Origin of the sequence: Pseudomonas inefficax (assembly GCF_032164165.1) — a bacterium.
Lineage (GTDB): Bacteria > Pseudomonadota > Gammaproteobacteria > Pseudomonadales > Pseudomonadaceae > Aquipseudomonas > Aquipseudomonas inefficax.
Genome location: NZ_CP134401.1, coordinates 4,350,793 through 4,462,718, shown reverse-complemented (window position 1 = coordinate 4,462,718; position 111,926 = coordinate 4,350,793). Strand labels below are relative to the sequence as shown.

At 62.6% G+C, this 111,926-nt stretch carries 108 protein-coding genes, 1 tRNA gene and 1 pseudogene (2 of these 110 only partly in view); 41 read left to right on the top strand and 69 right to left on the bottom strand.

Annotation, left to right across the window (positions count from 1 at the left end; translation table 11 throughout):
- The 28 genes from RIN61_RS20195 to RIN61_RS20060 all read right to left on the bottom strand — a co-directional run.
- On the bottom strand, positions 1 to 362 hold the 5' portion of the coding sequence (locus tag RIN61_RS20195; protein ID WP_313853666.1) for a phage major tail tube protein. 148 nt of this gene lie to the left of the window's left edge; 362 of the gene's 510 nt are visible here — the first part of the coding sequence; the start codon lies at positions 360 to 362; the stop codon falls past the left edge of the window.
- A gap of 12 nt (positions 363 to 374) precedes the next feature.
- A complete protein-coding gene (locus RIN61_RS20190; RefSeq protein ID WP_313853664.1) occupies positions 375 to 1,553 on the bottom strand; it encodes a phage tail sheath subtilisin-like domain-containing protein in 1,179 nt (392 codons plus the stop codon).
- Between the two features lie 91 nt (positions 1,554 to 1,644).
- Positions 1,645 to 2,106 carry a hypothetical protein gene (locus RIN61_RS20185; RefSeq protein WP_313853662.1) on the bottom strand — a complete coding sequence of 154 codons (462 nt, stop codon included), beginning with the start codon at positions 2,104 to 2,106 and terminating at the stop codon, positions 1,645 to 1,647.
- 7 nt (positions 2,107 to 2,113) lie between these two features.
- Positions 2,114 to 2,851 (bottom strand): hypothetical protein, encoded by a 738-nt coding sequence (locus tag RIN61_RS20180; RefSeq protein WP_313853660.1) that lies wholly within the window; start codon positions 2,849 to 2,851, stop codon positions 2,114 to 2,116.
- 7 nt (positions 2,852 to 2,858) lie between these two features.
- The gene (locus RIN61_RS20175; RefSeq protein ID WP_313853658.1) at positions 2,859 to 3,545 is read right to left on the bottom strand and encodes a phage tail-collar fiber domain-containing protein; all 687 of its coding nucleotides are present in this window, start codon (positions 3,543 to 3,545) and stop codon (positions 2,859 to 2,861) included.
- Positions 3,542 to 4,264 carry a phage tail protein I gene (locus tag RIN61_RS20170; RefSeq protein WP_313853655.1) on the bottom strand — a complete coding sequence of 241 codons (723 nt, stop codon included), beginning with the start codon at positions 4,262 to 4,264 and terminating at the stop codon, positions 3,542 to 3,544. Before RIN61_RS20170 ends, RIN61_RS20175 begins: the two co-directional genes overlap by 4 nt.
- On the bottom strand, positions 4,261 to 5,241 hold the full coding sequence (locus RIN61_RS20165; RefSeq protein ID WP_313853653.1) for a baseplate assembly protein: 981 nt from the start codon (positions 5,239 to 5,241) through the stop codon (positions 4,261 to 4,263). Before RIN61_RS20165 ends, RIN61_RS20170 begins: the two co-directional genes overlap by 4 nt.
- Positions 5,238 to 5,564 carry a GPW/gp25 family protein gene (locus RIN61_RS20160; protein ID WP_313853651.1) on the bottom strand — a complete coding sequence of 109 codons (327 nt, stop codon included), beginning with the start codon at positions 5,562 to 5,564 and terminating at the stop codon, positions 5,238 to 5,240. Before RIN61_RS20160 ends, RIN61_RS20165 begins: the two co-directional genes overlap by 4 nt.
- Positions 5,565 to 5,568: 4 nt before the next feature.
- On the bottom strand, positions 5,569 to 5,778 hold the full coding sequence (locus tag RIN61_RS20155) for a hypothetical protein (RefSeq protein WP_313853649.1): 210 nt from the start codon (positions 5,776 to 5,778) through the stop codon (positions 5,569 to 5,571).
- Positions 5,779 to 5,851: 73 nt separating this feature from the next.
- Positions 5,852 to 6,157, bottom strand: a complete 306-nt coding sequence (locus RIN61_RS20150; RefSeq protein WP_313853647.1) for a hypothetical protein — start codon at positions 6,155 to 6,157, stop codon at positions 5,852 to 5,854.
- A gap of 7 nt (positions 6,158 to 6,164) precedes the next feature.
- Positions 6,165 to 6,725: a phage baseplate assembly protein V gene (locus RIN61_RS20145; RefSeq protein WP_313853644.1), complete on the bottom strand. Its 561-nt coding sequence runs from the start codon at positions 6,723 to 6,725 to the stop codon at positions 6,165 to 6,167.
- Complete coding sequence (locus RIN61_RS20140) at positions 6,722 to 7,255, bottom strand: hypothetical protein (protein ID WP_313853641.1); 534 nt, start codon at positions 7,253 to 7,255, stop codon at positions 6,722 to 6,724. Before RIN61_RS20140 ends, RIN61_RS20145 begins: the two co-directional genes overlap by 4 nt.
- A complete protein-coding gene (locus RIN61_RS20135) occupies positions 7,248 to 7,910 on the bottom strand; it encodes a hypothetical protein (protein WP_313853638.1) in 663 nt (220 codons plus the stop codon). Before RIN61_RS20135 ends, RIN61_RS20140 begins: the two co-directional genes overlap by 8 nt.
- Positions 7,907 to 8,221, bottom strand: coding sequence for a head-tail joining protein (locus tag RIN61_RS20130; protein ID WP_313853636.1), 315 nt, complete (start codon positions 8,219 to 8,221; stop codon positions 7,907 to 7,909). The genes RIN61_RS20135 and RIN61_RS20130 overlap by 4 nt, the downstream gene beginning before the upstream one ends.
- Positions 8,222 to 8,223: 2 nt before the next feature.
- A complete protein-coding gene (locus RIN61_RS20125) occupies positions 8,224 to 9,219 on the bottom strand; it encodes a major capsid protein (protein WP_313853634.1) in 996 nt (331 codons plus the stop codon).
- Between the two features lie 60 nt (positions 9,220 to 9,279).
- Positions 9,280 to 9,627, bottom strand: a complete 348-nt coding sequence (locus RIN61_RS20120) for a head decoration protein (protein ID WP_313853632.1) — start codon at positions 9,625 to 9,627, stop codon at positions 9,280 to 9,282.
- A complete protein-coding gene (locus tag RIN61_RS20115) occupies positions 9,624 to 10,787 on the bottom strand; it encodes a head maturation protease, ClpP-related (protein WP_313853630.1) in 1,164 nt (387 codons plus the stop codon). The genes RIN61_RS20120 and RIN61_RS20115 overlap by 4 nt, the downstream gene beginning before the upstream one ends.
- Positions 10,784 to 12,274 carry a phage portal protein gene (locus RIN61_RS20110; protein WP_313853628.1) on the bottom strand — a complete coding sequence of 497 codons (1,491 nt, stop codon included), beginning with the start codon at positions 12,272 to 12,274 and terminating at the stop codon, positions 10,784 to 10,786. The genes RIN61_RS20115 and RIN61_RS20110 overlap by 4 nt, the downstream gene beginning before the upstream one ends.
- Positions 12,271 to 12,477 (bottom strand): phage head-tail joining protein, encoded by a 207-nt coding sequence (locus RIN61_RS20105; RefSeq protein WP_313853626.1) that lies wholly within the window; start codon positions 12,475 to 12,477, stop codon positions 12,271 to 12,273. The genes RIN61_RS20110 and RIN61_RS20105 overlap by 4 nt, the downstream gene beginning before the upstream one ends.
- Position 12,478: 1 nt before the next feature.
- A complete protein-coding gene (locus RIN61_RS20100; RefSeq protein ID WP_313853624.1) occupies positions 12,479 to 14,524 on the bottom strand; it encodes a phage terminase large subunit family protein in 2,046 nt (681 codons plus the stop codon).
- A gap of 4 nt (positions 14,525 to 14,528) precedes the next feature.
- Positions 14,529 to 15,110, bottom strand: coding sequence for a terminase small subunit (locus tag RIN61_RS20095; protein ID WP_313853622.1), 582 nt, complete (start codon positions 15,108 to 15,110; stop codon positions 14,529 to 14,531).
- A 160-nt stretch (positions 15,111 to 15,270) separates the two neighbouring features.
- On the bottom strand, positions 15,271 to 15,618 hold the full coding sequence (locus tag RIN61_RS20090; RefSeq protein ID WP_125854740.1) for a phage holin family protein: 348 nt from the start codon (positions 15,616 to 15,618) through the stop codon (positions 15,271 to 15,273).
- A gap of 207 nt (positions 15,619 to 15,825) precedes the next feature.
- The gene (locus RIN61_RS20085; protein WP_313853619.1) at positions 15,826 to 16,374 is read right to left on the bottom strand and encodes a hypothetical protein; all 549 of its coding nucleotides are present in this window, start codon (positions 16,372 to 16,374) and stop codon (positions 15,826 to 15,828) included.
- Positions 16,371 to 16,703 carry a hypothetical protein gene (locus RIN61_RS20080; protein ID WP_313853617.1) on the bottom strand — a complete coding sequence of 111 codons (333 nt, stop codon included), beginning with the start codon at positions 16,701 to 16,703 and terminating at the stop codon, positions 16,371 to 16,373. Before RIN61_RS20080 ends, RIN61_RS20085 begins: the two co-directional genes overlap by 4 nt.
- Positions 16,700 to 19,468 carry a bifunctional DNA primase/polymerase gene (locus tag RIN61_RS20075; RefSeq protein ID WP_313853615.1) on the bottom strand — a complete coding sequence of 923 codons (2,769 nt, stop codon included), beginning with the start codon at positions 19,466 to 19,468 and terminating at the stop codon, positions 16,700 to 16,702. Before RIN61_RS20075 ends, RIN61_RS20080 begins: the two co-directional genes overlap by 4 nt.
- Positions 19,465 to 19,668 (bottom strand): TraR/DksA C4-type zinc finger protein, encoded by a 204-nt coding sequence (locus tag RIN61_RS20070; RefSeq protein WP_019096614.1) that lies wholly within the window; start codon positions 19,666 to 19,668, stop codon positions 19,465 to 19,467. The genes RIN61_RS20075 and RIN61_RS20070 overlap by 4 nt, the downstream gene beginning before the upstream one ends.
- On the bottom strand, positions 19,661 to 20,149 hold the full coding sequence (locus RIN61_RS20065) for a phage regulatory CII family protein (RefSeq protein WP_026020311.1): 489 nt from the start codon (positions 20,147 to 20,149) through the stop codon (positions 19,661 to 19,663). The genes RIN61_RS20070 and RIN61_RS20065 overlap by 8 nt, the downstream gene beginning before the upstream one ends.
- A 215-nt stretch (positions 20,150 to 20,364) precedes the next feature.
- Positions 20,365 to 20,589 carry a transcriptional regulator gene (locus tag RIN61_RS20060; RefSeq protein WP_019096612.1) on the bottom strand — a complete coding sequence of 75 codons (225 nt, stop codon included), beginning with the start codon at positions 20,587 to 20,589 and terminating at the stop codon, positions 20,365 to 20,367.
- A 97-nt stretch (positions 20,590 to 20,686) separates the two neighbouring features.
- Between RIN61_RS20060 and RIN61_RS20055 the strand changes: the two genes are divergently transcribed.
- The 8 genes from RIN61_RS20055 to RIN61_RS20020 all read left to right on the top strand — a co-directional run bounded on the left by RIN61_RS20055 (position 20,687) and on the right by RIN61_RS20020 (position 25,529).
- Positions 20,687 to 21,391 carry a LexA family transcriptional regulator gene (locus RIN61_RS20055; protein WP_019096611.1) on the top strand — a complete coding sequence of 235 codons (705 nt, stop codon included), beginning with the start codon at positions 20,687 to 20,689 and terminating at the stop codon, positions 21,389 to 21,391.
- Between the two features lie 139 nt (positions 21,392 to 21,530).
- Entirely contained in the window at positions 21,531 to 21,695 is a 165-nt protein-coding gene (locus RIN61_RS20050; RefSeq protein WP_156676014.1) for a hypothetical protein, read from the top strand.
- A complete protein-coding gene (locus RIN61_RS20045) occupies positions 21,692 to 22,201 on the top strand; it encodes a hypothetical protein (protein ID WP_313853608.1) in 510 nt (169 codons plus the stop codon). The genes RIN61_RS20050 and RIN61_RS20045 overlap by 4 nt, the downstream gene beginning before the upstream one ends.
- On the top strand, positions 22,198 to 22,443 hold the full coding sequence (locus tag RIN61_RS20040; RefSeq protein ID WP_313853606.1) for a pyocin activator PrtN family protein: 246 nt from the start codon (positions 22,198 to 22,200) through the stop codon (positions 22,441 to 22,443). Before RIN61_RS20045 ends, RIN61_RS20040 begins: the two co-directional genes overlap by 4 nt.
- Positions 22,444 to 22,526: 83 nt before the next feature.
- A complete protein-coding gene (locus RIN61_RS20035) occupies positions 22,527 to 23,024 on the top strand; it encodes a hypothetical protein (protein WP_313853604.1) in 498 nt (165 codons plus the stop codon).
- Positions 23,021 to 24,694 (top strand): DNA cytosine methyltransferase, encoded by a 1,674-nt coding sequence (locus RIN61_RS20030; protein ID WP_313853602.1) that lies wholly within the window; start codon positions 23,021 to 23,023, stop codon positions 24,692 to 24,694. Before RIN61_RS20035 ends, RIN61_RS20030 begins: the two co-directional genes overlap by 4 nt.
- Positions 24,691 to 24,879 carry a hypothetical protein gene (locus RIN61_RS20025; RefSeq protein WP_133978492.1) on the top strand — a complete coding sequence of 63 codons (189 nt, stop codon included), beginning with the start codon at positions 24,691 to 24,693 and terminating at the stop codon, positions 24,877 to 24,879. The genes RIN61_RS20030 and RIN61_RS20025 overlap by 4 nt, the downstream gene beginning before the upstream one ends.
- Before the next feature lie 374 nt (positions 24,880 to 25,253).
- On the top strand, positions 25,254 to 25,529 hold the full coding sequence (locus RIN61_RS20020) for a pyocin activator PrtN family protein (protein ID WP_265980355.1): 276 nt from the start codon (positions 25,254 to 25,256) through the stop codon (positions 25,527 to 25,529).
- 263 nt (positions 25,530 to 25,792) lie between these two features.
- On the opposite strand, the gene RIN61_RS20015 is transcribed toward RIN61_RS20020, so the two are convergent.
- Together RIN61_RS20015 and RIN61_RS20010 are read right to left on the bottom strand one after the other, a co-directional pair.
- Positions 25,793 to 28,120, bottom strand: coding sequence for a P-loop ATPase, Sll1717 family (locus RIN61_RS20015; RefSeq protein WP_313853597.1), 2,328 nt, complete (start codon positions 28,118 to 28,120; stop codon positions 25,793 to 25,795).
- A gap of 449 nt (positions 28,121 to 28,569) precedes the next feature.
- A complete protein-coding gene (locus RIN61_RS20010) occupies positions 28,570 to 29,691 on the bottom strand; it encodes a tyrosine-type recombinase/integrase (protein ID WP_313853595.1) in 1,122 nt (373 codons plus the stop codon).
- Between the two features lie 104 nt (positions 29,692 to 29,795).
- Between RIN61_RS20010 and dusA the strand changes: the two genes are divergently transcribed.
- The 3 genes from dusA to RIN61_RS19995 all read left to right on the top strand — a co-directional run bounded on the left by dusA (position 29,796) and on the right by RIN61_RS19995 (position 34,147).
- A complete protein-coding gene (gene dusA, locus RIN61_RS20005) occupies positions 29,796 to 30,806 on the top strand; it encodes a tRNA dihydrouridine(20/20a) synthase DusA (protein WP_313853593.1) in 1,011 nt (336 codons plus the stop codon).
- Positions 30,807 to 31,151: 345 nt separating this feature from the next.
- Positions 31,152 to 32,078 carry a transaldolase gene (gene tal, locus RIN61_RS20000; protein WP_087503032.1) on the top strand — a complete coding sequence of 309 codons (927 nt, stop codon included), beginning with the start codon at positions 31,152 to 31,154 and terminating at the stop codon, positions 32,076 to 32,078.
- Positions 32,079 to 32,284: 206 nt separating this feature from the next.
- On the top strand, positions 32,285 to 34,147 hold the full coding sequence (locus tag RIN61_RS19995; protein WP_112252157.1) for an alkaline phosphatase D family protein: 1,863 nt from the start codon (positions 32,285 to 32,287) through the stop codon (positions 34,145 to 34,147).
- A gap of 164 nt (positions 34,148 to 34,311) precedes the next feature.
- Here RIN61_RS19995 and rssC read toward each other — a convergent pair whose 3' ends face one another.
- Both rssC and rssB read right to left on the bottom strand, forming a co-directional pair.
- Positions 34,312 to 34,794 carry an anti-sigma factor antagonist RssC gene (rssC, locus tag RIN61_RS19990; protein ID WP_013971741.1) on the bottom strand — a complete coding sequence of 161 codons (483 nt, stop codon included), beginning with the start codon at positions 34,792 to 34,794 and terminating at the stop codon, positions 34,312 to 34,314.
- On the bottom strand, positions 34,791 to 35,972 hold the full coding sequence (rssB, locus tag RIN61_RS19985) for a two-component system response regulator RssB (RefSeq protein WP_112252175.1): 1,182 nt from the start codon (positions 35,970 to 35,972) through the stop codon (positions 34,791 to 34,793). Before rssB ends, rssC begins: the two co-directional genes overlap by 4 nt.
- Before the next feature lie 281 nt (positions 35,973 to 36,253).
- On the opposite strand from rssB, the gene RIN61_RS19980 reads away from it, so the two are divergent.
- Positions 36,254 to 36,553: a PilZ domain-containing protein gene (locus tag RIN61_RS19980; protein WP_112252156.1), complete on the top strand. Its 300-nt coding sequence runs from the start codon at positions 36,254 to 36,256 to the stop codon at positions 36,551 to 36,553.
- A gap of 108 nt (positions 36,554 to 36,661) precedes the next feature.
- Here the strand turns inward: RIN61_RS19980 and RIN61_RS19975 are convergent, their stop codons facing one another.
- Positions 36,662 to 37,369 (bottom strand): MlaA family lipoprotein, encoded by a 708-nt coding sequence (locus RIN61_RS19975; protein ID WP_112252155.1) that lies wholly within the window; start codon positions 37,367 to 37,369, stop codon positions 36,662 to 36,664.
- 200 nt (positions 37,370 to 37,569) lie between these two features.
- Here RIN61_RS19975 and RIN61_RS19970 point away from each other — a divergent pair, with 200 nt between their 5' ends.
- Positions 37,570 to 38,136 (top strand): HAD superfamily inactivated hydrolase PcrP, encoded by a 567-nt coding sequence (locus RIN61_RS19970; protein ID WP_112252154.1) that lies wholly within the window; start codon positions 37,570 to 37,572, stop codon positions 38,134 to 38,136.
- A gap of 122 nt (positions 38,137 to 38,258) precedes the next feature.
- Entirely contained in the window at positions 38,259 to 38,522 is a 264-nt protein-coding gene (locus tag RIN61_RS19965; protein ID WP_004376395.1) for a DUF4404 family protein, read from the top strand.
- A 104-nt stretch (positions 38,523 to 38,626) separates the two neighbouring features.
- On the opposite strand, the gene queF is transcribed toward RIN61_RS19965, so the two are convergent.
- Positions 38,627 to 39,457 carry an NADPH-dependent 7-cyano-7-deazaguanine reductase QueF gene (gene queF / locus RIN61_RS19960; RefSeq protein ID WP_252379108.1) on the bottom strand — a complete coding sequence of 277 codons (831 nt, stop codon included), beginning with the start codon at positions 39,455 to 39,457 and terminating at the stop codon, positions 38,627 to 38,629.
- Positions 39,458 to 39,721: 264 nt separating this feature from the next.
- Here queF and cinR point away from each other — a divergent pair, with 264 nt between their 5' ends.
- Together cinR and RIN61_RS19950 are read left to right on the top strand one after the other, a co-directional pair.
- A complete protein-coding gene (gene cinR / locus RIN61_RS19955) occupies positions 39,722 to 40,402 on the top strand; it encodes a two-component system response regulator CinR (protein WP_112252152.1) in 681 nt (226 codons plus the stop codon).
- The gene (locus tag RIN61_RS19950; protein ID WP_112252151.1) at positions 40,399 to 41,751 is read left to right on the top strand and encodes a heavy metal sensor histidine kinase; all 1,353 of its coding nucleotides are present in this window, start codon (positions 40,399 to 40,401) and stop codon (positions 41,749 to 41,751) included. Before cinR ends, RIN61_RS19950 begins: the two co-directional genes overlap by 4 nt.
- Before the next feature lie 181 nt (positions 41,752 to 41,932).
- Here the strand turns inward: RIN61_RS19950 and RIN61_RS19945 are convergent, their stop codons facing one another.
- The 3 genes from RIN61_RS19945 to RIN61_RS19935 form a co-directional block, all read right to left on the bottom strand.
- On the bottom strand, positions 41,933 to 43,174 hold the full coding sequence (locus RIN61_RS19945; RefSeq protein WP_313853582.1) for a lipoprotein-releasing ABC transporter permease subunit: 1,242 nt from the start codon (positions 43,172 to 43,174) through the stop codon (positions 41,933 to 41,935).
- A 61-nt stretch (positions 43,175 to 43,235) separates the two neighbouring features.
- Positions 43,236 to 43,919: a lipoprotein-releasing ABC transporter ATP-binding protein LolD gene (gene lolD / locus RIN61_RS19940; RefSeq protein ID WP_313853580.1), complete on the bottom strand. Its 684-nt coding sequence runs from the start codon at positions 43,917 to 43,919 to the stop codon at positions 43,236 to 43,238.
- A 7-nt stretch (positions 43,920 to 43,926) separates the two neighbouring features.
- The gene (locus RIN61_RS19935) at positions 43,927 to 45,177 is read right to left on the bottom strand and encodes a lipoprotein-releasing ABC transporter permease subunit (protein WP_313853578.1); all 1,251 of its coding nucleotides are present in this window, start codon (positions 45,175 to 45,177) and stop codon (positions 43,927 to 43,929) included.
- A gap of 93 nt (positions 45,178 to 45,270) precedes the next feature.
- Between RIN61_RS19935 and RIN61_RS19930 the strand changes: the two genes are divergently transcribed.
- Positions 45,271 to 45,855 carry a PilZ domain-containing protein gene (locus RIN61_RS19930; RefSeq protein WP_207878695.1) on the top strand — a complete coding sequence of 195 codons (585 nt, stop codon included), beginning with the start codon at positions 45,271 to 45,273 and terminating at the stop codon, positions 45,853 to 45,855.
- Positions 45,856 to 45,886: 31 nt separating this feature from the next.
- Positions 45,887 to 46,609: a glycerophosphodiester phosphodiesterase gene (locus RIN61_RS19925; RefSeq protein ID WP_112252147.1), complete on the top strand. Its 723-nt coding sequence runs from the start codon at positions 45,887 to 45,889 to the stop codon at positions 46,607 to 46,609.
- Positions 46,610 to 46,651: 42 nt separating this feature from the next.
- Here RIN61_RS19925 and sthA read toward each other — a convergent pair whose 3' ends face one another.
- The 3 genes from sthA to RIN61_RS19910 all read right to left on the bottom strand — a co-directional run bounded on the left by sthA (position 46,652) and on the right by RIN61_RS19910 (position 50,906).
- Positions 46,652 to 48,046 (bottom strand): Si-specific NAD(P)(+) transhydrogenase, encoded by a 1,395-nt coding sequence (gene sthA, locus RIN61_RS19920; RefSeq protein WP_112252146.1) that lies wholly within the window; start codon positions 48,044 to 48,046, stop codon positions 46,652 to 46,654.
- 202 nt (positions 48,047 to 48,248) lie between these two features.
- Positions 48,249 to 49,247, bottom strand: coding sequence for an FAD:protein FMN transferase (locus RIN61_RS19915; RefSeq protein WP_313853573.1), 999 nt, complete (start codon positions 49,245 to 49,247; stop codon positions 48,249 to 48,251).
- 195 nt (positions 49,248 to 49,442) lie between these two features.
- Entirely contained in the window at positions 49,443 to 50,906 is a 1,464-nt protein-coding gene (locus RIN61_RS19910; RefSeq protein WP_112252144.1) for a glyceraldehyde-3-phosphate dehydrogenase, read from the bottom strand.
- A gap of 167 nt (positions 50,907 to 51,073) precedes the next feature.
- Here RIN61_RS19910 and mfd point away from each other — a divergent pair, with 167 nt between their 5' ends.
- The 3 genes from mfd to RIN61_RS19895 are packed head-to-tail and all read left to right on the top strand — an operon-like array spanning position 51,074 to position 58,451.
- The gene (gene mfd, locus RIN61_RS19905; RefSeq protein ID WP_313853569.1) at positions 51,074 to 54,523 is read left to right on the top strand and encodes a transcription-repair coupling factor; all 3,450 of its coding nucleotides are present in this window, start codon (positions 51,074 to 51,076) and stop codon (positions 54,521 to 54,523) included.
- A gap of 9 nt (positions 54,524 to 54,532) precedes the next feature.
- On the top strand, positions 54,533 to 55,105 hold the full coding sequence (locus tag RIN61_RS19900) for a CsiV family protein (protein ID WP_039614135.1): 573 nt from the start codon (positions 54,533 to 54,535) through the stop codon (positions 55,103 to 55,105).
- A gap of 1 nt (position 55,106) precedes the next feature.
- On the top strand, positions 55,107 to 58,451 hold the full coding sequence (locus tag RIN61_RS19895; protein ID WP_215521157.1) for a DEAD/DEAH box helicase: 3,345 nt from the start codon (positions 55,107 to 55,109) through the stop codon (positions 58,449 to 58,451).
- A 241-nt stretch (positions 58,452 to 58,692) separates the two neighbouring features.
- Here the strand turns inward: RIN61_RS19895 and nagZ (RIN61_RS19890) are convergent, their stop codons facing one another.
- From nagZ (RIN61_RS19890) to RIN61_RS19875, 4 genes are all read right to left on the bottom strand, one after another.
- Positions 58,693 to 59,691, bottom strand: coding sequence for a beta-N-acetylhexosaminidase (gene nagZ / locus RIN61_RS19890; RefSeq protein WP_112252173.1), 999 nt, complete (start codon positions 59,689 to 59,691; stop codon positions 58,693 to 58,695).
- Positions 59,692 to 59,885: 194 nt separating this feature from the next.
- Positions 59,886 to 60,884: a beta-N-acetylhexosaminidase gene (nagZ, locus tag RIN61_RS19885; RefSeq protein ID WP_181457339.1), complete on the bottom strand. Its 999-nt coding sequence runs from the start codon at positions 60,882 to 60,884 to the stop codon at positions 59,886 to 59,888.
- Positions 60,885 to 60,906: 22 nt separating this feature from the next.
- Positions 60,907 to 61,431 carry a L,D-transpeptidase gene (locus RIN61_RS19880; protein ID WP_112252139.1) on the bottom strand — a complete coding sequence of 175 codons (525 nt, stop codon included), beginning with the start codon at positions 61,429 to 61,431 and terminating at the stop codon, positions 60,907 to 60,909.
- Between the two features lie 40 nt (positions 61,432 to 61,471).
- Positions 61,472 to 62,185, bottom strand: a complete 714-nt coding sequence (locus RIN61_RS19875) for a TetR/AcrR family transcriptional regulator (RefSeq protein ID WP_112252138.1) — start codon at positions 62,183 to 62,185, stop codon at positions 61,472 to 61,474.
- A gap of 214 nt (positions 62,186 to 62,399) precedes the next feature.
- Here RIN61_RS19875 and lexA point away from each other — a divergent pair, with 214 nt between their 5' ends.
- Together lexA and sulA are read left to right on the top strand one after the other, a co-directional pair.
- Positions 62,400 to 63,008, top strand: a complete 609-nt coding sequence (gene lexA / locus RIN61_RS19870; protein ID WP_004376420.1) for a transcriptional repressor LexA — start codon at positions 62,400 to 62,402, stop codon at positions 63,006 to 63,008.
- A gap of 13 nt (positions 63,009 to 63,021) precedes the next feature.
- Positions 63,022 to 63,498: an SOS-induced cell division inhibitor SulA gene (sulA, locus tag RIN61_RS19865; protein ID WP_112252137.1), complete on the top strand. Its 477-nt coding sequence runs from the start codon at positions 63,022 to 63,024 to the stop codon at positions 63,496 to 63,498.
- Between the two features lie 49 nt (positions 63,499 to 63,547).
- Here sulA and RIN61_RS19860 read toward each other — a convergent pair whose 3' ends face one another.
- The 7 genes from RIN61_RS19860 to RIN61_RS19830 all read right to left on the bottom strand — a co-directional run bounded on the left by RIN61_RS19860 (position 63,548) and on the right by RIN61_RS19830 (position 72,035).
- Positions 63,548 to 63,781: a hypothetical protein gene (locus RIN61_RS19860; protein ID WP_004376430.1), complete on the bottom strand. Its 234-nt coding sequence runs from the start codon at positions 63,779 to 63,781 to the stop codon at positions 63,548 to 63,550.
- A 50-nt stretch (positions 63,782 to 63,831) separates the two neighbouring features.
- On the bottom strand, positions 63,832 to 64,347 hold the full coding sequence (locus RIN61_RS19855) for a DUF6586 family protein (RefSeq protein WP_207878703.1): 516 nt from the start codon (positions 64,345 to 64,347) through the stop codon (positions 63,832 to 63,834).
- 258 nt (positions 64,348 to 64,605) lie between these two features.
- A complete protein-coding gene (gene topA / locus RIN61_RS19850) occupies positions 64,606 to 67,215 on the bottom strand; it encodes a type I DNA topoisomerase (RefSeq protein WP_133970878.1) in 2,610 nt (869 codons plus the stop codon).
- Positions 67,216 to 67,315: 100 nt separating this feature from the next.
- Positions 67,316 to 67,567 (bottom strand): DUF1653 domain-containing protein, encoded by a 252-nt coding sequence (locus RIN61_RS19845; protein WP_112252134.1) that lies wholly within the window; start codon positions 67,565 to 67,567, stop codon positions 67,316 to 67,318.
- 77 nt (positions 67,568 to 67,644) lie between these two features.
- Entirely contained in the window at positions 67,645 to 68,820 is a 1,176-nt protein-coding gene (gene fadA, locus RIN61_RS19840; RefSeq protein WP_112252133.1) for an acetyl-CoA C-acyltransferase FadA, read from the bottom strand.
- Between the two features lie 31 nt (positions 68,821 to 68,851).
- The gene (gene fadB, locus RIN61_RS19835) at positions 68,852 to 70,999 is read right to left on the bottom strand and encodes a fatty acid oxidation complex subunit alpha FadB (protein ID WP_112252132.1); all 2,148 of its coding nucleotides are present in this window, start codon (positions 70,997 to 70,999) and stop codon (positions 68,852 to 68,854) included.
- Positions 71,000 to 71,597: 598 nt separating this feature from the next.
- Positions 71,598 to 72,035, bottom strand: a complete 438-nt coding sequence (locus RIN61_RS19830) for a hypothetical protein (RefSeq protein WP_112252131.1) — start codon at positions 72,033 to 72,035, stop codon at positions 71,598 to 71,600.
- A gap of 110 nt (positions 72,036 to 72,145) precedes the next feature.
- Between RIN61_RS19830 and RIN61_RS19825 the strand changes: the two genes are divergently transcribed.
- Complete coding sequence (locus RIN61_RS19825; protein WP_313853557.1) at positions 72,146 to 72,586, top strand: universal stress protein; 441 nt, start codon at positions 72,146 to 72,148, stop codon at positions 72,584 to 72,586.
- A gap of 125 nt (positions 72,587 to 72,711) precedes the next feature.
- Here the strand turns inward: RIN61_RS19825 and RIN61_RS19820 are convergent, their stop codons facing one another.
- Positions 72,712 to 74,640 (bottom strand): ATP-binding cassette domain-containing protein, encoded by a 1,929-nt coding sequence (locus RIN61_RS19820; protein WP_215521156.1) that lies wholly within the window; start codon positions 74,638 to 74,640, stop codon positions 72,712 to 72,714.
- 221 nt (positions 74,641 to 74,861) lie between these two features.
- Between RIN61_RS19820 and RIN61_RS19815 the strand changes: the two genes are divergently transcribed.
- Positions 74,862 to 76,787 (top strand): transglycosylase SLT domain-containing protein, encoded by a 1,926-nt coding sequence (locus RIN61_RS19815; protein ID WP_313853553.1) that lies wholly within the window; start codon positions 74,862 to 74,864, stop codon positions 76,785 to 76,787.
- Positions 76,788 to 76,916: 129 nt separating this feature from the next.
- On the opposite strand, the gene RIN61_RS19810 is transcribed toward RIN61_RS19815, so the two are convergent.
- Positions 76,917 to 77,720 (bottom strand): MOSC domain-containing protein, encoded by an 804-nt coding sequence (locus tag RIN61_RS19810; protein WP_112252128.1) that lies wholly within the window; start codon positions 77,718 to 77,720, stop codon positions 76,917 to 76,919.
- 57 nt (positions 77,721 to 77,777) lie between these two features.
- The gene (locus tag RIN61_RS19805) at positions 77,778 to 78,713 is read right to left on the bottom strand and encodes a chemotaxis protein CheV (RefSeq protein WP_112252127.1); all 936 of its coding nucleotides are present in this window, start codon (positions 78,711 to 78,713) and stop codon (positions 77,778 to 77,780) included.
- 350 nt (positions 78,714 to 79,063) lie between these two features.
- On the opposite strand from RIN61_RS19805, the gene RIN61_RS19800 reads away from it, so the two are divergent.
- The 3 genes from RIN61_RS19800 (at position 79,064) to RIN61_RS19790 (ending at position 81,494) form a co-directional block, all read left to right on the top strand.
- The gene (locus RIN61_RS19800; RefSeq protein WP_112252126.1) at positions 79,064 to 79,573 is read left to right on the top strand and encodes a histidine kinase; all 510 of its coding nucleotides are present in this window, start codon (positions 79,064 to 79,066) and stop codon (positions 79,571 to 79,573) included.
- 375 nt (positions 79,574 to 79,948) lie between these two features.
- A complete protein-coding gene (locus RIN61_RS19795) occupies positions 79,949 to 80,845 on the top strand; it encodes a sensor histidine kinase (RefSeq protein WP_112252125.1) in 897 nt (298 codons plus the stop codon).
- Complete coding sequence (locus tag RIN61_RS19790) at positions 80,835 to 81,494, top strand: response regulator (protein ID WP_252379101.1); 660 nt, start codon at positions 80,835 to 80,837, stop codon at positions 81,492 to 81,494. Before RIN61_RS19795 ends, RIN61_RS19790 begins: the two co-directional genes overlap by 11 nt.
- On the opposite strand, the gene yegS is transcribed toward RIN61_RS19790, so the two are convergent.
- Positions 81,478 to 82,365, bottom strand: a complete 888-nt coding sequence (gene yegS / locus RIN61_RS19785) for a lipid kinase YegS (RefSeq protein ID WP_313853546.1) — start codon at positions 82,363 to 82,365, stop codon at positions 81,478 to 81,480. The two genes, RIN61_RS19790 and yegS, sit on opposite strands and share 17 nt — an antisense overlap.
- Positions 82,366 to 82,807: 442 nt before the next feature.
- On the opposite strand from yegS, the gene RIN61_RS19780 reads away from it, so the two are divergent.
- Positions 82,808 to 84,034 (top strand): glycosyltransferase family 4 protein, encoded by a 1,227-nt coding sequence (locus tag RIN61_RS19780; protein ID WP_112252122.1) that lies wholly within the window; start codon positions 82,808 to 82,810, stop codon positions 84,032 to 84,034.
- Positions 84,035 to 84,043: 9 nt separating this feature from the next.
- On the opposite strand, the gene RIN61_RS19775 is transcribed toward RIN61_RS19780, so the two are convergent.
- Entirely contained in the window at positions 84,044 to 85,231 is a 1,188-nt protein-coding gene (locus RIN61_RS19775) for a molybdopterin molybdotransferase MoeA (RefSeq protein WP_112252170.1), read from the bottom strand.
- A 22-nt stretch (positions 85,232 to 85,253) separates the two neighbouring features.
- Positions 85,254 to 85,793 carry a molybdenum cofactor biosynthesis protein B gene (gene moaB, locus RIN61_RS19770; RefSeq protein WP_025338313.1) on the bottom strand — a complete coding sequence of 180 codons (540 nt, stop codon included), beginning with the start codon at positions 85,791 to 85,793 and terminating at the stop codon, positions 85,254 to 85,256.
- Between the two features lie 188 nt (positions 85,794 to 85,981).
- Here moaB and RIN61_RS19765 point away from each other — a divergent pair, with 188 nt between their 5' ends.
- Positions 85,982 to 86,203, top strand: a complete 222-nt coding sequence (locus tag RIN61_RS19765) for a YgdI/YgdR family lipoprotein (RefSeq protein ID WP_025338312.1) — start codon at positions 85,982 to 85,984, stop codon at positions 86,201 to 86,203.
- Between the two features lie 80 nt (positions 86,204 to 86,283).
- Positions 86,284 to 86,360 (top strand) — tRNA-Pro (locus RIN61_RS19760).
- A 190-nt stretch (positions 86,361 to 86,550) separates the two neighbouring features.
- On the opposite strand, the gene mqo is transcribed toward RIN61_RS19760, so the two are convergent.
- The 4 genes and pseudogenes from mqo to RIN61_RS19745 form a co-directional block, all read right to left on the bottom strand.
- Positions 86,551 to 88,125, bottom strand: a complete 1,575-nt coding sequence (mqo, locus tag RIN61_RS19755; protein WP_207878708.1) for a malate dehydrogenase (quinone) — start codon at positions 88,123 to 88,125, stop codon at positions 86,551 to 86,553.
- A gap of 311 nt (positions 88,126 to 88,436) precedes the next feature.
- Entirely contained in the window at positions 88,437 to 89,141 is a 705-nt protein-coding gene (locus RIN61_RS26845; RefSeq protein ID WP_372239047.1) for a methyl-accepting chemotaxis protein, read from the bottom strand.
- Between the two features lie 228 nt (positions 89,142 to 89,369).
- Positions 89,370 to 89,480, bottom strand: a pseudogene (locus RIN61_RS26840) (hypothetical protein); the annotation flags it as partial.
- A 764-nt stretch (positions 89,481 to 90,244) separates the two neighbouring features.
- Positions 90,245 to 92,008 (bottom strand): ABC transporter transmembrane domain-containing protein, encoded by a 1,764-nt coding sequence (locus RIN61_RS19745; protein WP_112252169.1) that lies wholly within the window; start codon positions 92,006 to 92,008, stop codon positions 90,245 to 90,247.
- 212 nt (positions 92,009 to 92,220) lie between these two features.
- On the opposite strand from RIN61_RS19745, the gene RIN61_RS19740 reads away from it, so the two are divergent.
- Positions 92,221 to 92,394: a PA1571 family protein gene (locus RIN61_RS19740; RefSeq protein WP_166674232.1), complete on the top strand. Its 174-nt coding sequence runs from the start codon at positions 92,221 to 92,223 to the stop codon at positions 92,392 to 92,394.
- Positions 92,395 to 92,567: 173 nt separating this feature from the next.
- On the opposite strand, the gene pdxB is transcribed toward RIN61_RS19740, so the two are convergent.
- The 3 genes from pdxB to rlmM form a co-directional block, all read right to left on the bottom strand.
- Complete coding sequence (pdxB, locus tag RIN61_RS19735) at positions 92,568 to 93,710, bottom strand: 4-phosphoerythronate dehydrogenase PdxB (RefSeq protein WP_207878710.1); 1,143 nt, start codon at positions 93,708 to 93,710, stop codon at positions 92,568 to 92,570.
- A 60-nt stretch (positions 93,711 to 93,770) separates the two neighbouring features.
- The gene (tusA, locus tag RIN61_RS19730; RefSeq protein WP_112252118.1) at positions 93,771 to 94,013 is read right to left on the bottom strand and encodes a sulfurtransferase TusA; all 243 of its coding nucleotides are present in this window, start codon (positions 94,011 to 94,013) and stop codon (positions 93,771 to 93,773) included.
- A 175-nt stretch (positions 94,014 to 94,188) separates the two neighbouring features.
- Positions 94,189 to 95,253 (bottom strand): 23S rRNA (cytidine(2498)-2'-O)-methyltransferase RlmM, encoded by a 1,065-nt coding sequence (rlmM, locus tag RIN61_RS19725; RefSeq protein ID WP_112252117.1) that lies wholly within the window; start codon positions 95,251 to 95,253, stop codon positions 94,189 to 94,191.
- A 216-nt stretch (positions 95,254 to 95,469) separates the two neighbouring features.
- Between rlmM and acnA the strand changes: the two genes are divergently transcribed.
- The 3 genes from acnA (at position 95,470) to RIN61_RS19710 (ending at position 101,054) form a co-directional block, all read left to right on the top strand.
- Positions 95,470 to 98,211, top strand: coding sequence for an aconitate hydratase AcnA (gene acnA / locus RIN61_RS19720; RefSeq protein WP_207878712.1), 2,742 nt, complete (start codon positions 95,470 to 95,472; stop codon positions 98,209 to 98,211).
- A 302-nt stretch (positions 98,212 to 98,513) separates the two neighbouring features.
- Entirely contained in the window at positions 98,514 to 99,290 is a 777-nt protein-coding gene (locus RIN61_RS19715) for a CPBP family intramembrane glutamic endopeptidase (protein ID WP_313853532.1), read from the top strand.
- Between the two features lie 198 nt (positions 99,291 to 99,488).
- Positions 99,489 to 101,054 carry a methyl-accepting chemotaxis protein gene (locus tag RIN61_RS19710; RefSeq protein WP_313853530.1) on the top strand — a complete coding sequence of 522 codons (1,566 nt, stop codon included), beginning with the start codon at positions 99,489 to 99,491 and terminating at the stop codon, positions 101,052 to 101,054.
- Positions 101,055 to 101,293: 239 nt separating this feature from the next.
- On the opposite strand, the gene RIN61_RS19705 is transcribed toward RIN61_RS19710, so the two are convergent.
- From RIN61_RS19705 to RIN61_RS19685, 5 genes are all read right to left on the bottom strand, one after another.
- A complete protein-coding gene (locus RIN61_RS19705; RefSeq protein ID WP_313853527.1) occupies positions 101,294 to 102,178 on the bottom strand; it encodes a pseudouridine synthase in 885 nt (294 codons plus the stop codon).
- 51 nt (positions 102,179 to 102,229) lie between these two features.
- The gene (locus RIN61_RS19700) at positions 102,230 to 102,538 is read right to left on the bottom strand and encodes a hypothetical protein (protein ID WP_004376097.1); all 309 of its coding nucleotides are present in this window, start codon (positions 102,536 to 102,538) and stop codon (positions 102,230 to 102,232) included.
- 65 nt (positions 102,539 to 102,603) lie between these two features.
- The gene (locus RIN61_RS19695) at positions 102,604 to 103,035 is read right to left on the bottom strand and encodes a D-Ala-D-Ala carboxypeptidase family metallohydrolase (RefSeq protein WP_112252112.1); all 432 of its coding nucleotides are present in this window, start codon (positions 103,033 to 103,035) and stop codon (positions 102,604 to 102,606) included.
- Between the two features lie 108 nt (positions 103,036 to 103,143).
- Positions 103,144 to 103,383, bottom strand: a complete 240-nt coding sequence (locus RIN61_RS19690; RefSeq protein WP_063913871.1) for a glutaredoxin family protein — start codon at positions 103,381 to 103,383, stop codon at positions 103,144 to 103,146.
- 71 nt (positions 103,384 to 103,454) lie between these two features.
- Entirely contained in the window at positions 103,455 to 104,663 is a 1,209-nt protein-coding gene (locus RIN61_RS19685; protein WP_313853523.1) for an ammonium transporter, read from the bottom strand.
- A gap of 313 nt (positions 104,664 to 104,976) precedes the next feature.
- Here RIN61_RS19685 and RIN61_RS19680 point away from each other — a divergent pair, with 313 nt between their 5' ends.
- The 6 genes from RIN61_RS19680 to RIN61_RS19655 all read left to right on the top strand — a co-directional run.
- Positions 104,977 to 105,291 (top strand): ElaB/YgaM/YqjD family protein, encoded by a 315-nt coding sequence (locus RIN61_RS19680; protein WP_313853521.1) that lies wholly within the window; start codon positions 104,977 to 104,979, stop codon positions 105,289 to 105,291.
- A 9-nt stretch (positions 105,292 to 105,300) separates the two neighbouring features.
- Positions 105,301 to 105,675, top strand: coding sequence for a phage holin family protein (locus RIN61_RS19675; protein WP_313853519.1), 375 nt, complete (start codon positions 105,301 to 105,303; stop codon positions 105,673 to 105,675).
- Positions 105,672 to 106,001 (top strand): hypothetical protein, encoded by a 330-nt coding sequence (locus RIN61_RS19670; protein WP_112252110.1) that lies wholly within the window; start codon positions 105,672 to 105,674, stop codon positions 105,999 to 106,001. The genes RIN61_RS19675 and RIN61_RS19670 overlap by 4 nt, the downstream gene beginning before the upstream one ends.
- A gap of 168 nt (positions 106,002 to 106,169) precedes the next feature.
- Complete coding sequence (locus tag RIN61_RS19665; protein ID WP_313853517.1) at positions 106,170 to 107,501, top strand: deoxyguanosinetriphosphate triphosphohydrolase; 1,332 nt, start codon at positions 106,170 to 106,172, stop codon at positions 107,499 to 107,501.
- A gap of 283 nt (positions 107,502 to 107,784) precedes the next feature.
- On the top strand, positions 107,785 to 108,402 hold the full coding sequence (locus tag RIN61_RS19660) for a response regulator transcription factor (RefSeq protein WP_313853515.1): 618 nt from the start codon (positions 107,785 to 107,787) through the stop codon (positions 108,400 to 108,402).
- Between the two features lie 8 nt (positions 108,403 to 108,410).
- On the top strand, positions 108,411 to 111,926 hold the 5' portion of the coding sequence (locus RIN61_RS19655; protein WP_313853512.1) for an ATP-binding protein. 117 nt of this gene lie beyond the right edge of the window; 3,516 of the gene's 3,633 nt are visible here — the first part of the coding sequence; its start codon is at positions 108,411 to 108,413; its stop codon lies beyond the right edge, outside the window.

Below are 111,926 nucleotides of genomic sequence, written 5' to 3'. Positions count from 1 at the left end.
TTGTCGCCGGCCTTCCAGTCACCCATGTCGACCTCTTTGAGGCTGCCGCGCAGGGTGACGATTACCGGGGTGATTCGGCCCTTGAGGCCTTTGAAGGCGCCCCGGAACACGCCATTGAAGGCGGTACCGTCGGCCAGGCCAAAGAACTTCAGCGACTCGCGGCGCACGCCGGTAGTGGTGAAGCCGGCTTCCTGCTTCTCCATGCCCTGGTCCATCTCCACCGGCATATCCATGCCGCCGGGGCGGTGCTCCTCCATCTTGAGGGTGAGCTTGGGCAGGGTCAGGCTGGGAACATCACCCTGAAAGCTGATGCCGTCCACGAACAGGTTCATGTTGGCCAGGGTTTCGGGAATCATTGCCATGTAAAACGCTCCTTATGCAGCCGAGTCGAGAACTTCGGTCAGCCATTGATTGGTAACTTCAACGCGGAAATTCGGGTTCTCCGCCGGCGGCACATCGGTAAAGCGGATGTTCCAGTACACCTTGCCCTCCTCCAGCTGGCTGGCGGTGTTCAGCTCGGGGTCCGCGTACACCTCGAAGTTGATAATGGCGCCCTGGTTCTTGAGGTCGCGCATGAAGGCCTGCAGGCCCTCGGTCACATCCTTGACGTAAGTCGCGGTAATCGAGCGGTCGACCGCCCACTTGTGGCCGTACTGGATCGCGTCCATGACGATATCCATGGTCCGCACGCGGGTGACAAAGGCCCATTTCGGATCACTCGACAGCGTGCGGTTGCCCCACAGGCGGTACCCGTCATCACGAATGATGGTCGCGATCTTGGCGTTATTGAGCAGGTTGGCCCGGCAGGTCTCGTCGCCGTCCAGGTACTCCACCGAGCGGGTGGTGCCGGTGACCCCGACGTATTCCTTGTTCGATGGCGATGCCCAAAAACCGTATTCGGCATCGGTCCAGGCGAACAGGCCGGCGGTCCAGGCCGAGGCCGGCGCATCCACCGTGGCGGAATCGATGGTGTCCCAGTACTTAACGCCCGGATCGACCATGAACGCGCGCCGAGCACCGAACTCTGCGGCGTAGGCCTGGGCGGCCTCGTCGGTAGTGCCAGGGCCGTCGAGGATGGCGAGACCGCGCAGCTTGTCAGCCAGGCCCACCAGCGCGGTACCCACCGCCAGGGTGGAGCTGTGCTTGGGCGCCACCAACAGCCGCGGCTTGGCGTTGAAGCGGCTTTTGCCATCGAGCAGCGCCTGCAGACCGGTACGGGTGCCATCGGCCAGCACACCGCCGATGATCGCGGAGGTCTGCGCGGCCGCATCCTCCACCTTGGTCACGCCACAGGCGACGATCACCGCCTTGGCGCGGGTGTAGATCGCCTCGCAGGCCTTGGTGATGGCCGAATCAGCCCCCCAAGCCGCGACGGCTTCGCGCAAGCTGGTGACCAGCACCAGTTCGTTCGCCTTCGCGGTTGGGGTGCTATCCACACCAGGGCCGGGGGTGAAGGTGTCGACCAGGCCAATGATCGAGGTAGATGGGATGGCGATGGTGCGCGCGCCGTTGTCGACGTTCGTTACGGTAACGCCGTGAAAGAATCCAGCCATGGAATAGCTCCAAAAGAAAGGGCCGCACTGGGCGGCCCTGCAGAAACGAAAACGCCCCGGTAATCGGGGCGCTCAAGGGGTGACGAGAGGGTCAGGCGTTGCCGACGCCTACGACGCTGGCATTGATCGCCGCAATGGCGTGATCCGCGATAGCCTCGGCCTCGTCATGGCTGGCCGCCTTGAGCGCATTAACCTTGCCTTTGAGGCGCGCCGCGCGGATGGTGTAGAGCGCGCCTTTCCAGGCGGCCGCTTCTTCCAGAATGTTCTCGGCCGCCGCCTGGGGGCTCAGGCCCGCCGCATCGACCCAGGCCTGGACAGTGGCCGGAACCTCACCCTCAAAGCCGGCGGCCTTGAACGCAGAGGCTTCCTGCTCGGTCAGCTGGTACTCGATCACACGCAGGTTGTTGCCCACGACAGCAGAGCGGGCGCTGTCCGCCGCTTCCTCGATCTGCTGGGCTGCCACCAGGCGGGCCGCGCCGATCGGCAGACGGGCGTAGTCGAAGCCGTTGTAGTTGGAGCCTTCAAACGTGATGTTCAGGGATTCTTTGCGCATGGGTGCCTCACAGCTTAGTGACGTTGGTAATCAGCCAAGGGACGGTGTTTGGATCCTTGCCGGCAGCCACGCCGGTAATCAGCGAACCCTCAAGAGCAGTCGGGATAGTGCTGGCAATCACCACAAAAGCGAGGGAGTTGATGCCTGGGCCGACAAGTTTGCCGGCGAAGGTGCCGGCCAAGGTGAACGCGACGTTGTACAGGTTGAACGGCAGGAAGGGCGGAATGGTATTACCGCCGGCGTAGAGCAAGGCGTAGAAGTTGTCGAGCGGCAGCGTCAGTCCGGCCGTGTCTGGCAGCGCCAAGGTCAAATCAGCAAAGGTAATGGAAACCCGGCGCCCCACTTGGAAGCCCCCCATGCGCTTGGTGCCGGTACCCGTCGGAAAGTCTCTCAGTGTCAGCTTGCGCACATTACCCCCAACGGTATCGCCACGGATGACAATACCCCGGTTGCTAGCGGAGATTACCGAATCAAGCACGTAGTCCTTGACAAAGACGATTTCCACCGTGCCACCGCTAGGGGTGTTGGCAAGCGCCTGGTTGATGGTTTTCAGCGGGGCATCGACGGTACCCGCTGCGGTATCCACGCCAAGCTCCTGGTCGACGTAGAAGGTTCGGCCGATGGCCGGGGCAGCGGCTACAGCAGCGGCCAGCGCCGCATCGATACCTGCCTTTTTACCGTTGATCGTGTCGATCAGGGCCTTGCCTGTCGACGTCAGCGCAGCAATTTCGGTTTCGAGACTCATAGGGTTCTCATGCTCCGTGAATATGTTGGGTCAGTTGGGTTTGGGTGGAGAGGATCGAATCGGCCGCGCTAATACCCATGCTCAGCAGGCCCTCATGATCAACGGCATGTACGCGTTCGGCCTCAGTCATGCGTACCTGCAGCCGCCCCAGCTGCTCGCTGGTGATGCGTTGCAGCCGCGTCAGCTCAGTGATTTGTTCTTGCTGCTGGAAGTTGCGCAGCTGCTCGCCCATGAGCGAGGCCGCCAGCGCCGCCAGCGGCTCGGCCAGGGTCAGATTCAGCCCTGCCGCAGTGGTGTTGATCGTCACGCTATTGGCCGGCAGAACCGAAAGTGAAAGGTCGTAGGCCAGCAGCAGCTGGTCACCGGCGGGCTTGTACGCCAGCGCCTCGGTGGCGTGCGACCAGACCGCGAGCAAGGTGCCATCGCTTAGCAAAAAACCGATCTCACGAACCCAGAAAGCGGCGGCCCCATCCGCGACGGCGGTCAGGTGCAGCAACGTGCTGGTCAGCTTCTCGCCGCCGGCAATCGGGTACTTGGCCACCTGGTTGCGCAGGGTTTTCTGCTCGTTGCTCGGTATGTAATTTCCGGTACCAACCACAATGTGGGTGATCTCAGCCGAAAAGCCTGAATTGGTCGCGTTGAAGATCGCTGCCAGGCCGGCCTTGGTAATGACAGGTTGTAAAGCAGTACTCATAGAACAGCCTCCATCGTGCCGCGCACGACGACGTAACCCTGGGCCGCGTTGGCGGCGACAAGGCCCGATTCAGCGTTGATAGGAACACCCTGCGCCTCGGCAGATCGCCGATGGACGCCGAGCACGTTGGCGGCGTTGGCGAGTTGTAGCGTCTGCGCCGATGGATCGATTGGCACCGGCGCCGGCTCCATGGTCCGACGCTGCAGCGTGCGTGCTTGCACGGCATTGGCAAGCACCAGGCCACCGTCGAATCGCGCGCCAAGGCGGAATTCGTAGTGGCTGCGCTCGTTCTTTGCCGCATCGACCAAGGCACGCAACCGCTCGGCCAGTTGCGGCGAGATAATCGAGCCTTCGCCGCCCCGGTTATCGTTCGCCCACGCGGTGATCTGAAAGGTGTACGGCGCGGCATTCGGAATCTGGCGCCACTCCTTGAACTCGGCGTTAACCCGCACAGCCTTGAGCACCCGTCGGATCGCGCCAACGGTGCCCTTGGTCTTGTGCACTGGGATTGCCTCGCGGATCAGGTCGCGCTGCTGCTCCTCAGCATCCGCCGCCTCCCAGCCCTCGACCTTGAGTGCCCAGCCCAGCCACGGCAGGAAACTAGGCGGGCAGCGCGCCGAGTCCGCCATTCCCCGGATGATTCCCGGGTCTACCCCCCGCTCGCTGGCCGCCTCCAGTGCTCGCTCAAGGAGCGTGGCGTTATGCGGCAGCAGGCTCATGCAACCACCTTCGCGGTCAGGGTGATCGACGTAGCGCGCGGGTAATGCCGCTTGTCACACACCACCCCTTCCACGGGCTTGACCAGGTCCACACGGTTGATTCCCGCTACGTGCAATGCGGCATAGACCGCCGAAAGCGGCAACTGACCCGCGAGACGCCGAGCCTCGGCAATGGTGGCATCCAGGCTGGCCCGCGCTGCCGCCAGGACAACGTTAGGGTCTGGCCCGTTTTCCACCCAAAGCACGGCCTCCACCATAAAGTCAGTGGGGATTGCGGCCTGGACACGCGGGCGGTCAGTCACCGGGCGCACATCCTCCGCCGACAAAGCGGCCAGAGCCCCAGCCACCAACTGCGCCGAGGGTGTAGTGCTGTTCGGCCCCGCCAGAACAGTCAGCGATACGTCGCCGGGCAGCGGGCTGTCCAGGCCGGCGGCGTAGTCACACACCACCACGATGGCCCCGGCCGGTAACTGCGCCCTAACCGCATCACTTACCGCCACCCCGGAAAAACGGGGCGAATCGACGGAAACGTGCGCCAGATCAGCGGACGAACTCAGGGCGTGGTATTCATACGCCCCGCTGCTGCCTGCGACCGATAACGCCTCAAGCGACAACCGCGTGCGGTAACGCAGCTCATCGTCACCCTCCATGACCGCTTCCACCGGCGGCACCGCGTCAGGATCAGCTGCCCGAATGGTCAGCCGTTGCACGCCGTAGTCAGCCGCTCGGTTATCCAGGTCGGCGCGTTTGGCATAGGCAAGGAGACTAGCTTTGGCCGCATCATTGACTCGCGCACGCATCAACAACTCGCGGTAGGCCATGGTCTCGATCAGCTTGACCACCGGGTCGGATTCCAACAACGCGGTCCACTGATCGCCCATATGAGCCCGGAAGATGCCTAACACCTCCTGATACAGCGTCTCGAACTCCAGGGTTTCCACCACATTAGGCGGGGGAAGCAAAGACAGGTCAATCATGCACTCACCTCAAGTACAACGCCGTCGCCGAGATAGGCACCAGACAGCGACAGCGTGATTTGCCCGCCGACCACTGCCACCACGCGCACACGCTCCAGTTTCAAGCGCGGCTCCCAGCGCCCAAGGGCGCGCGCCACCTCAGCCTGCACTGCACTTTTCCAGCCTTCGTTAACCGGCAGGTCGACGTAACGGCGCAGGTGGCTACCGTACTCCGGCCGCATGCGCCGGCTACCGACAGGCGTGGTCAGAATGTCCTCAATGGACTGTTTCAGGTGGGCCACGCCGGATAGCAGTTGCCCGGTACGACGATCCAGCCCAATCATGGCCTTACCCCGCCAGGGTCAGGCGCTCGAAGTCGGCGCGCGCATCCAGATAGGCCTGCGCCTCGGTGTCGCCCTCCTCGATCTGCAGTTGGCCGCCGGCCACTTTCAGCTCACGCTGGCCCAGGATCAGCACGCGCGAGGTGTAGGTTTTGTCGCGGTAGGTCACGGTCGCTGACGCACCGGGCGCGGCATCCGGGGTTTTCTTGGTAGCCATAGGGCCCTCCAGAAATGACAAAGCCCGCGATAGCGGGCCTATAGGGTTGATAGTGGGTGCAGCCTTGACTGGCTTAGCGAATGCCTAACGCGCCATTGAGCGCGTCGGCCAACGCCTGCGCATCGGGGTTGCCCGAAATGTTGATTGTGACGGCCATGCTACGACCAGGGCCGGGGTTGCGGATGTAGCGACCACTTTGCAGTGCCATCACCAGACCCTGAGCGATTTCCTCGGGGTCGTTGTCGCCCGCAAGCAGGCGACGCCAAAAGCTCAGCATGCGGATGTGATCGGCAAAACCGGTGATGCTGTGCTCCACCATCTTTCGCACTACGTCTCGATCCGCCCCATTGATTGGCGGCAGTGGGTCTTTCTCGCTCATAGGCACCTCAGTGCTTGTGATTGGCAGTGTTACCGGTCGTGTCGATGATGCGAGCGCCGCCAGTGATATCGCCCGTTACCAGTAACGTGCCATTGATCGTGACGGGACCGTTGATGGTGACCGCGCCGGACTTGGCGACAATCGCGTTATCCGTAACGACCACTTCGCTGCCGCCAACCTTGACCTTGGCCGTGCCGCTGGGGAGCGTGATGGTGTAGCTCTTGGCCTGCCAGTCGTAGACCAGCGAGCCGCCATCATCGAACCGCCACACCTCGACATGGTCGCGGTTATCCGGTGGCGCGCCGGCGTTGCCGTATAGGCCCGGCACGAATGTGCCCTGTGCCGGTTCACCGCTCGGGCTGACCAGCACGCCCTGCTCGCCCAAGCTTGGCGCACGCCAGTGGCGAGCCTTGCCGGCGGCCAGGGAATGCCAACGCACCCAGGCGCTGGTCCAGTCGCCGCCGTCGGAGACGCGCACCCGGGCGGCCCCCAGGTCGACGCCCACCACATAGCAAGGAATAACCAGGCCGGCCAAAATGCGGTCGTGTTGCCCAGCTACATAGCTCATTCCATGTCCTCCGGCGCCTGGTAGTTATGCTCGCTGCCTGTGCCGCTGTCGGGGTCGAAGGCGAACACCAGAGAGCCCGGCGGTTGGTTCTCCCACGGCCACTCCTCGGTCCCTAAATAGATGACCTGCACCCATTCGACGACCCATACGGCATAACCATCCAGCTCAGGCCGCGTCCAATCACGTTCCGCCCGCACAAACTCGGCAAACTCAACGGGCAAGCCCCAGGACTGCATTCGCAACAGCACCGCTAACTGCGCAGCGACGAATGCCGCTACCTGCAGACAGTTCGTCTCCTCTTGGCCAACGATCACGCGGGCCTCGAAGCGCGCCTCCACCGCGACTTCACCGGTGCCTGGGTCCTTATCTGCAGCCTCAAACCCAGCCAGCTCGAGCACCACTGCCGGCGGCGGGATAACCCTGATGCTCTCCGGCATGGTCCCGACGTAGGCCAGGCCAGGGATCGCCGCCTTGATATGTTCCTCAATGGCGGCATACACCTGGCCAAGGGGGATCGGATCGTCATCCATTGCCCGCTCTCCGCAAATACTTCTGCAGCTCGAAGTTCATTTCCTGCTCCATCACTACCTGCAGGCGTTCGTGCGCTCGATTGGTCCAGGCCTCGAAGTGCGCCCGGGTGTCATTAAGTGAGATTTTCGCCTTGGCCAAGGGGAAGCGGCTGTCGTTCTCAGAGATCCAACCAGACCGACGGCCACCACCGCCTGACACCTCGCTGTCGGGGTAGTCGCTCGCGTCGAAGTGCTTGCTGGCCGTACGGATCCAGATGTCCGGACTGCCGCCGTAGACACGCTTGAAGAAGGCCCCCTCATAACGCCGCCCGGCCACCGACACGCCCGAGCGGGTTTGTCGTGGCCGGCCAGCCCGACTGGCTTCGATGGGGTTGATGCCGAACCACAACCGGCCCTGCCCATTGCTGGAGACAGGGAACGCCTTGAGTCGCTGTCGCACTGCGGCAATCGCGATGCGCTCTTGACGCCCGACATCGCGAGCAATGTGCGTCCGAAGCCAGCGCAACACCTTGTTGATGGCTCGACGCTGCGCCGCAGCAACAGCTTTGGGGACCAACCGTATGAAGTCCTGAAAGCCCTTCACATCCTGCGGATCGATCCTCAGCGAGATTATTCCGCTGGAGGCCGACTGCTTGTAATAGCTACCAACACTCATGGCGCCTTCCTCAGCACAAGCGTGACCAGGCCATCACCGCCCGGCTCGCTCGCCACAATGGTGTAGTTCCCACCGCCATCCTCAGGCGGCAGGTCAATGAACACCTTCTGCTTGACCTCGACCCCCGCGTTGTCGCCGACCCGAATCACCAGGTGCGGCTCACGCAGGGCCGTGCGGATCTGGCCGAGCTTGGGCTGGAGCCAGGGCGCGGAAAACATGCCGAGCACATCGCGCCCCTCGATCTGCGCCGGATCGCCCAGCACCTCGAAAACCGTGTCGTCAACGTCGGCCAGCAGCTCGCGAAAGCCCATGGTCAGAGCGTCAGACGGATGACAGTGCGGGGACGGGTGCAGATGTGCAGCGGGTTGGACTGCGCCTCACCGTCAATACCCTTCCCGAAAGGCATTTCCTCGATCTTGCTGTAGTACGGCAAGCCCTCGGTGTTGACGGTCTCGATGTAGTCTGCCGGCGCGTAGATCGACAGGAACAGATCCGAGACACCCTCTGGGACCAGGCGGGCCTCGTCATCCGACACGTAGGCCTTGCCGCCGACCTTGCCGCGATAGCGCTCCCAGCTGATGCCGCCGAACTCGAAACCCTCCCGTCCATCACCCCGCAGGGCTGCGGCTTGCTGGCTGCCCTTGTAGGTCTCGACCACCGACGGGTGAGAGATCAGCTTCTTCCAGAAAGTCTTGCCACAGAACGCACGTGCGCCGGTGGTGGTGACATTTCCGAGCGCATCCTCCTGCATATCCAACGCGTCGACGCACTGAGCCTGGATGTTGGTGTTCGGGTCGTTGAGGCCCATCGACAGCGTCTGTCGGGACACACCAAAGGTTTTGTAGATGTCCAGCAGCACCGACGAGCCGTCGGCGTCGAGCACTTGGCCATTGACTGCCCCCATGCGGTGATACTCATGGGTAGCGTCCAGCTGGCTCCGGGCCTTGCCCAGGCGCTTGTTCACAACCGCCTGAACGGCCTGCAGCTCGGTGGTGGAGCCGAACGCACGAATGCCCTGGATCTCGTCAGCCTTGATCGAGAAACGCTGCGGCAGGTGAATGGTGTTGAAGGGGATGAGCTTGCGCTTGCTGCCACCGACCACCAACCCAGAGGTTCCGCGCTCACCCGCAGGCACCAGGGCGAGCGTATCGCCGTCCTTTTCGATCTGAACGGTCAGGGTCGAGACACCCTCTTCGCGGAAGAGTCCGAGGGCAGCCAGGCGGCCCGGCACGTACTCCTGCTCGTTGATGGCCGCAGTCAATGCTGCAACGCTGAAGGCATCATCTTGAAAAATGGCAATCTCAGCCATGGGGTACTCCAGAAAGTAAAAACCCCGCTCGAGGCGGGGTTGGGAGAAAGAATGGTTCAGTCAACGCAGGATGATGAAGTTCGCCGCCAGTGACTTTTCCGCATCGCCATCGAGGCCCGTCAACAGCGCCTCGGTGACCTCGGCCAGCCGCACCACAGCGCGCCCACGACGCGGGACGTCCGATTCGCCGAGCGGAGCGAAGAGGATGCAGACGGCGTTCTCGCTGCCGTCTTCAGCCGCAGGATTGTAGGGAGCGAACTCACCACTTGCAGTAACAAGGCCGAGCAGTTGGCCTGCAACCAGGGCCGGGCCCGCGACGACGTTGATGGCTTCGCGGGAGATCCTCCCCTCACCTTCAGAAAGCAGAAATTCACCGGCGTGGACCGGTTCCTCGTGGATGGTGCTCATGGTCGTGCTCCTTTATTGGCGGCCTGCCGGCGGGCAGCCCAGATGTCAGTTGGGTTGGGGAGTTGTGCCTTGATCTTCTCCGGCTCGTCGTCGGCGGGCGGCAGACTGTTATCGATCTCGAAACCCTTGCCGGAGCTAACCAGCCTCTCAAACAGCCGCGCCCGCACCGCATCGGGCTCCAGGCCGGCCTTCACGTATTCAGCAGTCAGCTCCGGCAGGCGGGCCGCAACGCAGAGATCGTGGATGCCCTTGGCGCGCTTCAGCGCGGCCTGGACCGTGGCCTGGTCGGTCAGCTTGGTGGAAGCGATCAGCGGCTCGACCAGGTTGCTGATTCCCGCCTTGGCGCAGTCCTGGGTGATCATCAAGGCCAGTGCGGTAGAGTCGCCAGCGCCAGCGCCAGCGGCCGGCGGGTCAGCTAGCGGTGCCGGATCCCCACCCTCTGCCTGGGGCTGGTCGGCCAGCTGATCCAGCAGCGCCTTGGGCGTCTGGCGGTACCGCTTCATCGCGGCTCCCTGGCCCAGGCACGCCTTGACCTCGACCCCGTTGCCCACTTCATCGGCCAGACCCAGCGCGAGGGCCTCTTGCGCGGTCAGCCAGGTCTCGTCGTTGACCATGCGCCGCAGCTCGGCGTCGTCGATGTCCGGCGCCTTGGCCTTGTAAGCAGCGATGATCGCCTCGAAGGTCTGGTCGAGGACGTCTGCCACCCGCCGCAAATCCTCAGCATCACCGCTGGTCCAGGTCCACGGGTTGTGCACCATCAGCATTGCGTTCGAAGCCATCACCAGGCGGTGCGCGCCGCACGCAGCGACGCTACCTGCGCTGGCCGCCAATGCATCAACACGTGCAGTACAGCGCTCACCCAGCCGGTTCAGCGCGTTATGAATGGCCAAGCCGTCGAACAGATCGCCGCCGATGGTGTTGAATGCCACCACCACCGGGGAAACACCGTCATCGATCGCCTTGAGGTCCTGAATGAATTCGTTCGCGGTGATGCCCCAGCCCCCGATTTCACCGTAGATGTAGATCTCGATGGGCGTGGCGTCGGCCTTGGCATCGCTCTGCCCCTCAGCCGCCGCGCTGATCTTGTACCAGTGCTGGTCTTCGATCTGCTGCACCAACGGCACCTTGTTGAAGATGCGGAACGGCATCAATTGATTCATGTTTTCCCCTTGTCGCTGGACTCGTCAGGGTCATCCTCGACGGCCGGCAAGCTGCTGTAGTTGAGACCCAGGGCCTTCGCCCGGGCGATATCGGCGGCGTTCTCCTCGTCGACCACCTCTGCATCGGTGCCATTGCGCAGGCAAACCTCGCTACGCGAAGCGAACCCCGCAGCGATTTCCATGCTGCGAGACTGAACGTCCTGCACCGGGTGGATATAGGCCCAGCCCTGCGGCACCCAACGGGTACGCTGGTACTCGCGGCGACGCTGCGCGTAGTCCGGCAGGTCGAGCGCACCAGCGAGCACGGCCATATCCATCCAAGCTTTGCGCACCGGCCGGCACAGCTGATGGACGTACACCTGGAACTGGAGCTGCTCCAGCCGCCGCCGAAACTCGGTCAACACCACGCGGATCGCCCGGTCGTTCACGCCCTGCATGTCGCCAGTCATGAGCTCGTACGGCAGCCCAGACCCAGCGGCAGCGGCCATCAACTGTTGCCGCATGAAGTCGGGGTAGTTGTTGCCGGCGTCTGGCGGGTCCGAGAACTCGACTTGCTCACCAGGCAACAGCTCCTGCATCGTGCCGGGCTCCAGCCCCACCATCGGGGTAAAACCGTCGCGGTCGTACTTGACTGGGGCCCCTGTAAGCGGGTCGAGTTGCGGCGGCCCATCTGGGGCTGGCTTGCGAACGAAACCGGCAAACAGGTTGGCCACCTCTTGGCGGAACAGCACTGCGTCGTCGAAGTTATCCAAGCTCCGCAGGCGCTTCAGGACCGGCGCCAAACGCGGAACGCCGCGCAGCTGGCCGGGCTCCAGAGGCTCGAACACGTGCAGCATCTGCTCCGCAGGAATCCGCACCAGCTGGTTGTAGCCCACATTGAGCGAGGACTTGTCACTGGGGTGGTTGCGATAACACCAGTACGCCACGCGCCGGCCCATGGCGTTAAACTCGATACCGGCCCGAATGACGTTGCCGAAGCGGGTCATTTCGAACTTGTCATGGGGCACAAACTCCGGCGATAGGCACTGCAGCTGCAGCGGCACCGCGTAGCCATCCTGCAGCCGACGCGGGCGCAGTCGAATGAAGCACTCGCCCGATTGCTCTACCGTGCGCGCCACCAGCGCCTGCAAGCCATAGAAGTCCGTGAGTTGATCAGCATCAGCCTCGTCCACCCAGTCCTCCCACAGCTCCTGCATCACGTTGCGAATTGCCTTGTCGAGCAGCCGCGGATGTGGCGTGATGCCGGTACCGATCAGGTTGCTGACTCGCTTGTCAATGACGTTGGCGGCGTAGGGGTCATTACGCACCGCGCTACGGGAGCGGGAGCGCAGGTTGCGCAGGGCCGGCATGATCAAGCTGTTCACGCCGGTGTCAGGCGCATCCCAGTTTGATGAGCGCCGCCCCTCTGCGGCGCCTTCGTAGCTGGCCTTGATCCGCTCGGGCACCAAAATGCCCGAGCGACCGAGGGATAGGTAGCGTCCGCTCACAACCCCTTGCCCCCATGGTAGACGCGGGTCACCCGCGAGCGACGCCCGGCGGCGGCCACCAATTCGGTGCGGATCAGGTCGCGAGCCTTGATCAGCTCGTCGACAGTTCGATACTCGACGGTGCGGTCCGAGTAGCGAACGATCTTTTCACCGCGCGCAATCGCCCGCTCGACAGCGTCGAGGTGTGCTTTTGTATAGGCCATGTCAGCGTCTCTTCAGGTAGCCGCTACTGGAACTGCGGCGTTGCATGGGTCGGGGCGCAGCTCGAGGAGCCGGCGGTGGTGGTGGCGGCGGATCGTTGCGTTTGGTCGGAACAGGCGCAGGGGCCGGCGGATCGATCTCTTCGTCCTGGTCGCCGACATCGGTCTCACTGGCCTGGGGCCGGACTGGGTCTGATTCGCTCTGCTCGAACAAGTTGGCCTGGGCGAGCGCCTGCCGCAGCTTGTCCCAGTCTTGTTCGCCGTAGCGGTGCAGGCCGAGGAAGTTGGCCATGGCTAGGTTGTACACCATCAGGTCGAGCGCCTCGTTGCGGTCGGCCTTGCCCTTGACCCACTCAATCCGCTTGTAGCCCTTCACGTAGCGGGCGACCTTTCGCTCGGCCACGCATTGCTGGAAGAACTCGTCGGGCAGGTCCTTGGCGAAATGCAACGCGCCAGGCCCTTTTTCGAAGCTGTAGCGGTTGTAGATCCAGTCTTTGGCCGTGTCGGTACCGACGATCCACAGCTCCGCACCGTTGCGCTCAGTTTGGCCCTTCCAGGTGACGTCCACTTGGGACGGCCGCTGGGCGATCACGGGGCGACCTGGCTTGCTCGCCCCCTTGAGCGCGAACACGTTGCGCCAGCGGCGCACGCGGGTGAACTGGTAGACCTCGTGGGTATGGTGCCCACCCGAGTCGATGCCCGTGGCCAGGATCCCCAAGCTCACGCCACAAGGATGCCGGTATCGGACTTTCAGCCGCTCGTCCAACAGCGACCAGGTACGCTCGTCGGCCGGATCGCCGGGAATCACCTGGTGATCGACCACCCAGCGCTCCATCCCGGTCCCCCAAGCCATCACCATCAGTTCCAGGCGGTTGGCCTGGACGTCGACGGAGGCAGTCAAGGCAAGCGCCCCCACGGGCAAGGTGCCGAGGACATAGTCCTCTTGCAGCGCGCGGGCCTGCAGCACCTCAGCTTTGGTTTGCTCGACCGCACTGTCCCAGACCTCAGCCAGGCGAGTGTTGTAGAACACCTGCATGGGCTCTAGGTCACCGTGGTCCTGAGCGCGCTTGGCTTCCTCGAACTCGCGGGCCAACATCGTCCACGAGTGCCAGCCCAGCGGGGCATACAGCGCGTTGAGGTGGAAGCTCACTGTCTCGCCGTCACCCTTCGCATGGGCACGCCACTCGCCCTTGGCCAGCATCTCGCTCTTGTAGTGCTCCTCGATCAGCACATCACAATCCGAGCCGGCACACTGGTAGTGCACCGTGCTGAAGTCAGGCGAATACAGAAGACGGTCCCAGCTCAGCACCTGCATGTGCCCACAAGTCGGGCACGGCACGTAAAAGTGGCGCTGATCGCCCATCATGAAGAGGTCGTCGATCCGCGACGCCCCCTTGATGAGTGGTGAGCTGGAGAAATAGAACTTGGCGTTGCGCCCGAAGGTACTCCCCCTGGCCTCGGCCAGCTTGATGGGGTCGCCCTCTTGGTCGACGTCGACATCCCAGCGATCAACCTCATCGCCGTAAATGTACCGAGCCGACAGCTCGGACAGGTTCGCGGCCGAGCCAGCCGTGGTGGCGTACAGCGTGCCGCCCTGGAACTCCTTCGTGTCCATGGTGTTGCGGGCATCCCTGGAGCGGGACGTGGCAACACGCTCCTTGAGCTCGGGCGTTGCGTCGATGGTCTTGCCGATCCGCGACGATACTCGCTTTGCAAGGGCTAAGCTGGGCAGCAGCGTCAGGATGTTTGAAGGCGCCATGTGGATCAGCGCCCCGATCCAGTTCAGGGCAATCTGCGTTTTCATCAGCTGCGAAGCGACCTTGGTCACCACCCGCTTACACGGGTGAGCAGGCGACAGGCAGCGCATGGGTTCGCGGGCGTACGGTGTACGCGCGGTGCGGTACTTGCCAGGCTCTGCGGCGCCGGTATCACGCGGGATCCGCATGTACTCGTCCGACCACTCGTCGACCCAAAGATCGGGGTCAGGTTTCAGCCCTCTGCAATACGCTTCGCGGTACACCTCGGCACCGTCTGCGTATCCGGTGGGCATAGGCTCAGCTCTGTGTAATGGCTTGCGAAAGGTCGGCGCTGTTCATCTTGCCGACTTCGTTGAAGACGCGACGGAAGGCGTCAACGAGGTGTTTCTCGATGTCCCAGGGATCGTTCATCGCAACCAACTCGGCGGCCAACTGTGGCGCAAGACCGAAGAACTGATCGCGAAGCATACGACCCGCAGAGTACGCGGCATCTTCTACTGCCTGCCGCTCGACCAGGTTGCCCTGGACCTTGTTGAACTCGGCTTCGGCCAGCTGGGCGAGATAATACTCGCGGTGCGCCTTCGCCTTCTGGAAGTTGTGAGTACCGCCGGGCGCCGGATCCGGTTGCAGCACCGCAGTTGGGCCGGTCCCGGGCTGGAGCTGGCTTCGGACATCCCGCTCGACACGGTTCTCCTCGTGCCGGGCAGCGACAGCCGCCTTGCTCGGATCGGCTGAATCAGCCAGCAGCAGCTCCGTGGCTTCGACGTCGACCTTCCCGTCAACAGTCAGCACCAGGCGTTCCTGCTTGGCCAGTTTGGAAACGTAGGATTTCGACCATCCATGCCGGGCGGCGAACTCCGATTTCGTCAGGTGCGTCATGTCGAAACGTCCAGTTCACCCAATGAATTCGAGGGGTTAACCAGTTCACCGCAGTTCACTAAGCTGGTGAACCTCCCGCTAACAAAGACCCGCGGGTTTCCCGTCCCGTACCCCGGCCATATCGCCAGGGTCCCCCGCCCCGCCGGGGCTGCCGGCCGGGTCATTGCCCCGGCTCGCCGGCCTGGGGCGGCGCCTGCTCCAGCCCCAGCCGCTTGGCGGCCCAGCGCATGTAAAGGTTGATCGCGACATCGGCGCCGGCCATCGCAGCCAAGCAACCAACCGCTGCTGCCGCCCATACCGAAACGCCGAGAGCGTACAGCAGCATGTTGGTCGAAAGACCGCAGGTCACGCAGGCACCAGAGCGCAACGCCAACCGGCGAATCAGCCCCCAACCGCGAGCGCCCGCCATGTCCGCCCGCCACATCTCTCCCGAAACACCGCCGACCAGGGATAGCACGATCACCATCCAGATTGGCAGTTCGGCTAACGTTTGTTGCTCGCTGTTCATGTAAGCCTCATTGGCAAAGCACGGCGCCGGAAAAAGAAAACCCCGCCAGTTGGCAGGGTTCTCGATGCGCCGAAAATTCGGAGCGGCTTGCACAGCACAGTGCTTGTGGGGGAAGCGCCTAAGCGCACTTTTGATATCGTGGCGCCTTTTTACATGCCACCGGAAAAACCGAAAAGGGCCTATTTTCGGTTCGTCGCCATGTGGTGGCTATGTCTCATCAATGTTGCACGCAAGTCGCATATTCACCCGACGAACGGTCTGCTGGCGGACGCGGCCAGCGCGGGCGGCCAGGATGGCAAACACCTGCAGGTGAAGGGCCTTAACCCAGTTTCGGTAGGTGCGGTCGGCGTCCTCAGCCAGCCCAACCTCGCGCATCTGCTCGCGCACCGTGGCCCCATACAGGTAGCGCAGTTGGGCCAGCTTGGCCAGCGTAGCCCCGCGCGGATCACGCCGCTCCAGCTGGACCACTGCCGCGTCAACCTCTGCTGCCGCGTGATCAAGGCCTGCACCGCTGACCAAAATTCGCGAACCGGATGAGCCTCCGCGCGGTGCAGCCCCCTTCCATTCCATGATGCTGCCCATCTGACTGCCCAAGCCGGCATCCAGCCCAAGCTGTCCACGCCGCTCTCCCCAATGCTTCATCAGCTCGGAAACCAGACGCAGGCGTTCGGACTGGTCGATAAGTGCCGCCATATCGATGCGGTGCAGCGCGTGATCCACCTGCCCCTGTAGGCGCAATCCTTGGTCCTTCGTCATCGCCAGCCCTCCCCGGCCAGTACCCAACACGCATTTGGCAAACCCAACACAAACCCAACACACTCAAAACTCAATGAATTCAATGGATTGGAAGTAACTGTGTTGAGTGTGTTGGGTGTGTTGGGTTTTTCAGGGTTCGCATAGAGATTTCTTCCCCCTTCGATTTCAGCGATTAAAAAAAATCGCGCGCGCGCGCGTGCGCACAAACCCAACACACCCAACACACATACCCCCAAAGCCAAAGATTCCGGGGCCTGAATGTGTGTTGGCTTACTGAAACCAACCCAACACAAACCCAACACACCCAACACACTTAATGGCAGAGTCATGCCGCAAGCCTCTTGATGTGGTCCCAACTGTCCACGCTCCAGCCCGCCAGCTTTGCTCGGGCACGCCACTCGACAACGGTCTTGCCCAGCTCGGCCGACTTCATGGATGGGGGCAGGGAAGGATCACCTTCGCTGGGCACAAAGAACGCCGCAAATCGGCGAGAACTGCCATCAGTCCAGGGGATAGGGCGTGTCTTCTCCACCTTCGCGCTTAACATCAGCGAGAACTTCGTGTGGCTCATGGAGTTCTCTTTGTTGTGGGAGCACCACTCAAGGAACATGGCGTACACATCGGAAGTCAGGCAGCAGCCCCATAGACCGTGCCCCAACTCGCCGTTTCGCCAGAGGTAGAAGAAGGTCTGCCAAGCCGTGCGACTCAGCTCAACAAGCCTCTGGCGGGCTTCAGTCTTTGGCGGACGCGTGCGCTGGTTGAAATCCCCAAGGTCGACATCGAGCAACCACCCGTACAAGGCTGCCACCCCACCGTTGGCCAACTCTCGGGCGATAGCCTTTTGCCTTTCGGCGGGCAGAGTCTCCATTGGCCACATCACTAGCATCCGGCGGTCGTCTTCACTGATCGGCCACGGCATGATCTCGTTGCTCAAGAACGCCGAGTTCATGTGGTTGGATTCTTCCCAGCCGTTGATGAACTTGGATTCCATGCGCACCGTCTTGCCGGTGATCATGTGCTTGATCTTGCCTACCTGGTTGTAGCGCTGATCACGGCTGACCACCTCTTCAAACACGGCCCAAAGCTTGCCGCTTTGCCAGGCGTTGAAATTGCCCTCCAGCTGCGCCTGGCCAACCGTGGCACCGTAACGACCGTACAGCTCGCCCATGATGTCCGCGAACAGCAGGCTTTTGCCCGAGCCCTCCATGGTTGAGTGGAACAGAATCGCGGTGTCCATCTTTGCGCCCATGTGCTGCAGCGGGTAGGCCAGCCACTTGACCAGCCAATCCAACGCTTCGGCGTCATTGTTGCAAAGGAACGAGATCAGCCACCGCAGGTTCTCGCACGCAGCATCGTCACGGACCGGCTCAAGCGGCAAGCCCTCAAAAGTGTTGATGTAGATCGCCGGGTCCTTGGTCATCGTTGGGTCGAACACGATGTGATCGACGTCCACCACCCGCCGCTCCGGGCTGTTCAGCCAGAGCTGATAGGCATCCCCCAAGGCCATCTTGACGCTGCCCTCGGGCAACCGACGCTTCTTCTCACGATCCCAGGCCTCTTTTGTCCCATCGATGTAGATGTACCGGTCGAGCGGTTCAAGCTTCAGCGCCCCACCCTTCTTGCTGGACATCTTCCGGGCCTGCTCAAGCTCTTGCACCTGCTCGGAGGCGATGAGCTTCTTGTCGGTCCGCTCCATCCACGCTTTCGAGAGTGGCTTGCCGACCAAGGCCTCGAAGCCTGTCCGCTTCATCGACCGTCGCTTGTCGAAGTCCCATACGTTCGTGGAACCTTCGACCAGCGCAAATCGGCGCATCGCAGCATCAATGTCCAGGGCATCCCCCCCCGGCCCCCCGGTGGCCGAGGAGCCGGCCGGGCTGATGGCCTCGACGTCTGATGGGGTGCGGGGAAGATGCTCGACATTGCTATCGACGACCGGAGGTAGCTCGGCCGGCTCCGCCACCGATGGGGCACGGGGAAGTTCGCCCAATGGCGGCGGTGCCGGCGGACGGGACTTCGCGTCAATACCCAGGATCCGGGCTGCCGCCCTAGTCGCAGCCTTCTGGTCGCCGTCGTGCTCCAGGATGCAGAACACATCGAAAGCATCATTCTTGTGTCCGTTCGCCAGCGGGTCCGAGGTGTGATGCGAGTAGAGCTTGCCCTCCGTGATTGTCACACCGGGTAGGCCTGAGCTGCTGTGCGGGCTTAACCACTTCCCATCGACGCGCTTGTAACCGTGCGCCTCAATCATCGTTGCGATGTCATGGGTACGATTGAATTCAGGGATAACCTCGGGGAGCCGATCACGAGATTGTGCTGTAGCTGTTGATGGTTTGGCCATGGGACGAGCTGCAGGCGTAGGCGTTGCCGCCTTCGGTTTCCACGGGCAAACGGCCTCCCCCTTCGGTTTGAACTCATCCCAGTCCTGCCAGATGGCCAACAAGTCGGCAGGCAGCTCTGGCAAGCCTTCAGCTGTCGGAGGGGTACGCCATGTGTAAGGCTTGTGAGTACCCGGGTGAATGGATGGTGGCAATACGTCCTGCACCAGGCCACCCCGCAACTCGAAGACTGTCACTTTCTTGAAAGGCTCAGCCGCCATGCGGAAGGCGGCCTCGCGGCCTGCATCCCCCGCGTCCATGGCAGCCTTCACTTGCACCATGAGCCCTCTGTAGATGGTGCCATCCGGGTCGTTTTTATTTGGCCAAACCAAGGCGTGGCGACTCAGCTCCACCCCCTCAGGGACGCGGAACATCACGCGGAATCGTTCAGGGTTGCCCACGGAGGTGGGGTACGCGTCAGCGAGTGCGTCGACATCAAGCCCAAGCGTCTGCTGCAGCACCTGCCGGGTCAGCTCGACATCATCAACATCGAGCGAGCAGACACGACTCGGCCCAAGCACAACTCCAAGGTTGTGGTTCGGGCTCGCAGTCCAGAACACTTCAGCTTTCGAGGCATCCGTGAAATAGCCACCAGGCTTGTTCCATCCAGCCCCCTTCGGTCCCTTTTCACCCGGTTCGATAGGAACCAGAGCCAGACCGAAGGTTTCAATGTAACGCCGCGCCCAATCAGCTGTGGTAGGAGTTGGGCGTTCGCTCATCTCCGGCGCTCCCGCAACTCCTGGCAATCGATGCAGGTTTCGCAGCCGGAGACCGACAATTGACGGGCCAGCGGGATCGGCTCATCGCAGTCTTCGCAGATCTGCGCGCTTGGCTTGACCGGGAGTCGCGCAAGACGCTGCAGCGACAACTGGAGGAAATACTCAGCGCGGTCATTGGCAAAATCGACGGCATCAGCCATGGCTTGCGTCCTCCATGGCTTCGCGCGCGCCCGCCATGATGGCGAGAACTTGCCGGATAACTTCCATGCCACGCTGCTCCAGATTCAACACCTCCGCCAAGGTCCAAACGTTGTCCGAGGCACCATCATGCAGGCTACCCACGAATTGACCGGACTCGGCCAGAAGCTTCGCAACCGCCTGCAAGGCATCGTTGGTAGCAGGCACAGGCTTGGGGCGATACCAGACCGCACCGGCAGGACGAACCAGCGCATCGAGCAACCGAGGATCAGCGGTCCACTGCACGATCTCTTCCAGTTCGTCAGGGGTTGGCCAGCGGCGGTCGTCTGCATGGTGCAACTTCTTCTGCAGGGCATCCACTTCGAGCCCCATGTCAAACGCGAGTCTGGTGATACCGCCGTGATAATCACGACCCGCGCGGTATAGCGCTTGCCGCAAAGTGAGAACCGGACCTGCGCCCGGCAAAAGATCAATCCTGCTCATAACCGTAAATCCTCGGTTTACGGCCTAGTCATAGGATCATGTAAGACCTATCCTACGACCACGACCTGTGTGCTGTGCCTTGCGTGCTGTGCGGGCATGGCATGTGGTAATAGTCGTCCGGCTGAACTTGTGAGAGAGGCCACCGGCCGACGAGAGTGATGGTGCTTCGTACTGTCATAGCTGGGCTGGGAGGTGAGAGACCTGGCCCAGCGTTCTTACCCCTTTCCTTGTCTTAAGTACCCCCAGTCAATGTCCGGTCGCAGCGACTCACAAGTAACCTCCCCTCCCGTTTCTCGATCCAAATTGACAGCCAACCCCGCACCTGCGCGGCGGTTCCCATAAGCCACTTGCTTCAGTTGGCCGACCGATGTCCCGCAGTGCCGTGCGAGGGCGTCGACCCCTTCCTTGTCTATCGTTTTCAAATATTCGCTAAGCGTCATAGACACCTCCAATGCCCGGCAGATTAGCAATTGCTAATTATGAAGGCAATAGCAACTCGTAATTTACTGTTTGCTAACGGAAAGCAATCATCTGCAGATGGACATTAACGAAAGGCGCATCGCCTCCCTCCGTACGATCATGGGGAATCTGAGCCAGAAGGAATTCGCCGAGGCTCACGACCTAGACGCGTCGTACCTGTCGCAACTGCTCAACGGCCACCGCAAGCTGGGGGAAAAGGCTGCGCTCAATCTCGAGCTCAAGATTGGGCTTGCAGCAGGGACGCTGACATCTCCTCCAATGGAGGAACCCTCCATCGCAGCCCCAACCAACGTGGTTCGCCTGCCCACCAGGGCAGCAAAGGACAAGAACTACGTTCTGATTCCGCATCTCGATGTCGCGGCTTCTATGGGGCATGGCAAGGCAGCCCCGGAAATGCACATTGAAGTCATCCGCGACATGACGGTTCACCTCGACTGGCTCAGGATGCAGGGCCTAAGTTTCTCCAACATCGACAACCTGGCGATCATCACTGGCGACGGCGACAGCATGTCTGGCACATTCGCAGACGGTGATGCCCTGCTTGTGGATCGCGGGATCACCGAAGTGAAGACAGACGCAATTTATGTCTTCACCCTCGATGGCGATCTCTACATCAAACGCCTGCAGCGTCTGACTGGAGGCCAGCTCCGAATGATCTCCGACAATCCTATCTACCCGCCGATTACCATCGACGAGTCGATGATCGAGCGGATGCATATCCAGGCCCGTGTCCTACTGGCCTGGAACGCGAAAAAGCTCTAACGCCTTCTCGGGTTGTGTCCTACCGGCCATCCGCCGGGGCGCAATCACGCCCATGCAATTTAGCATCTGCTATTGAACAATTATTTAGCTTTTGCTAATTTCAGCTTCGTGCCCCTCTCTCACATCAAGGACACGAAGAATGAAATCAGCACAGCACAACGGATCGGTAGCAATTCTGATCCATCCAACCGCCTGCAGCAGCGTGGCAAAAATACAGGCATTCCAGCGCAGCACTGGCTTGCAGCTGGTCGTCACGCTCGAAGGTAAAGCCCATGCTGTACCTGCCAATGGGGGTGCTGCATGAGCGAATTCAGGATCTCCCTTCGCCAGATCATGCTGCTGCAACGCAGCTTGGATAACGGCGGCACTGCGACCTGCAAATTGCAGCGTCCCGAAGCCACGGTCGATGCACAGATCGAGATCGAAAATGACAGTACGCATCACAGCATCAAGGTGACCCTTGGGCCGCTTTGCAGCAGCCTGAAACTTCCGCGCGCCCTCTCCACCAAGTGCCAGTCCTTAAGAGATTTTGTGCAGGACATCGCGAATGGCCGGGCTGACTCCGCAGCCCAAACGGAAGAAGCGCTTGCTCTCATGGAGGCGCAAGTCAGCGTTGAAGAGGTCCTGCAGACGGGTCAGACAGCCTACGTAATCGCCACCGTAAACCGACAGCTTCCCCTTGGCGCCGTGGTGACTGACGACCAGGGCAATGTCTGCGCTGCAGTGACGGGAGCCACTAAAGAGCAGCTCGCAGCAGCAGTCCGCGCGAAGCTCCGGCCCAGCCCTGACGGTATCGGGAAATGCGCATGAGTACGCTGGAACAGCTCCGCAGCGAGTGGACCACCCCCTGCCCAACGCTCACTGCTGTCAGAGAGCGATATTTCCCCCACATCGGGTCAGACAGGCGGTTCAAAGAGCTGATCAACAAAGGGCGTATTGATCTTCAGCTGAGCAAGATCGACAGCTCGAAGAAAGCCCAGCACGTGGTCTACCTGCACAACCTTGCCGCTTATCTCGACCGGCAGGCCGAACGCTCTACCCAATCTGCTTGACCAGGCGGCCCCGGCCATCAGGGGCACATGGCCCCCTCCGACTCTCACACCAACGGCGGAGGGCTACATTTGGAGCACAGCACATGCAACCGCATCAACAAGTTCTTGCCTTGGGCATCATCGTTCTGGTCACCCTGGCCATCCTGCCTTTCCTGTTCGCGAAAGCTCGGCATCGTGCCTTCAACAGGGGCTTGGAAATCGGGAAACAGCGTCTGCAAGCCGATCTGAAATTGCAGATACAAAGCCTGCAAGTGGACCTGGACGAAGCGCGAGTTCAAGCCGAGGCGAGCCAGCGCAAGCACCACATGGCTATAGCCCATCTCAAAGGCAACGTCCGCGAGCTCGAAGCCAGGATCATGTCGTATACCGGACTGGCAGTGACCAGGGCGGATTACGAGCTGCTCATCAGCGCCTTGGAAACCCTGAGCCTCACCGAGCGGACGTTAACCGCAATGAAGGCAACTCAGCAGGCATCACGTGCCAAGCTACAAGCCGCAGGACTGGACGGTCTGGCTAAACGCATTCACACCCAACTGCGCGAAACCCCAGCCAGTGCCGCAAGCGCTGAGGTGGCAGCATGACGACCGCTCAGCACATCAACGTTGCAGGCGCGCAGCAGCAAGCCCTTCCCTTCCAGCGGGAGCTGTACGTGGATCTGTTCGCAGGCGCGGGCGGAGCCAGCAGCGGCGGCGCACGCGCCTATCGCGACCCGGATGTGGCCATAAACCACAACCCTATTGCTATCGCTGTTCACCGAGCTAATCACCGCAAGACCCGACATTACATCAGCGACATTTACGAAGTTGATCCACTGAAGGCCACCGGCGGCCAGCCAGTTGGCATCCTGTGGGCTTCACCGGACTGCCGGCACTTCTCCAAGGCCAAAGGTGGCGCGCCACGCAGCAAAAGCGTTCGCTCCCTGCCTTGGGTCGTTGTCCGCTGGGTATTTGCGACACGCCCGCGCCTGTTCCTCATGGAGAACGTAGAGGAGTTCCAGGCCTGGGGACCGCTGGACGATGCTGGTAAACCGCGCAAGACCGAGATGGGCCGCACCTTCAGGGCGTTCGTATCCTGCCTCACCACCGGCCTGCCTGCCGATCATCCCGACATGGCGGAAATCATGGACTGCATCGGCCAGTGGGTTCCCATGGACGCTCTGGTGCGCGGCCTGGGCTGCAACGTGCAATGGAAAGAACGCCGTGCGTCCAACGCTGGGTCACCGACCATCCGCAAGCGCCTGTTCCTGATCGGTCGCACCGATGGCCGTCCCATTGTGTGGACCAAACCCAAGAGACACGAGAACCCTCAGGCCGACCAGTTGCCATGGCGAACCGCGGCGGAGTGCATCGACTTTTCCGACCTGGGCAAAAGCATCCTAGACCGCAAGCGCCCGCTGGTGGACAACACCTGCCGCCGGGTCGCGAAGGGATTCTGGCGGCACACCGTGCTGGCCGAGCAACCGTTTGTCATCCCGTTGAACGATCAGCAGCTTGCTGCCGCCAGTCTCACCGAGTTCGCCAACGCGAGCAACCAGCGGACCTTCAGCATTGCAGAGCCGTTGCGCACCCAAGTTGCCCAAGTGAAAGGCGGCCACTTCGCCCTGGCAGCAGCACACCTCACGCACCTGCCCACAGGCAGCAGGCACCACGCTCTTGCCGCATCTCACTTCGAGCAAGCCAACGGTGGGTTCTACAACGGTGACGGGCGGGCTGCAAAGGCTCCCCTGAGCACCATTCTCGGACGAGGCACCAATCAGCGTCTGGCCACTGCCTACCTGGTGAAGTACTACGGCACGGGTGGACAGTGGCAAGGCGTGGAAGAGCCTATGCACACGCTGCCAACAAGAGAGCGCATGGCGCTGGTCACCATCGTGCAGGTGCCAGCCGCCATCCTGCCGCCGGCACTGATGGAACGAGCCCGGAAGTGCGCCCACTTCCTGCACAAGTACCTGCCTGAACACTTCCCCGAGCCAGTGGATGTGGTGCTACTCGGCGAGTACGCCCTGGTGGACTTCACCCTGCGCATGCTCAAGGCACCAGAGCTGAAGCTGGCTCAAGGGTTCAGCCCTGACTACATCCTCGATCGCGGACTCTTTGAGAATCCTCACACGGGCCAGCTGGAGTGGCGCGCCATCAACAACACCGACCAGATCCGACTTATCGGCAACAGTGTTTGTCCTGACGAGGCGGAGGATCTGATCGCCGCCAATGCCAAGGATCTGATCGATCTGTACCAGCGGGAGGCGGCATGAGCCAGCACGACCATCCCGCACCCGATGCGAAACTCAACGCAGCCGCGTGGCTCGGCCAGGCCGGGCTGTACCGCTCTCGGTTTGAAGCGGTGCAGAACGGCGAGCAGCTCTTGGAGCCAGTGTCAGCAGACGAGCTATTCGAACTCGCGCGCAAACACGTTCTCGAGGCCTGCATCCATGCCTAACCCAACACGCATCTGGCAATTGATCAGCCTTGCTCTTGTCGTGCGACTCATCACCGACTTGGTCGAGTTGCATCGCAGCAGCATCGACCGCAGCTCAGTGCCAGGCACATTACCGACTGTAAACAGCGCCACAAGTCTTGAGCATCTCGTCCTCAGTTCAAATGCTCGCAGAGTGCATGAGAGGTATTCGCTGTGATCGACACATCGACCTACACCCCAACCACCCGCACGCCCAAGGGCATGCAGCCGATGCTTCGGCCAGCCATGTCGTTCATTTGCGACATCTGCGGTAAGGCTCGCGTGAAGGGCAATCACGACAAATGCTCCAAAACCCGTCAAGCAGCTGGCTTCATCATCATGCGAGGGCGCAAGCCATGAACACTGCATTCATGCTAATGGCGCAATACAACGGACTCGCCATCATCCCAATCGACCAGGTGTGCACCGACTACTTCACCCACCTCACCCCTGACATGTTTCAGCGGAAGGTTCTTGCCGGACAGATCAAGCTTCCTATCACTAGGCTCGAGACAAGCCAGAAGAGCGCACGAGGCATTCATATTGCCGACTTGGCGCAATACTTGGATCAGCAGCGGGAGGCTGCCCGCAAGGAGTGTGCGCAATTGAACAAGACGCTTCGGGCCGGCTAACCGGGAGATTGCACCTCGCCTGGCCAGGTGCCGGTGGCCGTCGACATCGTCGACGATCAACCCGGACCGGCACTTGGCGAGGGCAGCTAACGACCCATAGCGGCCTGTCGCGAAGGGCAACTACTGGCCAGAAGCGGACAATCAGTCCAGTAAATAGATCTGCCCCCCTTTTTTCTTGAACGAGCAAGACAAGCCAAGTGCGCGCTTTGTTTTAAGCCTGCATTCTTTGAATTCAGGCGATTAGTTTGGCGTAGAAAAATGAACTATTGATCAATCATAAGTGCGGGCCAGAAGGCCTGATTAATAGCCAAGCTCACAAGCCCCGCCTTGCGCTTAATGCCATCCAGAAGCGCCTTGTTGTAACTGAAGTCGTAGATAAACTTTGGCTCATCAGAGTTTATCTTTATTCCAAGAAACCCATACCACAGCAAAAGATCAAGAACATTAGCGGTCTGCGACTCATCAAGGCCAGACTCTTTTAGCTTGCTTAAAACATCGACTTCGGAAAGTACTGAGCTTGACGCAACAAATGCATAGAGGATTCCGTCAGCATTACCGGAAATATCACGCAACTCGTATCCAATATCACGAAGCAAGTCAGAAGAGTAAGCGGCAATCCCCTTCTCTATATCAGTTGCATCAATAATTTCGTGATTGAGGTTGATTGCAAACCCCTTACACTGATTGATCAAATTTAGTAGAAATCTGGGGCGCATCAGCGACCTCTCAATAAGAAACTGAGATGTTTCCTCCCCTTTAAAGTGACTGACAAAGACACTAAGCCACGCCGTCTTGAAATCAGCATCCTCATCCAAACCGTTTGAAACAATGCGGAGGCGCACCATTTCTCGAAGAAGATCAGGGTCTGTCCAGTCCAGAACAACGTTGGCTTCTTTTCCGCGATCAGAAGTCTCCTGAACCAATAGCTCATAGACATCATTGCGCAAAAACACCACTGAGTGCACAGAGAATTCGTCAGAGCCAAACTGCCTCTCAATCTTCCTGGTGGCCTCAATGAGCGCTCGAATAATAAGTAAATCTTCGTGTTGTAAACCTGAGGTAGGCCAACCATTATCTATATTATCAAACAAAAGCCAAAGTACTTCTTTATTCTCCAGGTACTTACCTAACTTATTTTTTAGCTGCTTAACATCATGCTTATACAGTAGCTCTGTAACCTGCGCAGCACTCAGAGAGGTATTTTCTTTATCGCCGTACAATGACTGATACTCGGAGTATATTTTTTCCATAAGAACGGACATGCGCTCGGAAAAATCTCCTTCTGAATCATAACCTTCTGCATGGTAAAGCTCTGCCAGCTCTCTATAGCCATCATAAAGCTTATGATCATGAATGTGACGAGACTTATCCTTCTCCAGAATTTTATAACAAATCTCAAGAAGAAGAACATACTCCCAGAAGGCAGTGATAGTGTGCTGATAAGTGCCCTCTGCAAGAAATTTCAAAATTCTTTCTTTAAATTTAACAAGCTTGTAACCATCCGGCTTCAAGTCGAGTACGATGTTTTTATTTCGGCTCTTATCGCGTTCGGCATCCCTGATTTGTATGAAAATAGCGGATTTTCCTGATCCTTTACGACCTACTACCAGATGGGCCTCTCCTCTTAAAGACTTTAGGAATTGATCCGTCTCAAGATAGTAGCGATCCAAATCACGCATCTCATTTTCGGCAGAGGTTGCACCAAGATTAAGCCTCTTTAGAAAAGACCTTTCCTGCTTGAAGTTTGCATTCTCTACTAGCTGGAATGCCTGGGTTACTTCAACAGCGAACGCCTCCACTACAACATTCACATCATCAGGGTGGTAATTGACGCTAACAAAATCCCTGTAATCCAGAGGGACAGGGTCATCACCCCACTGGAGGATACGAATAACTTTCCCCATGCCCTCTGCTAAACCCGCTATGAAGGCTGCGCGGAGATTATGGATTTCCCACCCTTGATAATTAGAGCCTAGCAGAGGAACAATCACCCCATAGGACTGTGCTACTTGCGATATCGCATCATTAGCCGAAAGCCTTGGGATCTCATTAGGATCAAAATTCCTAAAGGTAAACCCGGCCTTTTTGATTCTAGAGATAATCCGGGTAGACCAATCCGACTTTACTGGCAAGTCCAAATAATAAACCGGGGCTTTCAAGTTCATTGGGGCAGACACGTCCAAAGACTTTGCAGTAGAAGCACCAGCAATAAAGGCGGCAAGATCAGTAGAGTTTTGGTACTCCCGATACCCCAAGGTGTCGAATATACCTACCTTGGCGATAGTAACGCCCTGTGTGGCAAGCGCTCTATTTCTTACAAGTAGGATTCGCTTGCCCTTACCAATCGCATATCCAATTTCGTAAGTAACATTGAAATTTAGCTCAGTGATGTCAGCCAATAGAAAATCAGCCTCGTCAATTCCAGCCAAAACCTCATTGCTAATAAAGTGACCGACAATATCAAGAGCCGCCCAGGTTTTAACCTTAACTTCTGAGCAGGTATTAGACACGATACCAACAGCACGCTCAATTACTTGCCCTATGTCTGAAGGTTGCGAAGCATAAGCAAAAAAACCGTTAGAGCTGCTCATTTTATCGATTTCCCTATCGCAGGAGATGGCTCATGGCCACAACATAATGAGTCAGACTAGCGGGCAAAAATCCTTAGGTAAAGGTAAGGTTGCTACGCTGACCAAATTTTCTGAAAAAACTTTGGTGCCATTAGGTAGGAGGGTGGTTGGTCGCCCCGGGTTCATGGCGTGCTCTGGATATGCTGAGCGTTAAGCGGAGAATTGAAGTGACGCTCATGTCCTTGGCTCGGTGTCATGCAGGATATTGCGCAGTCAAGGCTGACTAGCGTGTCTGAGAGCCCCTATCTTGCCGCAATGGCGCTCGCCATTGGCAGCTATTGGCCGATTCCTGCCCTTCGTGAATCGCAGCTATGGGTCGAAAGCAGCCGTTCGCGACTGACGGCAATCGACCCAAAGCCGATGCCTATCACGAGTAAGCGCTGATAGAAGTAGCATCGTTACCCACCCGCCTACCCAGCCCGGGCGCCGAGTTTAACCGGTGCCTGAATGATCCGATCCAGCCACTTCCAACCTTTATACCCATCCCCTCGCCCACGCAAATGGGTATATCGCCGCAGCGAGTTCCAATCACGGTGACCAGATACGCTTGAGACCCTGGGTATGTCCCAGTCCATTTCAAACAACCGACTCACCCCTTCGTGACGCAAGTCGTGGAAGTGCAGGTCCTCTATCCCTTTCATCTTGCATGCCTTCGACCAGGCTGTGCCGATTGAGTCCGTGTTATACGGAAATATCTCGCGACACTCTCGGGGCATGCTCTGCACGATGATCCACGCCTCGTCCGGCAAGTAACACCAGACATCGTTGCCGATCTTCTGACCGGGGTTTTTCATGTCCCGCACCTTCACTGCCTGCCGGTGCTCATCCAGATCTTCCCAACGTATTCGTGTGATCTCGTCCATTCGGCGGGTCGAAAAAATCGCGAACGCTACTACCTTGGGCATGTGGATGACGCTCGGACGTCGCTGCAACATCTCGAAGAAGTGCTCCATCACCCTATCGATCTCATCCAGCGAAGGGCGCCGATCCCGCTCACGGCTTCTAAGGTTGTACCCGAATTTCTTCAGCACGAGGCGCGCATCTGGCATTGCTTGCGCGTCAATCTCATAGCCCCACGCCGCCCTGGCCAGCGACAGTACCGACCCCAAGTGCGCCAGGTCATTGCCGGCCGTCTGCGGTTTAATGCCTCCACCTTCAGGACTCATGCGCCAGAGCGCGTAATCCACCAGCACCTGCTGAGTGAGGTCGGAATCCACCTTCTCGCCCAAATAGCTTTTTTTGATGGCATTCAATGTTCGCCGCTTCGTCTCACCCAGCGGCCGGGCTTTCTCGGCTTCGACCAGGTAGCGCTCGATCATGTCCTTGACCGTGTGCCCCTTGCGGCTGGCCCGCTCGATAGCGCCAGGTACCGCCAATTCGGTCTCCCGTCGCTTCGCCCAGGCTTGAGCAGCCTGCTTGCGGGCGAATGTCTGGGCTTCTTGGTAAACTATGACACCCTTTTTCTTGAGGCGGATCTGGACGGTGTAGCTGACCGTCCCATCGGCCTTTTTCCTTGCTCTGATCGTTGCCATGATTTTCGGTGGTACAAGCGTGATTGGGGGTGGTACATCGTACCACTGTCACACCAAAAACGCCCAAAAACCCCCAAAAACGGCACAAAAATGCGTAGACCAGAATGCCCCTAGAATCAGCCTCAAAGCCACAAACCACGCGCCCTGAGCCGTCACGCCGGTTCAGCGCTGCCCCCATGATGGATTGGACAGACCGCCACTGCCGGTTTTTCCTGCGCCTGCTTTCCAAAAACACCCTGCTCTACACCGAAATGGTCACCACCGGTGCCCTGCTGCACAACGACGCCCAGCGTTTCCTGCGCCACGACGTCTCCGAGCACCCGCTGGCCCTGCAACTGGGCGGCAGCGTGCCGGCGGACCTGGCCGCCTGTGCCCGCCTGGCCGAGGAGGCCGGCTACGACGAGGTCAACCTCAACGTCGGCTGCCCGAGTGACCGGGTGCAGAACAACATGATCGGCGCCTGCCTGATGGCCCACCCGGCGCTGGTGGCAGATTGCGTGAAAGCCATGTGTGACGCGGTATCGACCCCGGTGACGGTCAAGCACCGCATCGGTATCAATGGCCGCGACAGCTACGCCGAGCTGTGCGACTTCGTCGGCCAGGTACGCGAGGCAGGCTGCCGGAGTTTTACTGTGCACGCGCGCATCGCGATCCTGGAAGGGCTGTCGCCGAAGGAGAACCGTGAGATTCCGCCCTTGCGCTATGACGTGGCGGCGCAGTTGAAGGCGGACTTCCCGGACCTGGAGATCGTGCTCAACGGCGGGATCAAGACCCTGGCCGAGTGCCAGGCACACCTTGAAACCTTCGATGGGGTAATGCTGGGGCGTGAGGCGTACCACAACCCCTACCTGCTGGCCGAGGTGGACCAGCAGCTGTTCGGCAGCGAGGCGGCGGTGGTCAGCCGCAGCGAGGCGCTGGCGCAGTTGCGGCCTTATATTGTCGCGCACATGGAAAGTGGTGGCGCGATGCACCACGTTACCCGGCATATTCTGGGGTTGGCCCAAGGGTTCAAGGGTGCCCGGCGCTTCCGCCAGCTGCTGTCGGCGGATATTCACAAGGCGGCAGAGCCGTTGGCTGTGTTCGACCAGGCGGTGGAGTTGTTGCAGGGGCGGTGATTCAGCAGGCGGGCCTGATCGCCAACAAGCCAGCCCCTGCGGGATGTTGCAGGGGTTCAGATGTATGCAGATTCTGTGGGAGCGGGTTTACCCGCGAAGAAAACAACGCGGTGTGTGGCACCGGCTTCGCCGGTGTTCGCGGGTAAACCCGCTCACACAGGGATGGCGCAAACCACCACATTTTGTGTAAGCCAGTTGTATCTCCAGCGGCCCGTGCAAGCAGATGCGGAACCTCGAGGCCGCTTGCGACTCGAATCCTCACCTTTCGCACCGCGCTTCGCAGGCCCTTGAGCGGCCGTCGGGGCTCGGGTAATGTCGAGTCATTGCACAGGACAGAGCACGCCCATGACCTCCAAGCTGGAACAACTCAAGCAGTTCACCACCGTGGTCGCCGACACCGGGGACCTGGACGCCATCACCCGCCTGAAACCGGTCGATGCCACCACCAACCCGTCGCTGCTGCTCAAGGCGGCGGCCATCCCGGGTTACGCCGAGCTGCTCAAGCAGGTAAAGGCCGATGCCAAGGGTAATGTCGACCTGGCTTGCGACAAGTTCGCGGTGGCCGTGGGCTCGGGCATTCTCAAGGTCATCCCGGGGCGTATCTCCACCGAGGTGGATGCCCGCCTGTCGTTCGATGAGCCCGCCCTGCTGGCCAAGGCGCGCAAGCTGATCGAGCTGTACGAAGCCGCCGGCGTTGGCCGCGACCGCGTGCTGATCAAGCTGGCCTCCACCTGGGAAGGCATCCGCGCCGCCGAAAAGCTGGAGAAGGAAGGCATCCAGACCAACCTCACCCTGCTGTTCTCCTTCGCCCAGGCCCAGGCCTGCGCCGATGCCGGTGTGTTCCTGATTTCGCCGTTCGTGGGCCGTATCTACGACTGGTACAAGAAGAGCACCGGCAAGGAATACGTGGGCGCCGAAGACCCGGGCGTGCAGTCGGTCACTCGCATCTACAACTACTACAAGGCCAACGGCTACAACACTGTGGTCATGGGCGCCAGCTTCCGCAATATCGGCCAGATCGAACAGCTGGCCGGCTGTGACCGCCTGACCATCAGCCCAGAGCTGCTGCAGCAGCTCAGCGATGACCAGGGTGACCTGCCGCAGGTGCTGAAGCCGGGCAATGCCGGCGAGCCCAAGCAGCAGCTGAACGAGAGCCAGTTCCGCTGGGCCATGAACGAAGACGCCATGGGTACCGAGAAACTGGCAGAGGGCATTCGCCAGTTCGCGCGGGACCAGGAGAAGCTGGAGAAGTTGATGGCTGAAAAGGCCTGATACATTTCGGGATTGCCTGACGGGCGGGAAGTGTTCAGCATTTTCCGCCCGTTTTGTTTTGCCTGGCTTCAGATGTGTATTGAATCCCAGGGCCTCTTCGCGGGTGAACCCGCTCCCACAGGGATCCGCACGGGTCCGAAGTTGGCGCTGTACCTGTGGGAGCGGGTTTACCCGCGAAGAGGCCCGATAAGCCACCCGAGCTGTCGATGACCTCCTCTACCCCATTGCCCCTCGTTCTCGCCGGCCCGATACTGCGCCGCCTGGAACCCCAGCGCCTGGCCATCTGGCTGGTCGCCACGCAACCGCTGCAACCCGAATTCATCTTCCCGGCAAGCAAGGCCCAAGTCGATTGCCAGGTGGTCGCGGTGGGCCAGCACGCCTTCATTCACCTGCTGTACATCCACTTCGCCCAGCCGCTGCCCTGCAACCAGTTGCTCGACTATGACCTGCTCATCAACGGCCAGGGCATCGCCGGCTGGGCGCCACATCTGCTCTACCCTGGCACCCAGCGGCCAAACCTGGTACTGCGCGATCGGCTCGACCACCTGCTGCACGGTTCCTGCCGCAAGCCGCATTTTCCGGCCGCCGATGGCCTGCTGTGCGCCGACCGCCTGCTGCAGGCCTGCGAAAAACCCACAGACCGCCCCGCCGTGCTGCTGATGACCGGCGACCAGGTCTATGCCGACGACGTCGCCGGCCCGATGCTGCGCGCCGTCCACAGCCTGATAGCGCGCCTTGGCCTGTTCGACGAGCAACTGGAGGGCGCGGTGGTGCCCGACAGCCAGGCGCTGTACCAGCACCCGGCCTGCTATTACCACCGCGCCGACCTGCTGCCGGCGCAGGAGCGCAACGAAACCTTGCGCGAGCGCTTCTTCGGCGGCAAGCGCAAGCCGATCTTCTCCTCCAGCAACGCCGACAACCACCTGGTGACCTTCGCTGAGGTCATGGCCATGTACCTGCTGGTGTGGTCACCGGTGCCGTGGCAGCTGGTGAACCTGGACATGCCCAACGGGCTCACCGCACCGCGCCAGGCCCGTTACCAGCAGGAACTGCCGCTGATCCAGGCGTTTGCCGGCAACCTGGGCCAGGTAGCAAGGGTGATGGCCCACCTGCCGTGCCTGATGATCTTCGATGACCACGACATCACCGACGACTGGAACCTCTCGGCGCAGTGGGAAGAAACCGCTTACGGCCACCCCTTCTCGCGGCGGATCATCGGCAATGCCCTGCTCGGCTACCTGCTGTGCCAGGCCTGGGGTAACGACCCGCAGGGTTGCAAGGCCCTGGTCGGGCAATGCCAGGCGTTGGACAGCCAGACACAGGATGAGCTGATCGGCGCGCTGCTGCGCTTCCAGGGCTGGCAGTTCAGCCTGCCCACCAACCCACCCTTGCTGGTGCTGGACACCCGCACCCGCCGCTGGCGCAGCGAAAGCAGCCTGGCCAAGCCGTCCGGCCTGCTCGACTGGGAGGCGCTGAGCGAGTTGCAGCAAGCACTGCTGGACCACCCGTCGGCGATCATCGTGTCGCCTGCGCCGATTTTTGGCGTGAAACTGATCGAGACAGTGCAGAAACTGTTCAGCTGGCTGGGCTACCCGCTACTGGTGGATGCCGAGAACTGGATGGCCCACCGCGGTGCAGCGCAGGTCATCCTCAACATCTTCCGCCACTCGCGCACGCCGGGGCACTACGTGGTGCTGTCCGGCGATGTGCACTACTCGTTCGTCTATGAGGTGCTGATCCGCCACCGCCAGCGCAGCCCGCACTTGTGGCAGGTGACCAGCAGCGGGATCAAGAACGAATTCCCGCGGCGCCTGCTGGATGTGCTCGACCGGCTCAACCGCTGGCTGTATGCGCCGCGCTCGCCGCTGAACTGGTTTACCAAGCGGCGGGAAATGGAGGTAGTGCCGCGTACGCCCAGCCATAGCAAGGCTGGCGAGCGGTTGTGGAATGGCGCGGGGTTGGGGCAGGTGTTCTTCGATGAACAGGGGCGGCCGGCGCGGGTGTATCAGCTGGATGCGGGTGGGGGTGAGGCTACCGAGTTTGCTCGGCGGGAGTGGTCAGGCAAGTAGCTGGTGTCGGCCTTGCCGGCCTATTCGCGGGTGAACCCGCTCCCACAGGTTATGCACCAGCCTTGAGTCATGCACTGCACCCTCAGGTACTGTGCTGCATTCGAAACCCGTGTTGACCCTGTGGGAGCGGGTTCACCCGCGAATAGGCCGGTACAGGCTGAAGATCAGGTCCGCTCCAGGGCATTGACCAGGTCATGGAAAGCTTCGCGGTTGGAGTCGTTCAGGCCCATGAGAATCTTGTGCGCCTCCAGTACCTTGGAGCGCACCACGTCTTCGTTCTGGTCCTGGGACGGCAGGTCGGTCAGGCATTCCGGGCAAGGAATGGGCCGATCGACGATGTTGAACACCTGATCGAAACCCATCGACTGCAACAACCGGGAAATGTCCGGGTTGGTGGTGACCACGGTCGGCAACAGGCCCACCTTCTGGCGCGACAGGATCGACAGCTTGGCCAACAGGCCCAGGGTGGTGCTGTCGATGCTCTCGGTTTCGGTCAGGTCGATGACAATCGCCGAGAAGTTCAACGCAGTGAAAATCTTCTCGATCGTTGCATCCAATGCCGAACACAGGGTCAGGCGCACTTCACCGACAAATTTCAGGACGAAGGTACCGCTCTGCTCGGCGAACTGGATTCTACCGGTACTCATTGAAGGTTCCTGCTCAACACCAATAGGGCGATATCATCCGGCATCTCCCCAAGCGTAGCCAATCCAAATCGTTGACGCAGCCCATCCAGGCTGCCACCTGCTGCCCTGACGATTTCCGGCAGGGCGGTTTCTTTATCTTTGAGCGTGTCACCCGGCAAAAGGTCCAGAATGCCATCGGACATCAGGCTGAGGCTGAACTGCGGCGGCAGTTCCACTACCAGGTCCTGGTAGGTGGCCTCGTCGAACAGCCCCACCGGCAGGCCACGGCCTTCCAGGTAGCGGGTGTGCTCGGGGGTGTGCAGCACCGGCAATGGCAGATGGCCGCCAACGGCGTAGGTCAGCAGGCCGGACTCTTCGTCGATCACCCCGCCAACCATGGTGACATGCTTGCCCAGCTTGCTGTTGATCAGGCCGCGGTTGATGTGGCTGAGCACTTCCGAGGGCTTGAACTCACGCATCCTGCTGCGCTTGAGCTCGAACATCAGCCGAGTGGTCATGAATTTCAACAACACGGTGACAAACGCCGACGACGCGCCGTGCCCGGACACATCAGCGAGGTAGAAGGCAATGCGCCGCTCGTCGACACGGAAGTAATCGACAAAATCACCCGACAGGTACAACGACGGGATGATCTGGTGCTCGAAGGCGAACTCGCTGGCCGCCCAGGGGCTTTCCGGCAGCATGTTCATCTGCACCTGGCGACCGGCGGTCTGGTCCTCCTGCAGCAGGTGCAGGCTGGCCTCCAGTTCGCGGTTGGCGGCTTCGAGCTTGTCGCGGTAGCGCTGGTTTTCCAGTACCAGTCGCGAGCGGTCGAGGGCGCGGCGCACCGAGTGCTCGAGCACGGCCAGGTCTTCCAGCGGCTTGATCAGGTAGTCGGCAGCGCCCAGGCGCAAAGCTTCCACCGCATCGCTCATGACGCCGGCACCGGACACCACGATTACCGGCAACTGCGGGGCGCGCTCGCTGACCTGACGGATCAGCTCGAGGCCGCCCATCTGCGGCATGCGCAGATCGCAGATGACGAGGTCGGGCTGGTGTTCTTCGAAGACCTGAAGCCCCTGCTGGCCATTGCCGGCCTGGAGGACGCTGAAGCCACTGTCTTCAAGATAGGCGGCGAGGCTTGCACGGACCACGTCGTCGTCATCGATGATCAGCAGCGTTGCACTGGTTTTCTGCATGTGGGCGAACGGCGCCGATTTAGGTTGGTGCAGCGGTGTCGGCAAGGCAGACGGCCAGCTACGGGAATTCTTTGTGGTCACACTCTACTTGAGTTGTAGGACAAGAACACCTGCCCGGCAACTGTCCGGCAACTGTGAGAGCTACCTTGTAAGGCGCAGACGGTACTCCCATCCGCCCAGCGTTTCAAGCATGCAAGGGTCGACCCCGCCGCACTTTACAGGGCAAATCACCGGGAGTTATAAGAAAGTCGACCAGCGCAGCCCGATGGGAAGGATGCAGCATGCCTCACACGCCCTCCAGCCATGGCGAGAAACGCGATTTCATCCGCATGCGCATCGACACCGAGGTCAGCCTTTTGCACGAAGGCCAGGTGATTGCGGCGGTGTGCCTGGACTTGTCCAGCGGCGGCATGCAGGTGCAGGCACCGCAGCGCTTCCAGGTGAGTGACCATATCGAAGTACGGATCGAGTCCGACCACCCGGCGCTGAAAGGGCTGCATGCCAGCACGGAAGTGGTGTGGATTGCCGACCAGCCGGGCGGGCAGCAGAAGTTCGGGTTGCGGATTCTGGCAATGCACTGATAGCGCCTGCCCCGGCCTCATCGCCGGCAAGCCGGCTCCCACACCGACCTTGAGGCAGGTGCAATTCCCGTGGGAGCTGGCTTGCCGGCGATGAAGCCAGCACTGCAATCAGAAGTCGTCTTCGACCTCGCCATCCTTGACCTTGAACTCGCGGTTCTGCAGGTATGCATTGCGAATGAAGATGTACTTGTCCCCCTGGATCAGCTTCTCGGCCGACAGCAGGTCGGCGCGGGTGTCGATGATGTCCAGGGCGAAGATCGAATTGCGCGTCGGCACATGGTCGATGTAGCGGTAGGGTTCGGTGTAGGTGTCCGGGTACTTGGCCACGCCGTCACGCACGGTGCTCGGGCCCAGCAGCGGGATGACCACGTACGGGCCGCTCGGCACGCCCCAGTAGCCGAGGGTCTGGCCGAAGTCCTCGTCGTTGCGCTGCAGGCCCATCTTGGTGCCCACGTCGAAGAAACCGCCCAGGCCGAAGGTGGTGTTGACGATCAGCCGCGCCGTGTCCACGCCCGCCGCATGGGGCTTGAACTGCAGCAGGTTGTTGGCGAGGTTGGTCACATCACCCAGGTTGCGGAAGATGTTGTGGATGCCATCTTCGAGGAACTGCGGGGTAACCGCCTGGTAGCCCTTGGCCAATGGCTTGAGGGCATAGGTGTCGAGGGTATCGTTGAAACGGAAGATCGGGCGGTTGACCGCTTCCCAGGGATCTTCCTCGGTGGCGGCCTGGGTGGCTGCCACGGGCGCCAGCAGCATGCTGGCGCATACACAGGCCTGGGTGACTCGTTCGATCACACTGGCACCGATCCTACGCATAGGTGTTTCTCCATCGAATTTCTCGGCCGCAAGCGCAAACGGGTGCGCTGCTGTACGGCGGCAGTATAGAGGCTTGCGGGCTGATAAACAGCTTTACACACCTCTGCTCAATAATTTGTGAACAACTGTTGCGCGGCGCCCGCTGTCACAGGGTGGTAACAATCGCCGAATAGCCTGCGGACTATTTGAGGGAAGTTGCCATGGACGCTGCACCCGCCTTCACCGCTGTGCTGTTCGGCTTGCGCGGCTGCCTGGTGCAAGCCGCCAATGATGGCGCCCCCTCGCCCGCCCCCGGCGCCCTGGCCACCCTCGCCGGCCTGCGCCAGCGCCAGGTGCCATGCATCTGGCTGGACGACCTGGACGCCACCCAAAGCAAGCGCCTGGCCCATGTACTGCCCGCCTGGCTGCCGGGGCATTCGGTGAACGGCGTGCGCTGGCCGGCGCCGAACGCCTGCTGGCAGGCCCTGATGACGCTGGACAGCGAACGCCTGGACGGCTGCGTGCTGGTCAGCGGCGACCCACGCCTGTTGCAGTCTGGCCTGAACGCGGGCCTGTGGACGGTGGGGCTGGCCGCCTGCAGTCCCTTTTGCGACCGCAGCTCGCAGCAATGGCAAGCCATGACCCCGCAAGAGCGGGACCTGGCCCGCGGCAAGGCAACGCTGGAGCTGTTCGGCCTGGGTGTGCACTCGGTGATCGACCATCTGGAAGCGCTTGATACCTGCCTGCAAGACATCGCGCAGCGCCGGCGCAAAGGCGAAAAACCCTGATACAGCATCATTGATGCGGATCATGCAAAGCAACGGCAGGTGGATTACGCTGAAGACAGGCCAGAACCTTTGCCGCTTCGCTGAGGTCCATGGCTTGCCAAGCCATTGATGGAGAAATGCCAATGCCTGCCCGCGAATTGCAAGAGCGCCTGAACAGCTTGCGCGAGCAACTGGACCGCAACGTGCCGCTTTCGGACGAGGAGCTGGCCGCGCTGCACGAAGAAGCGCGCCAGATCGAGGCGCAACTCAAACTTGAGGAAGCCACGCCAGACAATAACCTGGTGGACGGCGTGAACCTGGCCATCGAACGCTTCGAGGCCGACCACCCCGACCTTACCGCCACCCTGCGCAGCATTGCCAACTCGCTGCACAGCATGGGGATCTAAGCTGCCCAAGGCCCTCTGTGGGAGCGGGTTCACCCGCGAATGCCGTGGTGATGCCACCGACGAATTCGCGGGTGAACCCGCTGCCACAGGGCCCCGCTTTAACCTTACTGCCGAACCAGACGCTTGTTATCCGGGCTGATCGCCCCGGTGCTGCGGTACGGGTTGATATCCAGCCCACCCCGGCGCACATAGCGCGCATACACCGTCAAATGCTCCGGCTGCAACAGGTTCTTCAGGTCCAGGTAAATCCGCTCCACACACTGCTCGTGGAAGTCGGCATGCTGGCGGAAGCTGATCAGGTATGTCAGCAGGCTGGCATGGTCCAGCGCCCTGCCCTTGTACTCGACCACCACACTGCCCCAGTCCGGCTGGCCGGTGACCGGGCAGTTGGACTTCAGCAGGTGGCTGTGCAGGGTTTCTTCCACCTGCTGCTCCGGGTTGCAGCGCAGCAGCTCCGGCTGTGGTTGTTCGTAATTGCTGATGGCAACGTCCAGCGCATCGATGCACTGCCCCGGCAAGGCCACCACGCCCTGGGCCTCGACCTCGGCCAGGGTGCGCACCTTCACGGCAACCGGCTTGCCGGCAGCGGCGGACAGGTCTTTCTCCAGGCACGCCTGCAGTTCGCCCAGCGAGGCGAACACCGTCTGGTTCAACGAGTTCAGGTACAACTTGAACGACTTGGACTCGATGATGCTCGGCGAATCGGCGGGGATGGCGAACTCACCGATCGCCACCACCGGCTTGCCCGACGGCAGCAGCCAGCTCAGCTCGAAGCAGTTCCAGTAATCCACACCCTGCCACGGCAAGGTCTGGGCGGTGACGCCCAGCTCGGCCCATTTGGCGGTACGCGGAATCGGGAACAGCAGCTCCGGGGAATAGGTGGCAATGTATTCGCTGGACTTGCCCAGCGGGGAATGTTCGGCAGCGGGATGCATGGAAACTGACCTGAAGGTTCGAAATTGCCCCTAGTCTACCGGTTTTGCACCTCGCCTTGGAGCGCAAGTCAGCGGGATTACATCTTCGTCAGGTTGCGGCGAGCGAGTGCATCGTCACGTATCATCTCAGCATCATCCAATCCCTGTGGGAGCGGGTTCACCCGCGAACACCGGCAAAGCCGGTGCCATGCACCGTGTTGAATTCTTCGCGGGTAAACCCGCTCCCACAGGGTTTTGTGCCGTTTGCTGGAGTCAATTCACCCAATGAAACTGCTGATCGTCGAAGACCAGGCCCGCACCGGCCAGTACCTGAGCCAGGGCCTGAACGAGGCTGGCTTCGCCACCGAACTGGCCACCGACGGCGAGACCGGCCAGTTCCTCGCCCTGACCGGCGACCACGACCTGCTCATTCTCGACGTGATGCTGCCCGGCCGTGACGGCTGGCAGATCCTCCAGGCCGTGCGCCAGGCAGGCCTGGACACCCCGGTGCTGTTCCTCACCGCCCGCGATGCCGTGGAAGACCGGGTGCACGGCCTGGAGTTGGGCGCCGATGATTACCTGGTCAAGCCGTTCGCCTTCTCCGAACTGCTGGCGCGGGTGCGCAGCCTGCTGCGCCGAGGCGCCAGCCCCAGCCAGGACACCACCCTGGGCCTTGCCGACCTGCGCCTGGACCTGATCCGCCGCCGCGCCGAACGCGCCGGCCAGCGCATCGACCTGACCGCCAAGGAGTTCGCCCTGCTTGAACTGCTGCTGCGCCGCCAGGGCGAGGTGCTGCCCAAATCGCTGATCGCCTCGCAGGTGTGGGACATGAACTTCGACAGTGACACCAATGTGATCGAGGTGGCGATCCGCCGCCTGCGCCTGAAGATCGACGACCCGCACCCCAACAAGCTGATCCATACCGTACGCGGCATGGGCTATGTACTCGAAGAGCGCACTGAGTGATGCGCCGGGTCTCACTCGGCAGCCGCCTGGCCCTGCTGTTCGCCGCCTGCACTGCCGCTGTCTCGCTCGGCGCCGGCCTGATATTCAGCCGGGCCAGCGAACAGCACTTCGTCGAACTGGACCAACAGCTGCTGGACTCTCGCCTGTCGCTGTTCCGCACCCAACTCGCCGGCATCACCACCCCAGCCGAGCTGCAGGCGCGCCTGCCCGCCTTGCGCGATGAACTGGGCCACCAGGCCGACCTGGCCCTGCGCATCAACGGCAGCGACGGCGCCACCTGGTTCGAAAGCCGCACAGGCCTGCCCCCGGCGCCACTGCCCGACGGGTTGGCCACCCTGCATGCGCAAGGCACCGACTACCGCAGCCTGGCCGTGCACCTGGCGCAAGGCGCCCCACAGTCGCCACAACTGACCTTGTACCTCGACATCACCCACCACCAGCACTTTCTGCAGGGCATGCAACGGCTGATCTGGCTGACGGTAGGCCTGTCGGCGCTGGCCACGGCGCTGCTCGGCGCCTGGGCAGCACGCCGCGGGTTACGCCCATTGCGGCAGATGGGCCAGGTGGCGGCCAGCGTATCGGCGCGCTCGCTCACCACCCGCCTGCCGGTGGCACAGATGCCCGAGGAGCTGGCCGAGCTGGCGACCGCGATGAACGCCATGCTGCAGCGCCTGGACGATGCCTTCCAGCGCCTGTCGGCATTCTCTGCCGACATCGCCCATGAGCTGCGCACGCCGCTGTCCAACCTGCTGACCCACACCCAGGTCACCCTCACCCGCCCACGCAGCCTGGAGGAATACCGCGAAGCCCTGCACGGCAACCTCGAAGAGCTGCAATGGATGGCGCAGATGATCAACGACATGCTGTTCCTGGCCAAGGCCGACCATGGCCTGCTGGTACCGGGGCAAGCACCACTGGTGCTGAATGATGAGGTGGATGCGCTGCTGGAGTACTACGCGCCGCTGGCAGAAGACAGCGGCGTGCAGATGCTGCGCGAGGGTGAAGCGCTGCTGCAGGGCGACCGGCATATGCTGCGCCGGGCGCTGTCCAACTTGCTGGACAATGCCTTGCGCTTTACCCCGGCGGGAGGGCAGATACGGGTGACCTTGGGGCCAGGGCCGAGGATTGGCGTGGCCAATACCGGGGCGGCTATCGAGCCGACGGTGCTACCGCGGCTGTTCGATCGTTTCTACCGGGTGGACCCGGCGCGGCGGGAAGGCAGTAGTGAGCATGCCGGGTTGGGGTTGGCGATTACCCGGTCGATCGTGCAGGCCCATGGTGGGCGCATCAGGGCGGAGTGTGCGGACGGATGGACGCGATTCGTGATCGATTTCACTGAAGACCGGTGACATCGGGGCTGGCACGATCCCTGTGGGAGCGGGTTCACCCGCGAACACCGGCTAAGCCGGTGCCATGCACCGTGCTGGATTCTTCGCGGGTAAACCCGCTCCCACAGGATCGCATCAAGCCCAAGGCATGCGCTGTACTTGTGGGAGCTGGCTTGCCGGCGATGAGGCCCTCAACAGTTACTCAAACTGCCAGGCCAATCGCCGGCTGCACCTGCGATGCCCGATAAGCCGGGTAAATGGTCGCCAGGAAGCTCATCACCAACCCGGCAGTGCAGATGAGCGCTACATCCCCCCACTGCAGCTGCGACGGCAAGCTGCTGACGAAGTACACATCCGAAGTAAAGATGTGCTGCCCGCTCACCCGCTCCAGCCAACCGACGATCTGGCTGACGTTGAACGCCGCAATCACCCCCAGCACACCACCAATCAGCGTCCCGACAATGCCGATCAGGCTGCCCTGGACCATGAACGTGCCCATGATCTGCGCCGGCGTGGCGCCCAGGGTGCGCAGGATGGCGATGTCCGGCCCCTTGTCGTTCACCACCATTACCAGGGTGGCGATGATGTTGAACGCCGCCACCGCGATGATCATCAGCAACAGCAGGCCGATCATGGTCTTTTCCATCTTCATGGCGCTGAACAGGCTGCCCTGGGTATGCGACCAGTCATCGGCGCGGTAGGCATCGCCCAGCCCGGCAGCGATGGCCTTGGACACCTGCGGCGCGGCATACAGGTCGTGCAGTTTCAGGCGCACGCCTTGCACCTGGCCCGGCGCCCAGCGCTGCATGGCGCCGGCATCGGCGACATGAATGTAAGCCTGCGAGCCGTCCAGCTCGGCGCCGACCTTGAAGATGCCGACCACGGTCAGGCGCTGCATGCGCGGGGTGATGCCGCCAGGCTCCTTGCTGATTTCCGGCACGATCAGGGTCAGTTTGTCGCCGGTGTTCAGGCGGAAGCGCCGCGCAGTCAGCTCACCGATGACCACACCGAACTCACCCGGCTGCAGGTCCTGCAGCCGGCCCTGGACGATATGCTGACCGACGATCGAAACCTTGCCCTCTTCGGCCGGGTCGATACCGCCCACCTGGATCGGCTGCATCGCACCCTTGAACGACAGCATGCCTTCCATTTCGGTAATCGGCGCCACCGCCATCACCGCCGGGTCGCGCATGGCCGCTTCGGCCACCTTGTGCCAGTCGTCCAGCGGCTGCACGCCGAGGATGGCGGCATGCGGCACCAGGCCGAGGATGCGCGAACTCATTTCGCGCTGGAAGCCGTTCATCACCGACAGCACCACGATCATCGCCAGCACGCCCAGCGACAGGCCGATCATCGAGGTCATCGAGATGAACGAGATGAAGTGGTTGCGGCGCTTGGCTCGGGTGTAGCGCGCGCCGATGAAGATGGGCAAGGGTCTGAACATGTACGAAATCACCCAATGAAAACAGGAAAACGGGGCGGCACCGGCCGCCCCGTGCAGTCGATCAGATCGCCACCAGGTGGCCGTCGTCGAGCTTCAATACACGGTCCATCTGGCGTGCCAGGTTGAGGTCGTGGGTGACCACCAGAAACGCCGTGCGGGACGCGCTGGACAGTTCCTGCATCAACTCCTGGATGCCCTGGGCGGTGTGGTGGTCGAGGTTGCCGGTCGGCTCGTCGAGCATTACCAGGCCGGGGCGATTGACCAGTGCCCGGGCAATCGCCACCCGCTGGCGCTCACCACCGGACAGCTCGGCCGGCTTGTGGTTCAAGCGGTGGGCCAGGCCCACGCGCTTGAGCAGCGCCTCGGCACGCTCGCGGGCCTCGGGGATGGCTGTGCGGCCGATCAGCAACGGCATGCACACGTTCTCGATGGCAGTGAATTCCGGCAGCAGGTGGTGGAACTGGTAGACAAAGCCCAGCTCGCGGTTGCGCAGCAGGCCACGGGCACGCTCGCCCAGCGCCGACAGTTCCTCACCGGCCAGCCAGACGCTGCCCTGGGTCGGCCGGTCGAGGCCGCCCAGCAGGTTGAGCAAGGTACTTTTGCCCGAACCGGAGCTACCCACGATGGCTACCCGCTCACCGGCGTGCAGCTCGAGGTTGAGGCCGGACAGCACCTGCACCGACTCCGGGCCCTCGTCGTAGGACTTGCCCAGGTTGCGGCAACTCAGAACGGCTTTATCACTCATGCGCGACTCACTCATAACGTAGCGCCTCTGCAGGCTGGGTGCGGGCCGCACGCCAGGCCGGGTACAGGGTGGCGAAGAAACTCAGGACCAGCGCTGCACCACAGACCATGTACACGTCCTGGGCCTGGATCTGCGACGGCAGGTAATCGATGAAGTACACATCGGCGTTGAGGAACTTGTGCCCGATCAGTTTCTCGATGCCGGCGATCACCGCACTCACGTTCAGCGCGGCGACGATCCCGACCACGGCGCCGATCAAGGTACCGATCACCCCGATCACCGTGCCCTGGACCATGAAGATGAGCATGATCTGCCCGGGCGTGGCGCCCAGGGTACGCAGGATGGCAATGTCGCCACGCTTGTCGTTGACCACCATCACCAGGGTGGAAATGATGTTGAACGCCGCCACCGCCACGATCAGCAACAACAGCAGGCCGATCATGGCCTTTTCCATGCGGATCGCCTGGTACAGGTTGCCGTGGGTGCGGGTCCAGTCACGGCTGTAGAACTCCTGGTCACCCAGGTGCTGGGCGATGTCCCAGGCCACCCGCGGCGCCTGGAACAGGTCGTCGAACTTCAGGCGCAGGCCCTGGACCTGGTCGGGCTTCCAGCGGTGCAGGCGGGAGAGGTCGCTGATGTTGGTCAGCCCCAGGTAGCCGTCGATCTCGCCCGCGCCCACGTGGAAGGTGCCGACTACAGTGAAACGCTTCATGCGCGGGAACATGCCGGCCGGGGTCACACTGACCTCGGGGGCGACGAAGGTGAGCTTGTCGCCGATGCCCACGCCCAGCTTGGCCGCGGCCTTGTCGCCGATCATGATGCCCCACTCGCCCGGCGCCAGCTGGTCGAGGCGGCCTTGCAGGACGAACCTGTCGATGATCGACACTTCGCGTTCGCGGGCCGGGTCGATGCCGTTGAGCAGCACCTTCTGCACCTTGCCTTCATGGGTCAGCAGGCCCTGCATCTGGGTGAAGGGCGCAACCGCCACCACCTGCGGATTCTGCTTTACTTGTTGGGCAAGGGCCGGCCAGTCGGCAATGGGCTGGCCGCTCTCCAGCGTGGCATGGGGGATCATGCCCAACACGCGGGTACGCATCTCGTGGTCGAAACCGTTCATCACCGAGAGCACCACGATCATCACCACCACGCCCAGGGCGAGGCCGATCATCGAGGTCAGGGAAATGAACGAGACGAAGTGATTGCGACGTTTGGCACGGGTATAACGCGTGCCGATGAATGCGAAAAGAGGTCTGAACATGTCGGGGCTTGTTCGGATGAAAGGGAACGTCCTTGTGGCGAGGCGCCTACGGCGGCTTTACACTCGGACCACCGCCGCTACCTTGGGTTCGCCATGACGACATTAGACGAAGAAGATCGCCGCGAATACTACCGCATCGAAGATCGGATCGCACTTCAAATCAGCCCCCTCAGTGCGGCCGAAGCCCTTGACCCAGATGTGTTGCAAGATGATTCGCCATTGTTCAACCTGCTCAGCGAACTGCACCTGTCCGACTTCGAGTCGCAGCACCTGCTGCGCCAGCTGAGCGAAAAGGACCGCACCCTCGCCGCCTTCCTGCGTGCGCAGAACAAACGCCTCGACCTGCTCAGCGCGGTGGTTGCCCAGACCCTGATCGGCGAAATTGGCCAGCCCCAGCCGGTGATCATCTCCGAGGGCGGCATCGAGTTCGCGCAAGCCACAGCGGTTGCCCCCGGCACCCGGGTGAAGGTGAAGATGGTGCTGATGCCGCGCGCCCATGGCCTGCTGCTGCGCGGCAAGGTCACCCATTGCGACCCGCGCCCGCAAGGCGGCTTCGAGGTCGGCACCGAATTCATCGACATGACCGACGCCCAACGGCAATTGCTGGCCCGCTACATCCTGCAGCGCCAGCAGCAGCAACGGCGCCAGCAGCTGGAACAGAACGACCCCGCCTCCTGAGCCCATTTTTCTCTGATTTGAAGGAACGAACGTGACCCTGATCTACGGCCACCGCGGCGCCAAGGGCGAAGCGCCCGAGAATACCCTGAAGAGCTTCCAGCAGTGCCTCGCCCATGGCGTGACCCGCTGCGAGCTGGACCTGCACCTGTCGGCCGACAACGAGCTGATGGTGATCCACGACCCAACCCTCAAGCGCACCACCGGCAAACGCGGCAAGGTGGTCGAGCACCCGGCCGCCGAACTGGTCAGGATCGATGCCCGCAAAGGCGGCCCGGGCCACGTCCAGCCCTGCCCGATCCCGACACTGGAGGAACTGTTCGAGAAATGCCCGTTCGAGCACTGGCAACTGGAGGTGAAAAGCGCCTCGCGCACCCGAGCCGCCACCACCGTGCTGGCGATACGCGAACTGGCCCAGCAGTACGGCCTGCTGGACAAGGTGACCATCACCTCCAGCTCACGCGAAGTGCTGGGTGCTGCCCTGGAACTGGTGCCGGACGTCAAGCGCGGGCTGGTTGCCGAGTACGCCTGGCTCGACCCGCTGAAAGTGGCACAGAACTACGGCTGCGATCTGCTGGCATTGAACTGGACACTGTGCACCCCCGAGCGCCTGTTGAAAGCCCAGGGCCAGGGTTTGCACGTGTCGGTGTGGACGGTCAACGAACCGGCACTGATGCGCCGGCTCGCTGATTTTGGCGTGGACAGCCTGATTACAGACTTTCCCGGTTTGGCCAGGACCACCCTCGGGCAGGGTTGAAATCGGTCTCTCCGACCGGCTCAGGCCACCGGTCGGAGCCGCTCAAAAAAGCCGGTTCAGGCCGTCATAGGCCGCTACCCGATAGGCTTCGGCCATGGTCGGGTAGTTGAACGTGGTGTTGACGAAGTACTTCAGGTTGTTCAGCTCGCCCGGCTGGTTCATCACCGCCTGGCCGATGTGGACGATTTCCGAAGCCTGGTAGCCGAAGCAGTGCACGCCCAGCACCTCCAGTGTTTCGCGGTGGAACAGGATCTTCAGCATGCCTTGCGGCTCACCTGCGATCTGTGCACGGGCCATGCTCTTGAAGAAGGCCTTGCCCACTTCGTACGGCACCTTGGCCTGGGTCAGTTCCTGCTCGTTCTTGCCGATCGAGCTGATCTCCGGAATGGTGTAGATGCCGGTCGGCACATCATTGACGAAGCGCCAGCTGCCATTATCCACGATGCTGCCAGCGGCAGAGCGGCCCTGGTCATGGGCGGCACTGGCCAGGCTCGGCCAGCCAATCACGTCGCCGGCACCGTAGATGTTCGGCACGCTGGTGCGGTAGGCCTCGTCGACCTCGATCTGGCCACGGCTGTTGACCTTGATGCCAATGTTTTCCAGGCCCAGCTTGTCGGTGTTGCCGGTACGGCCGTTGCACCACAGCAAGGCGTCGGCCTTGATTTTCTTGCCCGACTTCAGGTGCAGGATCACCCCATTGTCCAGGCCTTCGACGCGCTCATACTCTTCGTTGTGGCGCACGGTGATGTTGTTGTTACTGAAGTGGTAGCTCAGCGCCTGGGAAATTTCCGAATCGAGGAAGCTCAGCAACTGGCCACGGTTGTCCACCAGCTCTACCAATACACCCAGGCCACTGAAGATCGAGGCGTATTCGCAACCGATCACGCCGGCACCGTACACGATCAGCTTGCGCGGGGTATGGCTGAGGCTGAGGATGGTGTCGCTGTCGTAGACGCGCGGGTGGTGGAAGTCGATGTCGGCCGGGCGGTACGGGCGCGAGCCGGTGGCAATGATGATGTGCTTGGCGTTGAGCTTTTCCACCACACCATTGGGGCAGACCACTTCGACGGTCTGCTCGTCGGCGAAGCTGCCGGTGCCGAAGAACACATCCACGCGGTTACGTGCGTAGTAGCCGGTGCGCGACGCTACCTGCTTGGCGATGACCCTTTCGGCGCTTTTCAGTACGTCCGGGAACGAGAACCAGCGCGGCTCACCGATGGCACGGAACATCGGGTTGGTGTTGAACTGCATGATCTGCCGCACCGAGTGACGCAGTGCCTTGGACGGGATGGTGCCCAGGTGGGTGCAGTTGCCCCCGACCTGGCGACGGCTATCGACCATCGCCACCTTGCGCCCTGCTTTGGCGGCGTTCATTGCCGCACCTTCTCCGGCCGGGCCGGAACCCAGCACCACTACGTCGTAGTTGTAGACAGCCATGCGTACTCCTTCAGAACTGGCCCGCAAGCCACGGTCGCTCGCGGGGCGCGATCATGCCGCCGGGGCGTCATGAGAAAATTCGGGTGCAGTCTAATCAAGCGTGAACGCCGCGCACATTAACCCTTGGTCGCGTCGTAGGCCAATTTTGCCCGCACTACATGTGTGAACCATTCCCTGGCGGCGATCATCCCTGCTTGTGCTTTCATTCGCCTTTCACTGCCCGTTCGAATGCGGGCGTAGCTCGGGAGACGAAACCACCCTCGGCCCGAGTCACCAATACCGCGGCCAGGCCATGCGCCACGGCAAAATCCCAGCCACGTTCCGGACCAAGGATCAACAACAGCGTCGAATAGCCGTCAGCGTGCAGCGCCGAGGCATCGAGCACGGTGACCGCGGCCAGGTCGTGCTGCACCGGGCGCCCAAGGCGGGCATCGAAGGTGTGCGAATAGCGCCGGCCATTCTCCTCGAAATAGTGCCGATAGTCACCCGAGGTTGATACCGAAAGGCCATTGACCGGGATGATCTGGCGGGCTATCTGGCGATCTTCACGGGGCAGCTCCAGGGCGATGCGCCAGGGGCTGCCATCGGGTTTGCGGCCAGCGGCCTTGAGCTCGCCGGTGGCTTCGGCAACAAAGCTGGCCACGCCCATGGCCTGCAGGCGCGCGGCGATCAGGTCGACGGCATGGCCGGCGGCGATGCTGTTGAAGTCGAGCTGCACCGGGGCATCCTTGCACAGGGCCTGGCCGTCGATGTGCAAATGCCGGTAGCCCACGCGCTGGCGCACCTGGGCCAGGGCCGACGGCTCGGGCACCTGCTCGTGACGGGCCTGGGGGCCTAAGCCCCACAGGTCGAGCAAGGGTTCGACGGTGAGGTCGAAGGCGCCCTTGCTCTGCTCGGCCAGGTGCTGACCAAGGCTGACCAGTTCGAGCATGTCGGGCGGCAAGACCAGGCACTGGTCGGCGGGCAACTGGTTGAACTGGCTGACGGTGGAGTCGCCGCGGTAGGTCGAGTAGTGCTGATCGATGTCGTGCAGGATGGTTTCGACCGCCGCCTGCACCTGGACCGGCGCCGGGCCGCCGGGTTCGCGCACATACTGGATGCTGTAGCTGCTGCCCATGGTCGGGCCGCCCAGGCGCTCCAGGGTGGGGCCCTGGTTGCAGGCGGTCAGGAGCATGAGGATGAGCATCAAGACTGTGCGCAAGGTTTGACTTCTCGGTTGCCTGTGCCGGCCTCTTCGCGGGTAAACCCGCTCCCACAGGTATACCACTGCCCTCACGGACGCTGCGGCCCTGTGGGAGCGGGTTTACCCGCGAAGAAGCCGGCACAGGCAACAAAAATTCCGGATAAAAAAACGGGAACCCGAAGGTTCCCGTTTTTTCATTGCCTTACAAGCGTATCAGCGTGGAAACGCTGGCGGGTTCACACCGGCCATCTCTTCCATCACACGAACCACCTGGCAGCTGTAACCGAATTCGTTGTCGTACCAGACGTACAGAACAACACGGTTGTCGTTGGCGATGGTCGCTTCCGCATCAACCACACCGGCGTGGCGCGAGCCCACGAAGTCGGTCGAAACCACTTCCTGCGAGCTGACGTAATCGATCTGCTTGTGCAGTTCCGAGTGCATGGCGGTCTGGCGCAGGTACTCGTTGATCTCGTCGCGGCTGGTGGCCTTCTCGAGGTTCAGGTTGAGGATGGCCATCGAAACGTTCGGCGTCGGTACGCGAATGGCGTTGCCGGTCAGCTTGCCTTTCAGCACTGGCAGTGCCTTGGCGGCAGCAGTGGCGGCGCCGGTTTCGGTGATGACCATGTTCAGCGGCGCGGCACGGCCACGGCGGCTGCCCTTGTGGAAGTTGTCGATCAGGTTCTGGTCGTTGGTGAACGAGTGAACGGTTTCGACGTGGCCGTTGACGATGCCGTACTGGTCGTTGATGGCCTTGAGCACCGGCACGATGGCGTTGGTGGTGCAGGAAGCGGCCGAGATGATCTTGTCATCGGCAGTGATGTCACCGTGGTTGATGCCGTGCACGATGTTCTTCAGCGCGCCCTTGCCAGGTGCGGTGAGGATCACGCGGGCAGCGCCCGGGCAGGCCAGGTGCTGGCCCAGGCCGTCGGCATCACGCCATACGCCGGTGTTGTCGACGATCAGCGCGTTGTCGATGCCGTACTGGGTGTAGTCGACTTCGCTCGGGCTCTTGGCGTAGATAACCTGGATCAGGTTGCCGTTGGCGGTAATGGTGTTGTTGGCTTCGTCGATGGTGATGGTGCCATCGAACGGGCCGTGCACCGAGTCACGGCGCAGCAGGCTGGCACGCTTGACCAGGTCGTTCTCGGCGCCCTTGCGCACGACGATGGCGCGCAGGCGCAGGCCGTCGCCGCCACCGGTCTTCTCGATCAGGATGCGTGCCAGCAGGCGGCCGATGCGGCCGAAGCCGTACAGGACAACGTCGGTGCCCTTGCGCGCCGAAGCGTTCTGCTGGCCAACCACCTCGGCCAGTTCTTCACGGACGAACTGCTCGGCAGTGCGGCCATTGCCTTCCTGCTTGAACTTGTTGGCCAGCTTGCCCAGGTCGACCGAAGCGGCGCCCAGTTTCAGCTCGCTCATGGCCTTGAGCAGGGGGAATGTCTCGTGGACGGACAGTTCGGTTTCGTCGGCTTGACGATGACGCGCAAAGCGGTGCGCCTTGAGGATCGAGATAACCGAACGGTTGATCAGGCTACGGCCATAAATCGAGCTCACCACGTTGTTGTTGCGGTAGAGCTGACCGATAAGCGGGATCATCGCTTCAGCCAGGGCTTCACGATCGATCCACTCACCAAGACACTGGTCGGGCTTCTGAGTCACGGGAACCTTCCACATGTAGGGACAGAAAAAAGGGGCTACATTATGACGCCCCAACGCGTTACGGGCAATGAGCGCCTGTCGCGGTAACGCAAGCCAGCGAACACGCCCTTTCGAGCCTGACAGCCGGCACCGTCACCGGTACAATTGATCTCTTTGCCGCAACGCTTGGAGTGCAATCTCCCGTGTCAGTTCTGCGCCTACCGCAAATGTCGGCCACGGCCGGCAAACAAACCTGGGGCAATCTACCTGGTGCCGCCCTCAGCCTGGCCATCGCCGAGGCCGCCAGCAGCGCGGGCCGCTTCACTTTGCTGCTGACTGCCGACAGCCAGGCTGCCGATCGTCTGGAACAGGAACTTCGCTTCTTTGCCCCGGACCTGCCGGTGCTGCCGTTCCCCGATTGGGAAACCCTGCCCTACGACCTGTTCTCGCCGCACCAGGACATCATTTCCCAGCGCATCGCCAGCCTCTACCGCCTGCCGGAGCTGAGCCACGGCATCCTCGTGGTGCCGGTCACCACCGCCCTGCACCGCCTGGCGCCGACCCGCTTCCTGCTAGGCAGCAGCCTGGTGCTGGACGTGGGCCAGACCATCGATGTGGAGCAGATGCGCCTGCGCCTGGAGGCCAGTGGCTATCGCTGCGTCGACACTGTCTACGAGCATGGCGAGTTCGCCGTGCGCGGCGCGTTGATCGACCTGTTCCCGATGGGCAGCAAGCTGCCCTACCGCATCGACCTGTTCGATGACGAGATAGAGACGCTGCGCACCTTCGACCCCGAGACCCAGCGTTCGATCGACAAGGTGGATTCGGTGCGCCTGCTGCCGGCGCGCGAGTTCCCGATGCAGAAAGAGGAAGTGACCCGCTTCAAGGCGCGCTTCCGCGAACGCTTCGATGTCGATTTCCGTCGCAGCGCGATCTTCCAGGACCTGGCCAGCGGCATCATCCCCGCCGGCATCGAGTACTACCTGCCGCTGTTCTTCGAAGAAACCTCGACCCTGTTCGACTACCTGCCGGCCGACACCCAGGTGTTCTCGCTGCCCGGTGTGGAACAGGCCGCCGAACACTTCTGGAACGACGTGCGCGGGCGTTATGAAGACCGCCGTGGCGACCTGAGCCGGCCGCTGCTGCCGCCGGCCGAGCTGTTCCTGCCAGTGGAAGACTGCTTCGCCCGGCTCAAGCAATGGCCACGGGTAGTGGTCAGCACCGAAGACCTCGACCCGGGCGTGGGCCGCGAGCGCTTCCCGGCGCGCGCCCTGCCCAACCTGGCAATCGAGGCCAAGGCCAACCAGCCCCTGGCCGAACTGGCCAACTTCCTCGACCAGTTCCCCGGCCGGGTGTTATTCACCGCCGAATCGGCGGGCCGCCGCGAAGTGCTGCTGGAACTGCTCGACCGGCTGAAGCTGCGCCCGCACACCGTCGACGGCTGGGCCGACTTCATCACCGGCAGCGAGCGCCTGGCAATCACCATCGCCCCGCTGGACGAGGGCCTGCTGCTGGACGAGCCAGCCATGGCCCTGATCGCCGAAAGCCCGCTGTTCGGCCAGCGGGTCATGCAGCGCCGGCGCCGCGACAAGCGTGGCGAAACCGCCAACGACGCGGTGATCAAGAACCTGACCGAGCTGCGCGAAGGTGCGCCGGTGGTGCACATCGACCATGGCGTGGGCCGCTACCTGGGCCTGGCCACCCTGGAAATCGACGGCCAGGCCGCCGAATTCCTCACCCTGGAATATGCCGAGGGCGCCAAGCTGTACGTGCCCGTGGCCAACCTGCACCTGATCGCCCGCTACACCGGCAGCGACGACGCCCTGGCACCACTGCACCGGCTGGGCTCGGAGGCCTGGCAGAAGGCCAAGCGCAAAGCTGCCGAACAGGTGCGCGACGTGGCCGCCGAACTGCTCGACATCTATGCCCGCCGCGCCGCGCGCAAGGGCTATGCATTTGCCGACCCATCCGCCGACTACGCCACCTTCAGCGCCGGCTTCCCGTTCGAGGAAACCCCCGACCAGCAGGCCGCCATCGAAGCCGTGCGCGCAGACATGCTGGCACCCAAGCCGATGGACCGCCTGGTGTGTGGCGACGTCGGCTTCGGCAAGACCGAAGTGGCCATGCGCGCGGCGTTCATCGCCGTGCACAGCGGCCGCCAGGTGGCCGTGCTGGTGCCCACCACCCTGCTCGCCCAACAGCACTACAACAGCTTCCGCGACCGCTTCGCCGACTGGCCGGTGCGCGTGGAGGTGATGAGCCGCTTCAAGTCGGCCAAGGAAGTGGCCAGCGCCGCCGCCGAGCTGGCCGAAGGCAAGATCGACATCCTCATCGGCACCCACAAGCTGCTGCAGGACGATGTGCGCTTCAAGGACCTGGGCCTGGCCATCATCGACGAAGAGCACCGTTTTGGCGTGCGCCAGAAGGAACAGCTCAAGGCCCTGCGCAGCGAGGTGGATATCCTCACCCTCACCGCCACGCCGATCCCGCGTACGCTGAACATGGCAGTGGCGGGCATGCGCGACCTGTCTATCATCGCCACGCCGCCGGCGCGCCGTTTGTCGGTACGCACCTTCGTCATGGAGCAGAACAAGAGCACGGTCAAGGAAGCGCTGCTGCGTGAGTTGCTGCGCGGTGGCCAGGTGTACTACCTGCACAACGATGTGAAAACCATCGAGAAATGCGCCGCCGAGCTTGCCGAGCTGGTGCCCGAGGCACGCATCGGCATCGGCCACGGGCAGATGCGCGAGCGCGAGCTGGAACAGGTGATGAGCGACTTCTACCACAAGCGCTTCAACGTGCTGGTCGCCTCCACCATCATCGAAACCGGCATCGACGTGCCCAGCGCCAACACCATCGTCATCGAGCGCGCCGACAAGTTCGGCCTGGCCCAGCTGCACCAGCTGCGCGGCCGGGTTGGCCGCAGCCACCACCAGGCCTATGCCTACCTGCTGACGCCAACCCGGCAGAAGGTCAGCGCCGACGCCGAAAAACGCCTGGAGGCGATCGCCAACACCCAGGACCTCGGCGCCGGCTTCGTGCTGGCCACCAACGACCTGGAAATTCGCGGCGCCGGCGAGCTGCTGGGCGAAGGCCAGAGCGGGCAGATCCAGGCGGTGGGCTTTACCCTGTACATGGAAATGCTCGAGCGCGCGGTCAAGGCGATCCGCAAGGGCACCCAGCCCAACCTCGAGCAGCCGCTGGGCGGCGGCCCGGAAATCAACCTGCGCCTGCCGGCACTGATCCCCGAGGACTACCTGCCCGATGTGCATGCGCGGCTGATCCTGTACAAGCGCATTGCCTCGGCTGCCGACGAAGAAGGCCTCAAGGACCTGCAGGTGGAAATGATCGACCGCTTCGGCCTGCTGCCCGAGCCGACCAAGAACCTGATGCGCCTGACCTCGCTCAAGCTGCACGCGGAAAAGCTCGGCATCAAGAAGGTCGACGCCGGCCCCAACGGCGGCAAGATCGAGTTCGAAGCCGAGACCCCGGTCGACCCGCTGACCCTGATCAAGCTGATCCAGGGCCAGCCCAAACGCTACAAGTTCGAAGGCGCCACCCAGTTCCGCTTCCTGGTGCCCATGGAACGCCCCGACGAACGCTTCAATACCCTGGAGGCGCTGTTCGAGCGCCTGACCCCACAGCCTGCCTAAGGAAGATCCATGCGTGCCATCCGTTGCCTGACCCTGCTGCTGGCGCTGTTCGCCCCGGCCGCCTTCGCCGAAGGCTTGTATCAGGTAGAAATGATCCTGGTGCGGCAGAACAGCGTGCCCGCCTTCACCAGCCCGTTCGCCCCCGAAGACTGGAGCGCTGGCGCTCCACGCCTGGAGAAGGACGCCGAGCGCCGCCTGGCGCTGGAAGACGAAGCCACTCGCCTGGAAGCTACCGCCGACTACACCGTGCTGCTGCACAAGGCCTGGCAACAGCAAGTGGGCAGCGAGCCCAGCCGCATCGCCCTGGGCGAAGGCGCCGAGCAGTTCGGCCACTTCCCCATCGAAGGCAACCTCAGCATCGCCGAGGGCCGCTTCATCGCGGTCGAGGCCAACTTCTGGGTCAACCAGCTGGACGGCAACGGCAGCGTGCTGCAAAGCGAGCAGTTCAAGCAGAGCAACAGCAACGTCAAGGGCGGCCAGCTGACCTTCCTCGACGGCGGGCACCTGGCGGTGCTACTGAAGGTGACACCACCAGGCACGCCTAAAATGCCGGTGATGGACCCGGAGATGATGGAGCAGTGATGTGAGCGAGAGCGATGCACAGTTCTTTGTGCGGGAGCACGACGGCTGGACGTTCGCGTTTGACCGCAAGTCCCTGCAACGCGGCCTGGACTATGCCGAGGAAGGCAGAAGCGAAATCGTGTCCATCCTCGACATGACCGTCCGCGCTCAGTGCGCAGGTTCCGGCGGCCGGACCTACTACCAGCGCATCACGCTGGACATGACGGAAGATGGCCTGGAGTGCCGAGGCACTTGCTCATGCCCGGTGGGCAAAGACTGCAAGCATTGTGCGGCTGCACTCTATTTGCTGGAACGTGGGCCAGATTACGCCGAGGGCAGCCATGATGCCCCTCACCCAACGGTTGACGCAGCCCGGCAATCTCTGGACCTCCCACCTGAACTCGCCCATTGGGTCGAGGCCCTGGAAGCTCCGACAAAGCCTGCCGAGCCTGCCAAACGCAAAGGCCCGTCGCTCTACTACAAGGTCGTTAATGAGCGCGGCCTTTGCACGCTCAGCGTATCCAAAGGCACCCGCGAAGCCGATGGCCAGCTGAAACTCGCCCGTGCCAGCTCGCTGCCTGAGATGCTCTACTACACGCCACGTTACGTAACTGATGAGGACCTGCGCATCCTCAGGCTGATTGACGCCCTAGGCAAAAACACCAACATGCCAATCGCAAGACTGGAAGGAAAGCAAGGCGCAGAGCTGTACGAGTTCGCATTGGGCAGTGGCCGCCTGATCTATGGCGAGCAATTGTTACCACTAGCCCCCGGGCCGACACTGCCGGCCGAGTTTCGCTGGATGAGGCTTGAGAACGGCAGCTATCGTGGGGCGTGGCACCATGATGAGCGAATGCATGACCTGGCACTGCCGCTCGACCCGCTCTATTACATCGATACCCAGACGGGCATGACTGGCAAGCTTGTGCATGATCTTGACCCGTTCATTGCCAGCCAACTGGCAAGCGCACCTACGGTGCCCGAACACTTGATCATCCCCCTGAGCCACCGGTTGAATGCGCTGAATCGGCAGGTGCCAACGCCTACAAGCGTACGCAGTGAAGAAATCGACAGTGTTCAACCCAGACCGCACCTGACGCTGGGCAGCCTTGAATTCAGCGCCTACATGCCCAAGACCGGCCGCATGCAGCGGCAGATGCAGCATCGGGCCGCACTGGCGTTCGACTATGACGGTTTACGCGCCAGCGGCAGCGACGAAAAACCGCTGACCCGCCTGGTCGACAACACCAGCCAGCGCATCCGCCGCCAGCCGCAGGCCGAGCAGGCGCTGCGCAAGGTGCTGCGCGACCTGGGCTTCAAGGCCGCCACCCGGCAGAGCAAGGCACTGCCTGACAGCGCCGGCGAAATGCTCCAGCTGCCCGATGACGAAGCCTGGCTGCGCTTTGCCCGCGAAGGCCTGCCACGCCTGCGCGAAGCCGGCTGGAACATCGACATCCACCGTGACTTCGCCTTCAACCTGCAGGAGGTGGACGACTGGTACGCCAGCATCGACGAAGCGCCCGGTCATGAGTGGTTCGATCTGGAGCTGGGCATCGTGGTCGATGGCCAGCGCCACAGCCTGCTGCCGATCGTGCTGCAACTGCTGCGCAGCAACCCGGAACTGCTGCGCCCCAGCGAACTGGCCCGGCGCAGTGACGACGAGCACCTGCTGATCGACCTCAACCGTGGCCGCCTCGATGCCCCGGCCCTGCGCGTTGCCCTGCCCTACGGCCGGATCAAGGCGGTAATGGGTACCTTGGGCGAGTTGTACCTGCACGAAGACGCCGCAGGCCCGACGCTGCGCCTGGACCGTGCAGATGCCGCGCGCCTGAACGAAATCGAAGGCCTGCCCCTGCACTGGGAAGGCGGCGAGCACGTTCGCGAACTGGGCCGTCGCCTGCGCGATGCCCGTGACTTGCAGGTAGAACCGCCAACCGGGCTGCAAGCCAGCCTGCGCCCTTACCAGCAACAAGGCCTGAACTGGCTGCAGGCACTGCGCGAGATGGGCACCGGCGGCATCCTTGGCGACGACATGGGGCTGGGCAAGACCCTGCAAGCCCTGGCACACCTGCTGTTGGAGAAACAGTCCGGGCGCCTGAGCGCACCGGCCCTGGCGGTGATGCCGACCAGCCTGGTACCCAACTGGCTGGACGAAGCCCAGCGCTTCGCCCCCGGGCTGCGCGTGCTGGCCCTGCAAGGCCCGGGGCGCAGCAAGCATTTCGCCAAACTGCACGAATACGACCTGGTCCTGACCACCTATGCCCTGGTGCCGCGCGACCTCGAACACCTGCGTGCCCAGGCCTGGCATGTGCTGGTGCTGGACGAGGCACAGAACATCAAGAGCAGCACCAGCAAGGCCGCCCTCGCGGTTTGCGAGCTGCGGGCCAATCAGCGGGTCTGCCTGACTGGCACGCCAATGGAAAACAACCTGGGCGAGCTGTGGTCGATTTTCCACTTCCTTATGCCTGGCTGGCTGGGTGACCTGAAGCGCTTCAACCAGGATTACCGCACACCGATCGAGCGCCACGGCGACAGCGAGCGCATGGCCCACCTGGCCAGCCGCATCCGCCCATTCCTGCTGCGCCGCACCAAGGAGCAGGTGGCCACCGAGTTGCCGGCCAAGACCGAGATGGTGCACTGGGTCGAGCTTAGCGATGCCCAGCGTGACACCTATGAGGCCGTGCGGGTGGCCATGGACAAGAAAGTCCGCGATGAGATCACCCGCAATGGCGCCGCGCGCAGCCAGATCGTCATTCTCGATGCCCTACTCAAGCTGCGCCAGGTTTGCTGCGACCTGCGTCTGGTCAAAGGGGTGGAAAGCAAAGGCAACCAGGCCGACAAGGGCAAACTGGGCGCGCTGCTGGAAATGCTCGAAGAGCTGCTCAGCGAAGGGCGCCGGGTGCTGTTGTTCTCGCAGTTCACCTCGATGCTGGCGCTGATCGAACAGGAGCTGGAGAAGCGCAAGATCCGCTACAGCCTGCTGACCGGCGATACCCGCGACCGACGCACGCCGGTGCAACAGTTCCAGCAGGGTGACAGCGAAGTGTTCCTGATCAGCCTCAAGGCGGGTGGCGTGGGCTTGAACCTGACGGCCGCAGACACGGTCATCCACTTCGACCCCTGGTGGAACCCGGCCAGCGAAAACCAGGCCACCGACCGCGCCTACCGTATTGGCCAGGACAAACCGGTGTTCGTGTTCAAGCTGATCACCCGGGGGACGGTGGAAGAAAAGATCCAGCTGTTGCAGCAGGAGAAGGCGGCATTGGCCGCGAGCCTGCTCGATGGCGGGCAGGCCGGGCAATGGCGGCTGGGGGATGAGGAGATCGAGGCACTGTTTGCGCCACTGCCCGGGAAGCGCGGGCGGTAGAACCTGAGTCTTATGTTGTCTGTACTGGCCTCTTCGCGGGTAAACCCGCTCCCACAGTGATCTCAGTGCCCTCAAGAACAGCGCCGCACCCACTCCCTCAGGGACACCAGTGCCCTCAAGGACAGCGCAGGACCTGTGGGAGCGGGTTCACCCGCGAAGAGGCCAGCACAGGTACAACACTAATATCGAAACCAGCGCTGCACCTGTGCGAGCGGGCATGCCCGCGAAGGGGCCGGCGCGGTCAATCGACCAACTGTGCCTCCCGCAACGCCGCCAACGCCTCCAGCCACCGCGGCTGCTGGCGATAATCAGTCCGCGCAAAACTGAAGCCTCGCATCATAGCAAGGCGCGGTGATGGCGTGACTTTCAAGCGCTGCGCAGCCAGCAGAGCAAGCTCTGCCGAAGCCCGGTCATTACATACCAGGCCCACATCACAACCCGCACCGAAAGCAGCCTCGACGCGACCAGCAACGTCTCCGACCACATGGGCACCGGCCATGGACAGGTCATCACTGAAAATCACGCCTTCGAAGCCAAGCTCTCCCCTGAGAATGTCCTGAAGCCAGCGCCTGGAAAAACCGGCAGGTTTGCTATCGACCTGGGGATAGATCACATGTGCTGGCATCACTGCCGACAGTTGGCGTGCCAATCGGGTAAATGGCACCAAATCCGCCTTGCGCAGTTCATCCAGGCTGCGATCATCCACGGGAATGGCCACATGCGAATCAGCCTCAGCCCAGCCATGCCCCGGAAAATGCTTGCCGCATGCTGCCATGCCCGCCGCAGTCATGCCACGGACGAACGCTGCACCCAGTTGCGTGACACGCTCAGGATCACCATCGAAGGCACGTGCACCAATGACAGCACTGCGCCCATGATCCAGATCGAGCACTGGAGCAAAACTCAAATCCAGCCCGATCGCCAGCACCTCGGTTGCCATCAACCAGCCACAATGTCCAGCCAATCGCTCGGCATCATCGCTCTGGGCGATCTGCCGCATGGATGGCAACCTGACGAACCCTTCACGCAAGCGCTGCACCCGCCCGCCTTCCTGGTCGACCGCTATGAGCAGGTCAGGGCGCAGAGCGCGTACCGATGCACACAACTCCCGCACCTGACGCGGGTGGGCAATATTACGTGCAAAGATGATCAAACCAGCTACTTCAGGCTGGACCAACAACTGACGATCCTCGGGCGTCAGCGCGGTGCCTTCGATATCGACCATCAAGGCCCCCTGCATACAAAATGTCATGACAAAATCCTCTAAGCGAAAATCAGAAACCCATTACGGGCAAAACGGAGAAATCTCCGCTTTGCCCGAGTCTCTGGAATGCGGGTCGCCTGGTACACCGGAGAGCATTTCCCGGTGTACTCACGCAATACGCGCATCGCAAACGCAGGATCCTGTTTCGGACCGAGCAGGGTCGAGCCTCGTCAGTCGACCAGTTGGGCCTCCCTCAATGCGCACAATGCCTGATGCCAACGAGGCTGCTGACGATAGTCAGTCCGCGCAAACCCTTGCCCGCGCATGCCTGCGATGCGCGGCGAAGGTTTGACCTTCATCCGCTGCGCCGCACTTAGTGCCAGCTCCGCCGCCGCCCGATCGTTGCAAACCAGCCCCATATCACAACCGGCGCTCAGTGCCGCTTCGATGCGACTGGCCGCATCCCCGACAACATGTGCGCCGGCCATCGACAAATCGTCACTGAAGATCACCCCGTCGAAACCCAGCTCGCCACGCAGGATGTCCTGCAACCAGCGCCGCGAGAAGCCAGCCGGCTGGTTGTCGACCTGCGGGTAGATGACATGTGCCGGCATCACTGCCGCCAGTTGCCCGCTCAGGCGGGTGAACGGCACCAGGTCGGCCTGGCGCAGTTGTTCGAGGCTGCGCTCATCGGTGGGAATGGCCACATGGGAGTCTGCTTCGGCCCAGCCATGCCCTGGGAAGTGCTTGCCGCAAGCCGCCATGCCCGCCGCATTCATGCCACGGATGAACGCCCCGGCCAGTTGCGTGGCACGCAGCGGGTCACCCTCGAAGGCGCGGCTGCCCACCACGGCGCTGCGCTGGTGGTCCAGGTCAAGTACCGGGGCAAAGCTGAGGTCCAGGCCAACCGCCAGCACCTCGGTCGCCATCAACCAACCGCATTGCTCGGCCAGGTGCTCGGCGTTGTCATTATCCGCCAGCGCCCGCATCGCAGGCAGCCGCACAAAGCCTTGGCGCAAGCGCTGTACCCGGCCGCCCTCCTGGTCCACCGCCAGGATCAGGTCGGGGCGAATGGCACGGATCGACGCACACAGTTCACGCACCTGGCGCGGGCTGTCGATGTTGCGGGCAAAGATGATCAGGCCGGCCACTTCAGGCTGGCGCAGCAGGTGACGGTCTTCGGCGGTCAGCCATTTACCGGCGATATCCACCATCAAGGAGCCTTGCAGGCTGACAGTCATGGGTAATCCTTCATTGAAGACTGAGAGAAGCCCACTGGGGGCAGGCGGCCTGCTCGATGCGCACCGGGCAATGGGCCGGCACCTGTTCGAACAGGCTTAGCAAATCGGTGTTGCGCAGGCGTATGCAACCATGGGACAGCGCTACGCCCAAGGGTTCCGTATCCGGGGTGCCGTGCAAATAGATATAACGGCGGAAGGTGTCGACCGTGCCCAGGCGGTTGACCCCCGGCTCACAGCCACTGAGCCAGAGGATGCGAGTGAGGACCCAGTCCCGGCCGGGGTATTGCGCATGCAAAGTCGGCGACCATACCTCGCCAGTCCAGCGTCGCCCGGCCAATACCGCATTCAGCGGCAAGCCCGCGCCGATCTTCGCCCGCACCTGGTGCAGGCCACGTGGCGTGCAACCCGAGCCGTTGCACTCGCCAGCACCGTTGCGCGCCGTGGAAACCGGCAGGCGCACGCGCAGCTGGCCATCGGCAAAACCATAAAGGCGCTGATCGGCGAGGGAAATGTACAGGAAGTCGAGGTCGGGCATGGGCGCTAGCTTAGCCGAAGCGCCCTGCCCCGCCCAGCCTTCAGGCCTTGGCGGTGGTGGCGCTTGCGCTGGTCTTGGTGCGCGGGCGCAGTTGTGCGGCGGCCATGGCGTCGTCGGTAACACCGCTATCGGCACGCATGCCCGCAGCCAGGAACGGCACCATCAGGCGCATTACCTGCTCGATCGAGGTGTTGATGCCGAAATCGGTCTCGGCAATCGCACGCAGGGCCTTGATGCCGGACATGCTGAAGGCGGCGGCGCCAAGCATGAAGTGCACGCGCCAGAACAGCTCCAGCGGCGGGATGCGCGGCGCGGCCTCGTTGACCAGCAGCATGTAGCGGCGGAACACCTTGCCGTACATGTCTTCCAGGTACCGCCGCAGGTGGCCCTGGCTCTGGCTGAAGGCCAGGCCCAGCAAGCGCATGAAGATCGACAGGTCGTTGTTGCTGCGCGGCTGCACGGCCAACGCCTGCTCGACCAGCATTTCCAGCAGCTCTTCGAGGCTCGGCTTTTGCTCCGGCTTGGCCTGGCGCCGCTCCAGCTCACGTTCGAGACTGGCGCAGAATGGCCCCAGGAAGCGCGAGAACACTGCCTGGATCAGAGCCTTCTTGGAGCCGAAGTGATAGTTGACCGCCGCCAGGTTGACCCCGGCCTTGCTGGTAATCAGCCGCAACGAGGTTTCGGCGAACCCCCTTTCCGCGAACAGCTGCTCGGCAGCATCGAGAATGCGTTCAACGGTTTCCGATTGGGCCATGACTACTCCGACTACTCCGCCAGACAAACAGGTGTTTGAAACATACGTTTCAGCCCTGCTTCTGTCAAGGCTCGGTGACCGGCCGGTCGCCATTTAAAAGCGCCAGACGGGCGGCTGCAAGCGCCATTCCTGCTGTTATTGCAGGTTTTGGCTTGCAGCGCATCCAGTACTGTATATAATCCCAGTCACTGTACAAAAAGACAGAGCGCTCACCATGTTGAAACTGACGCCACGCCAAGCCGAAATTCTCGCGTTCATCAAGCGTTGCCTGGAAGACAACGGTTTCCCGCCGACGCGCGCCGAGATCGCTCAGGAGCTGGGCTTCAAGTCGCCCAACGCCGCCGAGGAGCACCTCAAGGCCCTCGCCCGCAAGGGCGCGATCGAGATGACCCCGGGCGCCTCCCGTGGCATTCGCATTCCCGGCCTCGAAGCCAAGGCCGAAGAAAGCGGCCTGCCGATCATCGGCCGGGTTGCCGCCGGTGCGCCGATCCTTGCTGAACAGCACATCGAGCAATCCTGCAACATCAACCCCGACTTCTTCCACCCCCAGGCCGACTATCTGCTACGCGTCCACGGCATGAGCATGAAGGACGTCGGCATCTTCGATGGCGACCTGCTGGCGGTACACACCTGCCGCGAAGCCCGCAATGGCCAGATCGTCGTGGCCCGCATCGGCGACGAAGTGACCGTCAAGCGCTTCAAGCGCGAAGGCAGCAAGGTCTGGCTGCTTGCCGAAAACCCCGAATTCGCCCCCATCGAAGTCGACCTGAAAGAACAGGAGCTGGTGATCGAGGGCTTGAGCGTCGGCGTCATTCGCCGCTGATCCAGGAGGCGTCATGCAGCAGTTCATTCACGCACCCGAGCAAGCCCAGTTGCCATTGTTCGAAGCATTCCTCGCTCAGCCCGTACTGCCTGGCCTGAAAGCCAGCGAAGTGGCGCGCAAGAGCAGCCAGCCCGAGCTGTTCAGCGAACTGTCGCTGCGCGGAGCCCCGGGGCACTGCCAGAGCCTCCTGGCACCAGTGTTACGCGAACTGAGCGAAGAGGACGAGACGCGCTGGCTGACCCTGATCGCCCCGCCGTCGAGCCTGACCCAGGCCTGGCTGCGCGATGCCGGGCTCAACCGTGAACGTATCCTGCTGCTGCAACCTCGCGGCAATCAAAGCCCGCTTCAACTGGCCTGCGAAGCCTTGCGCCTGGGCCGTAGCCACACCGTGGTCAGCTGGCTGGGCAGCGTCAACGCCACTGCACGCCAGCAATTGCTGCGCGCTGCCGGTACTGGAAACGCACAAAGCCTGAACATCCGCCTCGGCTGATGTTCAGGCTTTGCCTGTCACTGCATGAAACCTGACGCCCTGCTGCACCTCAGTGCAGCACACGCGGCCCTTCATCACGCTCAAGCTCGCCATCCATCAGGCGACCGGCCATCTGCACGCCGACGCTGAGCATGGCTTTGGCCACTTCCACATGCTGCCCCTGCAGAAACGCCTTGGCGTCTTCCGAAAAATCCAGGGTTACCAGAGAGCCCTCATCCTCGGCGCGACGCAGTTCGATGCGGCCATCAGGCAACTCGACAATTTCCAGAAACGACGTAGACATAAATGGCAGTTCTCCGCGAAAGGCCAGTATTGTACCAGCCGTAGCAGCTATCAGCACTCACTCAACGCGTCACGGAAACGTCGCACCAGGCCCTTGAGGTTGCTGCGCCAGCTTTCCAGCTCGGCACGCGACAGCGCCGGATGCTCGGGTTCATCGAGATTGACCGCCTGGATCAGGGGCTGGGTAACGTCGGTTTTAGGTGCTTTTCTCGCGACCGGTGGTCGGAACAAATCGGCATAAGCACCGAGCATTTGCGCCAGCCAGGTTTCGCGCTGGCGGGCCAGTTCCAGCAACTCGGCTACTTCCGGGATGGCGATACCGTTCAGGGCATCGTCGGCCAGTGCTTGCTCGACCGTTGCAACCACAGGCAGGCGGTAGAACCCACCAATTTCATGGCACAGGCCCAGCAGTGCGCCGTAGAGATGGAACAGTGCCGCCTCGCGTTCGGCCTGGACCAGGCCCTGGGCATTCATGGCCTGGCTTTGCTCAGCCTTGGCCATGGACTCGAGGGCGAGGCCGGCGAAGAACAGTTTCTGGTTGCTGCGGGTGTAGAGTTCCTGGGCCATTTCGGTGCCCTCCCTAAGGCTGCAAGGCGGATAGCTGCATCATAAATGATTGGGGCCGCTTTGCGCCCCTTCGCGGGCTTGCCCCGCCTGACCGGTTAACGCGGTCAACTGTAGGAGCGGCCTTGTGTCGCGAAAGGGCTGCAAAGCAGCCCCAGCAATTTGTGCATCTGCGCTGAAATCCTGGGGCTGCTTTGCAGCCCTTTCGCGACACAAGGCCGCTCCTACAAGGGCGCGCGCAGGCCAGAGACTGATAAAGAATCAGCGCTTGTCTTCAACCTTCCACGCATTGCCGTCGTAAAACGCCTTCCAGCCGGTCGGCTTGCCGTCCACCTCGGACTGCACGTACTGCTCCTTGGTCTTGCGACTGTAGCGGATCACCGCAGGGCGGCCTTCCGGGTCTTTCTGCGGTGCATCGCACAAGAAGTGGTACTTCGGGTCGATCTCGTGCTTGTGCGGCACGATCTCCAACACCAGTGGTGCGCGGGTTTCGCGGTTCTTGGGGAACTGGCTGGCGGCCAGGAACAGCCCCGAAGCGCCATCACGCAACACGTAGGTATCGTCGACCTTTTCACATTTGAGCTCTGGCATGTCCACCTTGTCCATCTTCGGTGGCGCCGCCTCGCCGCTCTTGAGCAGCTTGCGGGTGTTCTTGCATGCCGGGTTGGTGCAACCGAAGAACTTGCCGAAGCGGCCAGTCTTCAACTGCATCTCGCTGCCGCACTTGTCGCACTCCAGGCTCGGCCCTTCGTAACCCTTGATGCGGTAGTTGCCTTCCTCGATCTCGTAGCCGGCGCAATCCGGGTTGTTACCGCAGATGTGCAGCTTGTGCTTCTCGTCCAGCAGGTAGGCATCCATCGCCGTGGCGCAGATCGGGCAGCGGTGCTTGCCCAGCAACACGCGGGATTCCGATTCGCCCTCGTCATCAGCGGCAATTTCGTCGCCCGGCACCAGGTTGACGGTGGCCTTGCAGCGCTCTTTCGGCGGCAGGCTGTAGCCCGAGCAACCGAGGAATACGCCGGTAGAGGCGGTGCGGATCATCATCGGCCGGCCACATTCCTTGCACGGAATGTTGGTCATGGTCGGCTGGTTGGCGCGCATGCCGTCTTCGCTGGACTCGGCGGTCTGCAACTTCTTGCTGAAGTCGCCGTAGAACTCGTCGAGCACGTTCTTCCAGTCACGCTCGCCCTGAGCCACGTCGTCGAGGTTCTCTTCCATGTCGGCGGTAAAGCCGTAGTCCATCAGGTTGGAGAAGCTCTCGGACAGGCGCTCGGTTACGATGTCGCCCATCTTCTCGGAATAGAAGCGGCGGTTGTGCAGGGTCACATAGCCACGGTCCTGAATGGTCGAGATGATCGCCGCATAGGTCGACGGGCGGCCGATGCCGCGCTTTTCCATTTCCTTGACCAGGCTGGCTTCGGTGAAGCGTGCCGGTGGCTTGGTGAAGTGCTGGCTCGGGTCGATCTGGATCAGCTTCAGCGCTTCACCCTGGACCATTTCCGGCAACACGTCATCTTCGCCAGGCTTGCTCTGCTGCGGCAGCACACGGGTGTAACCGTCGAACTTGAGGATACGGCCCTTGGCACGTAGCTCGAAGTCGCCCGCTGCCACGGTGACGCTGGTGGACAGGTACTGCGCTGGCGGCATCTGGCAGGCCAGGAACTGGCGCCAGATCAGCTCGTACAGGCGCTCGGCGTCGCGCTCCATGCCACTGAGCTTGCTCGGGTGAGTATTCACGTCGGAAGGACGAATCGCTTCGTGCGCCTCCTGGGCGCCTTCCTTGCTGCCGTACACCAGCGGCGCCTCGGGCAGGTACTGCTTGCCGAACTCGCGCTCGATGTAGCTGCGCGCCATGTCCAGGGCGTCGGCCGACAGGTTGGTCGAGTCGGTACGCATGTAGGTGATGTAGCCGGCTTCGTACAAGCGCTGGGCCATCATCATGGTTTTCTTCACGCCGAAGCCCAGGCGGTTACTGGCTGCCTGCTGCAGGGTGGAGGTGATGAACGGTGCCGACGGCTTGCTGCTGGTCGGGCGGTCTTCGCGCTTGACCACGCTGAAGCTGGAAGCCTTGAGCTTCTCCAGCGCCGCCATGGCCTGGGCTTCGTTCAGCGGCTTGAAGGCCTCGCCCTTCTCGCGTGCCACTTCGAAACGCACCTTGGCGTTCTTGGCAGTGCCGAGGTCGGCGTGGATTTCCCAGTATTCTTCCGGGATGAACGCGCGGATTTCACGCTCGCGCTCAACCACCAGCTTTACCGCCACCGACTGAACACGGCCGGCGGACAGGCCACGGGCGATCTTGGCCCACAACAGCGGCGAAACCATGTAGCCGACCACGCGGTCGAGGAAACGTCGAGCCTGCTGGGCGTTGACCCGGTCGATATCCAGCTCGCCCGGCTGCGAGAAGGCATCCTGGATGGCCTTCTTGGTAATTTCGTTGAACACCACGCGCTTGTAGCGGGTGTCGTCGCCGCCGATGGCCTCGCGCAGGTGCCAGGCGATGGCTTCCCCTTCGCGGTCCAAGTCGGTTGCGAGATAGATGGTGTCGGCGTCCTTCGCCAGGCGGCGCAGCTCTTCGATCACCTTTTCCTTGCCAGGCAGGATCTCGTACTTGGCCTTCCAGCCGTGATCGGGGTCGACGCCCATGCGCGCCACCAGCTGGCGGCGGGCCTTTTCCTTCGGCGACAGGGCCGGAGCCTCACCCGCGGCCTTGCCACGCTTTGCGGCCGGCTCTTTGCTGGCGCTGGCCGAACCGCTGGTGGGGAGGTCTCGGATATGGCCGATACTCGACTTCACCACGTACTGGTTGCCCAGGTACTTGTTGATGGTCTTGGCCTTGGCCGGGGATTCCACAATGACCAGCGATTTGCCCATGGATCGGAGTATTCCTGAATCTGAAGATGAAAAACGCGTCAGGTGCCAGACGCGGCACCGCTATATATAGTGGCAAAAGTGTGAGGTCAAGTTCGGACTATCACTCGTGCGACTTGCCCAGCACCTCGAGCAGCCCCTCTTCGGCCTTGACCAAAGCAAAGCGTGGCACCTGCTCGCCGTCAACCTCGACGGACTCCTGGAACATCGAAAGTGGCCGTACCCAGAAGCTGTAATCACCATACAGGCATTGGTAGAACACCATCCACTCTTCGTTCTCGGAGTGCCGCGCAACACTGAAGACACGGTACTCAGGCCCTTTGTAATGCCGGTATACGCCTGGTTGTATCTGCATGTTGCCCACCCTCTTGAATAAAACCTGTAAAAAACAAAACCGGGGCACAAGGCCCCGGTCGCTGTCCCGCTACGCGATCAGACGCGCTCGAAGACAGTGGTGATACCTTGGCCGAGGCCGACGCACATGGTCGCCACCCCCAGGGTGCCGCCATTCTGCTTCATGACGTTGAGCAGGGTGCCGGAAATCCGTGCCCCGGAGCAACCGAACGGGTGGCCCAAGGCAATCGCGCCGCCGTGCAGGTTAACCTTCTCATTCATCTTGTCGAGCACTTTCAAGTCTTTCAGCACTGGCAGGGCCTGCGCGGCGAAGGCTTCGTTGAGCTCGATGAAGTCGATGTCGGCCATGGTCAGGCCAGCACGCTTGAGGGCTTTCTGGGTCGACGGCACCGGGCCGTAGCCCATGATCGCCGGATCGACACCCGCCACCGCCATGGAACGGATGACCGCCAATGGCTGGATACCCAGGTCCATGGCGCGCTGACCGGACATGACGATCATGCACGATGCGCCGTCGGTGATCTGCGACGAGGTACCGGCAGTGACGGTACCGCCTTTCGGGTTGAACGCAGGCTTCAGCGACGCCAGGCCTTCGAGGGTGGTTTCCGGGCGAATGGTTTCGTCGAAATCGAACACCTTCAGGAAGCCGTTCTCGTCATAGCCCTGCATAGGGATGATCTCGTCCTTGAACTTGCCTTCGACCGTGGCCTTGTGGGCCAACTGGTGCGAACGCAGGCCGAACAGGTCCTGCTGCTCACGGGTGATGCCGTGCATCTTGCCGAGCATTTCCGCGGTCAGGCCCATCATCCCGGAAGCCTTGGCGGCATGCAAGGACAGGTGCGGGTTGGGGTCGACGCCATGCATCATGCTGACATGACCCATGTGCTCCACGCCACCGACCACGAACACATCACCGTTGCCGGTCATGATCGCCTGGGCGGCGGTGTGCAGCGCGCTCATCGACGAGCCGCACAGGCGGCTGACAGTCTGCGCCGCAGAAGTGTGCGGGATCTGGGTCATCAGCGAGGCCATGCGGGCGATGTTCCAGCCCTGCTCGAGGGTCTGGTTGACGCAGCCCCAGATCACATCCTCGACTTCTTTCGGGTCGACCTTGTCGTTGCGTTCCAGCAGTTTGCTGATCAGGTGCGCCGACATGTCTTCGGCGCGGGTATTGCGGTGCATGCCACCCTTGGAGCGGCCCATCGGCGTGCGACCGAAGTCGACAATCACCACGTCTCTTGGATTCAGGCTCATATCAAATCTCTCGCTCTAGCTCGTTGACCGCTCAGTTGAAGAAGCGCTGGCCGTTCTTGGCCATTTCACGCAGCTTGGCGGTCGGGTGGTACAGCGGCCCCAGGTCGGCGTACTGATCGGCCAGGGCAACGAATTCGGCCACACCGATCGAGTCGATATAGCGCAGCGCACCACCGCGGAAGGGAGGGAAGCCAATGCCGTAGACCAGACCCATGTCGGCTTCGGCGGCGGTTTCTACGATGCCGTCTTCCAGACAGCGCACGGTCTCCAGGCACAGCGGGATCATCATCCAGTTGATGATGTCTTCGTCGGTGACTTCACGCTGCTCGAAAACGATCGGCTTGAGCACGTCGAGCACGCTGGCGTCGGCGACCTTCTTCGGTTTGCCGCGCTTGTCGGTTTCGTAGGCGTAGAAGCCCTTGCCGTTCTTCTGGCCCAGGCGGTTGGCCTCGTACAGTGCGTCAACGGCCGAGCGGCGCTCGTCTTTCATGCGGTCCGGGAAGCCTTCGGCCATCACGTCGCGGCCGTGGTGGCCGGTGTCGATGCCGACTACGTCCATCAGGTACGCCGGGCCCATCGGCCAACCGAATTTCTCCATGACCTTGTCGATTCGCACGAAGTCGACACCGGCGCTTACCAGCTTGGCGAAGCCGCCGAAGTACGGGAACAGCACACGGTTGACCAGGAAGCCCGGGCAGTCGTTGACCACGATCGGGTTCTTGCCCATCTTCTTGGCGTAGGCCACGGTGGTGGCGACCGCCACTTCACTGGACTTCTCGCCACGGATGACTTCCACCAGCGGCATCATGTGCACCGGGTTGAAGAAGTGCATGCCGACGAAGTTTTCCGGGCGCTTGAGCGCCTTGGCCAGCAGGTTGATGGAGATGGTCGAGGTGTTGGAGGCGAGGATCGCATCGTCCTTCACCTGGCCTTCCACTTCGGCCAGCACGGCCTGCTTGACCTTCGGGTTCTCGACAACGGCTTCGACGACGATGTCGACATTGGCGAAATCGCCATAGGACAGGGTTGGGCGAATGGCGTTGAGTGCCTCGGCCATCTTGGCCGGGGTCAGGCGGCCCTTCTCGACGCGGTTGCCGAGCAGCTTGGAGGCCTCGTTCAGGCCCAGCTGGATGGCTTCCTCGCGGATGTCCTTCATCAGGATCGGGGTGCCCTTTACCGCCGACTGGTAGGCGATGCCGCCCCCCATGATGCCGGCGCCGAGCACGGCGGCCTGCTTCACATCGTGGGCGATTTCGTCATGTGCCTTGGCCTTGCGCTTGAGTTCCTGGTCGTTGAGGAACAGGCCGATCAGGCTCTGGGCAACCGAGGTCTTGGCCAGCTTGGCGAAGCCTGCGGCTTCGACTTCCAGGGCCTTGTCACGGCCGAGGTTGGCGGCCTTCTGAATGGTCTTGATGGCTTCGACCGGGGCCGGGTAGTTCGGGCCGGCCTGGCCGGCGACGAAGCCCTTGGCGGTCTCGAAGGCCATCATCTGCTCGATGGCGTTGAGCTTGAGCTTTTCCAGCTTGGGCTGGCGCTTGGCCTTGTAGTCCAGCTCGCCACTGATGGCGCGCTTGACCAGGTCGAGGGCGCCAGCCATCAACAGGTCAGGCGCAACCACGGCGTCGACGGCACCTACTTTCAGGGCGTCTTCGGCACGGTTTTCCTTCCCGGCGGCGATCCACTCGATAGCGTTGTCCGAACCGATCAGGCGCGGCAGGCGCACGGTACCGCCGAAGCCCGGGTAGATACCCAGCTTGACTTCCGGCAGGCCGATCTTGGCGCTGGTGGACATGACCCGGTAGTCGGCGGCCAGGCACATTTCCAGGCCGCCGCCCAGGGCGATACCGTTGATGGCTGCGACGGTCGGCACTTCGAGGTCTTCGAAGGCGTTGAAGATGCGATTGGCTTCCAGGTTGCCGGCGACCAGTTCGGCCTCGGGCAGCTTGAAGTTGTCGACGAACTCGGTGATGTCGGCGCCGACGATGAACACGTCCTTGCCACTGCTGACGATCACGCCCTTGACCGAGGCGTCGGCCTGAATGGCATCGACGGCCTGGCGCAGTTCGTTCAGGGTCAGGCGGTTGAACTTGTTGACGGACTCACCCTTGAGGTCGAACTTGAGCTCGACGATGCCACTTTCAAGAGCCTTAACCGTGATGGCTTTACCTTCGTAAATCATCAACTGATCTCCACGATATGGAAGCTGAACTGTACACGCCGATCGCTGCAGCAAAAGCAGGCATAGCCGCCCTGCCCCAGGCACACCCGTCAGCGCGCTAGTCGGAAGTATGGCTTGGCGTCATGACATACAAACGCTCAATTCATACGCCCGTTTGATTTGGGTGTGCACACATTCTCCGAAAAGATCGGCGTTGTCAAATGCTCGCGAGCAAGGTGAAAACACGACTTTCCGGTCATTTTGTAGCGTTCTGGTACGAAACATGATGACAGTGATTGCCGGCCATTCATGTCGGCGATTGCCTTGCGCGGCGACCTAGAACGGCTACACTGGCAGTTGCTTGATGCATACCCGGCCTGCCTGGCCTTTTCTGCGCAGCAGAACGCAAAGCGGCGACTTGGCACCCCACCCCTTCAGGGGATCGGCCAAGCCGCCGCTTTGTCGTTTGGGCTTACCTATAGAGAAAAGGCTGACGGAGGGGCATAGCGGCCCTGTGGGAGCGGGTTTACCCGCGAACACCGGCAAAGCCGGTGCCATACACCGAGTCGTCTTCTTCGCGGGTGAACCCGCTCCCACAGGGACCGCGTAAAAGCATCAATCAGGCCAGGGTTTCAAGGACGTAGGCAACATCCTGCAACACAGCCGTATCCCCCCGCTCGGTCCAGTACAGCGCGATCATCCGGGCATCGGCCTCGACCTTGTAGACGCTCGCCGGCAAGCGCGACAGGGGCTCCATGAAGCGCGGATCCTCGCAGGGCTCACGCCACTGGTTCCACCAAACCCCCGGGGTGATCTGCCAGAAGCTGAAGCAGTCCTCATGCCCGCGGCGGCGTGCCCGGTGGTACTGCGGGCACGGGCTTGGCGGCTCCTTTTCCAGCCAGTGCGGCCACTGCTGCGGCGCCAGCTGCATGGCCAGGCCCATGCGCCGAGCCTCAAGGCGCAGCTTCATCTGCTCGCTCTGCTTGCGCGAGGTGCGCAGCCAGGAAAGCGGGCTGAGAATCAGCGCGAGGATTGACACCACCAGCAATACCGTCATATCTGTAGTTCCCATAAAACGTTGCAAATGAGCTGGTTAGCCATTTTTCACGGAAGACCCGCCCGAAAGCGACCATACTTCTTCTATCGCGATTGTCAGGAGTTCCGCTCATGTCCTACGAACATCTTCTGGTCGCCGTCGACCTGACCGAAGAATGCGACCCGGTGATCAAGCGTGCCATGGCGCTGGCTGCACCGTCGAATGCCAAGGTTTCGCTGGTACACATCGTCGAGCCGATGGCCATGGCATTCGGTGGTGATGTGCCAATGGACCTGTCGCAGCTGCAACAGCAGCAGTTCGACCAGGCCAAGGAGCGCATGGACCGGCTGTTCAACAAATACCCGGACATCCACCGCGGCGACTCGCACCTGACCTATGGCCAGCCGCGCCAGGAAATCCACCAACTGGCCAAGGACCAGAAGTGCGACCTGATCGTGGTCGGCAGCCATGGCCGTCACGGCCTGGCATTGCTGCTGGGTTCCACGGCCAATGACGTGCTGCATAGTGCGCCGTGCGATGTGCTGGCGGTAAGGCTGCAGAAAAAAGAATGATTTGACCTGTATCGGCCCTTTCGCGGGTAAACCCGCTCCCACAGGGACCGCACAGACCTGAAAATCTGTGGAGGACCTGTGGGAGCGGGTTCACCCGCGAAGAGGCCGGATCAGGCTAACGCCGGTCAGCCTTCCAGCTCGGCCCAGCGCTCAACCAGCACATCCAGCTCCGCCTGCAGCTTCTCGATCTTCGCCAGCACCGCCGAAGTTTCTGCAATCGGCCGCTGATAGAAGCCCGCCGCATTCACTTCTTCCTGGGCCTCGGCCATGCGCTGTTCCAGCGCGTCGATCTGCCCTGGCAGCATCTCCAGCTCACGCTGCAGCTTGTAGCTGAGCTTCTTCTTCGATGCTTCTTCGGCCACCGGAGCAGCCACTGGCGCCGGCTTGGCCTCGACCTTCTCCACCACCGCGCTGTTGAGCGCAGACTTGCCGCCCTTGCTCTCGGTCACGCCCAGCAGCTTCGGCGAACCGCCCTGGCGAATCCAGTCCTCGTAACCACCGACATACTCACGCACCTTGCCCTCGCCTTCGAACACCAGGGTGCTGGTGACGACGTTGTCGAGGAACGCCCGGTCGTGGCTGACGATCAGCACGGTGCCCTTGTAGTTGGACAGCACTTCCTCGAGCAGCTCGAGGGTTTCCACATCCAGGTCGTTGGTCGGTTCGTCAAGCACCAGCAGGTTGGCCGGCTTGCTGAACAGCTTGGCCAGCAGCAGCCGCGCGCGCTCGCCACCCGACAGCGCCTTCACCGGCGTACGGGCACGCTGGGGGCTGAACAGGAAGTCGCCCAGGTAACTCAGCACATGGCGGTTCTGGCCGTCGATCTCGATGAAATCGCGGCCTTCGGCCAGGTTGTCGATCACGGTCTTTTCCAGCTCGAGCTGGTGGCGCATCTGGTCGAAATAGGCCACTTCCAGCTTGGTGCCGCGCTCGACCTTGCCGGTGGTCGGCTCCAGGTCGCCGAGCATCAGCTTGAGCAGGGTGGTCTTGCCAGTGCCGTTGGCGCCCAGCAGGCCGATGCGGTCCTCACGCTGCAGGACCATGGAGAAGTCCTTGACCAGCACCGGCCCCTCAGGGTGATGGAAGCTGACGTTTTCCAGCACCATTACCTGCTTGCCGGACTTTTCCGCCGCCTCGATCTGGATGTTGGCCTTGCCCTGGCGCTCGCGGCGTTCGCTGCGCTCCACGCGCAGCGCCTTGAGCGCACGCACGCGGCCTTCGTTGCGGGTACGGCGGGCCTTGATGCCCTGACGGATCCACACCTCTTCCTGGGCCAGGCGCTTGTCGAACAGCGCGTTGGCGGTTTCCTCGGCGGCCAGCGCAGCCTCCTTGTGCACCAGGAAGCTGGCGTAGTCGCCGTTCCAGTCGATCAGCCCGCCGCGGTCCAGCTCCAGGATGCGGGTGGCCAGGTTCTGCAGGAAGGAACGGTCGTGGGTGATGAACAGCACGGCGCCGTTGAAGCTGCGCAGGGCCTCTTCGAGCCAGGCGATGGCACCGATGTCCAGGTGGTTGGTCGGCTCGTCGAGCAGCAGCAGGTCGGGCTCCGACACCAGCGCCTGGGCCAGCAGCACGCGGCGGCGCCAGCCACCGGACAGTTCGGCCAGGGTCTTGTCGGCCGGCAGCTGCAGGCGGCTGAGGGTGCTTTCCACCACTTGCTGCAGGCGCCAGCCGTCACGGGCTTCCAGCTCGTGCTGGACATGCATGAGTTTTTCCAGGTCTTCATCGCCCTGGATGTTCAGGCTCAGGTGATGGAACTGCGCCAGCAACTCGCCCACGCCATCCAGGCCTGCGGCCACCACGTCGAACACAGTGCGCTCGTCGGCCACCGGCAGCTCCTGCGGCAGCTCGCCGATCTTCAGGCCCGGGGCACGCCAGATTTCGCCGTCGTCGCCTTTCTGCTCGCCCTTGACCAGGCGCAGCATGCTCGACTTGCCGGTGCCGTTGCGGCCGATGATGCACACCCGCTCGCCACGAGCGATCTGCCAGGACACGTGATCCAGCAGCGGCATGGCACCGAATGCGAGGGACACATCGCTGAATTTGAGCAGGGTCATGTTGGTCTCCATAAATCGGGCGCGCATTCTACCTGACTTGGCCTGCGACGGCATCCGCCTGACCAGCCGGCGAGGGCTTTGCGACATCCGGTCGAACTTAATATCCGGATACAAGCACAGTGCTTTCACCCGCCGCCGGCAAACAGCTAAGCTAAGGCAATAGCTTCCATCAGTGCTGGCTCCGCCGTCACTTCCCCATGGTTCAACTGCCCGGACGTATCATGCGCAGCCGCCTGTTACAAATTGCTTCCTGCCTGCTGCTCAGCGCTGCCACCTGCGCCGCGCAGGCCGCCGACCTTACCCTGCAACGTCAGTACTATGACGAGGCCAAGCGTGCACTGGCCAAGGGCGACAAAGGCCCCTACCTGCGCTATGCCCAGGCCCTCAGCGACTACCCGCTGACGCCCTATCTGGCCTATGACGAACTCACCGCCCGCCTGAAAACCGCCAGCAACCAGGAAATCGAAGGCTTCCTCGCCAAGCATGGCGACCTGCCCCAGGCCAACTGGATGAAACTGCGCTGGTTGCGCTGGCTGGCCGAACGCGGCGAATGGAACACCTTCGTCAAGTACTACGACCCCAAGCTCAACTTCACCGAACTGGACTGCCTCAACGGCCAGTATCAGCTCAGCCACGGCCTGCGCGCCGAGGGCTTTGCCACGGCCGACAAACTGTGGAACGTCGGCAAGTCGCAGCCGGCCACCTGCGACACGCTGTTCGGCATGTGGGCGGCCGAGGGCCAGCTGACCGAGGCCAAGCGCTGGCAACGCACCAAGCTGGCGACCCAGGCGCGCAACTACGGCCTGGCCAACAACCTGGTCAAGACCCTGACCACCCTCGCCCCGCAGGGGCGCCTGCTGGTCGATGTAGCGCAGAAACCCGAGCTGCTCAACCAGCCGTCGCGCTTCACCCCGGTCAACGATGCCATGTCCGACGTGGTCAGCCTCGGCCTGCGCCGCCTGGCCCGGCAGGACCCTGAGCGGGCCATGGCGCTGCTCGACGACTACGCCCAGCGCATGCACTTTTCCCGTGACGAGAAGGTAGCCATCGCCCGCGAAATCGGCCTGACCCTGGCGCGCCGCTACGACCCGCGCGCGCTCGACCTGATGACCCGCTACGACCCCGAACTGCGTGACAACACCGTCAGCGAATGGCGCCTGCGCCTGCTGCTGCGCCTGGGCCGCTGGGAAGACGCCTACGAGCTGACCCGCCGCCTGCCCCAGGACCTGGCCAGCAGCAGCCGCTGGAAGTACTGGCAGGCGCGCAGCCTGGAGCTGGCGCAGCCGAACAATCCACAGGTCCCGCTGCTGTACAAGACCGTGGCGCGCGAGCGTGACTTCTACGGCTTCCTCGCCGCCGACCGGGCACAAACCCCTTACCAGCTGAACAACAAGCCGCTGGTGCTCAGCCCACAATTGGTCAACAAGGTACGCAACACCCCAGGCATTCGCCGTGCCCTGGAGTTCCACGCCCGCGGCCAGATCGTCGAAGGCCGCCGCGAGTGGTACCACGTCAGCCGCCACTTCAGCCGCGACGAAATGGTCGCCCAGGCACGCCTGGGCTACGACCTGCGCTGGTACTTCCCGGCCATTCGCACCATCAGCCAGGCGCAGTACTGGGACGACCTGGACATTCGCTTCCCGATGGCCCACCGCGACACGCTGGTGCGCGAGGCCAAGGTCCGCGGCCTGCATTCGAGCTGGGTATTCGCCATTACCCGCCAGGAAAGCGCATTCATGGAGGATGCCCGCTCCCCGGTAGGTGCCAGCGGCCTGATGCAGTTGATGCCGGCCACGGCCAAGGAAACCGCGCGCAAGTTCAGCATCCCGCTGGCATCACCGGCGCAGGTGCTCAACCCGGACAAGAACATCCAGCTGGGCGCTGCCTACCTGAGCCAGGTGCACAGCCAGTTCAACGGCAACCGGGTGCTCGCCTCGGCAGCCTACAACGCCGGGCCCGGGCGGGTGCGACAGTGGCTCAAAGGCGCCAAGCACCTGAGCTTCGATGTGTGGGTGGAGTCGATCCCGTTCGATGAAACGCGCCAGTACGTGCAGAACGTGCTGTCGTATTCGGTGATCTACGGGCAGAAGCTGAACTCGCCGCAGCCGCTGGTGGATTGGCATGAGCGGTACTTCGATGACATGTGATCGTCGCTGAGCCTGTGCCGGCCTTTTCGCGGGTAAACCCGCTCCCGCAGATATTTCACCGGTCCTGAATGCGGTGCAGTACCTGTGGGAGCGGGTTTACCCGCGAAGAGGCCGACCCAGGCAACACAGCTACTCCAGGATTTCGACCTGCATCCCTACCTCCAACCACCCGCTGCCATCCACCGCCAGGTTCTGCCCGAACAGCACATCCCCTTCCCTTTCGCGGAAGGTCCTGAGAGTGGCCATCGGCTCACGGTCCTCGCTGCGCTCGCCGGAAGCCGGGTCGATAGTGGTGAAGATGCAGCGCACACTGGGCTTGAGCACGCGAAACTCCAGGCTGCCGATACGAATCCGCTTCCAGCCGTCTTCTGCAAACGGCTCACCCCCCTGCACGACCAGGTTGGGCCGAAAACGCAGCATTTCCATGGGCCGGCCGACACGCCGGTCGAGTTCATCCAGCGAACCCTGGCCGATCAGCAACAGTGGAAAACCGTCCGGAAACGCCGCCCGGTCACTGTTGAAGCCATAGCCATTAGGCAGATAACGCGCACGCTGCTCCGGGCAATGGACCAGGCGCACGGCCTTGCCCAGCAACTGGCTCAGCCAGACCGCCGCCGCATCGCCCGCATCCGGCACTCGCAAGGTATCGCGCCAGATGGTCACACCACGCAGGGCGTCATCGGCAGGTGGCACAGGCACTCGCAACGGTGCCTGCCCAGGAGCTTCCAACAGCAACTGGCCGCTGTCATCATCGCTTGCCTTGATCTGGCCCAGCTGAGGCCAGGCGCGCTGGGTAAGGAAGCGTCCGTTCTCTTCCTCCACCACCATCCAGCGCCGGTCGCCCTGCAACCCCAGCAACCCCACCGGTGAAGCCTGCAGGCGTTGCGCCTGCCCCGACTTCACCGGGTACCGATACAGCTCACTGAGAAACATCCCTGCCGCCTCGCGTCATGCCAAAACGCCAAGCTTATACCCAGCAGGGGGCCGGGATCACGCGGTAGCGGCATCCAGCAACAGGCGTTGCTTGACCACTTCGACCAGGCGATCGGGCTGGAACTTGGACAGGAAGTTGTCGCAGCCCACCTTCTTCACCATCGATTCGTTGAAACTACCCGACAGCGAGGTGTGCAACACCACGTACAGCTGGCGCAGACGGGCATCGCCACGGATCTCGGTGGTCAACCGGTAGCCGTCCATTTCCGGCATCTCGGCGTCCGTGAACACCATCAGCAGCTTCTCGCACACGTTCTCGCCAGCGTCGGCCCAGCCCTTGAGCATGCGCAGCGCCTTCAAGCCATCACTGGCCACGTGCAGCTTCACGCCCAGCTGGGACAGGGTGTCGCGCAATTGCGCAAGGGCCACGCTGGAGTCGTCCACCAGCAGCACTTCGCGGCCGCGAGCCCGGGCCAGCACCGGGTCGGCGAGCTTGTCACCGGAAACCCGGGCGTTATACGGCACGATCTCGGCCAGCACCTTCTCCACATCGATCACTTCCACCAGCTTGTCGTCGACCTTGGTGATGGCCGTCAGGTAGTGCTGGCGCCCGGCGCTGGACGGCGGCGGCATGATCGCTTCCCAGTTCATGTTGACGATGCGGTCGACACCGCCCACCAGAAAGGCCTGCACCGAGCGGTTGTACTCGGTGACGATGATGGTGCTGTCCGGCCCCGGCTGCAGCGGGCGCATGCCGATCGCCTGGGACAGGTCGATCACCGGCAGGGTCTGGCCGCGCAGGTTGACCACGCCGCAGACGAAAGCGTGGCGCTGGGGCATCAGGGTCAGCTTGGGCAGTTGCAGCACTTCCTGCACCTTGAACACGTTGATCGCGAACAGCTGGCGGCCGGCCAGGCGAAACATCAGGATTTCCAGGCGGTTCTCACCCACCAGTTGCGTACGTTGGTCTACCGTGTCGAGAATGCCAGCCATTGGAAAGCCCCCAGGCTTGAGTCGGAAAAAGTGAAATCATCTACCCTGTATCGGCGGCTTCACCCACACCTTGACCCCTTCGGGAAAATGCCGGGAAGGTAATTGATATCACTTTACCATCATGCTTTACTGCGAGAAGCGCAGGTTATTGAGCGGAACGGTAAAAGTTCCCCACCTGAGCCCCTTATCAGGGAAACCCTTAGCCACAATCGGGCGCAACCTGATGTTCGCGATATCCTTTAGCCATTAATGTGACGCCATTCTCATTGCATGAATGGAGTCAGGCTTTTGTTAGCTATCGTTTTGGCGTGCCCGTCCCCTGCGCCTGCCCCACGCGCGGGTGCATCATGATGGACAGCGCCTTGTCGTTCGATACCGCCCTGCAGGGGTTCCTGCTGGATGCCCAGGTCCTGCTGACCCAGGCCCAGGAATGCCTGCAGCACCTGGAACTGATCGACAACGACCCGGATGCTTGCCACTGCCTGGACAATGCCCTCGACAACCTCGCTCGACAGGCCGCACACCTGGGCCTGCGCGAAGTGGCCCACTACACGACCGCCCTGCAGCAGCTGCTGGCACCGGCCTGCCAGGGCGGTTGCCTGCAGCGCGAAGCCCTGCCTGCGGTAGAGGCCTGCCTGACCTTGCTGGCCTGGCAGCTGGAACTGGTCGACCCTTGCACCGGGCGGCTCAACCTGGACATCGGCGAACAGCTGGTGCTGCTAGGTGAACTGGCCAAGGCCGTGCAGCAACCGTTCGCACAACCCTGCACGTCCTGCAAGGAGCAAGGCAGCGTGTGCATCCACCCGCATTCCGAGACGGCAGGCAGCACGCACTCCGGCCGCTCATCCACCACCTATTGAACTGGCGCAAGATGCAGCCGGGCACGTTTATTCAAGCCCACTCTGGTCGAACTTGGAAAGTTCCAGAAGTTTTCCAGGTTGCCATGGGCCAAGTTGAATCAACAGCGCGCAAGTTGCATGGCAAGTGCCTGTTGCGTGATCAAGCCGAGTGGCACATTGCTACCCTTCAGCGCCCGCCCCGCAAGCGTTTCATGGCGTTTCCCGACCGCGACCAATGCACTGCGAAGTGGTAATATGCGCCCCCACAAACGCTTGCACCCTGCAACAAGGTGGCAAGATCACGTGCTCGAAAGTAAATAGCAAGTACTGCTACAAAGCCTCTGACATGGATAGTGCAAGGCCTCCATCAGCAATACTTCAGTGGCTCCTCTACCTATGTTTCCACACTTGAAGACTTCCTTGCGGTGCTGCTTCCGCGCCACCCTGCTGCGCTGGGCGACGGTCGGGCTGTGCGTGGCCTCGCTGGTCGCCAACCTGATGCTGTACCTGGCCGACCAGGCGATTCCGGCCAGCCTGCTGGTGCTGCAGCTCGCCGCCACGCTGGGCGCAGCCGTGCACCTGGCCCTGGGCGCCAGGTCGATCAGCCTGCGCCCGGCGGAACTGGCCGAGCGCATGCTCAAAGTCCAGGAGGACGAGCGCCAGCACCTGAGCCGGGAACTGCACGACGACATCGGCCAGCTGCTCACCGCCGCCAAGCTGCAACTGCAGTGGCTGCAAAAGCGCATGCCCGATGAGCTTCAAGGCCACTGCGACACCCTGCGCAGCACGCTGGATGACACGTTGGGCAACGTGCGCGATGTTTCCGCCCTCCTCAACCCGCGGCAGTTGGCCAGCCTGGGCCTGGAAGCCAGCCTGCGCGCACACCTGGTGCGCACCCTGGGCAACAGCGGCGTGCACTGGAGCCTGGCGTGCAACCAGCGCCTGGGGGGCATCGACGAGGCCGTGGCCATGGCGGTGTTCCGCATTACCCAGGAAGCCGTGACCAACATGCTGCGTCACGCCCAGGCACGCAACCTGGTAGTCCGCCTGCAGCGCACCCCCGAGGGGTTGGCGTTGTCGATCCACGACGATGGCCGCGGTTTCGTGCCCGCCAGGCAACCGGCCGAAGCAGGTCAACGGGGCCTGGCCGGCATGCAGGAGCGGGTAACCGCGTTACGGGGCAGCCTGGACATCACCAGCCAGCTCGGCCTGGGCACGCACATCGAGGCGATGTTCCCATGGCCACCGCGCACCCAGCAACGCGCCAGGAGTACTGCTACCCATGACCTGTAAACTGCTGCTGGTAGACGACCACTCGCTGATCCGCGCCGGTGTGCGCGCGCTGGTCTGCGACATCCCCGGTTATGACGTGATCGGTGAAGCCGACGACGGCAGCCAGTTGCTCGAGCAGGTGCGCACGCTGACGCCGGACATCGTCTTGCTGGACATCTCCATGCGCTCGACCAGCGGCCTGGACGCCCTCACCCAACTGCGCGCCAGCGGCAGCACCTGCAAAGTGCTGATCCTGTCGATGCACACCGACCCGGACCTGATCATGCGCGCCCTGGAAAGCGGCGCCCACGGCTACTTGCTCAAGGACACCAGCGCCACTGAACTGGAGCAGGCCCTGGCGGCGGTGCGCAACGGCGAGCGCTACCTCAGCCCAGCCATCGCCCATACGGTCATCAACCAGGCGCTGCAGCACAACAGGCAGGGCAAGCAACCCGCTGGCGAGCGGCATAACCTCACGGCGCGGCAGCTGGAAATCCTGCGCCTGATCGTGCGCGGCAAGTCCACCCGGGAAATCGCCAACGGCCTGGGCCTGTCGATCAAGACAGTGGAAACCCACCGCTCGCAAGTCATGAAACGCCTGCAGATCCATGACGTGGCCGGCCTGGTGCTGTTCGCCGTGCGCGAGAAAATCATCAGCCTGGACGACTGAGCAACGGCGACCCGTCTGGCAGGTGCAAGCGCAATGCGGCGCGCCTGGCCTGGAAGCGCAACGTGTCGGCCTGCACCGGCTCGCCATCGAGGTTGATGTCCAGCCCCTGCGAGCACTTGATATCGACCCAGGGCAACCGGGCCCTGACGAACAGACCGTTACCGGCCAACAGCTCACGCAGCGCCCCAACCATCTCCTGTGGTGCCGGCAGGATGGCGATGTCGAGCAAGCCGTCGTCCACCAGGGCTTCGGGGCATAGCACCTGCCCACCCCCGGCCTGGCGGCCATTGCCGATCCCCAGCGCCAGCAGGTCACCCTGCCATTCGAAGCCCGGCCCTTGCAGCTCCACCGAGGCTGCCTGCAGTTCGCTGAAGCGCGACAGCCCGGTGAACAGATAGGCGGCCCCGCCCAGCACTTTCTTCAGGTCTTCGGAGGTATTGGCCGTGACCTGGCTGCCAAAACCGCCGGTGGCCATGTTGAGGAACAACTGGTCGCCGGCCTGGCCCAGGTCTATCGGCTTTGCGGGTATGTTGAGCAAGGCCAGGGCCGTGGCAGGCTCCAGGGGTATGCCGGCGGCCTTGGCAAAATCGTTGGCCGTGCCCAGCGGCAACAACGCCAGGCTGGCCTCGGTACCGGCCAGCCCCATGGCCTCGGCGACATCACGCAGCGTGCCATCCCCGCCTCCGGCGACGATATGGCCATAACCGGCGGCCAGCGCCTCGGTGACCAGGCGCTGGGCATCACCGGCCTCCCAGGTGACCCGCACATCCAGCACCCAGCCGCTGTCGCGCAAGCCATGCACGGCACCGCGCAGGTCTTCGTTCATGGCCTGCTTGCCGTGCAGGATCAGCATTGCCTTGCGCCCTTGCATGTGTGCGCCTCCGTGAAGTGATCAACCCAGATCTCGACCCTTTGCAATCGCGGATCGTTGCATGCGCCCAAAAAAATAGCAGGCCGCTCCCCAGTTCCTGTCAGTTAAGCAATTCGGGGCCGCTTTGCGGCCCATCGCCGGCAAGCCAGCTCCCACAGGTACTGCACAATGCTTGAGGTCTATGCGGTCGGGGTGGGAGCTGGCTTGCCGGCGATGGGCTGCAAAGCAGCCCCAGTAAAGCCTGTAGAAACCTTAACTGACTGGCATTAGGCCGCTCCCAGTATTTAATTGCGTAGGCCGGTCAATTCCCACACGCCTGGCAATGGACAGCTATGCTCAGCAGATACGTTTTCTTGCCATGGACGCGCCCCGGCAGTGGTTTCACCACTGCCGCCATCGGGCGCGTCTTGCTATCCGCAGCCTTTAGCGAGGATTTCGGGTCATGCGCATTCTCTGGACACTGCCATATCTGCCCTGGCCGACCACCAGCGGCAGCAAGACCCGGCAATACCACCTGATACGCGCACTGGCCCAGCGGGGCCACCGGATTACCCTGCTGGTGCAATCGAAGATGCCCCTCGGCGATGCCGCCCGCGATGCCCTGGAACCGCTGCTCGAACGCCTGATCGTAATCCCCCGCCGCCCTCTGCACAGCCCGCTCAATCTGCTGGCCTCGCCGATCATCGCCTACCCTATGCGGGCAATCATCAATGGCCTGGCTCCTTGCCTGCGGCACCGCTTCGAGCAATTGCTGGACGAGCCCTGGGATGTGATCCAGATCGAGCACAGCTACAGTTTCCAGCCCTTCGAAAAGGCCCTGCAGGCACGCGGACTGCCATACATGCTCAGCGAGCACACCCTGGAATCGGTGATGGGTAGCGCCAGCCACGATCGCCTGCCGCTGTGGCTGCGCCCGCTCAACGCCTTCGACCGCTGGCGCTATCGACGCTGGGAGCAGCGAGTATTGCGCCAACCCAGCGAACTGGTGGCGGTCAGCGCCCACGATGCCGAGCTGATCGCGCAGATCAGCGGGCGCCCGGTGAACGTGGTGGTCAATGGCGTGGACTGTGATTTCTACCAGCACGTGCAACCTGCGCTACACAGCCAGCGCCTGCTGTTCGTTGGCAACTTCGAGTATGGCGCCAACCTGGAGGCCATCGAATGGGCGCTGGAAGACATCATGCCGCAGGTCTGGATGAGCAACCCGGCAGTGCGCCTGGCGATTGCCGGGCATGCCATGCCGGCCAGCTGGAAACTGCACTGGAGCGACCCGCGCATCGAATGGTTCGGCTACCGCCCAGACCTGCGTGAGCTGCAGCGGCGTTCGGCACTGTTCTTCGCACCGCTGCGCTATGCCGGTGGCTCCAAGGTGAAAATCCTCGAAGCGATGGCCGCCGGTTTGCCGGTGATCACCACCGGCAAAGGTGTTTCAGGCCTGGCTGCGAACAACGGTGAGCACTACCTGGGCAGTGAGGATGGCGACCAGCTGGCCCTGCTGATCACGCAGTTGCTCAACCAGCCCTGGCGCATGAGCCAGTTGAGCGATGCCGGGCGCCAGTTCGCCCGCCAGCGCCACGACTGGAGCGTGGCCGCCCAGCAGCTGGAGAACGTGCACATGCGCCTGGCTCAGGCGGCACCAGTCGCGGCCGTGCCGCTGGCCAGTGCCTGACTGACCCGCTCAGCCAAGCAGTTCGCTGAACGGGATGAACGGCACGCTGTCACCCTGCTTCGGCGTACTGCCTTCACGAACTTCGACCAGCCCATCGGCCCAGGCCGCACTGCGCAGCACGCCAGAACTCTGGTTCTTGTAGATGCGCACCTGCCCTTGTTCGACGCGGGCGCGCAAGTACTCGCGGCGCGTGCCGGGCTTGGGCCAGTCAAAGCCGGCCGGCATGTCGAAGCGCAACGGCGTGACATCGGTCACGCCCTGGCGCCGCAACAGGTAGGGTCGTGTCAGCAGGCCGAAGGTGACCAGGGTCGAGGCCGGGTTACCCGGCAGGCCGATTACCGGCACACCCTGGAAGTGGCCGAAGGTCAGCGGCTTGCCCGGTTTGATCGCCAGCTTCCACAAGGCCAGTTCGCCAGCTTCGCGCAGGGCGGCGCCGAGGTAGTCGGCCTCGCCTACCGAGACACCGCCGGTGGACAGGATCAGGTCGACATCGCCCAGTTCGGCCAGGCAGGTGCGGGTGCGTGCCAGGTCATCCGGCAGGATGCCCGCATCGACCACCTCGCAGCCCAGCCGCTGCAACCAGCTTACCAGCAGCCGACGGTTGCTGTTGTAGATCTGCCCCGGCCCCAGCGGCAGGCCGGGTTCGACCAGTTCGTCACCGGTGGACAGCACCGCTACCCGCACCTTGCGCACCACATCCAGGCGGCCGTGGCCCAAGGTCGCAGCCAGGCCCAGCTCGATCGGCCCCAGCCGGGTGCCGGCGCTCATCACCTGTTCGCCCTTGCGGGTTTCCTGGCCTTGGGGACGAATGTTCTGCCCGGTCTTCAGCGCTTCGAGAAAACGTACCCGGCCATCCTCCGTCACTTCGGTGTTTTCCTGCATCTCGACGCAGTCGGCACCTTCGGGCAGCGGTGCCCCGGTGAAGATGCGCGCACAGGTGCCCGGTTGCAGCGGCTGCGGCGCATGGCCGGCAAAAATCCGCTGGCTGACCGGCAGTGGTTCGCCCTGCCAGTCGGCCAGGCGCAAGGCATAACCATCCATGGCGCTGTTCGGCCAAGGCGGCAGGTCGAGCGAGGCCACCAGGTCGGTGGCCAGCACTCGGCCCTCCGCCTCGGCCAGCGGCAGGTTCTCGGCATCGCGGATCGGTGCCGCCTCGGCCAACGCCAGCAGCTGCTCCAGGGCCTGTTCCACCGGCATCAGCGGCCGGGCCTGGCGCACCTCAGCCACGGCTGTCGCAGGCCGCTGCCTGCTTCAGGTGCGGCACGAAGTTGCACGGGCGATGGCGGGCATCCAGCTGCTCGGCGAGGATACCGTCCCAACCAGTGCGCACCGCGTTGGTCGAACCCGGCAGGCAGCACACCAGGGTACCGTTGGCCAGCCCGGCCAGGGCGCGCGACTGCACGGTGGAGGTGCCGATGTCGGCCACGGAAATCTGCCGGAACAGTTCGCCAAAACCTTCTACCTGCTTGTCCAGCAGGCAGGCCACGGCCTCGGGCGTACTGTCGCGACCGGTAAAGCCGGTGCCGCCGGTGATCAGCACCACCTGCACGCTGTCATCGGCAATCCAGGTGGCGACCTGGGCGCGAATCTTGTACAGGTCGTCTTTGAGCAGCACACGCTCGGCCAAGCGATGGCCAGCTGCACTCAGCCGGTCGACGAACAGCTGGCCGGAGGTATCGGTGTCGAAGGTACGTGTGTCGCTGACCGTGAGCACGGCGATGTTCAGCGGCACGAAGGGGGTATCTGCCTTGGCTTTCATGGGGGTCCGTCACAACAGGATGGGATGGCGGCAGTTATAACACAGCGCACGCCCATCACAGCGTGACGCCCATGGCCCTTGCCCTCGATCAATGCCACGGTTTTGCCGCTATGCTGCACTGTAGACGGAACTTGCGTGGACGCCCTGCGTCTTAATGTCATCTAGCACCATCGCACTGGAGAAACACGATGATTCAACGGACCCTACCCGCCTTCCTGCTCGCCTTGGGCCTGGGCGCCCTCGCTGGCTGCGCATCGCCAACCGTCATTACCCTGAACGACGGTCGCGAAATCCAGGCCACCGACACACCGAAGTTCGACGAAGACTCGGGCTTCTACGAATTCGAGCAGCTGGACGGCAAGCGCACGCGCCTGAACAAGGACCAGATCCGCACCGTGAAAGAGCTCTGATCGCAGCCTGTTTTTTGCAAAGGCCCTTTCAACAACAAGGGCTTGCGTGCAAAAAAAGTATGCAGTAGGATTTCTTTCATCGGAGTGTAGCGCAGCCAGGTAGCGCGTCTCGTTCGGGACGAGAAGGCCGCAGGTTCGAATCCTGTCTCTCCGACCAGATCCTCATCAAAAAGCCCGCCTTGTGCGGGCTTTTTGTTGCGCATTGAAAAGTCCCTGTAGGAGCGGCCTTGTGTCGCGATGGGCCGCAAAGCGGCCCCAGATCCCGGCATCGCTGCACATATCGCCGGGGCTGCTTCGCAGCCCTCTCGCGACACAAGGCCGCTCCTACAAAGGGCTGCGTCAACCGGTCATAACGCTTGCTCGGCCTCCACCGGCACATACAGCAACTGCAGGCGCTCGCTGCTCCATGCCCGGGTCTGGTTGGTCAGCGCCAGGTTGTTGTTCAGCTTCTGCCCATAGCTCGGCACGATTTCCTTGAGCCTGGCCTGCCAGGCTGGCGACTGGATACGGTCCTTGAAGGTCTTTTCCAGCACGGTCAGCATGATCGGCGCCGCAGTCGAGGCGCCCGGCGAGGCGCCCAGCAACGCAGCGATGCTGCCGTCCTGTGCCGCCACTACTTCAGTACCGAACTGCAGCACACCGCCCAGTACCGGGTCCTTCTTGATCACCTGCACCCGCTGGCCGGCCTGCAGCAGCTTCCAGTCCTCGTTCTTGGCGTTGGGGAAATACTCGCGCAGCGCGTTCATGCGGTCATCGAAACTGAGCATCAACTGCCCCATCAGGTAGGTGCTGAGGTCGATGTTGTCGATACCGGCATTGACCATCGGCAGCACATTGTGGCTGTTCAGCGAGGCGAACATATCCAGTAGCGAGCCGTGCTTGAGGTACTTGGTGGAGAAGGTCGCGAACGGGCCGAACAGCAGCACCTGCTTGCCATCGATCATCCGCGTGTCCAGGTGTGGTACCGACATCGGCGGTGCACCGACCGAGGCCTTGCCGTACAGTTTGGCCTGGTGGCGGGCGACCAGGTCGGGGTTGTCGGTCATCAGGAACTGGCCACCGACCGGGAAGCCGGCATAGCCTTCGGCTTCGGGGATGCCCGACTTCTGCAGCAGCTTCAGCGCGCCACCACCGGCACCGATGAAAACGAAGCGGGCGTTGACGGCCTTTTCCTCGCCGCCGTTGGCCAGGTCAGCCACCCGCACATGCCAGGTGCCGTCATCGTTGCGCACGATGTCGCGCACCTCATGACGCAGGTTAAGCGACACATTGGGGTTGCGGCTCATCGCAGCGAACAACTGGCGGGTGATTTCGCCGAAGTTCACGTCCGTACCGATGGCCATGCGCGTGGCGGCGATTTTCTGGTCCGGGTCACGGCCTTCCATCACCAGCGGTGCCCATTTGCGGATCTGCTCATGGTCTTCGGAAATTTCCATGCCGCGGAACAGCGAGCTGTGCTGCAGGGCGTCGACGCGCTTGTGCAGGAAGGCGACGTTGTCATCACCCCACACAAAGCTCATGTGCGGCACGTTGTTGATGAACGACTTCGGGTTGCTCAGCACGCCCTGTTCGACCTGATAGGCCCAGAACTGCTTGGAAACCTCGAACTGCTCGTTGACCCCCACGGCTTTGCTGATGTCGATGCTACCGTCCTTGCCGACGCTGGTGTAGTTCAGCTCACAGAACGCGGAGTGGCCGGTACCGGCGTTGTTCCAGGCGTTGGAGCTTTCTTCGGCTACCTGATCCAGGCGTTCGTAGACGTCGACCTTCCAGGAAGGCTCCAGTTCGGTGAGGTAGGTGCCCAGGCTGGCACTCATGATGCCACCACCAATCAGCAACACGTCGACGGTCTTTTCCGGCTCCGCGGGTTTGGAGCAGCCGATGACGCCCAGGCAGAGGAACGTCAGCAGGAATTTCTTCATTGATGTTATCCAGTTGTTGTGTACACGCGCGGCGCCTTGAGCAGGGAACGTGCCAACTGGGTCTGGAGCAGTGAATACAGGGGACAGATGACTGGGAGGATGGCGAAAATCCGCCAGAGGGCCGGATGCATTGCAATGAAATGGCGGATTTCCCCGCCTTGCGCAGCCCTTGTAGGAGCGGCCTTGTGTCGCGATGGGCTGCAAAGCAGCCCCAGTATTTCGCAAAAATGTTGATATCGAAGGGGGCTGCTTTGCAGCCCATCGCGACACAAGGCCGCTCCTACAGGGACCGCGTCAGGCATGTGGAGGCGTCAGGCGGTGAGGCGGGAGGTGACTTCGCCCAACTGCCCCGACAGCCCATGCAGGCGCTGCCCCGCCTGTTCGGTATGCTGCACCGCCTGCTGATTGGCCGTGGCGATGCGGGTGATTTCGATCAGGTTGCGCGAGATGTCCTCCGCCACGCTGGTCTGTTCTTCTGCTGCCGTGGCGATCTGCCGATTCATGTCGCGGATCGCCTCCACCGCCAGGGTGATGCGCTGCAGCATCTGCCCGGCCTGCTGCACCTGCTCGGCACCTTCCTCACTGCGCTGCTGGCCGCTTTCGATGGCCTTGACCGCCTCCACCGCCCCCGACTGCACCGCTTCGATGATCTGGTGGATTTCGGCGATCGACGCCGCCGTGCGCTGGGCCAGGCTGCGCACCTCATCGGCAACGACGGCAAAACCACGCCCGGCCTCGCCGGCACGGGCCGCTTCGATGGCCGCGTTGAGCGCCAGCAGGTTGGTCTGCTCGGCAATGCCACGGATCACTTCGAGGACTTTGCCAATGCGTGTGCTGTCATGCTCCAGATCGCGAATCACCGCCGCCGTGCCGGCAATTTCGCGGTTGACCACGCCGATGATGTCGATGGTCTGCTGCATCACCTGCTCGCCCGCCTGGGCACTGTGGTCGGCATCGTCCGCCGCGCGAGCGGCCTCGGCGGCGTGGCGGGCGACTTCCTGGGCGGTGGCGGACATCTCGTGCATGGCCGTGGCCACCTGGTCGGTGCGCTGGAACTGGTCGTGGGTACCACGGGCCATGTCACCGGCAATGCTGCGCAACTGGCCGCTGGCGCCTTCCAGTTCCTGGGCGTTGTCCTGCAGCCGGCCTACCGTGTCGGCGAGAAAGTCGCGCAGGGTGTTGGCGGCCCGCGCCAGGCGGCCCAGTTCGTCCTCGCGGCGGCTGTCTACCCGGGCGGCAAAGCGGCCCTGGCTAAGCTGCGCGACATACTCGATCAACTGGCGGATCGGCTCGATCAGGCTGCGGTTGACCAGCCACAGGCTGAGCAGCCCCACCAACACGGCTGAAGCCAGCATCACCAGCAGGCCCAGCCATACCGTGCGTTCGGCGCCAGCACTGAGGCTGGCGGCATGCTGACGGGCTTCGGCACGCAGTTGCTCGACCAGTTCGCTCATCTGCTCGCTGGCAGCGCGGTCCACACCCTTTACCGCCTGGTCGCCAGCCACCGGATCGCCGCCTGCCGCCAGGAATGCCTGGCGCCCCTGCGCATAGGCCTGGCCCAGCTGTCGGTGGCTATCACGCAGTTGCTGCAGCGGCGCTTCAAGCCTGGCGTCGCTGCTATCGATCAATTGCCCGAGCAGTTGCTGCACCTGCTGCTCGCGAGCCTGGAACTGCTGCCAGTACTTGTCCATGTCAGCCGGCTGGCGCCCGCGCAACAGCACGTTCTTCCACTCCTGCACCTGGATCTTGAACTGCAGGTTGGCTTCGTCGATCAATTGCGAGGCCCGCAGCGGCCCGTCAACCAGCTCGGCGTAGCCGCGCACGCTGGAAGAGAGAAACTGGAAGCACACCAGGGCGATCAGCAACATCGCCACCAGACTGCCGCCGAGCAGGGAGAGAATTTGCACTCTGAGGGATTTACGCAGCATCTTGGATCTCGGAAAACAGGAGGAAGACCGGGGGCCGCGCAAGTTGGCAATAGGGTGCAACGCAGCCCGGTTGCTGGCAGGCCAAAAAAAGGCTGCCATCAAGCAATGGCAGCCAGGTCGAGCACTTACGCAACAGTTGAGCTAGATACTCTCAGGCAAATACTACAGAAATGTTACAACGCCACTACAAGCTACCCCGTGGTGAACTGCAAGGCCGCCAGCCGGGCATACAGCGGGCTCTCTTCGATCAACTGGCGATGCGTCCCCACTGCCACCAGCCGGCCCTTGTCGATGACCGCGATACGGTCGGCATGCTGCACTGTAGCCAGGCGATGGGCGATAACCAGGGTGGTGCGCCCGGCCATCAGGCTTGGCAGCGCCTGCTGGATCAGGTGTTCGCTTTGTGCGTCGAGTGCGCTGGTGGCTTCATCCAGCAACAGGATCGGCGCATCGACCAGCAATGCACGGGCGATGGCCAGGCGCTGCCGCTGCCCGCCGGACAGGCCGATGCCACCCTCGCCCAGCGGTGTCTGGTAGCCCTGCGGCAACTGCCGGATGAATGCGTCGGCATAGGCGCCCCGGGCCGCTGCCTCGACCTCGGCCAGGGTCGCCTCGGGCCTGCCATAACGGATGTTGGCCTCGACCGTGCCGCGAAACAGCGAGGGGTTCTGTGCCACCAGGGCGAACTGCTGGCGCAGTTGTTCGGGGTCGAGTTCGGTGATAGCCCGGCCATCGAGCAGGATGCGCCCTTGCTGGGGGTCGTAGAAACGCAGCAACAAATCGAACAAGGTCGACTTCCCCGCCCCCGAGGGGCCCACCAGCGCCACGGTCTGCCCCGGCTCGATGACCAGGCTCAGGCCATCGACAGCCGCCACCGACGGCCGTGACGGATAGGCGAACACCAACTGCTGCAACTCGATACGCCCACTGGCCCGCTGCTGGGGCAGCGCCTGCGCCACAGCGGGCGGCAGGATCGCACTGCGTGCAGCCAACAGTTCGGCAATGCGCTCGGCCGCGCCCGCCGCCCGCTGCAACTCGCCGATCACCTCGCTGAGGGTGCCAAAGGCACTGCCGACGATCAGGCTGTAGAACACGAATGCGGCCAGTTCGCCTGCGGAAATGCGCCCGGCGATCACGTCCATGCCGCCGACCCACAACATCACCCCCACCGCTCCCAGTACCAGCACGATCACCAGGGTGATAAGCCAGGCACGCTGGGCAATCCGTTGCCGGGCCACGGCAAACGCCGCTTCGACCGTGCCGGCGAACAGTTCGCGGTCATGCGCCTGGTGGTTGTAGGCCTGCACGGTCTTGATCTGCCCGAGGGTCTCGGCCACATAGCTGCCCACATCGGCCACCCGGTCCTGGCTCTGTCGCGACAGGCTGCGTACCCGGCGGCCGAACAGCAGGATCGGCGCCAGTACCAGCGGCAAAGCCACCACCACGATGCTGGTGAGCTTGGGGTTGGTGACGAACAGCAACACCACGCCACCGATGACCATCAGTGCGTTGCGCAGGAACATCGACAACGAAGAGCCAATTACCGATTGCAACAAGGTGGTGTCGGCGGTCAACCGCGACTGGATCTCGGAACTGCGGTTGTCTTCGAAAAAACCAGGATGCAAGCCGATCAGGTGGTCGAACACGGCCCGACGGATATCGGCCACGCAGCGCTCGCCGATCCACGACACGAGGTAGAAGCGGCTGAAGGTACCCACCGCCAAGGCCACCACCAGCAACAGGAACAGGCCGATGGTCTGGTTGAGCTGATGCGCGGAGCGGGTCATGAAGCCCTGGTCCACCAGCAGGCGGATGCCCTGGCCCATGGACAGGGTGATGGCGGCGGTGACTACCAGGGCCAACAAGGCCAGCAGCACCTGCCGACGGTATGGGCGGACAAACTGCCAACCCAGGCGCAAGGCGCGGCGTTGACGCGGGGAAACCGATTCGGGCATGGCGCTGACCACGATAGAGGGAAACCGCAGCCTATCACTCATCCACGCCTATGGAACCCTTGCCGGGTTGCTATAGCCTATCGATCTAACCAGGCTATGGAGCTTTGCTGCCGTTTCTGCTGGACTGTGCCTGCCGTGACCCTGCCGGCACTGTCACAGGCCAGTCACGGCACAGGGTTAACCTGCGCTTGAACCTGATGAGGAGACAATACATGAGCTTGCAGCATGGCAGCGACAACCAGAAGCCCCGGACCACCCCACCGCCGCAGGTGTGCGGTTCGATCATCGATGCCCAGGGGCGCGAAGTACCGATCACCGAGCAGATGATCCAGCAGGCCTGCAAGGCCCTGGAAGAAAGCCGGGTCGAGCGCGTACGCAAAGGTTGATCGGCGAATTCTTGCAACCCGGCGCTTGCGCCGGGTTTTTATTTGCCTGAATCCTGTGCTGGCCCTTTCGCGGGTAAACCCGCTCCCACAGGTACCCGTTGACCTCAAGGCTTGTGCGGTCCCTGTGGGAGCGGGTTTACCCGCGAAGAGGCCGGCACAGCTTCGACAGGCTGTCAGACCAACACCCCACCCAAGGCACTGACCAGCTGCGCCAACTGCGGCGATTCCCCGCGCAAGCGCACCGCCAGCCCTTCGATCTCACGCCGTGGCGGGTACTGCTTGCGCAATTGATCGAACGCTGCACGCTGTTGCTGCGGGTCGTCGCTGAGGCTGCGACGGAAATCTGCATCGTCGCGGCGTGGGTCGTACACCGCGCGGCACAAGGTGGCCAAGGCCCAGGCCGGGTCGGTGCTGGCATCCAGCTCGATCTGCGCCAGCGGCGGCCGCGGTAGCAGGTCGGCCAGTTGCACCTGTTCACCGACACCAAGGAAGCGGCACAGCGCCTGGTAGATCTGCGCCGTACCGCGCTGGCGGCCATCGAGGCTGTAGCCGGCAATGTGCGGCGAAGCCAGTGTGCACAGGTCGGCCAGTTGCAGGTCGACTTGCGGCTCGCCTTCCCACACATCCAGCACTGCATGTACATCTTCGCGGTCCAGCAGCAGTTCGCGCAGGGCGGCGTTGTCCACTACCGGGCCACGGCTGGCATTGACCAGCCAGGCACCCGGGCGCAACTGTGCCAGCTGCGCCTGGCCCAGCAGATGCCAGGTCGGGTGCTCGCCGCCACGCTGCAAGGGGGTGTGCAGGCTGATCACATCGCATTGTTGCAGGATGGTTTCGAGGCTGACGTAGTCGCCGCCCTCGGCGGCCTGGCGCAGCGGGTCGCATACCAGTACCTTCCAGCCCAGGCCGTGCAGCACCCGCACCAGGCGGCCACCCACCTCACCCGCGCCGACCACGCCATATACGCGCTCGGGCAGTGCCACGCCATCCAGCTCGGCCAGAGTCAGCAGGCTACCCAGCACGTAATCGACCACACCGCGGGCATTGCAGCCCGGTGCGCTGCTCCATTGGATGCCGGCTTCGGCAAAGTAGTCCAGGTCGAGGTGGTCGGTGCCGATGGTGCAGGTGCCGACAAAGCGCACGCGGCTGCCTTCGAGCAACTGGCGGTCGACCTTGCTCACCGAGCGCACCAGCAGGATGTCGGCGTCCCTTACGCTGGCGGCATCGAGGCTTCGGCCGGGGTAACGGCGGATTTCGCCGAAACCCTGGAAGAAAGCATCGAGCAGCGGGATGTTCTCGTCTGCAACTATCAGCATGGCGCTCTCCTGTCTGGGGAACGCAGTGTAGGCGCAACGCCGGGCGTGTTCCAGAGCGGCTCAGTCGGCTTTCTTGCGGATCCAGTACAGGAAGGTACCGGCGTCTTCCTGCTGCTGCAGCAGTTCGTGGCCGAGGAAGTTGCAGAACTTGGGGATGTCGCGGCGGGTCGAGGGATCGGTGGCGATGACCTTGAGCAGGCCGCCAGCGGCCAGGGCGCGCACGTGCTGGTGCAGCATCATCACCGGTTCCGGGCAGTTCAGGCCGGTGGCATCGAGGATGGCGTCGGGGGTGAAATCGGTCATGAGGGACTCCGCAAATGATCGCTATTGTCGCGCATAGTACCGCGTGGACCAAGGGGGCGCTGTGCGGCCCAATCGCCGGCAAGCCAGTGCCCACAGGATTGCAGCAAGCCTGAAACAATTGCATCCCTGTGGGGGCTGGCTTGCCGGCGATTGGGCTGCAAAGCAGCCCGCGAAATCACCGCAGTTTCAGATCGAGCCGACGCAGATGGCAGGTCACTTCCTCACGGTCGTGATACAGCTGCTTGCAAGCAATCGACACCTTGATCTTGCGCGCCTTGAAGGTCGCCTCCATGCGCTCGAGCAGCCGGCGTACTTCGGCATAGCGCTGCTTCATCGGCAACTTCAGGTTGACCACCGCCTCACGGCACAACCCCTCGCCCAGCCAGGTCTCGATCAGCGAGGTGGTACGCGCCGGTTTCTCGACGATGTCGCACACCATCCAGTCCACCGGCTGCTTCGGTTGCCAGGTGAAACCATCGGCCATCAGGTGCTGGACCAAGCCGGTGTCCATCAAGCTCTCGGCCATCGGCCCGTTGTCGATGGCAGTCACCAGCATGCCCCGGCGCACCAGCTGGTAGGTCCAGCCACCCGGCGACGCACCCAGGTCGACGCCGGTCATGTCATCGCCCAGGCGCTGCTCCCACTGCTCGCGCGGGATGAACTGGTGCCAGGCCTCTTCCAGTTTGAGCGTCGAGCGGCTGGGCGCCTCGCGGGGGAACTTCAGGCGTGGGATGCCCATGGGCCACAGCGCACTGTTGTTGGCCGGGGCAACACCGGCAAATACGCGGCGACCGCTGATGAAGGTGAGCAGCAGGCGTGGGCGGCTGGCGTCGTCGACCAGGCGGCCGGCCTTTTCCAGGGCCTTGCGCAGCGGCACCTCGAACTTGCGGCAGAACGTGGACAGTTCCTTGCCTTCGTTGCTGTCCAGCACTTCCAGCCACAGGCTGCCGAACAGCGGGAAGTCGGCCAGGTGCGCCAACAGCACACTGATACGGTCGCTTTCCGGCAGCTCGACATAACCGCCACGGGCCCACTGCCGCGGGAAAATCAGCTGGTTGAAGCGCAGTTCCCCCATCAAGCGCTCGGCACCGCCCTCCTCGCTACAGACAAACTCGGCACTGGCACTTTGCGGCTTGCCTTTGGCATAGCCGGCAACACCCAGGCGGGCGGCATGTTCGCTGATTTCGGCGCACACCTCACCCTCGAAACCGGGCCGGCAATGCATGAACAGGGTATTCATCTCTCACTCCACTACGGCTGGCGCACCACAGGCGCTGGCAGGGCGGCGATGATAAAGGAAGATCGGAACCTGCGACACGCCCCGCCGGTCCAGAAAAGGGTCAGGTGGCGCAAAGCAGTCTAACCTGACCTTTCAGCCAGGTCCGTGCCGTGCGGATCGATACACAGCGGTGCCACCGGCAGATCTTGCCAGGCACCGGCGCAGAAGGAGTTGGCAATGCCCTCGCTCGATAGCCTGAATACCCTCAGATCACTCAAGGTCGGCGACCAGACCTACCACTACTTCAGCCTCCCCGAGGCCGCCCGCCAATTGGGCGACCTGCAGCACCTGCCCATGTCGCTGAAGGTGCTGCTGGAAAACCTGCTGCGCTGGGAGGACGGCCAGACCGTCACCGGCGACGACCTGCGCGCCCTCGCCCAATGGCTGGGTGACCGACGCTCCGACCGCGAGATCCAGTACCGCCCGGCGCGGGTGCTGATGCAGGACTTTACCGGTGTGCCGGCCGTGGTCGACCTGGCCGCCATGCGCGCAGCCATGGCCAAGGCCGGCGGCAACCCGCAGCGGATCAACCCGCTGTCACCCGTGGACCTGGTGATCGACCATTCGGTGATGGTCGACCGCTACGGCACGCCGCAGGCCTTCAGCGAGAACGTCGACATCGAGATGCAGCGCAACGGCGAGCGCTATGCCTTCCTGCGCTGGGGCCAGAGTGCCTTCGACAATTTCCGCGTGGTACCGCCGGGCACCGGCATCTGCCACCAGGTCAACCTGGAGTACCTCGGCCGCACCGTCTGGACCCGTGAGGCCGATGGTCGCACCTACGCCTTCCCCGACACTCTGGTCGGAACCGACTCACATACCACCATGATCAATGGCCTGGGCGTGCTCGGCTGGGGCGTGGGCGGCATCGAAGCGGAAGCGGCCATGCTCGGCCAGCCTGTGTCGATGCTGATCCCCGAAGTGATCGGCTTCAAGCTGACCGGCAAGCTGCGCGAAGGCATCACCGCCACCGACCTGGTGCTGACGGTGACGCAGATGCTGCGCAAGAAGGGCGTGGTGGGCAAGTTCGTCGAGTTCTATGGTGATGGCCTGGCCGAGCTGCCCTTGGCCGACCGTGCGACCATTGCCAACATGGCCCCGGAATACGGTGCCACCTGCGGCTTCTTCCCGGTCGATCAGGTGACCCTGGACTACCTGCGCCTGTCAGGGCGCCCCGAGGCGACCGTGCAACTGGTCGAGCAGTACTGCAAAGCCCAAGGGCTGTGGCGGCTGCCGGGCCAGGAGCCACTGTTCAGCGACAGCCTGGCGCTGGACATGCAAGAGGTCGAGGCCAGCCTGGCCGGGCCAAAGCGGCCGCAGGACCGGGTAGCCCTGGGCCAGGTCAGCCAGGCCTTCGACCACTTCATCGAACTGCAACCCAGACCGCTGGCCAAAGAGGTAAGCCGCCTGGAAAGCGAAGGTGGCGGCGGCGTGGCGGTGGGCAACGCCGACCAGGCCGGGGAGATCGACTACAGCCATCAAGGCCAGACCCACACCCTGCGCGATGGCGCCGTGGTGATTGCCGCGATCACCTCGTGTACCAACACCTCCAACCCCAGCGTGATGATGGCCGCCGGGCTGGTGGCGAAAAAGGCCCTGGAAAAAGGCCTGCAACGCAAACCCTGGGTCAAGAGTTCGCTGGCGCCGGGCTCAAAGGTGGTCACCGACTACTTCAAGGCCGCCGGGCTCACCACCTATCTGGACCAATTGGGGTTCGATCTGGTCGGCTATGGCTGCACAACCTGCATCGGCAACTCCGGCCCGCTGGATGAAGCGATCGAAAAAGCCATCGGCAGCGCTGACCTCACGGTGGCTTCGGTGTTGTCGGGCAACCGCAACTTCGAAGGCCGGGTGCACCCGCTGGTCAAGACCAACTGGCTGGCCTCGCCGCCGCTGGTGGTGGCCTATGCCCTGGCCGGCAGCGTGCGCCTGGACCTGACCCGCGACCCGCTGGGCACCGGCAAGGATGGCCAGCCGGTGTACCTGCGCGACATCTGGCCCAGCCAGCAGGAAATTGCCGCTGCCGTGGCCAAGGTCGACACGGCAATGTTCCACAAGGAATACGCCGAAGTGTTCGCCGGCGATGCGCAGTGGCAGGCCATCGAGGTACCCCAGGCGGCCACCTACGTGTGGCAGGCCGACTCCACCTATATCCAGCATCCACCATTCTTCGACGACATCGGCGGGCCTCCCCCGCAAATCACCGACATCCAGGGTGCGCGGATTCTGGCGCTGCTGGGTGACTCGGTGACCACCGACCACATTTCCCCGGCCGGCAACATCAAGGCCGACAGCCCGGCCGGGCGCTACCTGCGCGAGAAGGGAGTGGAGCCCCGCGACTTCAACTCCTACGGCTCGCGGCGTGGCAACCATGAAGTGATGATGCGCGGTACCTTCGCCAACATCCGCATCCGCAACGAAATGCTGGCGGGCGAAGAAGGCGGCAACACCCTGCACGTGCCCAGCGGCGAGAAACTGTCGATCTACGACGCGGCCATGCGCTACCAGCAGGAAGGCACTGCACTGGTAGTGATCGCCGGCCAGGAATACGGCACCGGCTCGAGCCGAGACTGGGCGGCCAAGGGCACCAACCTGCTGGGGGTCAAGGCGGTGCTGGCGGAGAGCTTCGAGCGCATTCACCGTTCCAACCTGGTAGGCATGGGCGTGCTGCCGCTGCAGTTCAAGGCCGGACACAACCGCAAGCAACTGGGGCTGACCGGCAAGGAGAAGATCGATGTGCTGGGCTTGAACGGCGCACAGATTCGCCCGGGCATGAGCCTGCCCTTGCGCATCACCCGCGAGGATGGGCAGCAGGAGCAGTTTGAGGTGCTGTGCCGGATCGATACGCTGAATGAAGTGGAATACTTCAAGGCGGGGGGAATATTGCATTATGTGTTGCGTCAGCTGATTGCTGGTTGAGGCGCGTATGCTTGGGGCTGCTGTGCAGCCCATCGCCTGTAGGAGCGGCCTTGTGTCGCGATGGGGCGCGCAGCGGCCCCGGGTTTTCAGCTTCGCAGCAAAGATTGCCGGGGCCGCTGCGCGCCCCATCGCGACACAAGGCCGCTCCTACAAGGGCCAGTGCTGGCTTGAAGAGATATTCAAGGCAGTTGCTCCCACAGGCAAAGTACAGCCCTCAGCCTTGAGGCTATCCCTGTGGGAGCTGGCTTGCCGGCGATGGGCCGCGCAGCGGCCCCAATATCGTTCAACGAGAAGGACTACTCGTGCCTCGCTTCAACCTGATCGCACTTTTACTCCTGGCACTCGGCTACACCCTCGCCCTGAGCCATGGCAGCCTCGACATCACCACCCTGCCCACCTTCCTCGCCCTGCTCGCCAGCGCATTGCTCGCTCGTCGCCCCCAGCGCTGGCTACAAGCCCTGGGCCACGCATCGTTCATCCTGCTGGCCATCGCCCTGGCATTGCACTGGCTGCCCGGTTTCAACTCAACCAAGGTCATCGACGGCGTCATCCTGAGCCCTGGCGCTCTGCCTTTCACGATGTACCTGAACCTGGACAAACCGCTGATTGGCGCCTGGCTGCTGCTGGCCTGCCCTTGGCTGTTCCTGTGGCGCAGCCAGGGCCTGGCGACCAGCCTGCTATTCGCCCTGCCCCTGACCCTGCTTGCCTGCCTGGGTGGTGCCTGGGCACTGGGCACGCTTGCCTGGGCCCCGAAATGGCCCGACCAGGCCTGGCTCTGGCTGCTGAACAACCTGCTGCTGGTAAGCCTGACCGAAGAACTGTTGTTCCGCGGTTACATCCAGGCCGGCCTGCTACGGCTGCTGCGCCACCAAGGGCTGGCATTGCTCACCACCGCCTTGCTGTTCGGCCTGGCCCACCTGGGGGCCGGCTGGCAATGGGTGTACCTGGCCACGCTTGCCGGTTTCGGCTACGGCCTGGCGTACCGCTGGGGCGGCGTGGCGGCGGCGGTGCTCTGCCATTTCGCCCTGAACCTGGTGCACTTCACCCTGTTCAGCTATCCGATGCTGGCTCTTGGCTAGCCAATCGGTCATCATTCGACTTATCCGTCATGAAACAGCAGTAAAAACGCAATAATGAGCCCAACTTGCTCAAATGTGCTCGTTGGCTAACGCAGATCGAGTGATGGCTTATTGCCACAGATCAAGCACATTAAATATCCATTCAATAAAACCAGCGGCTTGCCGATACCTGTCGAAAGCCCTGCGGACTATCAACCCATGCGTAACAACCAGCCGATTACCCAGAGAGAACGGACTTTCCCTGCCCAGCAGCGGTTGATCTCCACCACCAATGCCAAAGGTGTGATCACTTACTGCAACGATGCCTTCATCGAGATCAGTGGTTTCACCCGCGAAGAACTGACCGGTGCGCCGCACAACCTGGTGCGCCACCCCGATGTGCCGCCAGCGGTGTTTGCCCATATGTGGCAAACCCTCAAGCAGGGCCAGCCGTGGATGGGCATCGTCAAGAACCGCTGCAAGTCCGGCGACCACTACTGGGTCAATGCCTATGTCACGCCGATCTTCGACAACAACCAGGTGGTCGGCTTCGAATCAGTGCGGGTCAAGCCTACCGCCGAGCAGGTCCGCCGCGCCGAGGCGCTGTACCAGCGCATCAACCAGGGCAAGCCGGCGGTACCGCGCCGGGACAAGTGGCTGCCGGTGCTGCAGGACTGGTTGCCGTTCATCCTGATCAGCCAGGTGGGCTTCCTGATCGGCAACTGGCTGGGCCATTCCTGGGGCTTCGCCCTGGCTGCCGGGCTTTCCGTACCGCTGGGCCTGCTGGGCCTGAGCTGGCAGCAGCGCGGCCTCAAACGCCTGCTGCGCCTGGCCGAACAGACCACCTCCGACCCGCTGATCGCGCAGATGTACACCGACAGCCGTGGCGTGCAGGCGCGCCTGGAAATGGCCATGCTCAGCCAGGACGCACGTATGAAAACCTGCCTGACCCGCCTGCAGGACAGCGCCGAACACCTCAGCGAACAGGCGCGTCAGTCCGATGTGCTGGCGCACAAGAGTTCTTCGGGCCTGGAACGCCAGCGAGTGGAGACCGAGCAGGTTGCCGCTGCGGTCAACCAGATGGCCGCCACCACCCAGGAAGTGGCCAACCACGTGCAGCGCACCGCCGATGCCACCCAGGAAGCCAACCGCCTGACCAGCCAGGGCCGGCAGATTGCCGGTGAAACCCGCGAGGCCATCGAACGCCTCTCGGCGGCGGTGGGCGAGACCGGCCAGACGGTGACGCAACTGGCCAAGGACAGTGATGAGATTGGTGGCGTGGTCGATGTGATCAAGGGCATCGCCGACCAGACCAACCTGCTGGCGCTGAACGCGGCCATCGAAGCGGCACGTGCCGGTGAAATGGGCCGAGGCTTTGCCGTGGTGGCCGACGAAGTGCGCCAGCTGGCCCAGCGCACTGCCGAATCCACCGGGCAGATCCACGGCCTGATCGCCAAGCTGCAACAAACCGCCAGCAATGCCGTACTGACCATGGAAACCGGCCATCGCCAGGCGCAGGAAGGCGTCGACCGTGTGATGCAGGCCGACGAGGCGCTGGTGGGCATCAGTGAGGCGGTTGCCAACATTACCGACATGGCAACCCAGATTGCTGCAGCGACCGAGGAACAGACTGCGGTGGCTGACGAGATCAGCCGCAACATCAGCACCATCGCCGACCTCGCCGACCAGACTGCCGAACAGGCCCAGCACTCTGCGCTGCTCAGCGAAGAGCTGACCAGTACTGCTGGCAGCCAGTATTCGCTGGTGGAACGGTTCAACCGCTAGGGCGGCTTCCAGAGGTACGGCATGCACTTGTAGCTGCGCCGTACCTTTGGGATTCACTGCTTTGCGCAAAACTCAGAAGATTGCGCGGTCACTGTGGGAGCGGGTTCACCCGCGAACACCGGCAAAGCCGGTGCCATCCAGCGCACAGGCTTATTCGCGGGTGAACCCGCTCCCACAGGGGACCGCGCAAGCCTTCAGAGTGCATTCACTGCAACTGCTTCCTGCAATGAGCGTGTGCTTTACCAATCCAGCCGCAAGCGGCTCTCGAAGTAGCGCTCTTCCCCGCTCAACGGGTCTGCAAAGCGCAGGCTCTGCGCCAGCAACTTCAGCGGCCGCTGGTAGTCATCCTCTTCATTGACCAACTGCGGATAGAACGGGTCATTGCAGATCCCCGCCCCCAATGCTGCCATGTGCACACGCAACTGATGGGTCTTGCCAGTCACCGGCGACAGCCCGTAACGCCACAGCTCACCGTTCTTCTCCAGCACTTCGGCCAGGGTTTCGCTGTTGGCCTCCCCCTCTACCTCATGCATGCGGAAAAACGGCTCGCCATGTCCCAGGCGGCTTTTGTGCACCAGCGGGAAAACGTGCTGCGGCATGGCCGCGGCAATGGCCTGGTAGCGCTTGTCGATGCGACGTTCAGGGAACAGCCGTTGGTAGGCACTGCGGCTCTGCGGGTTGGCGGAAAACAGCACAAGCCCGGCGGTATGCCGGTCGATACGGTGCAACGGCACCAGATGCGGGTTGCCCAGGCGGCGGATCAGGCGGCGCAATAAGGTCTGTTCGACGTATTCACCAGTCGGCGTCACTGGCAGGAAATGCGGCTTGTCGGCCACCACCAGGTGCTCATCCACATGCAGTATGGTCTCCTGCACCGGGATCGGCCGCTCGTTCGGCACCTCACGGAAGTAGTGCAAACGCATACCGCGCTTGTAAGGCAGTTCGGCAGAAACCGCCCTGCCCTCGGCATCCAGCACCCGGCCACGGGCAAAGCGGTCGAGCCACTGGGCGCGGTCGATGGTCTTGAAATGGTCACACAGGCAGTCGAGCACCGTCGCCCAGTTACCGGGGGGCAGGCACACCGTGCTGGCTTGCTGGCGGGCGGGGTCGAAAGGCGTGGTCATGGCAGGGCTCGAAACGTTCACGGCCGCGCATTATCCCCCAAGCCCGCGCCCTCAACCAGCCTGGGCAATGGCCTCACAGCGCTCCTTCAGCCAGCGCAACACCTGCACCGGCTCCCAGCGCCCAGGGTCATAGAGGGCATACAGCAGCCCCTGGTAACCCACCACATCCAGCCCACGGTGGTAGCCGGCACGCTGGAACAAGGCCTCGATCTCGGCGAAGCAGGTATTGAAGTGGACCTTGCCGAACGGCGTACGGTCGTCGGTAACCAGGCCTTCGAGGCGCAGTTCCAGAACAGCATCGGCCACCCGCTCGACGGGCATGCGGTTGACGCTGTACTTGAGTTGCTCGACATTGAGCATGGCTTCACCTCGATACTGTATTTATATACAGCATACGAACATCCCCTTGCCGCCGTCAATGCGCTTCATTGCAGCCCCGGCAGATAGCCGCTGCCTTTACGAATGGTCAACACCTGGCGCCGAGGGACGCCGCGCGATACGGCCAGGTGCACCCAGTTATCGAATTCGAGGATCAGCTGGTCGAAGGGAATGGCGCTTTCGCTGACCCGGAGCACAACCTCGCGCGGGCTCACTCCAAACACCGTGAAGTCAGCCGCCAGCCCCTGCAAATGCTGGCTCGTCCGCGCCCCGCCAATGCGCTGGTTGACCGCGGGGCTGCGATAGCCGCTACTGACGATGACCGGTGCGCCGAACAGCGCCCGCACCTGCTCCAGTGAATTGCACAGCAACTGCAGGTTGGCACGCGCCTCGGCTGGTGGATTATTGTCGAGCCCTTCCCTGGCGGCGAGCTGCGAAACGGTCATTTCATCGAGGGTGAAATGGGGTGAAATGAGCATGGCTGGGTTCCTGATGACCGGTGAAAAATGCCGGCCTCAAGGTGCCGGCAGCCGATCATCACAACGCAGCATGCCGCATGGAGCAGGGACAGACCTCCCCTGGCGCAATTACTGCGCGAGAAACGCCACCACCTGTTCGGCATCGAACGGCCAGTGCAGCTCGGCGCCGTTGTCACAGCGGCGCAGCACCGGAATGATCAGGCCATAGCGTTCGAACAGGGCTTCGTTCTCGGCAATGTCGACCAGCTCCACCAGCAGGCCATGGTCGACGAAGGGCATCAGCACGGCCTCGGCCACTTCACACAGGTGGCAGCCGAGGGTGCCGAACAGTTGGCATTCAGGCAGCATGGGGCAAGTCCGCGTTGGCAGGAGGGAAACCTATTCTAGGTCCGTCCTGCGCACAGTGCACCTGACCTGGCTCAATCCTGGCTGGTGGCGCCGATACGGTGCAGCGACAGGTCCGCGCCCTGGAACTCCTGCTCATGGCTCAAGCGCAGCCCGTGCAGCGCGCGGATTGCCCCATACACGGCAAAACCGCCAGCCAATGCCACCACCACGCCCATCAGGCTGCCCAGCACCTGGCTGGCCAGGCTGACGCCGCCCATTCCACCAAGAACCTCCTGGCCGAAGATGCCGCAGGCCATGCCACCCCATACGCCACACAGGCCATGCAACGGCCACACACCCAGCACATCGTCGATCTTCCAGCGGTTCTGCGCTGCGGTGAAGGTCCAGACGAACAGCGCGCCCGCCACCAGGCCGGTGGCCAGCGCACCAATCGGGTGCATCAGGTCGGAACCGGCACACACCGCCACCAGCCCGGCCAGCGGCCCGTTATGCAGGAAACCTGGGTCGTTACGCCCGGCCAGCAAGGCCGACAGGGTGCCACCGACCATGGCCATCAGCGAGTTGATCGCCACCAGGCCGCTGACACCCTGCAGGGTCTGGGCACTCATGACGTTGAACCCGAACCAGCCGATGATCAGGATCCACGACCCTAATGCCAGGAAAGGAATGCTCGACGGCGCAAACGCCACCAGCCGGCCCTCACGGTAGCGCCCGCGGCGCGCGCCCAGCAGCAGTACCGCCGCCAACGCCAGCCAGCCGCCCATGGCATGCACCACCACCGAGCCGGCAAAGTCATGGAACGGCGCACCGAAGCGTGCCTGCAACCAGGCCTGTACGCCCAGGTTGCCGTTCCACACCACCCCCTCGAAGAATGGGTAGATGAACGCCACGATCAACGCCGTGGCGCACAGTTGCGGCACGAAGCGTGCCCGCTCGGCGATGCCCCCGGAGATGATTGCCGGGATCGCCGCGGCGAAGGTCAGCAGGAAGAAGCACTTGACCAGCGCATAGCCATGGTCGGCAGCCAGCGCCGCCGCCGGCTGGAAGAAGCTGACCCCGTAGGCGATCCAGTAGCCGATGAAGAAGTACACCAATGCAGAAATAGCGAAATCGCTGAGAATCTTCGACAAGGCATTGACCTGGTTCTTGTGACGCACCGTGCCCACTTCGAGAAACGCGAAGCCGGCATGCATGGCCAGCACCAGGATGGCGCCCATGAGAATGAACAGGGTGTTGGAACCGTGGACCAGAGAGTCCATCGCGCTGTGCATGTTTTCCATGAAATAGGCAGGCCTGCTGAAAAAGGCACCAGGACAGTTCAAGAACCTGCATCCCTGCACCGAATCGGTGCCAGCTCCCTGCCCTGTTCCGGTGAGCCGGGCGGAGCCTGCGTGGTTTTTTCTTGGGTTTGTCGTGGATTGGGTTAAGGTTTATCGGTATCCGCTGCGCTGGCGCCCTGAATCGGCGCAATACTCGCCCTGGGCGCCCCGCAACGTGGCAAAGCCATAGCAAGGCTCATACCAGCGTCGGCACTTGAACCTTCCGCGCGTGCGATCACTCGAACTACCAACATTCATCGACAGGGAGACACCCATGGCCAGCAAATCGGCAAAGACTGCACAAGAGATATTGACGGCTGACTTCCAGGCACTGGTCCGCGACACCGAGAAGCTGCTGGCCGACACCGCCAACCTGGCAGGCGACCAGGCTGACGAGTTGCGTGAACAGATCCACGACCGCCTGACCCTGGCCCGCGAAACCCTGCAGCTGACCCAGGACTCGGTGCGCGAGCGCGGCCAGGCAGCACTGGGCAGTGCCGAACAATACGTACAGGAAAAACCATGGCAGGCGATCGGCATTGCCGCTGGCGTCGGCCTGTTGATCGGCCTGCTGGCCAACCGGCGCTAAGGGGTTCCCATGGAGAACGACGCCAACGGCGCCAGCGCCTCGGGCAAGCGCCTGGGTGCGGCTGTCCTGGGGCTGCTGCACAGCCATATCGAACTGTTTGGCATCGAGTTGCAGGAGCAGAAGGGCCGCACCTTGAGCCTGCTGCTGTTCGCTGGCCTGGCCCTGGTATTCGCCCTGCTGCTGCTGACGGCGCTGTCCGGGCTGCTGCTGGTGCTGCTGTGGGACAGCTATCGCCTGGCCGGCATCATCGGCCTGTGCGTGTTCTACGGCATCGCCGCGTTGTATTGCGGCCTGCGCCTGAAGGCAGCGGTGTTCGACGAGTCGTCGCCCTTCGGCGCCACCCTCGAGGAACTTGCCAAGGACCGGGAGCGCCTGTTGCCATGAACCTGCCAGAACTGCCAAACACCCGTAACCCGCGCGAACTGCGCAAGGCGCTGCTGCGCCTGCGCATGGAAATGCACCGCCAGGAAATCCGCCACGAGTCCGCGCAGTTGCTGGAGCCACTGCGCCGCGTGCGCGGCATGGGCAGCTCGCTGCACGATGGGCTGGGCATCAAGCATGCACCGCTGTGGGGGATAGGCGCCGTGGTGGCGCTGGGCTTCCTCACCGGCAAGGGCGTGCGCAGCGGCAACCTGGCGCGGCTGGTGCGTCTGGGCACCAGCCTGCTGCCGTTGCTGCGCCTGTACCTGCAAGGCAGCCGCCGCCCCTGACGATCTGTATTGCCCCTTGTGGGAGCGGGTTTACCCGCGAATGCGGCACTGGAGACACCGACGCATTCGCGGGTAAACCCGCTCCCACAGGGTCGGTATCGACCTGCCCCTTGCGCATATGCACGCGACACTGGAAGCTAATGCCTTCGATCCACAGGAGACCGCGCCTTGGACTGGCACACCCTGCTCACCCGCGAACGCCTGGGCAAAGCCCTGTACAGCGCCGATGAACTCGGGCGCAGCCCCTTTCACAAGGACCACGACCGCATCATCTTCTCCGGTGCCTTCCGCCGCCTCGGGCGCAAGACCCAGGTGCACCCGGTTTCCAGCAACGACCATATCCACACACGCCTGACCCACTCGCTGGAAGTCAGCTGCGTCGGCCGCTCGCTGGGCATGCGCGTCGGCGAAACCCTGCGCGACAGCCTGCCGGACTGGTGCGCTCCCAGTGACCTGGGAATGATCGTGCAGTCGGCCTGCCTGGCCCATGACATCGGCAACCCACCGTTCGGCCACTCTGGCGAAGATGCCATCCGCCACTGGTTCCAGCAGGCGGCCGGGCGCGGCTGGCTGGACGACATGAGCGGCGACGAGCGCGCCGACTTCCTCAACTTCGAAGGCAACGCCCAAGGCTTTCGCGTACTCACCCAGCTGGAATATCACCAGTTCGATGGTGGTACACGGCTGACCTATGCCACCCTCGGCACTTACCTGAAGTACCCGTGGAGCGCACGCCACGCCGACGCCCTGGGTTACAAGAAGCACAAGTTCGGCAGTTACCAGAGCGAACTGCCGCTGCTCGAGCAGATCGCCCGCAAGCTTGGCCTGCCACAACTGGAACATCAGCGCTGGGCGCGCCATCCGCTGGTCTACCTGATGGAAGCCGCGGATGACATCTGCTACGCGCTGATCGACCTGGAAGACGGCCTGGAAATGGAGCTGCTGCAATATGCCGAAGTCGAAGCGCTGCTGCTCGACCTGGTCGGCGAGGATCTGCCGGAAACCTACCGCCAACTCGGCCCTGGCGACTCCAGGCGGCGCAAGCTGGCGATCCTGCGCGGCAAGGCCATCGAGCACCTGACCAACGCTGCCGCCCACGCCTTCGTCGAACAGCAGCAAGCCTTGCTGGCCGGGCAGCTGGCGGGCGACCTGGTCGAACACATGCATGGCCCGGCCAAGCGCTGCGTGCTGCAGGCCAAGGACATGGCACGCAACAAGATCTTTCAGGACAAGCGCAAGACCCTGCACGAGATCGGCGCCTACACCACGCTGGAGATTCTGCTCAACACCTTCTGCGGGGCCGCCCTCGAACAGCACGGTGGACGCACGCCCTCGTTCAAGAGCCGCCGGGTACTGGACCTGATCGGCAACAATGCCCCCGACCCGCACGGCTCGCTGCACAGCGCCTTCCTGCGCATGATCGACTTCATCGCCGGGATGACCGACAGCTATGCCAGCGAAATGGCCCGGGAAATGACCGGGCGCTCCAGCCCGACCTGAGCCCTGCCGGTGCAGCCCGGGTATCCCTCGGAGCTGCACCGTATATTGTGGGAAACTTCCTACATATGCTGGCGACAAGATGCACAACACGAATAAAAATAAATGAAAAGTTACCAATCACATTTTGACATTGGGTTAAACGCGTCTGTTTCGTAGCCCGAATTGTTTTATCTTGTAAGCCATTTCCCATATAGGGCTGATAGCCCTTCCTCGCATGCCCGATGACTTTCAACTGCGATAAGGTGCCGCCTGTCACCCTCAATCGCCCGTAGGGAAGTTGAACATGCATTCCATATTTATTGTCGACGACCATCCCGTCATCCGCCTGGCTGTTCGTATGCTGCTGGAAAACCAGAATTACAAAGTTGTCGGCGAGTCGGACAACGGCGTGGACGCCATGCAGATGATTCGCGAAACCGCTCCCGACCTGGTCATACTCGACATCAGCATTCCCAAGCTGGACGGGCTGGAGGTGCTTGCCCGGTTCCAGGCCATGGCCCTACCCCTGAAGGTGCTGATACTGACCGCACAATCTCCGGCTTTGTTTGCCGTGCGCTGCATGCACTCTGGCGCTGCAGGCTATGTATGCAAGCAGGAAGACCTGAGCGAACTACTCAGTGCAATCAAGGCCGTGCTGGCTGGTTACAACTATTTCCCCAGCCAGGCAATCAAGCATGACCAGGCGGTAAATGCCGACTTGCAACTTTTCCGCCAGGTGAATGACCGCGAACTGATGGTACTGCAACTATTCGCCCAAGGCCGCAGCAACAAGGAAATTGCCAAGGGCATGTTCCTCAGCAGCAAGACAGTCAGTACCTACAAGAAGCGCCTCATGTACAAACTTCAGGTCAATACGCTGGTCGACCTGATTGAAATGGCCAAACGCAACGCGCTGGTTTGAGGGTAGTCATGGCGTACCCTATCGTTCGCCTGTTGCTCACCCTGCTCCTGTTCAGCGGCGTGGCACAGGCTACCCATCACGAGGCTTCATCCTATACCTTGCTGGCACGCTCATCGGCCAAGCCGGCACTGCCTGCGCTCACCGACGAGCAACGGCAATGGCTCGAAGGCCGTCAGGAACTGGTGCTGGGGACCTCGGCTCCGGACTACCCGCCGTTCGACATCACCAGTGGGGGCCGCGACTACCAAGGCCTTACCGCCGAGTACGCGAGCCTGATCGGCAAGGCCCTGCAGTTGCCCGTGCGGGTTCTGCGCTTTTCCAGCCGACAAGCGGCGGTGGAAGCGCTCCGGCATGGCGATATCGACCTGCTTGGCAGCGCCAACGGCTACGAAGCGGCCAGCGATGGCCTGGCCCTGTCGCACCCCTATGCCATCGACCAACCGGTACTGGTAACGCGCGAGGACGAAAGCCGGGCGCTGGACACGGGCCTGGCCGGCATGCGCCTGGGCATGCTCTACCACTACCTGCCCCGGCAGGAGGTGAACAGAACCTACCCCAAGGCCGAGCTCCTGGCCTTCGGCTCGTCCAGCCAGGCCCTGAGTGCCGTGGCGTTCGGCCAGGCCGACGTGTTCATCGGCGATACCATTTCCACCCATTACCAGCTCAACCGCGGCCACCTGCCACGCCTGCGCATGGCCAGTTTCGGCAAGCACGAAGCCATCGGCTTCGGTTTTGCCCTGCGTCACGAGGACAGGGTGTTGATGGAGATGGTTAACGCCACCCTGGACAGACAGACCTCGGCCATACGCGCCAGTATCTTCAAGCGCTGGAGCGCCGGTAGCGACCTGCTGCTGACCGACCGCAAGCTGCAACTGACCGACACCGAAGAGCAGTGGCTGAAGGACCACCCGGTAATGCGTGTGGCAATCGATGACACCGCTGCACCTGTCTCCTATTTCGATGGCTCGGGGCATTTTCGCGGCATCACCGCCGACCTGCTCGAACTGCTTCGCCTGCGCACCGGCTTGCGTTTCGAAGTGCAGCGCGCCAGCGGCCTTGCAGACATGATTGCCCGCCTGAAGGACGGCCGCGCCGATGTCATCGCCGCACTGGCCACCGGCGGGGTGAACGAAGACGACCTGCAAATCAGCCAGCCCTACCTGGAAAGCGCCTATGTGCTGGTCAGCCGCAAGGACAAGCAACCCTTCACCTCGCTGGAACAGTTGCAGGGTCATCGCATCGCCATTACCCGCTACAGTGCCATGGACGCCATGCTGTCGCGGCACTATCCGCAAATCGGCTGGGTCGAGACCGAAAGCTCGTTCTATTCCATGGCGTTGCTCAACAGTGGTGCCGTCGATGCGGTGATCACCACCTTGATCGACGCCAACCACGCGCTGGCCGGCAACCCTGAACTGGTCATCCGGGCCACTGTCGGCAGCGACCCTGCCAGCTTCGCCATGGCCACCAGTGCCCCGTCGCAGGCGCTGGTGTCGATCCTCGACAAGGCGCTGCTGAGCATCTCGCCGGAAGAACTGGGGGTCATCAACAACCGCTGGCGCGGCTTCAGCCTGCACGAGGATGGCAACGACCACGGTTACCGAAGGCTGGCGATACAGGTGGTACTCGGCACCGCCGTGCTGTTGCTGCTGGCCTTGTTGTGGAATGCCCGCCTGCGCCTGCAGATTCGCCAGCGGCAACGCGCCGAACGGGCATTGAACGACCAGGTGGCATTCATGCGCGCCCTGCTCAACGGCACGCCCCACCCCATGTACGTGCGTGACCGCGAGGGCCGCCTGCAAAGCTGCAACTACAGCTACCTGGAAGCCGTGCAGGCGCGCTCCGAGGAGGTCATCGGCAAGAACCTGGAGGGGAGCCTGTTCGCCGATTGCGAGCAGACCCGGCAGATCCACGCCGACTACCTGAAGGTAATGGCCGAAGGCTCGCCACTGATCATGGACCGGACACTACGGATCCAGGACCGGGAGATGACCATCTACCACTGGATTCTGCCGTACCGCGACTCACTGGGTGAGGTGCAGGGCATCATCGGTGGCTGGATCGACATCAGCGAGCGCCGCCATCTGGTCATGGAGTTGCGCCAGGCCAAGCAGCAGGCCGACGATGCGAACCGCGCCAAAAGCACGTTCCTGGCCACCATCAGCCACGAAATCCGCACCCCGATGAATGCGGTCATCGGCATGCTCGAGCTGGCAGTCAAGCGTGCCGACCAAGGCCGGGTAGACCGCTGCGCGCTGGAGCTGGCCCACCATTCGGCCAAGGACCTGCTGGGCCTGATCGGCGATATCCTCGACATCGTGCGCATCGAATCCGGGCACTTGTCCCTCGCTCCGGAGGCCGTCGACCTGGCGGCCCTGGTCGAATCGGTGGGGCGTATTTTCGAAGGCCAGGCGCGGCAGAAAGGCCTGGCCCTGGAGGTGATGATCGCTCCGGCCGCACGCTGCCATGCCCTGCTCGACCCCCTGCGCTTCAAGCAGGTCCTGTCCAACCTGGTGAGCAACGCCATCAAGTTCACCGAGCATGGTCAGGTGCGCATCTGCGTAGGCCTGGAAGACGACGGCGCCACCACTCCCGCCGTGCTGGAGCTGGAAGTGCGCGACAGCGGCATCGGTATCCACGCCGACGACCTGCAACGCCTGTTCAACCCGTTCATCCAGGCCAACCCGCATAGCCAGAGCGCCCGCGCGGGTACCGGGCTAGGCCTGGCCATCTGTCGCAACCTGTGCGAAATGATGGGCGGCAGCCTGACCATCAAGAGCCTGGAGGATGTCGGCACCCAGGTGCGCCTGAAGATGCCGCTGCAGCGGGTTGACGCTGCAGCGCCGCCGGCCCCGCTGATCGAGAACCTCGATGTGCCGGACCCGCGGCTGAGCGTACTGGTGATCGATGACCACCCGGCCAACCTGCAGCTGATGGCACAGCAGCTTGGCTACCTGGGGCTGGAGCACACCAGCGCCCGCGACGGTCGCGAAGGCCTGGCCACCTGGCGGGCGGGGGACTTCGATGTGCTGGTGCTCGACTGCAACATGCCGCACATGAACGGCTACCAGCTGGCCACCGCCGTGCGTACCGAGGAACGCCATGGCAAGCGGCCGCGCTGCACCATTCTCGGCTACACCGCCAACGCGCAGCCGGAGGTACGCCGCAAGTGCCTGAGCGCCGGCATGGACGACTGCCTGCTCAAGCCCATAAGCCTGGGTACGCTCAGCCAGCGCCTGGCCGGCATCCGCCCGCGCCGCCGGCAGAAATCGCGGCGCAAGCTGTACAACCTGGACGGCCTGGCCACAGTGGTCGGGCATGACCCGAACGACCGCCAGCGCTTCCTGATGGCGTTGCAGCAGAGCCTGCAGGCCGACCTGGGAACTTTGATGGCATTGCATCCGCAGCACGACAGCGATGCCATTGCCGAACAGGCGCACAAGGTGCTCAGCGCCGCGCGGATGCTGGAAGCCCCCGAACTGATGAAGGCTTGCGAAGCCCTGGAGGCAGGCGGCTTGCCTACC

What these genes read in the sequence shown, in the direction of transcription:
- RIN61_RS20050 (WP_156676014.1), top strand. Translation starts at nt 21,531, where the DNA reads ATGAAATCAGCACAGCACAACGGATCGGTAGCAATTCTGATCCATCCA.
- RIN61_RS20065 (WP_026020311.1), bottom strand. Translation starts at nt 20,149, where the DNA reads ATGAGCAGGATTGATCTTTTGCCGGGCGCAGGTCCGGTTCTCACTTTG.
- RIN61_RS20070 (WP_019096614.1), bottom strand. Translation starts at nt 19,668, where the DNA reads ATGGCTGATGCCGTCGATTTTGCCAATGACCGCGCTGAGTATTTCCTC.
- topA (WP_133970878.1), bottom strand. Translation starts at nt 67,215, where the DNA reads ATGGGCAAATCGCTGGTCATTGTGGAATCCCCGGCCAAGGCCAAGACC.
- yegS (WP_313853546.1), bottom strand. Translation starts at nt 82,365, where the DNA reads ATGCAAGGGCGCAAGGCAATGCTGATCCTGCACGGCAAGCAGGCCATG.
- RIN61_RS19700 (WP_004376097.1), bottom strand. Translation starts at nt 102,538, where the DNA reads ATGCTCAATGTCGAGCAACTCAAGTACAGCGTCAACCGCATGCCCGTC.
- RIN61_RS19975 (WP_112252155.1), bottom strand. Translation starts at nt 37,369, where the DNA reads ATGCGTAGGATCGGTGCCAGTGTGATCGAACGAGTCACCCAGGCCTGT.
- RIN61_RS19830 (WP_112252131.1), bottom strand. Translation starts at nt 72,035, where the DNA reads ATGACGGTATTGCTGGTGGTGTCAATCCTCGCGCTGATTCTCAGCCCG.
- RIN61_RS20125 (WP_313853634.1), bottom strand. Translation starts at nt 9,219, where the DNA reads ATGGCTGAGATTGCCATTTTTCAAGATGATGCCTTCAGCGTTGCAGCA.
- RIN61_RS20185 (WP_313853662.1), bottom strand. Translation starts at nt 2,106, where the DNA reads ATGCGCAAAGAATCCCTGAACATCACGTTTGAAGGCTCCAACTACAAC.
- RIN61_RS20180 (WP_313853660.1), bottom strand. Translation starts at nt 2,851, where the DNA reads ATGAGTCTCGAAACCGAAATTGCTGCGCTGACGTCGACAGGCAAGGCC.
- RIN61_RS19790 (WP_252379101.1), top strand. Translation starts at nt 80,835, where the DNA reads ATGACCTGTAAACTGCTGCTGGTAGACGACCACTCGCTGATCCGCGCC.
- RIN61_RS20045 (WP_313853608.1), top strand. Translation starts at nt 21,692, where the DNA reads ATGAGCGAATTCAGGATCTCCCTTCGCCAGATCATGCTGCTGCAACGC.
- RIN61_RS19980 (WP_112252156.1), top strand. Translation starts at nt 36,254, where the DNA reads ATGCCTCACACGCCCTCCAGCCATGGCGAGAAACGCGATTTCATCCGC.
- RIN61_RS19780 (WP_112252122.1), top strand. Translation starts at nt 82,808, where the DNA reads ATGCGCATTCTCTGGACACTGCCATATCTGCCCTGGCCGACCACCAGC.
- rssC (WP_013971741.1), bottom strand. Translation starts at nt 34,794, where the DNA reads ATGAGTACCGGTAGAATCCAGTTCGCCGAGCAGAGCGGTACCTTCGTC.
- RIN61_RS19805 (WP_112252127.1), bottom strand. Translation starts at nt 78,713, where the DNA reads ATGGCTGGCATTCTCGACACGGTAGACCAACGTACGCAACTGGTGGGT.
- tusA (WP_112252118.1), bottom strand. Translation starts at nt 94,013, where the DNA reads ATGACCGATTTCACCCCCGACGCCATCCTCGATGCCACCGGCCTGAAC.
- RIN61_RS19825 (WP_313853557.1), top strand. Translation starts at nt 72,146, where the DNA reads ATGTCCTACGAACATCTTCTGGTCGCCGTCGACCTGACCGAAGAATGC.
- RIN61_RS19705 (WP_313853527.1), bottom strand. Translation starts at nt 102,178, where the DNA reads ATGACCACGCCTTTCGACCCCGCCCGCCAGCAAGCCAGCACGGTGTGC.
- RIN61_RS20160 (WP_313853651.1), bottom strand. Translation starts at nt 5,564, where the DNA reads ATGATTGGGCTGGATCGTCGTACCGGGCAACTGCTATCCGGCGTGGCC.
- RIN61_RS19660 (WP_313853515.1), top strand. Translation starts at nt 107,785, where the DNA reads ATGCATTCCATATTTATTGTCGACGACCATCCCGTCATCCGCCTGGCT.
- RIN61_RS20100 (WP_313853624.1), bottom strand. Translation starts at nt 14,524, where the DNA reads ATGCCCACCGGATACGCAGACGGTGCCGAGGTGTACCGCGAAGCGTAT.
- RIN61_RS20090 (WP_125854740.1), bottom strand. Translation starts at nt 15,618, where the DNA reads ATGAACAGCGAGCAACAAACGTTAGCCGAACTGCCAATCTGGATGGTG.
- RIN61_RS20130 (WP_313853636.1), bottom strand. Translation starts at nt 8,221, where the DNA reads ATGGGCTTTCGCGAGCTGCTGGCCGACGTTGACGACACGGTTTTCGAG.
- RIN61_RS26845 (WP_372239047.1), bottom strand. Translation starts at nt 89,141, where the DNA reads ATGTCCGCCACCGCCCAGGAAGTCGCCCGCCACGCCGCCGAGGCCGCT.
- RIN61_RS20105 (WP_313853626.1), bottom strand. Translation starts at nt 12,477, where the DNA reads ATGGCCTATACAAAAGCACACCTCGACGCTGTCGAGCGGGCGATTGCG.
- RIN61_RS19695 (WP_112252112.1), bottom strand. Translation starts at nt 103,035, where the DNA reads ATGCTCATTTCACCCCATTTCACCCTCGATGAAATGACCGTTTCGCAG.
- RIN61_RS19795 (WP_112252125.1), top strand. Translation starts at nt 79,949, where the DNA reads ATGTTTCCACACTTGAAGACTTCCTTGCGGTGCTGCTTCCGCGCCACC.
- RIN61_RS19855 (WP_207878703.1), bottom strand. Translation starts at nt 64,347, where the DNA reads ATGGCCCAGGAACTCTACACCCGCAGCAACCAGAAACTGTTCTTCGCC.
- RIN61_RS19675 (WP_313853519.1), top strand. Translation starts at nt 105,301, where the DNA reads ATGGAGAACGACGCCAACGGCGCCAGCGCCTCGGGCAAGCGCCTGGGT.
- RIN61_RS20095 (WP_313853622.1), bottom strand. Translation starts at nt 15,110, where the DNA reads ATGACGCACCTGACGAAATCGGAGTTCGCCGCCCGGCATGGATGGTCG.
- RIN61_RS19845 (WP_112252134.1), bottom strand. Translation starts at nt 67,567, where the DNA reads ATGCAGATACAACCAGGCGTATACCGGCATTACAAAGGGCCTGAGTAC.
- RIN61_RS19745 (WP_112252169.1), bottom strand. Translation starts at nt 92,008, where the DNA reads ATGCCCGAATCGGTTTCCCCGCGTCAACGCCGCGCCTTGCGCCTGGGT.
- RIN61_RS19930 (WP_207878695.1), top strand. Translation starts at nt 45,271, where the DNA reads ATGACGACATTAGACGAAGAAGATCGCCGCGAATACTACCGCATCGAA.
- cinR (WP_112252152.1), top strand. Translation starts at nt 39,722, where the DNA reads ATGAAACTGCTGATCGTCGAAGACCAGGCCCGCACCGGCCAGTACCTG.
- lexA (WP_004376420.1), top strand. Translation starts at nt 62,400, where the DNA reads ATGTTGAAACTGACGCCACGCCAAGCCGAAATTCTCGCGTTCATCAAG.
- RIN61_RS20025 (WP_133978492.1), top strand. Translation starts at nt 24,691, where the DNA reads ATGAGCCAGCACGACCATCCCGCACCCGATGCGAAACTCAACGCAGCC.
- RIN61_RS19945 (WP_313853582.1), bottom strand. Translation starts at nt 43,174, where the DNA reads ATGTTCAGACCCTTGCCCATCTTCATCGGCGCGCGCTACACCCGAGCC.
- RIN61_RS20010 (WP_313853595.1), bottom strand. Translation starts at nt 29,691, where the DNA reads ATGGCAACGATCAGAGCAAGGAAAAAGGCCGATGGGACGGTCAGCTAC.
- rssB (WP_112252175.1), bottom strand. Translation starts at nt 35,972, where the DNA reads ATGCAGAAAACCAGTGCAACGCTGCTGATCATCGATGACGACGACGTG.
- RIN61_RS20175 (WP_313853658.1), bottom strand. Translation starts at nt 3,545, where the DNA reads ATGAGTACTGCTTTACAACCTGTCATTACCAAGGCCGGCCTGGCAGCG.
- RIN61_RS20165 (WP_313853653.1), bottom strand. Translation starts at nt 5,241, where the DNA reads ATGATTGACCTGTCTTTGCTTCCCCCGCCTAATGTGGTGGAAACCCTG.
- RIN61_RS19710 (WP_313853530.1), top strand. Translation starts at nt 99,489, where the DNA reads ATGCGTAACAACCAGCCGATTACCCAGAGAGAACGGACTTTCCCTGCC.
- RIN61_RS20155 (WP_313853649.1), bottom strand. Translation starts at nt 5,778, where the DNA reads ATGGCTACCAAGAAAACCCCGGATGCCGCGCCCGGTGCGTCAGCGACC.
- fadB (WP_112252132.1), bottom strand. Translation starts at nt 70,999, where the DNA reads ATGATTTACGAAGGTAAAGCCATCACGGTTAAGGCTCTTGAAAGTGGC.
- RIN61_RS20145 (WP_313853644.1), bottom strand. Translation starts at nt 6,725, where the DNA reads ATGAGCTATGTAGCTGGGCAACACGACCGCATTTTGGCCGGCCTGGTT.
- RIN61_RS20150 (WP_313853647.1), bottom strand. Translation starts at nt 6,157, where the DNA reads ATGAGCGAGAAAGACCCACTGCCGCCAATCAATGGGGCGGATCGAGAC.
- RIN61_RS20085 (WP_313853619.1), bottom strand. Translation starts at nt 16,374, where the DNA reads ATGACGAAGGACCAAGGATTGCGCCTACAGGGGCAGGTGGATCACGCG.
- RIN61_RS19995 (WP_112252157.1), top strand. Translation starts at nt 32,285, where the DNA reads ATGACCTCCTCTACCCCATTGCCCCTCGTTCTCGCCGGCCCGATACTG.
- RIN61_RS19815 (WP_313853553.1), top strand. Translation starts at nt 74,862, where the DNA reads ATGCGCAGCCGCCTGTTACAAATTGCTTCCTGCCTGCTGCTCAGCGCT.
- RIN61_RS20060 (WP_019096612.1), bottom strand. Translation starts at nt 20,589, where the DNA reads ATGACGCTTAGCGAATATTTGAAAACGATAGACAAGGAAGGGGTCGAC.
- lolD (WP_313853580.1), bottom strand. Translation starts at nt 43,919, where the DNA reads ATGAGTGATAAAGCCGTTCTGAGTTGCCGCAACCTGGGCAAGTCCTAC.
- RIN61_RS20140 (WP_313853641.1), bottom strand. Translation starts at nt 7,255, where the DNA reads ATGGATGACGATCCGATCCCCCTTGGCCAGGTGTATGCCGCCATTGAG.
- RIN61_RS19740 (WP_166674232.1), top strand. Translation starts at nt 92,221, where the DNA reads ATGAGCTTGCAGCATGGCAGCGACAACCAGAAGCCCCGGACCACCCCA.
- RIN61_RS19820 (WP_215521156.1), bottom strand. Translation starts at nt 74,640, where the DNA reads ATGACCCTGCTCAAATTCAGCGATGTGTCCCTCGCATTCGGTGCCATG.
- acnA (WP_207878712.1), top strand. Translation starts at nt 95,470, where the DNA reads ATGCCCTCGCTCGATAGCCTGAATACCCTCAGATCACTCAAGGTCGGC.
- RIN61_RS20030 (WP_313853602.1), top strand. Translation starts at nt 23,021, where the DNA reads ATGACGACCGCTCAGCACATCAACGTTGCAGGCGCGCAGCAGCAAGCC.
- RIN61_RS20190 (WP_313853664.1), bottom strand. Translation starts at nt 1,553, where the DNA reads ATGGCTGGATTCTTTCACGGCGTTACCGTAACGAACGTCGACAACGGC.
- pdxB (WP_207878710.1), bottom strand. Translation starts at nt 93,710, where the DNA reads ATGCTGATAGTTGCAGACGAGAACATCCCGCTGCTCGATGCTTTCTTC.
- tal (WP_087503032.1), top strand. Translation starts at nt 31,152, where the DNA reads ATGACCTCCAAGCTGGAACAACTCAAGCAGTTCACCACCGTGGTCGCC.
- RIN61_RS20055 (WP_019096611.1), top strand. Translation starts at nt 20,687, where the DNA reads ATGGACATTAACGAAAGGCGCATCGCCTCCCTCCGTACGATCATGGGG.
- sthA (WP_112252146.1), bottom strand. Translation starts at nt 48,046, where the DNA reads ATGGCTGTCTACAACTACGACGTAGTGGTGCTGGGTTCCGGCCCGGCC.
- dusA (WP_313853593.1), top strand. Translation starts at nt 29,796, where the DNA reads ATGCCCCTAGAATCAGCCTCAAAGCCACAAACCACGCGCCCTGAGCCG.
- sulA (WP_112252137.1), top strand. Translation starts at nt 63,022, where the DNA reads ATGCAGCAGTTCATTCACGCACCCGAGCAAGCCCAGTTGCCATTGTTC.
- RIN61_RS20115 (WP_313853630.1), bottom strand. Translation starts at nt 10,787, where the DNA reads ATGAATCAATTGATGCCGTTCCGCATCTTCAACAAGGTGCCGTTGGTG.
- RIN61_RS19880 (WP_112252139.1), bottom strand. Translation starts at nt 61,431, where the DNA reads ATGCCCGACCTCGACTTCCTGTACATTTCCCTCGCCGATCAGCGCCTT.
- rlmM (WP_112252117.1), bottom strand. Translation starts at nt 95,253, where the DNA reads ATGAATACCCTGTTCATGCATTGCCGGCCCGGTTTCGAGGGTGAGGTG.
- RIN61_RS20075 (WP_313853615.1), bottom strand. Translation starts at nt 19,468, where the DNA reads ATGAGCGAACGCCCAACTCCTACCACAGCTGATTGGGCGCGGCGTTAC.
- RIN61_RS19810 (WP_112252128.1), bottom strand. Translation starts at nt 77,720, where the DNA reads ATGTTTCTCAGTGAGCTGTATCGGTACCCGGTGAAGTCGGGGCAGGCG.
- RIN61_RS20040 (WP_313853606.1), top strand. Translation starts at nt 22,198, where the DNA reads ATGAGTACGCTGGAACAGCTCCGCAGCGAGTGGACCACCCCCTGCCCA.
- RIN61_RS19765 (WP_025338312.1), top strand. Translation starts at nt 85,982, where the DNA reads ATGATTCAACGGACCCTACCCGCCTTCCTGCTCGCCTTGGGCCTGGGC.
- RIN61_RS19680 (WP_313853521.1), top strand. Translation starts at nt 104,977, where the DNA reads ATGGCCAGCAAATCGGCAAAGACTGCACAAGAGATATTGACGGCTGAC.
- RIN61_RS19775 (WP_112252170.1), bottom strand. Translation starts at nt 85,231, where the DNA reads ATGCCGGTGGAACAGGCCCTGGAGCAGCTGCTGGCGTTGGCCGAGGCG.
- RIN61_RS19965 (WP_004376395.1), top strand. Translation starts at nt 38,259, where the DNA reads ATGCCTGCCCGCGAATTGCAAGAGCGCCTGAACAGCTTGCGCGAGCAA.
- RIN61_RS19860 (WP_004376430.1), bottom strand. Translation starts at nt 63,781, where the DNA reads ATGTCTACGTCGTTTCTGGAAATTGTCGAGTTGCCTGATGGCCGCATC.
- nagZ (WP_112252173.1), bottom strand. Translation starts at nt 59,691, where the DNA reads ATGCAGGGGGCCTTGATGGTCGATATCGAAGGCACCGCGCTGACGCCC.
- moaB (WP_025338313.1), bottom strand. Translation starts at nt 85,793, where the DNA reads ATGAAAGCCAAGGCAGATACCCCCTTCGTGCCGCTGAACATCGCCGTG.
- fadA (WP_112252133.1), bottom strand. Translation starts at nt 68,820, where the DNA reads ATGAGCCTGAATCCAAGAGACGTGGTGATTGTCGACTTCGGTCGCACG.
- RIN61_RS19935 (WP_313853578.1), bottom strand. Translation starts at nt 45,177, where the DNA reads ATGTTCAGACCTCTTTTCGCATTCATCGGCACGCGTTATACCCGTGCC.
- RIN61_RS19900 (WP_039614135.1), top strand. Translation starts at nt 54,533, where the DNA reads ATGCGTGCCATCCGTTGCCTGACCCTGCTGCTGGCGCTGTTCGCCCCG.
- RIN61_RS19690 (WP_063913871.1), bottom strand. Translation starts at nt 103,383, where the DNA reads ATGCTGCCTGAATGCCAACTGTTCGGCACCCTCGGCTGCCACCTGTGT.
- RIN61_RS19910 (WP_112252144.1), bottom strand. Translation starts at nt 50,906, where the DNA reads ATGTGGAAGGTTCCCGTGACTCAGAAGCCCGACCAGTGTCTTGGTGAG.
- RIN61_RS20080 (WP_313853617.1), bottom strand. Translation starts at nt 16,703, where the DNA reads ATGACTCTGCCATTAAGTGTGTTGGGTGTGTTGGGTTTGTGTTGGGTT.
- RIN61_RS19670 (WP_112252110.1), top strand. Translation starts at nt 105,672, where the DNA reads ATGAACCTGCCAGAACTGCCAAACACCCGTAACCCGCGCGAACTGCGC.
- queF (WP_252379108.1), bottom strand. Translation starts at nt 39,457, where the DNA reads ATGCATCCCGCTGCCGAACATTCCCCGCTGGGCAAGTCCAGCGAATAC.
- RIN61_RS19970 (WP_112252154.1), top strand. Translation starts at nt 37,570, where the DNA reads ATGGACGCTGCACCCGCCTTCACCGCTGTGCTGTTCGGCTTGCGCGGC.
- RIN61_RS20035 (WP_313853604.1), top strand. Translation starts at nt 22,527, where the DNA reads ATGCAACCGCATCAACAAGTTCTTGCCTTGGGCATCATCGTTCTGGTC.
- RIN61_RS20015 (WP_313853597.1), bottom strand. Translation starts at nt 28,120, where the DNA reads ATGAGCAGCTCTAACGGTTTTTTTGCTTATGCTTCGCAACCTTCAGAC.
- RIN61_RS19800 (WP_112252126.1), top strand. Translation starts at nt 79,064, where the DNA reads ATGGACAGCGCCTTGTCGTTCGATACCGCCCTGCAGGGGTTCCTGCTG.
- RIN61_RS20170 (WP_313853655.1), bottom strand. Translation starts at nt 4,264, where the DNA reads ATGAGCCTGCTGCCGCATAACGCCACGCTCCTTGAGCGAGCACTGGAG.
- RIN61_RS20135 (WP_313853638.1), bottom strand. Translation starts at nt 7,910, where the DNA reads ATGAGTGTTGGTAGCTATTACAAGCAGTCGGCCTCCAGCGGAATAATC.
- RIN61_RS20020 (WP_265980355.1), top strand. Translation starts at nt 25,254, where the DNA reads ATGAACACTGCATTCATGCTAATGGCGCAATACAACGGACTCGCCATC.
- RIN61_RS19875 (WP_112252138.1), bottom strand. Translation starts at nt 62,185, where the DNA reads ATGGCCCAATCGGAAACCGTTGAACGCATTCTCGATGCTGCCGAGCAG.
- RIN61_RS20120 (WP_313853632.1), bottom strand. Translation starts at nt 9,627, where the DNA reads ATGAGCACCATCCACGAGGAACCGGTCCACGCCGGTGAATTTCTGCTT.
- mqo (WP_207878708.1), bottom strand. Translation starts at nt 88,125, where the DNA reads ATGAAGAAATTCCTGCTGACGTTCCTCTGCCTGGGCGTCATCGGCTGC.
- RIN61_RS19685 (WP_313853523.1), bottom strand. Translation starts at nt 104,663, where the DNA reads ATGGAAAACATGCACAGCGCGATGGACTCTCTGGTCCACGGTTCCAAC.